This window comes from Microvirga sp. CF3016 (assembly GCF_036314085.1).
Classification (GTDB): Bacteria; Pseudomonadota; Alphaproteobacteria; order Rhizobiales; family Beijerinckiaceae; genus Microvirga.
Window position 1 is genome coordinate 384760 of record NZ_JAYGGM010000001.1, and the last position, 93418, is coordinate 478177.

Consider the following 93418-nt stretch of genomic DNA (forward strand, 5'->3'; position numbering starts at 1 on the left):
GATGCGGAAGTTCTGGAGCGAACGCTGCGTCTGGGCGCCCCAGAGCTTGTCGGCTGCAACTTCGATGGGCCCGAAGGTATCTGTTTCGATGCGGGTTGAGGGCGACATCCTGACCTCTTTCGATGGAGTTGCGTGTTCTTATCTCAAATAGTGGCGCTCGCAACTGCGAACGCGCATGGAGGCCTCGTCAATTCGCATGAGCGACACCCTGGAAGCGTCCCTGTTCCGCCCGCCTCACCCGAAGCCCCGCACCGAGCCGCTGGGCATGGTGGCCTTCCTGAGGGCCGTGCGCGAGAACCCCCTGAACACCTGGATGGAGGCTCATTTCGAGGAGTCGATCCTCACCGGCGAGGGGGCGCTCGGCCGCATGACCGTGGTGAACGATCCCGCCGTCATCCGCCACATCCTCGTGGACAACGCCGCGAACTACCGGAAAGACGATCTGCAGATCCGGATTCTGGCGCCGGGCCTCGGACGGGGGCTCGTCACGGCCGAGGGCGACGAATGGCGGCTCCAGCGCCGCACCATCGCGCCGCTCTTCACCCCCCGCCACGTGGGCAGCTTCTTCCCGGCCATGGTCGAGGCGGCCGATCGTCTCGTGCGGCGCTGGCAGCGCCGTCCGGAGGGCCGGGTGGTGGACGCCTCCCTGGACATGACCCGGGTCACCCTCGACGTGCTGGAGCGGACGATCTTCACCCAGGGCGTGCCCAAGGATCCCGATGCGCTCGGTCGCGCCATCACCCGTTATTTCAACAGCATAGGTCGGGTCGATCCGCTCGACATCTTCGGCTTTCCCGACTGGGTGCCGAGGATCGGTCGCCTGCGCGCAAGGCCGTCGATCCGGTTCTTCGAGGAGACGGTGAACGAGCTGATCGATGCCCGAAGGGCCTTGCTCGCCCGCGGCGAGCCGGCGCCCCGCGACCTGCTGACCCTGCTTCTGGAGGCGGCGGACCCCGAGACGGGCAAGGGACTGAGCGACATCGAGGTGCGGACCAACATCGTCACCTTCATCGGCGCCGGGCACGAGACCACGGCCAATGCGCTGTCCTGGTCGCTCTATCTCCTGTCCCAGGACGAGCGCGCCCGCGCCCACGTGGAGCGGGAGGCGGACGAGGTGCTGGGGGAGGGGCCGCTCGAGCCGCATCATCTGGAAAAGCTCGTCTATACCCGTGCCGTCATCGACGAGGCCGTGCGCCTTTATCCGCCGGCACCCTATATGAGCCGCACGGCGATCGGCGACGACCGGATCGGGGAGGTGGAGATTCCGGCAGGCTCGATGGTGGCGATCGCCCCTTACGTGCTGCATCGCCACAAGAGGCTCTGGGACGAGCCCGACGCCTTCCGTCCCGAGCGCTTCCTGCCGGAGAACCGCAGCCGGATCGACCGTTTCGCCTATCTGCCGTTCGGGGCCGGGCCGCGGGTCTGCATCGGGGCGAGCTTCTCCCTGCAGGAGGCCGTGATCGTCCTGGCGACCATCGCCCGCTCCATGCGGCTCGATCTGGTGGCAGGGCACGAGGTCACGCCCGTGCAGCGGATCACCCTGAGGCCGAAGGGCGGCTTGCCCATGCGTCTTACGCAGCGCGCTCCGAAGAGGGCGTCGGCAACGGCCTGAAACCAGGAAGAAGTCGGAAGGCTCAGTTCTTCTTGCGGAAGGCGTCGAGGCTGACCACCTCGGCGCTGCCGGGAGCGCCCGTCTCCGATGGATCGGCCTTGTCGTCCCGAGATTCGGTCTCGGCCTTTGCCGCAGGCGCCTTTTCGGGAGCGGGCTTCTTCTCCGCCGCCGGCAGAGGCTTGCGAGGCTGCTTCAGCTCGACCGGTTCGGAGGCGGTGCCGCGGATCGGCTGCGGAATGGCGGGAGCCTCGTCGGTCTCGTCCTCCTCATCCTCGTCCTGGCTGTCGAACTTGAGGCCGAACTGGACGGATGGGTCGAAGAAGCCAGTGAGCGCATCGAACGGAATGAGCAGCCGTTCCGGGATGCCCGAGAAGGACAGCCCGACCTCGAAGGTGTGCTCGGTGACGTTGAGGTCCCAGAACTGGTGCTGCAGGACGATGGTCATCTCCTGAGGATATTTCTCGCGCAGGCGGTTCGAGAGGCGAACGCCGGGGAAATCCGTCTGGAAGGAGATGTAGAAATGGTGCTCGCCCGGCAGCCCATCCTTGGCATCGATCAGCACCTTGCGCACGACGCCCTTGAGCGCGTCCTGCACCAGAAGATCGTAGCGGATCAGGTCTTTACCACCGGCCATAAGCGAGCCCTTGCAGAAACAAAAGTGGAGGCTTCTGTTGCCAGGTGCCTCCGGACCCCGCCTTACGGTGCTAACCGCAAGGGCTTTGAGTCGGCTTTAGGGACCGCTTACGCAGCCACTGCAACCGGAGCATAGTTGTCGTTGGCAACTATAGATTCGGCCCGATAACGGCGGAACCATGCCGAGCGAAAGTCTACCCTTTACGCCCTCGTCGATCCTATTTCGCCCCCGCCGAAACCCAAGCTGAGTCTGGGCTTTGGTGGAGGCGCCGGGTACCGCCCCCGGGTCCGATGGGTTTATTCCGATAGCCGTTTATCGCCATAGTCGGTCGTGAGACCGACAACTCCAATATAGGTGGCACGGATGAATTTTGAAAGGGCGAGGATCGCCGCGACACCCATGAAAGTGTGACATAGACACCCGCCTCATCCGTGTGTCCCATTGTCACCTTCGGGGGGTTAACTGATTCACAGAAATGGATAAGTCCCGACTCGGCGGAACGGAGCCGCTGCCGTATGATTGGGCCAGGAGCACCCCATGCAAGCCTATCTCGATCTCATCCGCCGCATCATGGACGAGGGCGTCCGCAAGGACGACCGGACCGGAACCGGGACGATTTCCGTCTTCGGCCACCAGATGCGCTTCGATCTCAGTCAAGGCTTTCCGCTCGTCACCACCAAGAAGCTGCACCTGCGCTCCATCGTCCATGAATTGCTGTGGTTCCTGAAGGGCGACACCAACATCCGCTATCTCAAGGAGAACGGCGTCTCGATCTGGGACGAGTGGGCCGACGAGAACGGCGATCTTGGCCCCGTCTACGGCAAGCAATGGCGCTCCTGGGCGAAGCCCGACGGCGGCACGGTGGACCAGATCCGCTGGGTGCTCGACGAGATCCGCCGCAACCCCGACAGCCGCCGCCTGATCGTCTCCGCCTGGAACCCGGCAGACCTCGACAAGATGGCGCTCGCGCCCTGCCATTGCCTGTTCCAGTTCTATGTTGCGGAGGGGCGGCTCTCCTGCCAGCTCTACCAGCGCTCGGCGGACGTGTTCCTGGGCGTTCCGTTCAACATCGCGTCCTACGCGCTGCTCACGCATATGATGGCGCAGGCAACGGGGCTGCAGCCCGGCGATTTCGTCCATTCCTTCGGGGATGCGCATCTCTACCTGAACCACCTGGAGCAGGCGCGCCTCCAGCTCTCGCGGGAACCGCGGGCTCTGCCGAAGTTGCGTCTCAATCCGTCCGTCCGCTCGCTCTTCGATTTCACCTATGACGACATCGCCATCGAAGATTACGATCCGCATCCGGCTATCAAGGCGCCTGTGGCAGTCTGAAGCCAGATGAATCGGCGCGAAGCCATCGAGAGCGCCGTCCGCATTCTGGCCCCGCGCATCACGCGGCACGAATTCGAGGCTGTGACCGATCATGCCCTGGGCAGCCGGGGGTTGCACACCGCTTCGCCCGAAACGGCCGCCTGGCTGTCGCTGACGTCCTATATCCGGCACAGGCTGACCGACTACGACGCGCTGCTGGACGACGGCTACGACCAGGAGAGCGCCCGCTTCTTCGTGCTCGACGACATGAATGCCATCCTGGAGGAATGGGGCTCTCCACGACGCGTTCAAGCCGAAGACGAACCCGAATAGGCTCGACAGCAGCGATCACTTCCGACACAACAGCTGCATGAGTCTCGTCATCCGCAGAGCCGAAGAGCGCGATGCTCCGGTGATCTTCAGATTCATCCGCGAACTCGCCGAGTACGAGCATCTGGCCCATGAGGTCGATGCCACCGAGGCAGATATCGCGAATGCGCTTTTCGGCCCAAATCCAAGGGTCTTCGCGGATATCGCCGAGTGGGAAGGGCAACCTGCCGGCTTTGCCCTCTGGTTCTACAACTTCTCGACCATCCGTGGCCGCCACGGGGTCTATCTGGAAGACCTTTTCGTCAGCCCGGCCTTCCGCTCGAAGGGGGTCGCGCGAGCGCTGCTGAAGCATCTCGCCCGCCGCTGCATCGATGAAGGCTTGACCCGTCTCGAATGGTGGGTGTTGGACTGGAACGAGCGGGCCCTGCGGGTCTACCGCTCCATCGGGGCCGTTCCGTTGGATGATGGAACCGTGCAGCGGATGACCGGCGAGGCGCTGAGACAGCTGGCGGAAGGCTAGTAGATTGCATTCTCATTATTATTTTCGTTATAATCGTTTCTGCTCGTGAGGCTTAGTCATGACAGTTGAAGTCAAGGTAACCCAGGTTGGCTCATCTCTTGGTGTCGTTCTTCCAAGATCCATCCTTGACCGTCTGAAGGTGGGCAAGGGCGATCACCTGCACGTGGTCGAGACAGCAACGGGGATCGTTCTGACACCGCTTGATCCTGAAGTGCAGGAGCAACTGAAGGCGATGGATGAGGTGATCGTCGAGTACCGCGAGACCCTCGACGCCCTGTCCAAATGACGGAACCAAGATGGATCAAGCGCCAAGCATTACTGCTCAAGCACGCCGAATCCTTGCGTCTTTTCGGTGGTGCGGAGGGGTTGCGCGATGAGGGAATGCTGGATTCCGCTTTGGCACGACCCGTCAATGCCTGGTCCTATCGGGGCGAAACGCGCACCGAATACCTTGCGGCAGCTTATGCTTTCGGATTGAGCAAGAACCATCCCTTCATCGACGGGAACAAGCGAGCAGCCTTTATCGCCTATGTGGGTTTTCTGAAGCTCAACGGCTTCAATCTCGTGGCTTCTCAGCCTGACGCCTATCGCACGATGATCGACCTTGCTGCCGGCGCCATGGGTGAAGAAGAATTTGCTGAATGGATCAGGATGAACATCACACCCCGGCGGATCGCATGACCATCCCTCTCATCCTCGTCGTCGCCGTTGCCGAGAACGGTGTGATCGGGCGCGACAACCAACTCCTCTGGCGCATCAAGACTGATCTCGGACGCTTCCGTAGGCTCACCATGGGCAAGCCGATGATCATGGGACGCAAGACCTTCCAGTCCATCGGCAAGCCCCTGCCGGGACGGGAGACGATCGTGCTGACCCGCGATGCGGATTTCGCGGCCGACGGGGTGCATGTGGTCCATACCTGGGATGAGGCCGTGGCCAAGGGGGCCAAGCTTGCGGCCGAGATGGGGGCCAATTCCATCGCGGTTGCCGGGGGAGCGGAAATTTATGCTCTGGCTCTCCCGCAGGTGCAGAGCATATTCCTGACGAAGGTTCATGTTGCGCCCGAGGGCGATGCCGTCTTTCCTGATTTCGACCGGTCACGATTCAGCGAGACAAGGCGTGAAGACCATCCGAAGGGGCCCGATGACGAGCATCCGTTTACCTTTATTGATCTCGAACGACGTCCCTGACCCTGTTCAAGGTTGACGAAGCTCTCTGCAATCCCCAATTCGCAGGCTTGACAGGCGGAAGAGGTAACACCCACAACCGTCTAGAGGTTTCAACGGCTGTCTCGGCCGTTCATCAAGAGTGAGGAAAGGCGTCCTATGCCTTGGAGTAACCAAAGCGGCGGCGGCGGCCCCTGGGGGCAACGTGGCGGATCGGGAGGCGGCAAGAGCCCATGGGGCTCCGGCGGCCCTCAGGGGAACGGTACTCCCCCCGACCTCGAAGACATTCTGCGCCGCAGCCAGGATCGCCTGAAAGACTTCATCCCCGGTGGCTCCATGGGGGGCAGGGGGCTGATCATCCTCGCTCTGGGCGTGATCGCCGTCTGGTTGCTCACCGGCTTCTACACGGTGCGGCCGAACGAGGTCGGCATCAACATGATCTTCGGCAGGTTCACGGGAACCTCTGGAGAAGGTCTGCGCTACAACTTGCCGTACCCGATCGGCCGCGTGATCAAGCCGAACGTGACCGCGCAGCAGCGCGTCGAGGTGGGCTACCGCTCCACGCCGACCGGGCAGGGACGGGCCCGTGACGTGATCGAGGAAAGCCTGATGCTGACCGCCGACGAGAACATCGTCGATATCGATTTCGATGCGGTCTGGCAGGTCAATCCCGCACGACCGGATCACTATGTCTTCAATCTCCAGAACCCTGACGGCACCATCAAGTCCGTGGCCGAGAGCGCCATGCGCGAGGTCATCGGCCGCCGCAACATCCAGGCCATTCTGACCACCGAGCAGGCCAGCGTCGCCCAGGAAGTGCGCCAGATCATGCAGGAAGCCCTCGATGCCTACGGCGCCGGCGTCCTGATCAACGTGGTTCAGCTCCAGGCCGTCCAGCCGCCGTCAGAGGTGCGCCAGGCCTTCTTCGACGTGAACGCCGCCCAGCAGGATGCGGTGCGCGTCCAGAACGAGGCCGGCGCCTTCGCCAGCCGCGTGGTGCCCGAGGCCCGAGGCGAGGCTGCCCGCACCGTGCAGCAGGCCGAGGCCTACCGGGAACAGTCGGTGGCCGACGCGACCGGTCAGGCGGCCCGTTTCCGCCAGGTCTATGAAGAGTACCGCAAGGCTCCGGAGGTCAGCCGCGAGCGTATCTTCCTCGAGACCATGGAGCGTGTCTTCGGCGGGCTCGAGAAGATCATCGTCGACCAGAACGGACAAGGCGTCGTGCCCTTCCTGCCTCTCACCCAGCAGAACCAGCGCCCGCAGCCGCAGGGCAATGCCACCAACCCGCAGGGAGCCACGCGATGAACGGTTCTACTCTTCGCACAGTGGTCCTGATTGCACTCGTTCTCGTGGCGATCGTTCTCTACAGCGCGACGTTCATCGTGCAGCAGACCCAGTACGCGCTGGTTCTGCGCTTCGGTGCGGTGCAATCCGCTATTTCGGAGCCAGGCCTGAAGTTCAAGATGCCGCTGGTCGACACTGTGACCTTTTTCGAGAAGCGCGTGCTTGATCTCGACCTGCCGGTCCAGACCATCCTGTCGGCCGACCGGCAGAACCTGGAGGTCGATGCCTTCACGCGCTATCGCATCGTCGATCCGCTGCGGTTCTATCAGGCTGTCGGCAATATCGCGCTTGCCAACCAGCGCCTGCAGAGCTTCACCAACTCGGCCATGCGCAACATCCTGGCAAGCGCCTCGCGCGATGCCATCGTCCGCACCGAGCGTGCAGACCTGATGAACCGCATTCAAGCCGACGTGAACCGGCAGGCGGCAAGCCTTGGCATCGAGATGGTCGACGTGCGTCTCACCCGCGTCGATCTGCCCAGCCAGAACAGCCAGGCTGTTTATCAGCGGATGCGTACCGAGCGTGAGCGCGAGGCGGCGGATCTTCGCGCCAACGGCAACCAGCAGGCGCAGACCATCCGCGCCAGGGCCGAACGCGAGGCGACGATCATCAGGGCCGAGGCCAATCAGAAGGCCGAGGAGCTGCGCGGCGAGGGCGATGCCAACCGCAACCGCATTCTGGCGGAGGCTTTCGGGCAGGATCCGGAGTTCTTCTCCTTCTTCCGCTCGATGCAGGCTTATGAAACCGGTCTCAAGGGAACGGATACCCGGCTCGTGCTGAGCCCGGATTCCGATTTCTTCCGCTATTTCAACGACCCTGCCGGTCGAAGGAATGGTGGAGGCGCGAACCGGTTCGCTCCAGCGCCGGTCCAGCCGGCTCCAGCCCAATAGCCCCTGATGATGGACCTGATTGCAGCCCTCGGCCTCGCTCTCGCGGTCGAGGGCATCCTGTTTGCGGCCTTCCCGGACGGCATGCGTCGGGCCATGTACGAGGCGGCCCACAGCCCGAGCGACCAGATGCGGATCGTCGGGATCATATCGGCGCTCATCGGGCTCGGGGTGATCTGGCTGGTGCGGCAGTTCGGCTAAGCGGCGGCCAAGCCTCCGCTGCAATATCCGCTTGAATGGCGGGGCCAAATACCAATCTATATGCCTATTCTCCGAGAGAGGTTTATCGATGAACACAGCCACGAATGCGCTGGCGCCTTCCAAGACGGCGCTGCCCCAGCGTCCCCTGCGCCGGTTGGCCGCGTCCTGCTTCGCGGTCTTCACGATTGTCGCAACGGCTGCCATGCCGCTGCCCGCCTATGCCCGTTCCGCGCCTGAATCCTTTGCCGATCTGGCCGAGGAGGTCACCGGCGCCGTGGTCAACATCTCGGCTTCGACGACCGTCGAGGCCCGCAACCGGACCCTCCCTCAGCTGCCGCCCGGAACTCCGTTCGAGGATCTCTTCGAGGAGTTCTTCAACCGCCGCGGCCAAGGCGGCAACGGGGAGAGCGGTCCCTCGCGGCCGCGCAGCTCGAACTCTCTCGGCTCCGGCTTCGTGATCGACCCGTCGGGCATCGTGGTGACGAACAACCACGTGATCGGCGATGCCAATGACATCAGCGTGATCTTCCCGGACGGCACGCGCCTGAAGGCCGAGATCGTCGGCAAGGATTCCAAGGTCGACCTGGCCGTTCTGAAGGTGAAGTCCGACAAGCCTCTCAAGGCGGTGAAGTTCGGCGATTCCGAGTCCATCCGCCCCGGCGACTGGGTGATGGCGATCGGCAATCCCTTCGGCCTCGGCGGCTCCGTGACGGCAGGCATCGTGTCGGCCCGCGGCCGCAACATCGATTCCGGCCCCTACGACAACTACATTCAGACCGACGCCTCCATCAACAAGGGCAATTCCGGCGGCCCGCTCTTCAACATGAACGGCGAGGTCATCGGCATCAACACGGCCATTCTCTCCCCGACGGGCGGCTCGGTCGGCATCGGCTTCGCGGTGCCCGCATCCACGGCCGTCCCGATCATCGACCAGTTGCGCCAGTTCGGCGAGACCCGGCGCGGATGGCTCGGTGTGCGCATCCAGAACGTGGATGACGCCACCGCCGAGGCGCTGAACCTCGGCACGGCGCGCGGCGCCCTGATCGCCGGCATCGACGAGAAGGGTCCCGCCAAGCCGGCAGGCCTTGAGGTTGGCGACGTGATCGTTCGCTTCGACGGCCGGGAGGTCAAGGATTCCCGCGACCTGCCGCGAATCGTGGCGTCGAGCCCCGTCGGCAAGGCCGTCGATGTGGCCATCGTCCGTAAGGGCCAGGAGATGACAAAGCAGGTCACCCTGGGCCGTCTCGAGGACACCGAGAAGCAGGCCAGCCTGCAGCAGCCCTCGACCGAACCGCCCTCGGTCACCCGCCAGGCGCTCGGCCTCAACATGTCCGGCATGACGGACGAGCTTCGCCGCCGCTTCAGCCTGAAGGACGACCTGAAGGGCGTGGTGATCACCCGCGTCGACCCAAACTCTTCGGCCTCCGACAAGCGAATTCAGGCCGGTGAGGTCATCGTCGAGGTCAATCAGGAGCCCGTGACGAACCCAGCCGACGTGACCAAGAAGATCGACGATCTCAAGGCGCAGGGCCGCAAGTCCGCGCTGCTCCTGGTGGCCAATGCCCAGGGTGAGGTACGCTTCGTCGCCCTCTCGATCGAGTAGGCGACGATCGTTCAGCATCATCAAGGGCGGTCTTCGGCCGCCCTTTTTCTTTGTCTATCGTTCTTTATTTAGAACAATATGGTTGACATAGCGTCCTGCTCTGGGGAATGGAAGCGCTCCGTCCCTCCACGAACTATCGGCTCCGACCGAGCCGGTGTGCACGATCAGAGCCCATGACCCAGCACGTCTTCCCCGTTCCTGCCGCCCTGCAGTCAACCGCGCATGTGGACGCGCAGACCTACCGGGATCTCTATCAGCGCTCCCTCGCCGATCCGGAGGGCTTCTGGCGCGAGCAGGCACAGATCCTGGACTGGATGAAGCCTTTCACGAGGGTGAAGAACACCCATTACTCGCTCGACGACGTGACCATCGAATGGTTCGCGGACGGAACGCTGAACGCTTCGTTCAATTGTCTCGACCGGCACGCCCACGAGCGCGGTGAAGATGCGGCGATCCTGTGGGAGGGCGACACGCCTGGCGACACCCGGACGGTCTCCTGGAGGAGCCTTCAGCAGGAGGTCTCCCGCCTTGCCAATGCCCTGAAGGTGCTTGGGGTCAGGAAAGGCGATTTCGTCAGCGTCTATCTTCCCGTCGTGCCTGAGGCCGTCGCGGCCATGCTGGCCTGCGCCCGGATCGGGGCCGTCCACTCCGTGGTCTTCAGCGGCTTTTCGGCGGAAGCTCTGGCAGGCCGCATCGAGGATTGCCGCTCGCGGGTGCTGATCACGGCGGACGAGGGAATGCGGGCCGGCAAGCCCGTGCCGCTCAAGAAGAACGCCGATGCCGCGCTCGAAAACCTTCCCTTCGTCGAGCACGTGCTCGTGGTGCGCCGCACCGGGCGCGAGGTTCCCATGCAAGCCGGGCGCGACCGCTGGTACGACGAGGCTCTGGCCGAAGCGTCCGACGTGTGCGAGCCCGACGAGGTCGGCGCCGAGGACCCGCTCTTCGTGCTCTACACTTCGGGCTCCACGGGTAAGCCGAAGGGCATGCTGCACACCACCGGCGGCTATCTCGTCCATGCGGCCGCAAGCTTTAGGGCGATGTTCGATTACCACCCGGGCGACATCCACTTCTGCACGGCGGATGTGGGCTGGGTGACGGCGCATACCTACCTGATCTACGGACCGCTCGCGAACGGCGCCACCATCGTGCTGTTCGAGGGCGTGCCGACTTGGCCGGATGCCTCCCGCTGGTGGCAGATCATCGAGACCTACAGGGTCAACATCTTTTACACGGCGCCGACCGCCATCCGCTCCCTCATGCGCGATGGAGAGGCCCCGGTGCGCAGGCACGACCTGTCGTCGCTGAAGGTCATGGGATCCGTGGGCGAGCCGATCAACCCGGAAGCCTGGCTCTGGTATCACGAGGTCGTCGGGGGAGGGCGATGCCCGATTGTCGATACCTACTGGCAAACCGAGACCGGTGCCGTTCTCCTCTGCCCGCTCCCCGGCGCCACGGACCTGAAGCCGGGCTCGGCAACGAAGCCCTTCTTCGGCGTGCGACCGGCGCTTCTGAATGGTGATGGAACCATTGTGGAAGGCGAGGGAGCCGGCCATCTGTGCTTCGCCGATTCATGGCCCGGACAGGCCCGCACGATTCTCGGCGATCGCGAACGTTTCCTGAAAACCTACTTCAGCACCTTCCCGGGCTATTATTTCACCGGCGACGGCGCGCGGCGCGACCAGGATGGCGACTACTGGATCACAGGCCGTCTGGATGACGTGATCAACGTCTCGGGCCATCGGCTCGGGACCGTGGAAGTCGAGTCCGCTCTGGCGTCGCACCCCGCCGTGGCGGAGGCTGCCGTGGTGGGCATGCCTCACGAGATCAAGGGCCAGGGCATCTTCGCCTTCGTGACGCTGAAAGAGGGGATTACCGAGAGCGACGAGCTGCGCCGCGACCTCGTCCAGGTCGTCCGTACCCGCATCGGTCCGATCGCCACGCCGGACCGGATCGAATGGGCGCCGCATCTGCCTAAGAACCGCTCGGGCAAGATCCTGCGCCGCATCCTCACCCGCATTGCCGCCGGCGATTACGAGAACCACGGCGACACCTCGACAATCGCCGATCCGTCGATCGTGGCTGAGATCGTCAGGCGGGTTCAGTTGCACAACGTCTGATCAAGACCTACGTGATGAGAAGGGCGATCCTGAGGCTCGCCCTCTCGACACTTTGCTTATGCGCATTGGCGGGATCAGATGATCAGGAAGTCCTTCGCCGTGAGTGCCAGACCCTTCTTCAGCAAGGCGATCTGCACAGCTTCCTTGCTCCCGGTTCCATCCGCATCATAGAAAAGCTTGCCGTTATCCGCGTCGTAGACGATGCGATCCGAGGTGGTGTGCGCCTCGGAGCCGATCCAGAACGCGCCTTTGGACAGGCTACCTTTGGGGCCGGCGGCCTTGAAGATGGCTTTGGCGAGATGGATCGTATCGTCCTTGACCGAGAAGTCGGTGATCCGATCGATATTTCCTGCGCCAGGCTTGGTATCGAAGACGAAGACGTCCTTTCCTGCGCCGCCTGTCAGCGTATCGGCGCCGAGACCGCCGGAGATGACGTCCTTGCCCTGGCCGCCAAAGAGCCGGTCCGCACCGGCATCGCCGCTGAGGGAGTCATTCCCTGCTCCGCCGGTGAGAAGGTCGTTCCCGAGGCCTCCGGAGAAGACGTCCTCGCCCGCGCCTCCGACGATGGTGTCGTTGCCGTCGGAACCATCGGTGGATTCGTCTTCCTCGTCCTCGACTTGGATGACGAAGGACTTCACGAAGCTGAGATTGTGCGAATCGGTCACGCGGACCTGCACCACGTGAGACGCTTGCGTCTCATAGTCGAGCTTCGCGCCGTTCTTCACCACCAGTTCATCGCCGACGATCCCAAAGCGACCGCCCGCATCGTCGAGAAGAGTATAGGTCAGGTTGTCGCCTGCATCCTGATCCTTGCCGATGAGAAGCCCCACGACCGTGCCGTTGTCGCTGTTCTCGGCAACCGCATCGTCGGACAGAACGATGTCGGTGGGTGCGTGGTTGTCCGGCGGAGGCGGGTTCTCGTTGACGTCCTTCACGATGATGGTGAAGACCTTCGTGTCCGAAAGGCCGCGGCCGTCGGATACGCGGACCCGCACCGTGTGCGAGGAGCTCGCCTCGTAGTCGAGGCGGCTGCCATCCGCGACGACGATCGTGTTGTTCTCGATTTTGAAGCGGCCGTCGCTGTTGTCGAGCAGCTCGTAGGTCAGCGGATCCCCGTCGGGATCGTGAGCTGCAACAGTTCCCACAATCGTGCCGGTTGCGGCATTCTCCAGCACGATCGAACCAAGCAAGTCCTCGATCTCTGGGGATTGGTTGCTCGGCGGCGTATCGGGCCGGTCACGAACATGGATGGTGAACGTCGCTTCCCTGAAACCGCCCCGTCCGTCGCTGACCTGGACGCGGATCGGGTGCGTCTGCGCCGTCTCGTAGTCGAGCTTCGTTCCATCCGCCACGACCACCCGATTGTGTTCGATCTTGAAACGCCCGCCGGCATCGTCGAGCAGGCTGAAGCTCAGAGGATCGCCGTCCGGGTCGGCGCCATGCAGATAGCCGACGACTGCACCTGTGGGGGAGTTTTCCAGGACCTGAACCCCATCCAGCATCAGCATGGTCGGATCCTGATTGTCCGGGGGCGGGTTCTGATCTTCGTTCACGTCGGTGACGGTGATGGTGAACCGCTTGAGGGTCATGCCTCCATGGCTGTCCGTCGCCCGCACCCAGATGTCGTGAGCCATGGCCGTTTCGTAATCGAGCTTGGACCCGTTGAGAACGAGCAGCCGGTGACCGTCGAGAGTAAATCGTCCGCCCGCATTGTCGACGAGTTCCAGCTGAACCGGGTCGTTGTCCGGATCCGCGACATAGATGTTGCCGACATAGGTCCCGGACGGCACGTTCTCCGGAACGTAGCCACCGATCAGGAGAACCTCCGGCGCATGGTTCTGCGGCGGGTTCTCGACGGCCTTCAGAATGTCTTCGTAGTGCCAGACTGTTCCGTCCGAGAAAACGATGTGGTCAATACTCGGGTTTTTCGTATCGCCATCGAAATAAGCTTGAATGTTCAGATGGGCTCCGGTCGATTCCGGTCCTTTTGTGATAAGCAGACTGCTGTGAAACGACCGCTTGAAGCTAAACTCATCGGCAGTGCCGTTGATCTTCAGGATGTCAACGCCACCTATATCGAGGATCTGATCGGTGGTGCCGGACTCGGCGCCCCAGATATAGGTATCGTCACCGTCGCCACCACATAGAACGTCACTGTCTGAGCCGCCATCGAGCGTATCGTTCTCGTTGCCGGCTTCAAGATAGTCGTCGCCTGCATCGCCATTGAGCGAGCTGTTCCCATCATATGCAACAATGTAGTCGTCGCCTGCGCCGCCGTTGAGCGAGTTGTTGCCATTAAATGTAAGGATGGTGTCGCCACCGCCGAGGCTATAGACCTGTACGTCGCCCTGATCCACGAATATGTCATCGCGGCCTTCCGTCCCATAGATGATGTTTGGCGGCGGGCTCTCCGGCATATCCTTGATCTTGATGTCGAAGGTCCGCGTCAGCGTTCCGCCACGGCCATCGGACGCTTCGATCGTCACGATCTGCACTGGGCGTGTTTCGTAATCGAGAACGGCGCCCTCACGGAGAAAGATCTGGTTCCCTTTCAGAACGAAAGGACTGTCCTGATTGATGATACGATAGGTGAGCTGATCCCCGTCCGGGTCGCTGCCGAAAATCTGACCGACTGCGTATCCCCCTTGTGCATTCTCCGGCACGTCCGCGGCCCAGACGAAGAGATCATTCGGAGCCTGGTTCTGTGGAGGTGGCGGAGGCTCAATCACACGGTCGAGGATCTCAAGGGTGAAGGTTTCTTCGGCCGTTGCGCCTGAGGAATCCGTCACGAGAACCCGAATATTGTGGAAGCGCGCGGTTTCGTAGTCGATGAGACTCCAATCGGCGACGCGGACAGTATGACCATCAAGACGGAAGCGGCCGCCCGCATCGTCCAGGAGAGTATAGGTCAACGCGTCGCCATTCTCGTCATGCGCGCGGACCCAGCCGACCGCTGGATCAAAGCCCGGGTATCCTTCCGTGACGCGTCCGCCGTCGAGGCGAAGGATTTCAGGGCCTATGTTTTCGGACGGAATCAGCGGGCCGGTCAGCGCCGCCAGAACCTGCTCACGATTCCATGTGGTGCCGTCAGCAAAGACGATCGCTTGGAGAGGCCCGTTGCTGTAAAAAAACTGAGCTACATCGAGATGAGCGGTATGTCCGAATTGAATTCGGAGGCTGCGTCCATCCATGTTTAAGGACGAGAACGTCAGTTCCGAGGCAAGCGCATCGATTTGGATGGTATAGTTCCCATCCTGATCGTCGATGCGGTCGCGGCCTCCGGTAACGGGATCCCATCGATAGATGTCGTGGCCGTTGCCGCCGTTCAGCCAATCGGAGCCGGCTCCTCCATCAAGGATGTCGCTCCCGTCGTAACCTGCGATGAAATCACTCCCGCTCGTTCCGACGAGCTCATCATTTTCGGTCGTGCCGTAGATCCTGTTCGTCATCGACATGGCAAAGGCTCCCATAGGAATCTTAGCATATCAATATGTTATATAATTCATTACAGCAACGAGATTTTTTCCTGCTCCCATTAAAAAGTTTAGTTTATACAAGAACTTACGAAAGGTTAATCGACCTCGGTGTCGCTATACCCCTGCACATACAGAAGTGCTGACAGATCGGCATGATCGATCCGCGCATGGGCCGCTGCCGCAACGGCAGGCTTCGCCCGGAAGGCGACGCCGAGGCCCGCTTCGCCCAGCATGGCGAGGTCGTTGGCACCGTCTCCCACGGCGATGGTCTCGTGATGAGCGAGGCCAAGGCGTTCGCGCAGTTCGATCAGGGTCGCGAGCTTCGCCTCGCGGCCCAGGATCGGTTCCTCGACCGCGCCGGCGAGCTTCTCACCATCGAGGATCAGGTGGTTGGAGCGGTGCTCGTTGAAGCCGATCTTGGCCCCAATGGGGCCCGTGAACAGGGTGAAGCCGCCGGAGACGAGGCAGGTATAAGCGCCGTTGGCCCGCATGGTCTGGACGAGAGCCGCGCCCCCGGGCGTCAAGGTGATGCGCTTCTCGATGATCTCGTCGACAACGTTGACCGGCAGGTCTTTCAGCAGCGCCACGCGCTCGCGAAGCGCCGGCTCGAAGGCGATCTCGCCGCGCATCGCCCGTTCGGTGATCTCGGAGACTTCCGCCTTGAGACCAACGTAATCGGCCAGTTCGTCGATGCATTCCTGGCCGATCATGGTGGAATCCATATCCGCCAGGAACAGGCGCTTGCGGCGGGTCGCCAGTGGCTGCACGACGATATCGATGGGCTGGCCATCGAGGGCCTGGCGCAGGGTGTCTTCGATGGCTTTGGCTTCGGGCCGGCCTGAGACGATCAGGTCCGCGGCGATTCCCCTTGCCAGGATGGAGCGTTCCGTCTCATGTCCGAGCGACGCTGCGGCCAGCATCAGGACTTCATCCGTGAGAACCGGCCGGGACGGGTTGGCGATGAGGGTCGCAACGAGGGAATTCGAGGAAGACGCCATTGGGAGACCTGGCTGTGAGTGGATTTGGGATCGGCGCGATTCTCATCGCAGGGCCGACCGCATCAGGCAAGTCCGCACTGGGCATCAAACTGGCTCGAGCCCTTGATGGCGTGGTGATCAATGCGGATTCCATGCAGGTGTATCGGGACCTGCGGGTCATCACCGCCCGCCCCACGTCCGAGGAAGAAGCTGAGGCGCCCCATCGGCTCTACGGCCATGTGGACGCCGCCGTGAATTTTTCCGTCGGGCGCTATGTGGCTGATGCCATCCGGGTCCTGCAAGAGATCGAGGGCCGGAAGCTGCCGATCTTCGTGGGCGGGACCGGACTCTACTTCAAGGCCCTGACGGAGGGGCTGTCCGACATGCCATCCGTCCCGGAGGCGGTGCGCGAGCAGGTTCGACGGGACAGCGAAGGTGTTGAGACGCCCGAGCTTCACCGCCTCCTGGCAGAGCGCGACCCGGAAACGGCCCGGACCCTGCGCCCCTCCGATCGCCTTCGGATCCAACGGGCCCTGGAGATCTTCGCGGCGACCGGCCAGCCGCTCGTCTCCTTCCACGGAGCTCGCCAGCCGGGGCCTTTGTCGGATGTTCCGGTCATCAAGCTCTTCCTGGCGCCGGAGCGGGACGATCTGCGCCGGCGCATCGACGGGCGTTTTCTCGCCATGATTGACCGAGGGGCGCTGGATGAAGTCCGAGCCTTGGGCGAGCAGAACCTCGATCCCATGCTGCCGGCCATGCGGGCGCACGGCGTTCCCGGCCTTCTGGCCTACCTGCGCGGCGAAATCCCGCTCGACGAGGCCATCGCCAAGGGGCAGGGAGACACGCGACGCTATGCCAAGCGCCAGTTCACGTGGTTTCGCCATCAACTGCCCGATTGGCAATGGGTCGAGCCGGAGCGGGGCTTTGAGGCCGTGATGGCTCGGCTCAATGCCCCGGAGTACCCGTGAACATCTGGTAGAAGGTGATGAAAATCTCGAACACGATCAGGAGCACGATGATCAGCTCAAGGCGCAAGGAGCGCTCTGTGTCGATGATGTCGGTGAGAGCCTGAGCCGTATCGCCGATCACCTCAAGCTTGCGGTGAAGAGAGGTGGCGCGCTCCTTCAGTTCATATTCGTCCTCCAGGCGCGCGTAGAGACGCTCCAGATCCGGACGATCCCAGAGAACGTCGGGCTTTTCCTCGACGGCGACCCGGCCGGAGACGCGCTGGCGGACCAGGAGGGCATGGCCCACATGCTTGAGGATTTCCCGCCGTCCGGGCGGGCGGCGCCCCTTCTCGGCGAGATGGCGGGCAGCCGGCTCGACAATGTCGAACACGGCGGCGGCCTCCCGTTCATCGCGGGCAAGGGCAGCACTCTTGGACAGGGCATCCGCAATGACGATCAGCCTCTCGGTCGAAAGCTGCTTGATGTAGATCGGACCGCCCGGTGGAATCTGGTCGTCCCTTTCCGGAGAGATCTCGATGATCGCCGTCTCCTCCTCGTGCCGGGCGAACTCGCCCTGAATGCGCTGACGCAGGCTGCGGATGACCTCGTCCTCCTCCAGAGGCGTGAGGCCGACGAGAACGGCGACGCCGTAACGGAAGAGGGCGACGAAGCCGTCCTGTCCGGCCCGGAAGGCGAGGGGCGTGATGGACAGGACGTCGCTGCGTTCCAGCCCCGCCACGTCGAGGCGGTCCCCCAGAAGCAGGGCGCGGGCCGTGAGGCGCAGGTTCTGCATCGGTGCGCCGGTCGAGGAGATCGAATCGGTCGTGGTCATACGACTAAAATAGGGGGCGTTTGGCAAAAGCTAAGCCGGCTTGAGCCAAGTTCTCCCCGCTTGACCGAATGAAACGGATCGTTTAGCGTCGGCGCAACTTTTGAACCGAGAGCTGCCCTCATGCGCAAGCTTATTCTCGTAGTACGAGCGCCATCGACGGAGCGGGATTGACCCGCAGGTCCGGCGATGGCGCACAGGCCCCCTCAGGGGCCTTTTTTATTGCCCAGATTCCAAGACAGTGATGCGAAAGACCCCAGGGAGCAGTTGAGATGAGCGAGACGATGACCGGAGCCGAAATGGTGATCCGAGCCCTGCAGGATCAGGGTGTTGAGCATATCTTCGGCTATCCGGGCGGCGCGGTGCTTCCGATCTACGATGCGCTCTTCCACCAGGATAAGGTGCGCCATGTCCTTGTCCGACACGAGCAGGGAGCAGTGCACGCAGCCGAAGGTTATGCCCGCTCCTCCGGCAGGCCCGGCGTGGTGCTGGTGACCTCCGGTCCCGGCGCGACGAACGCGATCACGGGTCTGGCGGACGCGATGATGGATTCGATCCCGCTGGTCTGCATCACCGGCCAGGTGCCGACCCATCTCATCGGCTCGGACGCATTCCAGGAATGCGACACGGTCGGGATCACGCGCCACTGCACGAAGCACAACTATCTGGTCAAAAACATCGAAGACCTTCCGCGCGTCCTGCACGAGGCCTTCTATGTGGCGCAGAACGGCCGGCCGGGACCGGTCGTTGTCGACCTGCCGAAGGACATCCAATTCAAGACCGGTTCTTATGCCCGGCCGCTGAGCAACCAGCACAAGACCTATCGTCCGACCGTCAAGGGCGACATGGACCATATCCGCGCAGCCGTCGAACTGATGGCCAATGCCAAGCGTCCAGTGTTCTACACCGGCGGCGGCGTCGTCAATTCCGGGCCTCATGCCTCGACGCTGCTGCGCGAGCTCGTGCGGCTCACGGGCTTTCCCATCACCTCGACGCTGATGGGGCTTGGCGCCTATCCGGCCTCCGACAAGCAGTGGCTCGGCATGCTCGGCATGCACGGCACCTACGAGGCCAATCTGGCGATGCACGAATGCGACGTGATGATCAACATCGGCGCGCGCTTCGACGACCGCATCACGGGTCGCCTCGATGCCTTCTCGCCCTTCTCCAAGCGCATTCATGTCGACATCGATCCGTCTTCCATCAACAAGACCGTGAAGGTGGACATCCCGATCGTCGGCGATTGCGCCCACGTGCTGGAGGACATGCTGCGCCTGTGGCGGCAGAACGCCCAGCAAACCGACAAGACGGCTCTCAAGGATTGGTGGGGCAAGATCGAAGGCTGGCGCGCCCGGAACTGCCTGGCCTTCCGCAATTCGAACGAAACCATCAAGCCGCAATATGCAATCCAGCGCCTCTATGAACTGACCAGGGACCGCGAGACCTACGTCACCACCGAGGTGGGCCAGCACCAGATGTGGGCGGCCCAATACTTCAGGTTCGACGAGCCGAACCGCTGGATGACGTCGGGCGGCCACGGCACGATGGGTTATGGTTTGCCCGCCGCCGTCGGCGCGCAGCTGGCGCATCCCGACGCGCTCGTGATCGACATCGCAGGCGAAGCCTCGATCCAGATGATGCTGCAGGAAATGTCGACCGCTTTGCAGTACAACCTGCCGATCAAGGTGTTCATCCTCAACAACGAGTACATGGGCATGGTGCGCCAGTGGCAGGAGCTGCTGCACGGCGGACGCTATTCGCACAGCTATTCGGAGTCTCTGCCCGATTTCGTGAAGCTCGCGGAAGCTTACGGCGGGGTCGGCATCCGCTGCGATAAGCCGGGCGAGCTCGACGCGAAGATCGTCGAGATGATCAACGTGAACCGACCGGTCATCTTCGACTGCATCGTCGACAAGACCGAGAACTGCTTCCCGATGATCCCGTCCGGCAAGGCGCATAACGAGATGCTTCTCAACGATTATCTCGGCGAGACCGGGGCCGATATCGGTTCCGTGATCGACGAGAAGGGCAAGATGCTGGTGTGATGCGGAAGGCCGGAACCATGCCCACCCTTGTCATCGCCAACAAGTGCTACTCGTCCTGGTCGATGCGGCCCTGGGTGCTGATGAAGCAGCTCGGGATCGCCTTCGACGAGATCACCATCCCCCTGGATCTGCCGGACACGAAGGCGAAGGTTCTGAAACATTCGCCGGCCGGCAAGGTGCCGATCCTGATCGACGGGGATATGACCGTCTGGGAGAGCATCGCCATCATGGAGCATGTGGGCGAAGCCTACGGTGCCGCCGTATGGCCTGTTGATCGCAGGGCCCGCGCCATGGCACGCTCAATTTCTGCCGAAATGCATTCCGGGTTCTTGGCCCTGCGCTCCGCGTGTCCGATGAATCTCGGCAAAAAATTCGCACAAAGGGATCGAGGAGAGGCGGTAACCCGCGATGTCGCGCGTTTCGGTGAGATCGTGCATCAGGCGCGCGAAAGCTTCGGTGCCGGCGGTCCGTTCCTTTTCGGATCGTTCACGGCGGCCGATGCCATGTATGCGCCGCTCGTGACGCGACTCGATACCTATTCCATCACGCTCGACGACACGACACGTACCTATGTGGATGCGATTCTCTCCCTTCCGGCGTTCCAGGAATGGCGCACTGCCGCCCTGAAAGAGGAATGGATCGTCGACGCCGACGAGGTCGACGAGGAAGCAGTTGAAAATTACCGCAAGGCGGCTTGAGCTCAAATCACAATTCGGGACCCAGACCATGCTTCAGATGAAAACTCATTATCCCGATGCGACCCGCGTCGAGCCGACGAACCGGCATACCCTCGCTATCGTCGTCGACAACGAGCCCGGCGTTCTTGCACGCATCGCCGGCCTGTTCTCGGGGCGCGGCTACAACATCGAGAGCCTGACCGTCACGGAGACGGAGCACGAGGCGCATATCTCGCGCATCACCATCGTGACCACGGGCACCGACAGCATCATCCAGCAGATCAAGAGTCAGTTGGAGCGCCTTGTGCCGGTGCACCGCGTGGTCGATCTGACCATGACAGGAGATGCCGTCGAACGCGAACTCTGCCTCGTGAAGGTCGTCGGCAAAGGTGATCATCGGGTCGAAGCCATGCGTCTTGCCTCGGCCTTCGGCGCGCGCACGCTCGATGCGACCCTGACCTCCTTCGTCTATGAGCTGACCGGCACGACGGATGAGGTGGAACGCTTCATCAAGCTGATGACCGCTGTCGGCCTCGTGGAGGTCTCCCGCACGGGCGTCGCCGCCATGGCGCGCGGTGCGGAAGGAATGGGAGGTCTTAGCCCCTGAAGTCGTTCTCCTGGAGGAAAGCCTCCTCCTCAGGCGTGGTCTCACGGCCGAGAATGGCGTTGCGATGAGGGAAGCGACCGAAACGCTTGATGATGTCGTGATGGTGGTGCGCCCACTTGATGGAATCCCCGCCGAGGGCTTCGTTCAAGGTCACCGACCGCTCCTGATGTCTCAAGGCTTCGGAGTGCATGAAGGGCAGGTAGAAGAACCGCCGGAATTCGGGTTCTACCTTATGGTCGAAGCCGCGCTCGATGGCGCGGTCCGCGGCCATCAGGGCGACCGGATCGGTTTTGTAGGTTTCGCGCTTTCCACGGAACATGTTCCGTGGGAACTGATCGAGGAGGAGAATGACGGCGAGCGCACCCTCCGGGGTGAGTTCCCATTCGTTGAGATCGCCCCGTGCGGCGGCCTCATAGGTGAGCATGAACCGGTCACGGCAGGCTTGGTCGAAGGTCTCGTCCCTCGAAAACCACTTCTCCGGTCCGGCTTCGCGCCAGAAGTTGAGAACTTCGTCGGGAGTGGCAAGGCGCTGCATTCGGCGTGGTCCTTCATGAGGGAAATTTGAGTCATCAATCTAGAGCATTGGAGAGCGATTTGAACTCTTCAGGCTCGGATCGTTTGCAGCGGAAAGAGCGGACCCTTGCGTTCAACGCAGCCAGGGCCCGCAGTTTTGCTACAAGCAACGACTTGTCAGCGCAGTTTTATTCGCTAAAAGCGGCGCCTGACAAAACAATTGTTGCGCAGACCCTGGTGGGACGGTGCAGCGGCTACGAGGACGGGGGGAAAACCCCCTTTGAGATAAGGGACCTGAGGACCATGCGTGTCTATTACGATCGCGACGCAGACATCAATCTGATCAAGGGCAAGAAGGTTGCCATTGTCGGCTACGGCAGCCAGGGCCATGCCCATACCCTGAACCTGCGTGATTCCGGCGTGAAGGACATCGTCGTGGCCCTTCGCAAGGGTTCTCCCTCGGCGGCCAAGGCCGAGAAGGCCGGCCTCAAGGTCATGGAGGTGGCCGAGGCTGCCAAATGGGCCGACGTGGTCATGATGCTGACCCCTGACGAGCTGCAGGCCGACATTTACCGCAACGAGCTTCACGATAACATGAAGCAGGGCGCGGCGCTGCTCTTCGCCCACGGCCTCAACGTCCATTTCAACCTCATTGAGCCCCGCAAGGATCTCGACGTGCTCATGGTCGCCCCGAAGGGGCCCGGCCACACGGTCCGCTCCGAGTACCAGCGTGGCGGTGGCGTGCCGACCCTCATCGCGATCCATCAGGATGCCACGGGCAATGCCCACGACATCGCGCTCTCCTACGCCTCTGCCAATGGCGGTGGCCGCGCCGGCATTATCGAGACCACCTTCAAGGAGGAGTGCGAGACCGACCTCTTCGGCGAGCAGGTGGTGCTCTGCGGCGGTCTCGTCGAGCTCATCAAGGCGGGCTTCGAGACCCTGGTCGAGGCGGGCTACGCGCCTGAAATGGCTTATTTCGAGTGCCTTCACGAGGTGAAGCTGATCGTCGACCTCATCTACGAGGGCGGCATCGCCAACATGAACTACTCGATTTCCAACACGGCCGAGTACGGCGAATACGTCACCGGTCCGCGCATCATCACGGCGGAGACGAAGGCGGAGATGAAGCGCGTTCTGGAGGATATCCAGAGCGGCAAGTTCACCCGCGACTGGATGCTCGAGAACAGGGTCAACCAGACCTCCTTCAAGGCGACCCGCGCCCGCAACGCCGCCCACCCGATCGAGGATGTGGGCGCCCGCCTGCGTGACATGATGCCATGGATCAAGGAAAAGGCACTGGTCGACAAGAGCCGGAACTGAGCCGTTTCAGGGCGGCGCGGTCGATCCGTGCCGCCCTAGCCACCTTCGCGCTAAGCCAAAAGCGGATTTGTCAGTTTGACGAATTCCCGCTAGTGGCACCGGAACAATGACGTTACGGAATCCATGGGCGCGACGAGCTTTCCTGAAGAGCTATCGGACTTCGACCTGCCGTTGTGGGCGGGGCTGGACCCGGCCGCACGTGTCGAGCTTCAGTCGAAGCTTCGGCGCATCGTGCTTCTCGGCGGCGAGGTTCTCTTTCGAGAGGGCGATCCGGCGGATGTGCTTTACATGCTCGTCTCCGGCGCTCTCGGGGTGTCGGTGCAGGGCAGCCACGGCGAGCAGCGGCGCATCGCGCGCGTCGCGCCGCCCGAGACCATCGGCGAGATGGCGCTCATCTCGAATGCGCCCCGTTCGGCCACCGTCACCGCCGTGAGGGATTCGGTCCTCCTGACGCTGGCGCGGCCTGACTTCGAGCGCCTCATCGAGCGCTGGCCTTCCGTCATGCTTTACCTCTCGAAGCTGTTGGCCGAGCGGCTTCGTGCGGCGACCCGCAGCAAGCCCAAGACCTTTGCGCCAACGACCTTCGCCATCGTTCCCGTCACCCAGGGCGTGGCAGTTTCCGACTTCGCGCAAGCCTTCCTCGCGGAGATGCGACGCAGCCATGGCGCCGGGGTTGATCTGGTGGCTGCGATGCCGGGCGGGGAGGATGAGAACTGGCTCTACCGCTTCGAGGCCAGCCGCGAGCGGGTGATCTATGTCGCCCCCGAGTCTTCGGGGGCCTGGACGGAGCGGTGCATCCGCCACGCCGATCATGTCGTGCTGCTCGCACGGCCGGGCGAGCCGCTGACCTGCGAGGCGGAGGCGCTGACCGGCGCCGTGTCGTCCTGGCGCCGGCACGATCTCGTCCTGCTGCAGAAGGCAGATGCCAGACGTCCCAAGCCGGCCCATCCGTCGCTGCAGCGGCTGCCCGTCGATCAGCGTCTCCAGGTCCGCGAGAAAAACACCGGCGATCTCCAGCGTCTTATCCGCACTTCGAGCGGACGAGCCGTCGGCCTCGTCCTGGCCGGGGGCGGGGCCCGTGGCTTTGCCCATCTCGGCGCGATCCAAGCCCTGCAGGAATACGGCTTCCCTGTCGATCTCGTCGGCGGAACCAGCATTGGAGCCGTCATGGCGGCTGTCTGCGCCCTTCAGATCGGTCTCGACGAGGCGCGCGATCTCATGATGGAGGCCTTCGTTCGAAACCCGCCGCTGAACGACTACACCTTGCCACTGATCGCTCTGATCCGGGGCCTCAAGGTCGACGCGCGGCTGATCGAGCATTTCGGCGAGCGGAATATCGAGGATCTCTGGCTGCCGTTCTTCTGCGTCTCGTCCAACCTGACGACGGGAACGACCCATGTGCACCGTCAAGGGACGCTGTGGCGAGCCCTGCGGGCGAGCCTGGCCATTCCCGGATTGCTCCCGCCCGTGGTCGATCCTGAGGGTGTGCTCGTCGATGGTGCCATGATGAACAACCTGCCGGCCGACATCATGGCCGATCTCCAGCGAGGGCCTGTCCTGGGGATCGATGTGGCGCGGGATGTCGCCTTCACGTCTCCGGGGGACGAGGAGAAGAAGGCGCCGCTGCTGCGCAGGATTCTCGGCCTGCCGACCAATGCTCCGGACATCGTCAACCTGCTCTACCGCTCGGCCACGATCTCAAGCGACGCCCAGACCCTGAAGGCGCGCGCTCATGCCACCCTCGTGATCCACCCGCCTCTCGCCGATGTGCCGCTGCGTGGGTGGGAGCAGTTCGAGCGGGTGGTCGATATAGGCTACCGCCACGCGAGAGAGCGCATTGAGGCCGGTGAGCTCGAAGTTTTCAGAGTTCCTTGAGAGGTGGGCTGGTTCGTACCGGTTACAGGCGATGAGCCATCATGGCTGCAACTGCCGTGGCGAGGCCAAGAACGAGGCCGAGCGTTTCGCAGCGATGCTTCCAGAACTGATAGAGGGCGTAGGAGAAGACAAGAGTCGCGAGCAGCGCGGCAAGGTCCTGTGTCAGGTAGTTCACCTTCGTCGGGCCGCACAGCGGTTTGGCTTGCTCCCAGCTCCTCAGGATCCAAAAGACCGAGAAGATGACGGACGCAGTGCCCACGATGGAAGGCCACCACGTGGCCGGCAAGCCGGTTTCCAGCGGCCGAATCGCCTTAACCGGGCAGTTATCAGAATTAAGGGCCGGGTATGAGCCCGGGGAAGGAAGTGTCACAGCAAATGATCCGTGATGTTATAGCTGTGCTGTTAACATCACGGACGGCAGCTGCCACCTCTGGAAACGGAGGGGAGCGGCGGCTCACAGAGGGGGTGAGCCGCCGGGCGTTACTGCTGATTGCTCTTCGTGTTCTGAGCCTTGTTGTTGTCCTGCTTGCCGGGATCTTGGCGGTTCTTCATGGTGCCACCCGATCCGCGGATGTGGTTGCCCGGGTGCTTCTTGCTCTCGGCGGAGTTGTCGCCGTTCATCTTGCCTTTGTCCATGGGGACCTCCATTGGTGATGGAGGTTAATGACCCCTGGAACGCCGGGTTCCCCGATGCACTCGCCTACCACATGAGATAATGCGCAAGCCCTGCGCCGGGCGCGAGGATCACGAAGGCCCAGACGGAGGCCGAGGCGAGATTGGCCGCTTGGAACAGCACGCCCGGCATCAGGAAGATGCCGGCGATCAGGGCGATGACCGCTCGGATCGGACCGAAGAACCGGCCCAGGAACACGGCCCAGGGTCCGAAACGCTGAAAGAAGCCTTCTCCCCTGGCGATCAGCTTCGGGTTGCGGGAAAGCGGCCAGAGCTCATAGGCGGCCTTCTTGTAGCGCTGCCCAATGTCGTAGGAGAGCCAGTTGCCGAGAAAGGCGCCGCAGACGGCTCCGGTCCAGGCCTGCCAAAAAGGGATGTCGGCTGCCGCCAGCACGAAGCCGACGGTAATCAGGATCGTCATGGTGGGCAGCAGCAGGGATACAAAGGCAAGGGACTCGGCAAAGGTCATGAGCCCGAGCACGATGGGTGCATAGCCCCTATGGTTCTGCACGAACTCCAGAATGCTGCTTTTCAGAAACTCGATGTCCATGGGCCGATGGGAGTCCTGTTGTGGTGGCCAGGGTAGGTTCAATATGCGGTGGCGCGAAGAGAACCAACTGCCTTTGTGATGAAAGAGATCACATCAGGCAATTTGAAGCGGGACGGTTGTTGCGGTAACCGGAAGGCGAAAGGGGCCAGAGCCATGAACGTTCTCTCGATCCAATCCCATGTCGCCTACGGCCATGTGGGTAACGCCTCCGCGGTCTTTCCGATGCAGCGCCTCGGTGTCGAGGTCTGGCCCATTCATACGGTTCAGTTCTCCAACCATACAGGCTACGGTTCCTGGAAAGGCCGCGTCTTCGACGGCCCGGCCATTGAAGATCTAGTAGAAGGCATCGCCGAGCGGGGCGTGCTCGACCGCTGCGACGGGGTACTCTCGGGCTATATGGGATCGGCCGATATCGGCAATGCGATCCTCTCTGCGGTGGCGCGGGTGCGCGCCCTCAATCCGGAGGCCCTCTATTGCTGCGATCCCGTGATCGGCGATGTGGGCCGGGGCGTGTTCGTACGGCCGGGCATCCCCGAATTCATGCGCGAGCAGGCCGTGCCTGCCGCCGACATCATCACCCCCAATCAATTCGAGCTCGACTACCTGTCCGGCCTCACGACGCAGAGCCTGGACGAGGTGAAAGAGGCAGTCTCAATCGTGCAGGGGTTGGGTCCAAAGGTCATGCTCGTGACCTCGGTCGAGACGAAGGAAACGCCTGCCGACAGCGTCGATCTCGTTGCCGGTGAGAGCGGGCGATTCTGGCGCGTGCGGACGCCGAAGCTGTCGCTTTCCGTCAATGGGGCGGGGGACGCCATCGCGGCGCTCTTCTTCGTTCATTATGCCCGCTCGCGCTCGGCCCCGACAGCCTTGGCCCAAGCCTCGGCCTCCGTCTACGGCCTGCTCAAACGCACGGAGGAGGCGGGATCCCGCGAGATCCTGACCATCGCGGCGCAGGACGAGTTCGTCTCGCCCAGCCATCGCTTCGAGGCGGTGGAGGTCTAGGCCGAAGGGAGAAGCCAACCTGCCTTGCGATCCCTCTTCAGGCGGTCCTAGAATGCCGCCTGACAAAGGGACCATGAGGATCGGGATGGATCAGGCAACCTCCCTGGCGGCGGTGGCGCTCAACGATGTCGCCATCACGTTTGGGCCGAAGGTCGGTGGTTACACGGCAGTCAGCGGAATCGATCTCTCGGTTCGCCCGGGCGAATTCGTGGCGATCGTCGGACCGACGGGATCGGGCAAGTCCACCATCCTGAATGCGGCAGCCGGCCTGCTGAAGCCCTCGGCGGGCCGGGTCAGGATCTTCGGCAGCGATCTGTCCGGTCTCAATCTGCGCGCTGGCTATCTCTTCCAGCAGGATGCACTGATGCCGTGGAAGACGGCGCTGGATAATGTGGCGGTCGCCCTCGAATCGAAGGGCGTTTCGCGCAGCGACGCTCTGCAGCGTGCAAAAGAATGGCTGGGGCGAGTCGGCCTCTCGGCCTTTGTCGACCGCTATCCGCATATGCTCTCCGGCGGGCAGCGCAAGCGCGTGGCGCTGGCCCAGGTCCTGATCCGCGATCCCGAGATCCTTCTGATGGACGAGCCCTTCGGGCCACTCGATGCGCAGACGCGGCAGATCATGGGCAATCTGCTCCTGAGCCTGTGGGCGGCGGATCGCAAGGCCGTGATGTTCGTCACGCACGATCTGGAGGAGGCGATTGCGCTCGCCGATCGCGTGGTGCTGATGTCGGCGGGTCCGGCCGCGGGGATCATCGGCGATTTCCCCGTGGAGCTGCCTCGACCGCGCGACATTGCCGAGGTGCGCCTGGAGTCGACCTTTCATCACATCCACAAGGAGATCTGGGCGAGCCTGCGTGTCGAGGTTCAGAGGGCCTACAGCCAAGGGGAGGGAACGTGATGCCGCGCCTGAAACTCACCGTCCTCCAGATTGGCGTGGGTCTGATCTTCCTCCTGCTCTGGCATGTGCTGACCGTTTATCCTATCACCGGGACGCCCAAGCAGGTGCAGTTTTTCTTCTCGACTCCCCTCGATGTCCTGAAACGGTGCTGGACCCTCTTCGCCAGCGGCGAGATCTGGGGGCACCTCTGGATCACGCTGGTCGAGACCATTCTGGCCTTCCTGATCGGTGCAGGCGGCGGCATCATCTTCGGGTTCCTGTTCGCGCGGAAGGAACTGCTCGCTGCCGTCTTCGACCCGTACATCAAGGCGGCGAATGCGCTTCCGCGTGTCGTGCTCGCGCCGATCTTCGCCCTGTGGTTCGGCCTCGGCATCTGGTCGAAGGTGGCGCTCGGCTTCACGCTCGTGTTCTTCATCGTGTTCTTCAACGTGTATCAGGGTGTTCGCGAGGTCTCGCCCGTCGTGCTCGCCAATGCCCGCATGCTCGGCATGAACGAACGCCAGCTGCTCCGGCACGTCTATTGGCCGTCGGCGCTGACCTGGGTGTTCTCGTCGCTTCACACGTCGGTAGGCTTCGCGCTCGTGGGCGCGGTGGTCGGCGAATATCTCGGCTCGTCCGCAGGCCTCGGCTACAAGATCCATGAGGCCGAAAGCGTATTCGACGTGACCGGCGTCTTCGCCGGCATGCTGATCCTGTCCGTCTTCGTCATCCTCATCGACATGCTTGTGACGAGGATCGAAAACAGCTTCCTGGTCTGGCGGCCGCAGACGTCCCTGGCCGCACGAACTTGAGAACCTACAACGACCTCATCAAAGCAGGGAGAAACGCCATGGAACGCCGTACATTTCTGAAGAATGCAGGAGTCATGGGACTGGCGGCGGCGCTGGGTCCGAAAGCCTTCGCGCAGGGAGCGCCGGAAAGGGCGAAGGTGACGCTCGGCGTCGGCGGCAAACCGCTGCTCTATTACCTGCCGCTCACCATCGCCGAGCGCAAGGGCTTCTTCAAGGAGCAAGGGCTCGAGGTCGAGATCAACGATTTCGGCGGCGGCGCGAAGTCGCTCCAGGCCCTCATCGGCGGCTCCGTCGACGTGGTCACCGGAGCCTACGAGCACACGATCCGCATGCAGGCCAAGGGGCAGGACGTCGTCGCCGTCACGGAGCTCGGCCGCTTTCCGGCGATCGTGATCGCGGTGAAGAAGGACAAGGCCGGGCAGATCAAGTCGGCGGCCGACTTCAAAGGTCTGAAGATCGGCGTCACCGCACCGGGATCCTCGACGGCGCTCACCGCGCAATATGCCATGGTAAAGGCTGGCCTGAAGCCGTCCGATGCCGCCATCATCGGCGTCGGTTCCGGGGCCAGCGGTGTGGCCGCCATGAAGAAGGGCGAGATCGACGTGATCTCCCATCTCGATCCGGTCATCGCCAAGCTCGAAGCCGATGGGGACATCCAGGTTCTCATCGACACCCGCACCGAAGCCGGAACCCGCGCACTCTTCGGCGGTTCAAACCCTGCGGCGACGCTCTACACGAAAAAGGACTTCATCGAGAAGAACCCGCAGACCACACAGCGTCTCGTGAATGCCTTCGTGAAAAGCCTAAAATGGATTCAGAGCGCGAAGCCCGACGATGTCGCCGCCGCGGTGCCGGAGGAATACTACCTGGGCGACAAGCCGCTCTATCTCAAGGCCGTGCAGAACTCCCTCGAGAGCTACTCGCGCGACGGCATCATCCAGATGACCGGCATGCAGAGCGTGCTCGACATGCTGCGCCAGCTGGATCCGGAGCTGAAGGATGCCAAGGTCGATCTCGCGGCAACTTTCAACGACCGTTTCGTGCGCCAAGCCGCGATGTAGACTGAGTTTCGTATGGGCTTTCTCAGGAACGGGCCAAGACCGATGCCCATCCTGAAACGCTCTCTCTGGTCATGGCCGGGCTTGTCCCGACCATCTCGATTGGACGTGCGCTGCGCATCAGGTCATCGGGATCACCGGCACAAGGCCGGTGATGACGAAGGGAGTTATTCTGAGCGCCTCCTCAAGTGGAGACCTGAGGTTTCTGGCCTGACATTCACCGTCATGCCCTGATCGGGCTTCGCCTCTGCCGGAATGATCGCTGAGAGTCGGTTGACAGGAGGATGGTGGAGGGTACCTCATCCGATGCTCAAGAATCGGCGTCCCCGTCCCCTCGAAGGCTCCTGAAGAGGTCTGATCCGCATGTCCCGTCGCTTTGTCACCCTGGATGTCTTCACATCCGAGCGCTTTGCCGGCAATCCCCTCGCGGTCGTTCTGGAATCCGAGGGGCTGGACGATGCGGGCATGCAGAGGATCGCCAAGGAGTTCAACCTCTCCGAGACGGTCTTCGTCCTTCCGCCGTCCGAACCGCGCCAGCGCGCCGACATCCGCATCTTCACACCGGCCCGTGAGTTGCCCTTCGCGGGCCATCCCACGGTGGGAACGGCAGTGCTGCTCGCGCTTCTCGACCGCAACGGCGAGAAGGGGGCCGTAGCGTTTGGCTTGAAGGAGCAGGTCGGCATCGTGCCCTGCGCGGTCGAGGTCCGGGATGCGACGAGCGGCGCGGCGCGGTTTCGCCTGCCGCGCCTGCCCTTCGTCTGGGGCGAGGGCAAGGAAAGCGCCGATTGCGCCTGGGCGCTCGGCCTCGATCCGACCGAGATCGGCTTCGGCCAGCATGTCCCGAGCCGACATTCGGCCGGCGTGGCTTACGATCTCGTGCCGGTCTCATCCCTCGAGGCGCTGGCCCGCTCCAGGCCACAGGGGGAGGCCTTCGACAAGGCCTTCGGCGACAGCGAACATCCGGCAGCTTACGTCTATGCCCGCGTGACCGATGCGGAGGGCTTGCGGTTCCGGGCGCGCATGTTCGGCCCTGGCATGGGCGTGGCCGAGGACCCGGCGACAGGTTCGGCCGCGGCCGCCTTCGCCGGCGCGCTCATGCAATGCGAGCCCCTGGGAGACGGCGAGCACAACATCGTCATCGAGCAGGGCGTCGAGATGGGACGTCCGAGCGAGATCGTCCTGCAGATGGTGATCAAGGGTGGAGCCCTCACGTCAGCCGAGATCGGAGGTGAAGCGGTCATGGTGAGCCGCGGCGAGATCCTGGCGTGAACCGAGAACCTCAGATCCGGCGCGTCTCCCGCGTCGAGGCGTTCTGTCGTCCGCTGGATTGGACCTGGCCCAAGCAGAACCGGGATTTCATCGCGGAGAACTGGAAACGCCGCACGGCTGGCAAGCCGCAGATGTTCAACGGGCGGGTGCTGCTGCTCCAGGATGTGCAGTTCGAACAGGATCTGTGCCGCAACATCTATTTCGAGGTCGATTACGCTGACTTCGTCGCCTGGATCGACAAGGGCTATCCGGACCCTGCCATCGCTAACGGCTTCGCCATGGGAGCGCTGCGCGGCTCGGATGGAGCCTTCATCTGCGGGGTCATGGGAAACGGCACGACCAATGCGGGCCGCGTGTATTTCGCGGCCGGTACACCGGATCCATCGGATCTGAGGCCGGACGGCACGGTCGATCTCGCCACCAGCCTCACGCGGGAACTGGCCGAAGAGACCGGCCTTTCCGAGGAGGACTACCACGTGGACGACGAATGGATCATCGTCCAGCGCTGGCCAACCATCGCGCTCCTGCGGATGGTGACCCTGCCGGTCCCGGCCGAGGAGGGCGCGGCGAGGATACGCGCCAATATCGCGGCACAGCCCGAGCCGGAATTGCAGGATGTGCGCATCGTCCGCGGGGCCGAGGATATCGACCCGGAGCGGATGCCGCTGTTCCTGCAATCCTTCTTCGACTGGGTTTTCGATCAGAGGTAGCCGTGACGGGCCTTCGTGGCGTTGATCATGCGCACCGCCTCGGCGTCGCGCCCTCCGGCGCAGGCAGCCTCCGCCTGACCGATCTCCCGGTCGACGCGGTTAAAGACCGACTGGTTCACGTGCCCCATGGCAAGATCGTTGCTCATCACGGCACGGTACCGGTCGATTTCGCCCCGGCAGCCCGATCCTTCCGGCATGCGGAAGCTGGACGACGTGACGCTGGTGCCCGCGGGGGCAGGGGCCGAGGTGGTCTGATTGCAGGCGGCCAGCGGCAGTGCCAGCAATCCCGTCAGGTACAGGGAACGGATTGCGGTTCTCATGAAAGCGCTCCTGGATCGATGAGGGCGAGGAATAAAGGCCAAGCTTGATCCGATCTAGGGCGATTTGGCTGCAGACTAGTCCTGGCCGGTTTGAAGTCATAACCCATACGTTAGTCGAGCATTCCCTTTTCGTTTGTTTCAACGGCTTGCCATCCGAGGGAAGCCCCATTACAAACAGGCCCGTTGTTCGCGGCTTCATGCCTGCGGCCGAGGAGGGTTTGGGCAGCGATGATCATCGGCTCCCCCAGCGCATGGATGAAAGGCCCCGCTCCTGCGGCCGATCGTGCGCGTCTTCTTGGCCTCCTTCTCCTTAGCTGCCCCTGAGGGTCGGCTGGGCGTTGCCGCCTGGGCTCTCAGGGGTTCTGAAACAGCAGGAACAACCTTGAGCGCAAAGGCCGCTCCCTCCGATAAGGACTAGAACAATGACCGCTTCCGTATCCGGCTCCTCCAAGGACCGCGTTCTGATCTTCGACACGACTCTGCGCGACGGCGAGCAATGCCCCGGCGCCACCATGACCCTGGAGGAGAAGCTCGAGGTTGCGGAACTGCTCGACACCATGGGGGTCGACATCATCGAGGCCGGCTTCCCCATCGCCTCCAACGGCGACTTCGAGGCCGTCGCCCTGATTGCCAAACAGGTGAAGCGGGCCACCGTCGCCGGCCTCGCCCGGGCCATCTCGGCGGACATCGCCCGCGCCGGCGAGGCTGTGCGCCATGCGGCCCGGCCCCGCATCCATACCTTCGTCTCCACCTCGCCGATCCATCTGGCGCATCAGATGCGCAAGTCGGAAAAGGAGGTTCTGGAGATCATCACCACAACGGTGACCCAGGCGCGCAACCTGGTCGAGGACATCGAGTGGTCGGCCATGGACGCAACGCGGACGCCCATTGATTACCTGTGCCGCTGCGTGGAAGCCGCCATCAAGGCCGGCGCCACCACCATCAACCTGCCCGACACGGTGGGCTATGCGACGCCGGATGAATACCGCGCCATGTTCCGGATGGTGCGCGAGCGTGTGCCGAATGCCGACAAGGCGATCTTCTCGGCCCATTGCCACAACGATCTGGGTCTCGCGGTGGCCAATTCTCTGGCGGCCCTGGAGGGCGGAGCCCGACAGATCGAATGCACCATCAACGGCATTGGCGAACGTGCGGGCAACGCGGCGCTCGAAGAGGTCGTCATGGCGATCCGTACCCGTGGCGACGTGCTGCCCTATGAGACGGGCATCGAGAGCACCATGCTGACCCGCGCCTCGAAGCTGGCATCGGCCGCAACGTCCTTCCCGGTCCAGTACAACAAGGCCATCGTAGGCCGGAATGCCTTCGCCCATGAGAGCGGCATCCATCAGGACGGCATGCTGAAGAATGCCCAGACCTACGAGATCATGACGCCCGAGAGCGTCGGCGTGTCCAAGACCTCCCTGGTGATGGGCAAGCATTCGGGCCGCGCGGCCTTCCGCAACAAGCTGGAGGAGCTGGGCTACAGCCTTTCCGACAACCAGTTCCAGGATGCCTTCGAGCGGTTCAAGGAACTCGCTGATCGCAAGAAGCACGTTTATGACGAGGATATCGAGGCCCTGGTCGACCAGAACATCGCCATGGCCCACGACCGGATCAAGCTGGTCTCGCTCCACATCGTGGCGGGCACCCGCGGTCCCCAGCGCGCCACCATGCGACTCCAGGTCGACGACAGGATCGTCATCGAGGAGCAGGAGGGCAACGGCCCGGTGGATGCCACCTTCAATGCCATCAAGGCCCTGGTGCCTCATGAGGCGGTTCTGGAACTCTATCAGGTGCACGCGGTGACCGAGGGGACGGACGCTCAAGCGGAGGTCTCGGTGCGCCTCTCCGCCGACAATCGCAGCGTGACGTCCCGCGCGGCCGATCCGGACACCCTGGTGGCCTCCGCCCAAGCCTATCTGGGCGCTCTCAACAAGCTCATGAGCCGCGGCGCCCGCCTGCACGCCCAGCACGCGGCGGAATGAAGTTCCCGCACTTGGTACATCCCCGGATCCTCCGGGGATGTCCGACCGCCGACGATCTTCTCGATCAAGAGCATGGCTGACCGGGGAGCGGCAAAGCGAGTGAATGTTTCAGCATTGCAATGCTGTTGCCCGCCTGCAGCGGCTCCGCCCTTCGATAGGCCGGTCCAGCCTGACTGCTCGAGTTTCGATGATCTTGAAGAGATTGGTGGGTGTGCAAGGATTCGAACCTTGGACCCGCTGATTAAGAGTCAGCTGCTCTACCAACTGAGCTACACACCCGTCGCCGAAGCGCATTCAGCGGCGCGATGTCCGCTGAAGAGGCCGTGCGTGTAACAAACCGCTTGGGCGCTGTCTAGCCCGTTTTAGGCATGACGCTGCAGATTTTCATGGGACACTGTACCGGTGCCCGGTCTGGAACTTTCCATAGCGGGAATCCGCCCGCCGGAACGGTCAGGCTTTCCGAACATTGACTTAGGCTGTGACAACCGCCGCGTGTGAACGGCGGCGAGCGGGAGGCTGGCCCCATGAACGACGAGCCGAAGATCCAACCCTACTCTGGGCCTGCGGGAGGGTGGGGATCCCTCAAGTCCGTCGAAACCATTCTGACCAGGGAAGGGCGCCTGATCAGCGGCAACGCGATCCTGCTTAAGCAGAACAAGCCGGACGGTTATGCCTGCGTGAGCTGCGCATGGGCCAAACCGGCGGAGCCGCATCCGTTCGAATATTGCGAGAACGGCGCCAAGGCCACGGCGTGGGAACTGACCACGAAGCGCGTGACGCCCGAGTTCTTCGCCGGGCATACCTTGTCCGAGCTGAGAACCTGGACCGATCACGACCTCGAGGAGGCCGGGCGTCTGACGCATCCCATGCGCTGGGACGCGGGATCGGACACCTATGTGCCAGTGAGTTGGGAAGATGCCTTCCACGAGATCGGCCAGGAGCTGAAGGGTTTCGATCCGCGTCAGGTGGTGCTCTACGCCTCCGGTCGAGCCTCGCTCGAAACCTCCTACATGTGGGCGCTGTTCGCGCGGCTCTACGGCACCAACAACCTGCCGGATTCCTCCAACATGTGCCACGAAAGCACCTCGGTCGCTCTGCCCCAGAGCATCGGTGTTTCGGTGGGCACCGTCATCCTCGACGATTTCGAGAGGACGGACTGCATCCTGTTCTTCGGCCAGAATGTCGGCACCAACAGTCCGCGCATGCTCCATCCCCTCCAGGAGGCCTCGAAGCGGGGCGTCCCCATCATCACGTTCAACCCCCTGAAGGAACGAGGTCTCGAGCGCTTCACCAATCCCCAGGCACCGACCGAGATGCTGACCGGTGCTGAAACGCGCATCTCGTCGCAATACCATCAGGTGAAGATCGGCGGAGACATCGCGGCGCTCATGGGGATGGCCAAGTCCCTGATCGAGGCCGACGACCGGGCGCGGGAACTCGGAGGCAAGCTGGTTCTCGACCACGCCTTCATCGCCGAGCATACCCATGGCTTCGAGGAGTTTGCCCGGGCCGCCCGGCAGGCGTCATGGCCCGAGCTGGAGCATCGGTCCGGCCTGCCGCAGGCCACGTTGGAAGCTGCCGCCAACACCTATGCCCAGGCGAATGCCGTCATCGGCATCTACGGCATGGGGCTGACTCAGCACAAGGCCGGCGTCGAAAACGTGCAGATGCTCGTCAATCTGCTCCTCCTGCGCGGCAATATCGGCAAGCCGGGCGCCGGTATCTGTCCTGTACGAGGGCATTCCAATGTGCAGGGACAGCGCACCGTCGGCATCGCGGAAAAGCCTGAGCTGGTGCCCCTCGACAAACTCAAGGAGCAATACGGATTCGAGCCGCCGCGCTGGAAGGGCATGACCACGGTCGAGGTCTGCGAAGGCATCATCAAGGGCGAGGTGAAGGCTTTCGTGGCACTCGGCGGAAACTTCGTGCGCGCTGCGCCTGAGACGGCGGCTCTGGAACAGGCCTGGACACGCCTGCGTCTGTCGGTGCAGATCTCGACCAAGCTCAATCGCAATCATCTCATTCCAGGCGAGATTTCCTACATTCTCCCGTGTCTCGGACGCATCGAGGTTGACGAACAGGAAACCGGTCCTCAGGCTGTGTCCGTCGAGGATTCGACCGCCTGCATTCACGGATCGAAAGGCGTGGCGAAGCCGGCAAGCCCCGATCTTCTGTCCGAGCCCCGGATCGTCGCGGAGATCGCGAAGGCGACGCTCCCCGCAAACGACAAGGTTCCTTGGGATGAGTGGGTGGCCGATTATGCTCTTGTTCGCGATGCGATCGAAGAGACCTATCCGGAGGATTTTCGCGACTTCAACGAGCGCATGTGGCAGCCGGGCGGCTTTCACCGCCCCATTGCGGCGCGCGAGCGGCGCTGGAAGACCAAGACGGGCAGGGCGAACTTCATCGTGCCCAAGAGCCTGGAAGCGGATCTGGGTACCGCCGATCAGGATCCCGACGTCTTCAAGCTCATGACGGTACGCTCGAACGATCAGTTCAACACGACCGTCTACGGCTATCACGACCGCTTCAGAGGCGTGAAGGGCACCCGGATGGTCCTCTTCATGAACCGCAACGACATCGCTCGTCTGAAACTGACGGAGGGTGACTCGGTCACTCTTACGACCGCCGTCGACGATGGCGTCATGCGGCAGGTGAGCGGATTGCGCGTCACGCCCTACGAGATTCCAGAGGGTTGCTGCGCCGCCTATTACCCGGAGTGCAACCCGCTGATCCCGGTCTGGCATCATGCGGATCAGAGCAAGGTGCCGGCGGCGAAATCCATCCCGATCCGCATTTCCATGGTGCAGCAGGCGGAGGCAGCGGAATGACCTTGCACCTGTCGCCCGTCATCCGCCTGCCGCGCATGAGCGTGGCGCAGGAAACCTGCGCCGCCGGCGAACGCGTGGTGCCGGAAGAAACGCCGATTGCCCTGACCTATAACGGGTCGACCCATGCGGTGATGATGGCAAGCCCGTCGGATCTGGAGGATTTCGCCATCGGCTTCAGCCTGTCGGAGGGGATCCTTTCCGATCCTGCCGATCTTCTATCCATGGAAATCCTCGAGCACGATCTCGGATGCGAGATCAGAATGTGGTTGTCAGAGCGAAGTGGCAGCTCCTACCGGATGCGCCGGCGCGCCATGGCAGGTCCTGTCGGGTGCGGGTTATGCGGCGTGGAGTCTCTGGCCGAGGCCTCGCGTCCGGTCGATCCGGTCACGGGATCGCTTCGGCTCCAGCCCGGCGCGATCAAAACCGCCATGGCTGATCTTTCAGGGGCCCAGCGCCTGAACAGAGAGGCGCGCGCCATCCATGGGGCGGCCTTCTGGCGCCCGGAGGAGGGGCTGGTTGCCATTCGGGAGGATGTCGGTCGGCATAATGCGCTCGACAAGCTCGCCGGAGCACTGGCTCGGACATCGGAGCCTTGTTCCGATGGGCTCGTGCTTCTGACCAGTCGCGTGTCCGTCGAGATGGTGCAGAAAACGGCTCGCATGGGTGCGCCGGTCCTCGTTGCAATCTCCGCGCCGACGGCTTTGGCCGTGCGGGTGGCGGAAGGCTGCGGAATCACCCTGGTGGCCGTCGCCCGAGGCGATGCCTTCGAAGTGTTCACGCATCCGGAGCGCATGAACCTTCAGCCGGCCCAGGGAACGAAGCTGCGCTGAACCGATTGTGTCAACAGCGAAGCTTGGAAATCGGGCGCATTGCCTGACTCAGCAAAGGGTGCGCGGCACGGGCGATGGCGCAGCTCTTCACACCGGCGGCAACCACTCTGTTTCGGGTGGCGATCGTGCTCATGGGCTTGGGCGCGGTGTCGGCAGGCGTCCTGGCCTATGGCTGGGCGCGCTCCGGCAGCACCTGGAACGTGGGCAAGCCGGCGGCGCAGCCCATTCCGTTTCGCCACGATCTCCACAGCGGATCGCTCGGCATCGACTGCCGATACTGTCACTCCACGGTGGAGCGTGCGGCCGATGCCGGCATGCCTTCCGCCCAGACCTGCATGTCGTGCCATTCGCAGGTGTGGGTGGGGGCGAGCGTCCTCGACCCGGTCCGATCGAGCTTCATCCTCGGTCAGCCGATCCAATGGGCGTCCGTTCATCGTCTGCCGGATCACGCCTATTTCCACCACGCCGTTCACGTGACCAAGGGAGTCGGGTGCGAGACCTGTCACGGTCGCGTGGACCAGACGCCGAAGACGGTGAAGACCCAGACCATGTCCATGGGGTGGTGCCTTGATTGCCATCGCAATCCGGTCCCGCATCTTCGACCAAGAGAGGCGGTGTTCGCGATGGGATACGAGCCGCATGGTCGAGATCTCCCCGAGGACGTGCGCACGTTCTATCAGGAGGCCTCCCGGCGCCTCACCAGCTGCAACACATGCCATCGGTAGAAGCGATGCGTAAGGGAGCGCCATTCGATCTCGATGCCGTAAGGACCCATCTCGCGACGGAGGAGGGGGCAAGGCTCTGGCGCAGCCTGGAGGAACTGTCCGATGCGCCGGAGGTGCGCCGCTATATTGAGGCTGAGTTTCCCGACATCGTGCAGGCCGCAAGCATCGACCGGCGGACCCTGCTCCGGCTCATGAGCGCGTCCCTGGCATTGGGAGGTCTTGCGGCCTGCAACGGCAGCGAAGCCGGCAAGAACGCACCGCTCCTGTCTCAAAGCCGCAATATGCCAGGCTACACGCCTGGCGTGCCGCTCACCGTTGCCACGTCAATGCCGTTGAACGGATACGGCCGGGGCGTCCTCGTGAGGACCCAGGAAGGGCGGCCGATCAAGGTCGAGGGCAATCCGCTGCATCCGGCAAGCCTGGGTGCGACGGACGTGTTTGCCCAGGCCGAGATCCTGTCCCTCTACGACCCCGACCGCTCGGACACGCCCCTCCAGAACGGGGCACCGAGAAGCTGGGAGGAACTTACGAATTTCATCCGGCCCGTCCGCAACGAACTCGTTGTGGGAGAAGGACGGGGACTGCACATCCTGATGCCACCGACCTCGTCGCCGACCCTGCACCGGCTGATGGCACAGGCCCGGCAACTCTTTCCATTTGCGCAATGGCATTTGTTCTCACCTGTCGATGACGACAACAGGAGGATCGCTGCCACGGCCGTGTTCGGCCGTGATCTCGACTTTGTCTACGATCTGACGCAAGCCGACATCATCGTCACCCTCGGGGGCGATCTTTTCGCCGAAGAGCCAGGGCATCTGCGCTATGCGGCGGACTACCAGACAAGGCGAAGGATGCAGGACCGCCCCCTGCCGGGCCTCTACGCCGTCGAGGCACGGCTGAGCCTTGTCGGAGCCCGTGCGGACCAGCGCATCCCGCTCCGGCCAAGAGATTTCGAAGATTTCGTTCAGGTGCTTGCGGCCGCTCTCGGAGTGGGGTCCGCACCTTCATCCGCACCGCATCCGTCCGTGTCGAAGCTCGCGGACGAATTACGCCGAGCCGGAGCCCGCAGCATCGTCGTCGCGGGGCGCGAGCAACCGGCCCGGGTCCACGCCCTCGTGCATGCGATCAATGCCCGGCTCGGCGCCTTCGGCACCACGATCCGTGCCATCGACCCGGTCAGGCCGGTGTCGGCGGACACTGGGACTCTCGTCGATCTGGCAGAAGCCATCGAATCCGGTGGGGTGTCCCGCCTCGTCGTTCTCGGCGGCAACCCGGTCTATACGGCTCCCGCGGACATCGATCTGGCTTCGCTCGTTCGCCGTGTTCCGTTGTCGCTGCATCTCGGCCAGCACCGCGATGAAACGGCAGTCGTTTGCCAGTGGCATATTCCCGAGCTCCATCCGCTCGAAAGCTGGGGCGATCTGCGGGCCTTCGACGGCACGGTAGGCCTGAGGCAGCCGGTGGCGATGCCGTTGAAGCCGGGATTGAGCCAGGAGGAGTTCCTCGGCCTCCTGGCGGGACAGGGCCCGGACGGGCGCGCCCTCGTCCAGGCGACGTGGCACGAGGCCTGGGGAGAGGGCTTCGAGGAGCGGTGGGCGCGGTCTCTCGAAGGCGGCGTAATCGAAGGCTCGGCCTCGCCGCTGGTCGCGTTGACCGATCGGTTCGATGTGGCAGCGGAATTGGAAGCTCGTACCAATTCCGCTGGTATCGACGTGGTGTTCGCTCCCGATCCTTCCGTATGGGATGGCTCCTACGCAAACAACGGCTGGCTGCAGGAGCTGCCGAAGCCCCTGACGAAGCTGGTTTGGGGCAACGCTGCCCTCATCGCGCCGGAGACGGCGGCGATCTTCGGTTTGTCCTCGGGCGACGCCATCGACCTCACGGTCGAAGGGCGCGCGATCCGCGCGCCCGTGTGGATCCTGCCGGGACACGCGCCCGGTGCCGTGACGCTGACCCTGGGCTACGGCCGCCAGCGTGCCGGCAGGATCGGGAACGGCATCGGGTTCGACGCCTATGCGGTGCGACCATCGCGCCAACCCTGGATCGCTTCCGGCGAGATCAGGAAGCCTGGCGAGCGGATCCCGCTCATCTCGACGCAGCAGCATCATTCGCTGCAGGGCCGCGACATCGTGCGTGTGGTCGCACCCGGTCAGAGCGCCGTAGGGGAGAGCCCGGAACATTCCTCCCTCTATCCCGAATGGCCGTATGAGGGTCATGCCTGGGGGATGGCGATCGACCTCGATGCCTGCATCGGCTGCAACGCCTGTGTCATCGCCTGCCAGGCCGAGAACAACATCGCCGTCGTCGGGCCGGAGGAGGTGGCGAAGGGGCGGGAGATGCATTGGCTACGGGTCGACCGGTACCATGCGGGCGATCCGGCCAATCCCGGCACGTATTTCCAGCCCGTGCCCTGCATGCATTGCGAGAAGGCGCCCTGCGAGGTGGTCTGCCCCGTCAATGCGACGGTGCATTCCTCGGAAGGGCTCAACGACATGGTCTACAACCGCTGCATCGGCACGCGGACCTGCTCGAACAACTGCCCCTACAAGGTGCGCCGCTTCAACTTCCTCGACTATCAGGGCACCGACTACACCGCCTCTCCCGACGCCATGAACCCGCAGGTCACCGTCCGGGACCGCGGCGTCATGGAGAAGTGCACCTATTGCGTCCAGCGCATCGGCGCGGCGCGTGCCGATGCGCGGGTCGAGGACAGGCCTTTGCGCGACGGCGAGGTGACGACGGCCTGCCAGCAATCCTGTCCGACGCAGGCCATCGTGTTCGGCGACGTGAACGATCCCGGCAGCGCCGTGAGCCGCCTCAAGCAGAGCCCGCGCAATTACGCGCTGCTCGGCAATCTGAACACGAAGCCGCGGACGACCTATCTCGCCCGTGTCGAACCCTCCCGCGAGAACGGGTAGTCCGATGAGCAGCGAGCCCCAAGCCGTCACGAGCACGGTCGCGGAAGTTCCGCTCTCCCGCCGCTTCGGCTTGATCTGGTGGATTGCGCTCGTGGTCTCGGGCGCGTTCGTGCTGCTCCTCGGCTATACGTTGGTCTCGGTCACGATCCTCGGTGTCGGCGTCTGGGGCGTGAATATTCCCTTCGTCTGGGGCTTCGATCTCATCAACTATGCCTGGTGGATCGGCATCGCCAACGGGGCAAGCCTCTTTGCGGCCATCCTGGTGCTGCGCCGCCACGATCTGCGCACGTCCGTCAACCGCTTTGCGGAAGGCGTGGCGCTCTTTGCCGTCATTTGCGCCGGGATCTTCCCGATCTTCCATCTCGGCCGTCCCTGGCTGTTCTACTGGACATTCCCGTACCCTGCGACCTTCCAGGTCTGGCCGCAGTTCCGCAGCACCCTGACCTGGGATTTCTGGGCCATCAGCACCCATGCCATCGTCACGAGCCTGCTCTGGTATGTTGGCCTCATCCCCGATCTCGCGACCCTGCGCGACCGAGCCCGGAGCAAGACAGCAAAGCGCCTCTACGGCGTTTTCGCCCTGGGCTGGCGCGGCTCTGTCCGTCACTGGGCCTATCACCAGCGCGCCTATCGCCTCGTCGCCATCCTGGTACTGCCCCTGATCCTCATCATGCAGAGCACGGTGGCGTTCGAATTCGCCGTGACGCTCGTGCCCGACTGGCACGAGACGCGCCAGCCGCTTCATTTCGTGGCTACCGGCCTGGCGCAAGGGTTGTCCATCGTGCTCCTCGTGGCGGTCCTGCTGCGCTGGGGCCTACGGCTCGGACATTACATCGACGAGGAGGACGTCGATCTTCTGGGCAAGCTCGTTCTCGCAAGCGCCCTCGTGTCGGGCTATCTCTATCTCGACGAGATCGCGTCCGCGCTCCTTGCGGGTGGATTGGCGCAGGACGCCACGTTCAAGCGCATCACGGGCGATTATGCGGGTCTCTACTGGACGGCGATCGTCTACAGCATCCTCATCCCGCAGCTCTTCTGGCTGAAAGCCGCGCGCCAGAGCACCATTGCGGGAATCTTCGTCGGCGTCTCCATCGGCACCGGCATCTGGTTCGACCGGTACTCCATCATCGTCGGCGGCCTCCAGACGGATTATCTGCCGTCGATATCGCGCACATACAGCCCGACCCTGCCGGAGACGGGACTCTTCCTCGGAACGGTCGGCCTGTTCGCGGCGCTCCTGCTGCTGTTCGTGCGCTTCCTTCCCGTGGTCTCCATGTTCGAGATTCGGCACGATGAGCATGAGGAGAACTCCTCATGACGCATCCTCTCTATGGCTTGATGGCCGAGTTCAGGAGCCCTGACGCCCTGATGGATGCCGTCAAAGCAGCCAAGCGCGCCGGCTTCACGCGGCTTGATGCGTTCAGCCCGTTTCCGCTGTCTGATCTTGCGGAGGAACTCGGCGTTCGCACCACGGTCATTCCATGGATCGCCTTCGCGGCTGCGCTGATCGGCGCCGTCATTCAGTACGGCTCTCAATACTGGATGAATGCCGTCGATTATCCGCTCAACGTCGGCGGTCGTCCTCTCGACAGCTGGCCCGCCTTCGTTCCCGCCACATTGATCGTCGCCATCCTGTGGGCCGGCGCCGCGACCCTGATCGGGCTGCTCTTGATCCTGCGGCTGCCGCGGCTTCACCACCCGGTCTTCGCCGTTCACGGTTTCGAGCGGGTTTCCAACGATCGCTTCTTTCTGTGCATCCTGAGCGACGATCCGCTCTTCGAGCCTGCGGCCACGCGGAATTTTCTGAACGCGCTTTCGCCGGAGAACGTGCGGGAGGTTCCCGCATGCGGCTAACGGTCGGTCTCGTCAGCCTCGGTCTCCTGGCCGCCTGCGACACCGGCACCGAACAACGGGACGCCGTCGCGTCCACGCGAACAGTCCAAAGGCCATACTGGCCCGTTCCTCCGGGCGCCATCGCGCGGGGAACGGCCGCGCAGCAGGCGGCGCTGGCGCCGCCCGGGCCTCAGGTGACGCCGCAACTGGTGGCGACAGGCGAAGAGCGCTTCCGAGCCTTCTGCACGCCATGCCATGGCGTCGGCGGACGCGGCGACGGAGCGGTGGTCTCACGGGGCTTTCCACCGCCGCCGTCCTATCACGACGAGCGCCTGCGCGCATTGTCGCCTGAGCAGATCGTGCAGGTGATCACCCACGGCAAGGGCCGGATGTTTCCCTATGCCGATCGCGTGCTGCCGGAGGAACGCTGGGCCATCGCGCACTATGTCAAGAGATTGCAGGGACAGGAAACGGGCTCACCGCAGGGGCAGGAGACGGAGGGCCCATGAGCACGGTGGAGGCTTTCTACATCGTGTTCATCGCCCTCTCGGGAATCGCGATGGGCAGCCTTGCCGTTCTGATGATCGGCCACATCATGAGCGAGGACTGGCTGGCACCGGTGCGCGCGGAGGTGGAAGCCGCGGCCCTCACGATGCCCCTGCTGCTCCTCATCGGGCTTCCGCTCGCCTTCAGCCTCGAGCAGATCTTTCCCTGGGTCGGCGAGCGTTCCGGTCTGCCGCCGCTGCGGGCTTCATTTCTGAGTTCCGGCTTCTTCCTGGCGAGAAGCGTCGTCTATCTGTCGGTCTGTGCGGCACTGGCCTTCTGGCTGATCCGCGCGCGAAACGTGCGCCGGGCGAGTGCCGTCGGGCTCGCTTTCATGACGCCGATCATGAGTTTCGCAGCCTATGACTGGGTCTTGTCGCGGGAGCCGCATTGGTGGTCGAGCCTTTTCGGCTTCGCCTTCGGGCTCAGCCAGATGTTTGCCGCCCTCGCGATTGCTATCCTCGTCACCCTGCTCAAGCCCGAGCCTGCCTCGCCGGCGCGCATGAAGAGCCTGGAACGGGCGCTGCTGACGCTGGCGCTGCTGAGCGTGTGGACATGGTTCGCGCAGTTCGTGATCGTCTGGCTCGCCAACCTGCCGGGGGGCGCCGCGTGGTACATGAGGCGGTCGGACCCGGAGAGTCTTGCCCTTCTCAAGGCATCCTACCTGATGATGCTCGGGGCCATCGTGGTGCTGGTGCCTTCAGGCGTCAGCAGGATCGGCATGATCGCGGGAAGCGCGCTGGCGCTCCTCTATCATGCAACGCATACACTCTGGATCCTCCAGCCCGAGGGGGATCCTTCGTGGAACGACCTTGCCGTCATGCTCGGTGCTGCGGCCGTCTGGTTCGCCGCCTTCTCTGTCCTGATGCGCATTCGCCCGACCTATGCGGAGGAAGCGGCTGCAGAGCCCTAACGTCTCGCGTCGCGACCGACCCGCTGGTTCGGGACGATGCGGCGCGTGCGGGGCTGCGTCTCCGACGGGTCGCGGGCCGGCTGCGGGAGATCGACCGTCGTCGTCTCCTGCCCGCGGAGCGGCAGCGGCGGGTCGGGGGGATAGACAGGTCCGTCTCCGTCACCAAGGGTATAGAGATAGCTTGCCATATGGCGGGCCTGTGCCGCCGTCACCCCCTGGGCCGGCATGCCGGTCCGGGGTTTCAGGGCCACAGGATCGACCAGCCAGGCGATCAGGTTCTGCGGGGTGTTGGGCAGGAAACCGGCAAGGAGGTGCTGCTGCGCGTAATCCCTCAATTCGGGACCCACTCTCCCCCTGGCCCCTCTGACCCCGCTGATCGTGTGGCAGGTGCCGCAGCCATAGGATTGGATCAAGGCGCGTCCCTGTTCGGGCTCGCCCCCTGACATCGCGACGGACGCGGACTCGCTCTTCGGCTCGCTGCACGCGACGAGAGCGGCCAGGACAGGGACAATGGATAGGCAGGTGAGTGCGGGCCTGATCATCGGCTCTGCTTGAGGAGATCCGATGAGGCAATCGGCGGAGAGCGCCTTCGTTCCCGCCCGGGCGGCGTCACGAGGCGAAGCGCCATGAGCAAGCCGGCCACGAGATAGATCCCGCACATAGGAAGGGACATGATCGCTCCCGCCAGCTGCTGATCCTCGAGGGCGCTCAGGCCCCAATCGGCGGTCTCCGGCGTGTGATACAGAGCCTCGCGGGCGAAGCTGAGAAGGGCGCTCAGCAGGCCGCTCTGCAGCAGCGTGACGAAGCATGCGATCAGGGCGGCGGCCGCGCCCTGGCGTCCCGACCGCGCCTTGATGACACCGCGCCAGAACAGGAGCGCGGTGCCGAGGAAGAGAACGTGTTCGAGCCAATGAAGACGGTCGGAGGTGACGGCTGCATCGAACAGTATCGGAGAGTGCCAGATCCACAGGGTCGCCATATGAATCATTGCGGCCGGGATCGGCCTCGCACAGGGCGAGAGCAGGGCGAGCACCGATCTCGTCGGGCCATTGCGTGCCAGTCCGCGCCGCCACGTTTCGGGCAGGGCCCAGAGCCAGGGAACCTCCGGCTTGCCGAGCACCAGGAGTGGCGGCGCGACCGCGATCAGGAGGATGTGCTGGACCATATGGGCCGAAAGGAGCGGCTTGGACAATCCTTCCAGCGGGGACAGGAGGGCGATGGCCAGAACGGCGATGCCGCTGGAGAAGCTCAGAATCTGCGCCACCCCGAAGCCCGGAAGCAAGCGTCCGAGATGGTCCAGCAGGCGCCATACGCCGAGGATGAACAGCAGGCTCGATGCGACGAGGGGGATCGTGACGAGAGGGTCGGCCTGCCAGGAATTCCAGAGTTCGCCCGGACCGTGAGGAGCCGTGCCGTGGGCGCGGGAAGGGATGCTGAACAGGAGGACGGCCAGGGCGGGAAAGAGGCCGAGGGCCGTCTTCGGGACTCTCCACCAGTATGTTTCGCGGGAACCAAGTCTCACGGCCAAGCTTTTCCGTTCAATGCACCCAAGACCCATGTAGGGCGGATGGATCTCGAAGCCACACCGCATGGCCTTCCAGGGCGGCTGCGCACGGCAACGGCGCGTGCGGCGGCCTTTGCGTGCGCGCTGTCCCTCACGGGCTGCAGCGGCGTGCAGTCTGCGCTCGATCCGGCCGGTGGGGATGCGCTTCGGATCTACTGGCTCACCGTCATCATGACGGTCGGCGGCATCCTCATCTTTCTCCTCGTCACCGGGCTTCTGCTTTATGCGATCTTCGCACCTCCCGAGCGCCGCGCCTGGCTCGGCAGCCGCAAAACCATCGTCTATGGCGGGCTCGCCTTTCCCATCGTCGTTCTCTCCTGTCTTCTGCCCTACGGGCTGATCGTCATGCGCGACACGGACGTGCCGGTGGCGGGCGCGCTTCCTGTCGAGGTCGTCGGCGAGCAGTATTGGTGGCGGGTGAAGTACCCGGCCGAGCAGGAGCGGGCCGAATTCTCGACGGCCAACGAGCTCGTCGTTCCGGTCGGGCGGCCCGTCACCGTATCGGTGACCGCCGCCGACGTGATTCACAGCTTCTGGATCCCGAATTTCGGAGGCAAGATTGACATGATCCCGGGACGCATCAACCGCCTCACCTTCACGGCCGAACGGCCGGGCATCTATCGCGGCGTGTGCGCCGAGTTCTGCGGCGACCAGCATGCCCGCATGGCTTTCGACGTGGTGGCGCTGGAGCCCGCTGCGTTCGAGACCTGGCGGGCGGGGCAGGCGAGGCCCGCGCAGGATCCGGCCATTCCATTTCTCGCGCGGGGCCGCGAGCTGTTTCGTGCCGGAGGATGCGGCTCCTGCCATGTAGTGCGCGGAACCGAGGCGAACGGGCAGTTCGGGCCAGATCTGACCCATGTGGGCAGCCGGCGCACGATCGGGGCGGGCCAGTTTCCCAACAATGTCGGCACGCTCGCGGGCTGGATCGCCAACACGCAGCACATCAAGCCGGGCGTGCGGATGCCGTCCTACGGCTCGTTCACGGGCGAGGACCTGCGGGCCTTAGGCGGGTATCTGGAGAGCTTGAGATGAACGTGCCCGAGCGCCCCGGATCCTTCGCGCCGCCGGAGCCCGATCTCCCCAATCCGCTGCCGCGCCCCGAGGGCGAGTTCGAGGCGCTCGAGAGAGCCTGGAAGGCTCCCCGCGGCCTCAGCTTCATCACGGCCGTCAACAACACCTATGTGGGCCTGTGGTATGTGGGCACGGCGTTCCTGTTCTTCATCCTGGCCGGCATCCTCGCGCTGATCATGCGGGCCCAGCTGGCGGCGCCTGAAAGCGATCTCGTCGGGCACGATCTCTACAACCAGCTCTTCACCATGCACGGCACGGTGATGATGTTCCTCTTCGCGGTTCCCGCCGTGGAGGCGGCGAGTGTCTATCTGCTGCCGAACATGCAGGCGGCGCGAGACCTGCCGTTCCCGCGCCTCTCGGCCTACGCCTTCTGGGCCTATTTCGTCGGCGGACTCGTGTTCTTCGGCACGATCTTCTTCGGCCTCTCGCCCAACGGCGGCTGGTTCATGTATCCGCCGTTGACCGGCAGCAAGTATTCTCCGGCCGAGAACGCGGATTGGTGGCTCCTCGGCATCGGCTTCATCGAGATCTCGGCGATCGCGGGCGCCATCGAGATCATCGTCGGCGTGATGAAGACCCGCGCCGTCGGCATGAGCCTCGACAAGCTGCCCGTCTATTCCTGGGCCATGCTCGTCTTCGCCGTCATGATCGTCATCGGCTTTCCGGCAATCATCCTCGGCACGCTGCTGCTCGAGATGGAGCGCGCCTTCGACTGGCCTTTCTTCATCGCCGAGCGGGGCGGGGATCCGCTTCTGTGGCAGCACCTGTTCTGGTTCTTCGGCCATCCGGAGGTCTACATCATCTTCCTGCCCGCGACCGGCATGGTGTCGATGATCGTGCCGACCATGGCGCAGACGCCGCTCGTCGGTTATCGCTTGATCGTGCTGGCCCTGATCGCCACGGGCTTTCTCTCGTTCGGTCTCTGGGTGCACCACATGTTCGCCACGGGCCTGCCGAAGATGTCCTTGAGCTTCTTCTCGGCGGCGAGCACGGCGGTGGCCGTGCCGAGCGGCATCCAGGTCTTCGCCTGGATCGCCACCATCGCGTCGGGGCGCATGAAGCTCACCACGCCTTCGCTCTTCATCATCGGTTTCCTGTTCATCTTCACGCTCGGCGGGCTTACCGGCGTCATGGTCGCCATGGCGCCCTTCGACTGGCAGGCCCACGACAGCTACTTCGTCGTGGCGCACCTGCATTACGTGCTCATCGGCGGCATGGTGTTCCCGCTCTTCGCGGCCTTCTATTACTGGGTGCCGGTCGCGAGCAAACGGGCCCTGTCGGAGCGGCTCGGGCGCTGGGTGTTCGGCCTCATGTTCCTCGGGGTGAACGTCACGTTCCTGCCGATGCACGTCACGGGCCTCATCGGCATGCCGCGGCGCGTCTATACCTATCCGGTCGGCATGGGATGGGACGCGCTCAATCTCGTCTCTACCATCGGGGCCTTCATGATCGCCGCCGGCGTGGCGATCTTCCTCGTCGATCTGGCGAGAAACTTCCGCTTCGCCAGCGAGGACAATGCGGGCAACGTCTGGAACGCCGGAACGCTGGAATGGCTGCCGAACGGCAATTACGCCACGCGCAGCATTCCGGCGGTCGCCAGCCGCGATCCCCTATGGGATCAGCCGAACCTGCCGAAGGACGTGGAGGACGGCCGTTACTACCTGCCGGGAACGGCCACGGGAGGGCGCGAGGCGCTGGTGACGAGCCCGTTCGATGCGCGGCCGCAATACATCCTGCAGATCCCCGGACCGGGATGGCAGCCGGTCCTGGCCGCGGTGTTCACGGCGGCGTTCTTCCTGCTCCTGACGGTGAAGTTCGTCTTCACGTCCGTGATCTGCGGCGTGCTCGCGATCGGGTGCGTGATTTGGTGGCTCTGGGAGACCGATCCCGGCCCGGTCCGTCCGCCGGCCGACATCGGCGGCGGAGTCGTCATTCCGGTCTATGTCACCGGGCCGATGAACCATTCCTGGTGGGCCATGATCGTCCTCATGGTGGTCTCAGGCATGGTCTTCACCTGCCTGATCTTCTCCTATCTCTTCCTCTGGCTCGTGAACCCCGGTGCCTGGCCGCCCCAAGGCGTCGATCTGCCTGAACGGCTCTGGCCCTTCATGGCAGGTGCTCTCTATATCGTCAGCGCCGCCCTGATCGCCTATGCCAGCCGGACGCTGCGGGGCGACGACCGCCGCAGCCCGCGATCCGTGCCGGTCCTCATTGCCGCGGCGCTGCTGTTCGTCGCCGGAGCGTCCGCGGCGGATCTCTGGGTGCAGTGGCGATCCGGCTTGAGCCCGTCGGCCCATGCCTATGGAGCTGCGGTCTACGCCATCGTGTCGCTGCAGATCTTCTTCGTGCTGACGACCCTCGTCATGGGGCTCTACACCATCGCCCGCTGGCTAGCCGGCAGGCTCGACAGCGTCCGGCGGACCACCTTCGATAACACTATGCTGTTCTGGTACTACACGGTCGGCCAGGGATTGGTCGGCCTCGCCGTCGTCCATGGTTTCCCGCGCCTGACCGGAGGTCTGTAGCATGAGCGGTCGCCGGACCGGACAGGTCCTCCTGATGCTGGCCGGGCTTCTCGCATGGGCGGTCCAGTTCACCATCATTTACGGAGCGACTTCGACCCTGTGCGGCCGGGAGTGGGCCGACACGACCTTTCTCGGGATCGGACTGATTCATGCGGTTGTCCTGGTGTCGACCTTTGCGGCCCTCATCGTCACCGCCCTGGCGTTGGCGTGGTCGCTTCGAACATTTCGACGGCTGAACGAGCAGGCGCCCCCGGCGGATCTGTTCATGACCCAGGCCGGAGCGCTGACCAGTGGTCTCTCGCTGATCGCTATTCTCTGGCAGGGACTTCCTGCCTTCATCCTTCCGGCCTGCGCTTAAGGGCCCCTTAGCAAGAGGTTTTCCGATGATCGACTGGCAGGAGATGTTCATACCCGTTCATTCGATCCCGGAGATCGTCCTTCGCGGGACGATGACCTACATCATGCTGTTCCTGATCCTCAGATTCCTGCTCAAGCGGCAGACCGGGGTGATCGGGGTCGCAGACCTGCTCGTGATCGTCCTCATCGCCGATGCGGCGCAGAACGCGATGGCGAACGAGTACAAGTCGATCACGGAGGGGACGCTCCTCGTCCTCACCATCGTGTTCTGGAACTACGCCATCGACTGGCTCGGCTTCCGCTTTCCGGCTTTCCAGCGCCTCACCCGACCGCCGCCGCTTCTGCTGATCGAGAACGGCAAGATGCTGCCGCGGAACATGCGGAAGGAGATGATCACGACGGAGGAACTCAACAGCCAGCTTCGGGAGCAGGGGATCGAGCACTGCTCCGACGTGAAGAAGGCCTATATCGAGGGCGACGGAACGATCAGCATCATCCGGAAGGACAAGGCCGAGACCGGCGGTAACACCGAGACGCTGAAGGGGATAGGCTAGATCCCTCAGACGATGCCGCCGCCGCCGCCGCCGCCGACAACGGCCGGCCGCTCCTTGGCGATGCTCTGCCGGTAGCCGCTGGCGCGGTAGGCGGCAATCGGGTCGATGGCGCCGCCGGCCTGCAGGCGCGCCATCGCCAGGATCGGCTCGACATCGGTGCGGTAGGCCGACTTCAGGGTCTCCGAGGCCATGAGGGCATCGTTGTCGTCCTGGTAGCCTTCGAGCGCCTTGCGATCGACGAGCAGTGCCTGGGCATAAGCGCGGCGGATCTCGTTGGCGCTGCGGATCAGGCTTTCGATGGGATCGGTCACATTGTGCGACTGGTCGATCATATGAGCCGGGTGGAAGTTCTCCGCTCCGCGATGCTCGGCATCGACCAACTCGTTGAAGACGAGGAACAGGCGGTGGGGGTCGATGGAGCCCGTGTCGAGATCGTCGTCGCCGTACTTCGAATCGTTGAAGTGGAAGCCGCCGAGCTTTCTGAACTGGATCAGGCGGGCCACGATCATCTCGATATTGACGTTCGGCGCATGGTGGCCGAGATCGACGAGGCAATAGGCCTTCTCGCCGAGTTCCGTCGCGATCAGGTAGTTGGTGCCCCAGTCTTGCACGACGGTCGAATAGAAGGCCGGCTCGTACATCTTGTGCTCGGAGAAGATCCGCCAATCCCCCGGCAGCCGCTTGTAGATCGCTTTCATCGAGTCGAGGTAGCGCTCGAAGCTCCGGGTGAAGTTCGTCTGGCCCGGGAAGTTCGAGCCGTCGCCGATCCAGACCGTCAGCGCCTTTGATCCGATCGCCTGGCCGATCTCGATGCATTCGATGTTGTGCTCGACGGCCTGCTGGCGCGTTGCGGCATCGGTGTGGCTCAGGGAGCCGAACTTGTAGCTCTTCTCCTGGCCCGGCGCATCGGAGAAGGTGTTGGAGTTCATGGCGTCGAAGCCGAGCCCCAGCGCATCGCCATGCGTCTTGAGCCGCCGCGGATCGTCGACCTTGTCCCACGGGATGTGGAGCGAGACGGTCGGCGTCGCGCGGGTGAGCTGATGGATCACGGCGCAGTCGTCGAGCTTGTCGAAGATGTTGCGCGGCTCGCCGGTCCCCGGGAATCGTGCGAACCGCGTGCCCCCTGTGCCGACACCCCAGGATGGAACCGCCACGAAGAACTGGGCGACCTTGGCGGTGATGGCATCGACATCGTTGCCCTCGCGCGCAAGTCTGGCACCCAGAGCATCGTAATCCGCCCTCAAGGCGCTCTGGCGCTTCTCGTTGTCGGCGGCGACGACTTCTTCCGCAATCCTTTGTTCCGTCATGGCGTCCTCCCTGGGCAGAGCCTAGCGCGTGAACGATGTCGCGTTGCCTGCGTCCACATTGATAATGTTGCCGGTCGACTTGGCGGAAAGATCGGAGGCCAGGAAGAAGATGGCCTCGGCAATGTCTTCGGGGAAGACGTTCAGCTTCAGCAGCGAGCGCTTGCGGTAATGCTCCTCCAGCTCGTCGACGGCGAGCTTGGAGGAGGCGGCGCGCTGCTCGCGCCATTCGCCCGTCCAGATCTTGGAGCCGCGCAGAACCGCGTCCGGATTGACGGTGTTCACGCGAATGCCGGCTTCGGCCCCCTCCAGCGCCAGGCAGCGGGCGAGGTGGATTTCCGCTGCCTTCGCGGTGCAATAGGCCGAGGCATTGGGCGAGGAGGCAAGGCCGTTCTTCGAGGAGACGAACACAACGTTGCCCCCGAGCTTCTGGCGCCGGAACAGACGGAAGGCTTCGCGAGAGACGAGGAAATAGCCGGTCGCGAGAATGTCGATGTTGCGGTTCCACATCGCCAGATCCGTCTCCTCGACGGGCGCCGAGGAGGCGATGCCAGCGTTGGACACCAGGATGTCGATACCGCCGAATTCGACGCTCGCCTCGACGAAGGAGGACAGGACCTCCGGCTCGCTCGTGACGTTGAGCTTTACGCCGCGCACCGCGTCCTGCCCGAAGCGCTTGGAGAAATCCTCCACCGTGGAGGTCAGCGAGTCCTGGTCGATGTCCGCCAGCACCACGCAGGCGCCTTCGCCCGCCAGCCGTTCGGCCGTGGCGCGGCCGATGCCGCCGGCGCCGCCGGTGATGAAAGCCACGCGCCCGGCGAGGCTCTTGGGTTTCGGCATGCGCTGGAGCTTGGCCTCCTCGAGCAGCCAGTACTCGATGTCGAAGGCTTCCTGCTCGGGAAGGCCCTGGTACTCTGACACCGAGGAGGCGCCGCGCATCACGTTGATGGCGTTGACATAGAACTCGCTGGCGATGCGGGCCGTCGCCTTGTCGCGCGCAAAAGAGAGCATGCCGACGCCGGGGATCAGGAAGATGACCGGATTGGGATCGCGCATCTTCGGGCTGTTCGGGTGCTTCGACTGCTCGTAGTAGCGCGTGTAGTCGGCGCGGTAGGCTTCCAGAGCGGCATCGAGGCCGGCGAGCACCGCATCGACATCCGGGGCCTTCGGGTCGAAGTCGAGAACGAGCGGGCGGATCTTGGTGCGCAGGAAGTGGTCCGGGCAGCTGGTGCCGAGCTGCGCCAGGGGCTTCAGGTTGGCCGAGTTGACGAATTCGAGCACCGCGTCCTGATCGTCGAAATGACCGAGCTTGCGTTCCGTTTGGCCGATCTTGCCGCGGATCTCGGGCATCAGGCGTGCTGCAATCTTGCGGCGCTCGTCCTGCGAGAGACTGGAGGTCACGGCACCGCCGAATGCCGGCTTGCCTGCCGTCTTCTCAGCGAACCATTGAATGGCCCGGTTGATGATCCGAAGGGTGAGTTCGTAGCATTCCTTGGCATCGTCGGCCCAGGTGAAGAGGCCATGGCTTTCGAGGACGACACCCTTGGCATTGGGATTGGCCTTGGCAAAGGCTTCGAGGTCGAGGCCAAGCTGGAAGCCGGGGCGGCGCCAGGGCAGCCATCCGATCTCGTCGCCGAAGATCTCCCTGGTCAGCTCACGGGAGTTCTTGGACGCGGCGATCGCGATAATGGCATCCGGGTGCATGTGATCGACATGCTTGTAGGGAAGGAAGCCGTGCAGCGGCGTGTCGATCGAGGCCGCCCGCGTGTTGAGGTTGAAGGTGGCATGAGGCAGGAAGCCCACCATGCGGTCCTCGTCCTCGACGCCCTTGTAGAGGGTCTTCAGCGACCGCAGCTTGTCCATATAGAGCGTGGCAAAACCGTCGAGCTTGATCGTGCCCACGTCTCCGCCGGAGCCTTTGACCCAGAGCACCTCGACCTTCTCGCCGGTCAGCGGATCGGTTGCGATCACCTTGGCCGAAGTGTTGCCGCCGCCGTAATTGGTGATCCGCTTGTCGGCGCCGAGCAGATTGGAGCGGTAGAGCAGCAAGCCCGGCTCGTCGAGGGTGGCGGCCTTGGCATCGTCCCAATGGTTCTCGAGGAGTTTGACGGCTTGAGTCGCGGTGTCCACGGTTTCCTCCTGTCCGCTCGCAGGGCGCAGAAGGCCCCGGATTTGAGCGGAAAGTTGGCGGGAGGCCCCGACATTGTCAACCATAAACGATCAAGATTGATCAAATATGATCGCTAGACGAAGGTTGAACGTCACAATTGATTGACTATGATCGATTACCTGCGCAGTCTGAGCCGGACCTTGCGTGAACCTGAAAGGTACTCGATCCTTCCGATCACCGTTGAGCCACCTTGATGAGGACCCATGCACGAACGTGAAAGGCACCGGATCATCCTGAGCGCCGTCCAGGAGAAGCCGGTCGCGACCGTCCAGGATCTTGTGGAGCTGACCTCCGCCTCGGAGGCCACGATCCGCCGCGATATCGCGGCCTTGCACGTTCAGGGGCGTCTGCGCCGCGTGCGTGGCGGGGCGGAGGCCCTCCATCCGGCTCAGATCGGCAGTCTCGCGGCCAAGCCGTTCCGCGTGTCGGAAGGCGAGAACGTCGCCAAGAAGCGGGCTATCGCCCGGGAGGCCGTGGCTTTGTGCACGGAGGGCGATGCCATCATCATCAATGGCGGCACCACGACGTTTCAGATGGTGCATTATCTGAGCAGCCGGCGCCTGCAGGTCTTCACGAACTCCTTCGCCATCGCCGAGCACCTCGTGAAGCATTCCAAGAACCAGGTGATGCTGCCGGGCGGCTCGATCTACCGTGACCAGAGCATCATCCTCTCGCCCTTCGAGAATGACGTGACGCGCAATTTCTATGCGCGCCGCATGTTCATGGGGGCGCAGGGCGTCGGATCGCTCGGCGTCATGGAGCAGGACGCCCTGATCATTCAGGCGGAGCAGAAGCTGATCAATCAGGCCGACGAGCTGGTTCTGATGGTAGATTCCACCAAGTTCCAGCGCCGTTCGAGCCTTATTCTCTGTCCCCTCGATCGTGTCTCAACGCTGATCACCGATGACGCCATCCCGGATTCGGCCAGGACCATGATCGAGAATGCGGGGATCAAACTGATCATCGCCGGAACAACGGCGGTCGATCAGTCGGTGGAATCCTCATCGGCGGCCTGAGAGCCGACGGGAGGTGTTTGAAAAGGGAGGAAGAACATGAAAGCATTTGCAAAGCTTGCCCTCGGCACGGCACTGGGCCTGGCGCTCTTCGCCGGTTCGGCAAACGCACAGAACGTGAAGATCGGACTTGTCGCGAAGTCACTGGGCAACGGCTTCTTCGAGGCGGCCAACAAAGGCGCGCAGGAAGCCGCCAAGGAGCTAGGCGGCGTCGAGGTGATCTATACCGGGCCGACAAGCACGACCGCCGAAGGGCAGATCGAGGTCATCAATGCTCTCATTGCCCAGCGCGTCGATGCGATCGCGATCTCGGCGAACGATCCGGACGCGGTCGTTCCGGCGCTGAAGCGGGCCGCGCAGCGCGGCATCAAGGTGATCTCCTGGGATTCCGCCGTCGGCAAGGACGGTCGCATCGTGCACCTCAATCCGTCGTCGAACGAACTGATCGGCAACATGTGCCTGAAGCTCGCGGCCTCCCATCTGCCGGACGGCAAGGGCGATTTCGCGATCCTGTCTGCGACGTCCACCTCGACCAACCAGAACACCTGGATTGCCGAGATGAAGAAGCAGCTCCCGAAATACCCCGGGTTGAACCTGGTCACCACCGTCTACGGCGATGATCTCGCCGACAAGAGCTATCGCGAAGCCCAGGGCCTGCTGAAGTCGCAGCCGAATGTGAAGGTGATCGTTGCTCCGACGACGGTCGGCGTGCTCGCGGCCTCGCAGGTGGTGAAGGATGCCGGCAAGATCGGGCAGGTCTATGTGACGGGCCTCGGGCTTCCGTCCGAGATGGCCGGCGCCGTCCATTCCGGCGCCACGAAGGAATTCGCCATCTGGAACCCGATCGATCTCGGCTATTCCGCCACGCAGATCGCCTATCGGCTCGTCAAAGGGGAAACCGACGGCAAGCCGGGTGCGGAGATCAATGCCGGCCGCATGGGCAAGATCAAGATCGGCGACAACGGCGAGGCCGCCATGGCCGACCCCTTCGTCTACAACAAGAGCAACGTGGACGAGTTCGCCAAGATCTTCTGAGGTCGCGACATCACCCGGGGAGGACGCGCAGAGCCGCGTTCTCCCAGCTCTCATTGGCGATTGACAGGCTTTCCCATGTCGGTGGTTCAGGCGGTTCCCGAGACCCAGATTCCGCTGCTGGAGATGCGCGGCATTTCCAAGTCGTTTCCAGGCGTCAAGGCCCTCGATCACGTGGATGTCACCCTCTATCCAGGAACGGTGACGGCCCTGATCGGGGAGAACGGTGCGGGAAAGTCGACGCTCGTCAAGATCCTCACCGGGATCTACCAGCCGGACGACGGTGAGATCGTCGTCGACGGCGTCCCGAGGCATTTCGCGAATGCCGAAGCGGCGATCCGGAGCGGGATCACGGCGATCCATCAGGAAACCGTGCTCTTCGACGAGCTCTCGGTTGCCGAGAACATCTTTCTCGGTCACGCCCCCAGAAACCGGCTGGGGCTCGTCAACTGGGCGGCCATGAACGCCCGTGCCGCGGCACTGCTCACCTCCATCGATGCACCGATCAGCCCCTACACCCGGCTGAAGGACCTCTCGATCGCTCAACGTCATCTTGTGGCCATCGCGCGCGCGCTGTCGGTCGAGGCCCGCGTGGTCATCATGGACGAGCCGACCGCGGCGCTCTCCTACAAGGAGGTGGAGGATCTCTTCCGGATCATCGAGCGGCTGAAGAACCAGGGCAAGGCGATCCTCTTCATCAGTCACAAGTTCGAGGAGGTCTATGAGATCGCCGAACGCTTCGTGGTGTTCCGCGACGGCCGCTCCATCGGCTCCGGCCTTCTGTCCCGGACCGGGCAGGACGAGATCGTGCGCATGATGGTCGGCCGTTCCGTCGAGCATGTTTTCCCGAAGGTCGATGTGATGATCGGCGAGACCGTTCTGAAGGTTTCGGGCTACTCGCACCCGACGGAGTTCGACGACATCTCGTTCGACCTGCGGCGCGGGGAAATTCTCGGTCTCTACGGTCTCGTCGGGGCAGGGCGTTCGGAATTCTGCCAGGCTCTGTTCGGCATCACTCGTCCGAGCGCCGGAGCCATAGAGCTGGAGGGGCGCCGGATCACCATTCGCTCTCCGGCGGACGCCATCGCGGCCGGCATCGTCTACGTGCCGGAGGAACGCGGTCGCCACGGCGCCGTGCTGCAGATGCCGATCTTCCAGAATATCTCCATGGCGACGCTCGGCAGGACGACCAGAGCCGGGTTCCTGCGCCAGGCCGAAGAGTTCGCTCTCGCCCGGCGATATGCCGAGCGACTGGATCTTCGCGCCGCGGCGCTCTCGGTTCCCGTCGGTACCCTGTCGGGCGGAAACCAGCAGAAGGTCGTGATCGGCAAGTGGCTCGCCGCCAAGCCGAAGGTCATCATCTTGGATGAGCCCACCAAGGGCATCGACATCGGCTCCAAGGCGGCGGTCCACGCTTTCATGAGCGAGCTCGCAGGCGAGGGCCTGAGCGTGATCATGGTCTCGTCCGAACTGCCCGAGATCCTGGGGATGTCCGACCGCGTGCTCGTGATGCGCGAGGGCAGGATGGCGGGCCTGTGGGAGCGGGGCGCCCTCGATGCCGAGACGCTTGTGCGGGCCGCGACGGGCAACATCTGACGTGTCAGGAAGAGGTTGGAACGCGACGATGAGCCGTATCCTGAAATATCGTGAACTTCTGCTGGTCGCGATCATCGTCGTGTTGATCGCAGTGTTTTCCTATCGCGCGCCGAGCTTCGCCTCGCCCGAGAGCCTGGCCAACGTCTTCAACGATACGTCCATTCTGATGATTCTGGCGCTCGGTCAGATGGCCGTGATCCTCACCAAGTCCATCGACCTGTCTGTTGCGGCGAACCTGTCCTTTACCGGGATGGCGATTGCGATGATGAACGCAGCCTATCCGCAGATCCCTCTGCCTCTCCTCGTCGGAATGGCCATGGGCATCGGTGCGTTCCTCGGTGCGATCAACGGCTTCATGGTGTGGAAGATCGGCATTCCCTCCATCGTGGCGACGCTCGGCACCCTGACGATCTATCGCGGCATGGCCTTCGTGCTTTCCGGCGGCGCCTGGGTCAACCAGACTCAGATGACGCCTGCTTTTCTCAACACGCCGCGTGTGGTCGCGTTGGGTCTTCCCTTGCTCGGTTGGACCGCCATTCTCGCGATCGCGATTATTTCCCTCGTCTTTACACGCACGGTCTTCGGACGCTCCTTGTACGCAGCGGGCGGCAATCCGACGGCCGCGCTGTATGCCGGGATCGACGTCGGGCGCACGCGCTTCTTTGCCTTCGTTCTGTCGGGCGGTCTGGCGGGCCTGTGCGGCTATCTCTGGGTTTCCCGTTATGCCGTCGCCTATGTCGATATCGCCGCCGGGTTCGAGCTCGATACGGTCGCGGCCTGCGTCATCGGTGGAATATCGACGCTCGGAGGCATCGGTTCGGTCGCCGGAGCGATCCTCGGCGCCTTGTTCCTCGGCGTGATCAAGAATGCATTGCCGGTGATCAATGTCTCTCCGTTCTGGCAGATGGCGATATCCGGCTTCGTGATCATCGTGGCCGTTCTCTTCAACGCGCGGCAGGAGAAGCGGAAAGGCCGTCTCATCCTGCGTGACGCCGTGAAGCACAGGCCGGCCCTGGCCGGTGCGCCCGTCGAAGGAGCAGCCGCATGAGCACGCTCACTCTGGAGAAGCAGCCGATCCGACATATTCCGGACAAGCTCTCGACGCCGGCCGGGCGGATTTTCGGCAGCTGGGAGGCCCTGCTGGCTGCGGTCGCCATCGCGATCTTCATCGCCAATTCGCTGGCTTCACCTCACTTCCTCGATCCCTGGAACCTATCGGACGCCACCTACAACTTTACCGAGAAGGCGATGATCGCCTTTGCGATGACGCTCCTCATTATCTCGGGCGAGATCGATCTCTCGGTAGCGGCCATCATCGCGTTGGCCTCGACGGCCATGGGAGCCGCCGCACAAGCGGGCTTTCAGACGCCCGCTCTCGTTGGGGTCGGACTGGGTGTCGGACTGCTCTGTGGAGCCTTCAACGGTGTCCTGGTGGCGCGCATCGGTCTTCCTTCCATCGTCGTGACCATCGGTACTATGAGCCTGTTTCGCGGCATCGCCCAGATCGTCCTCGGCGATCAGGCCTATGGCGGGTACCCGGCGAGCTTCGCCTGGTTCGGGCAGGGCTACATGTCGGATTTCTCCTGGTGGCCGACACTGCCCGGATTCGAGGTCGTCACATTCGAGATGGTGGCCTTCGTCGTCATCGCCCTTGCCTTCGGTATCCTGCTCCACTGGACCGTCTTCGGGCGGTGGATCTACGCGATCGGCAACAATGCCTTCGCAGCACAGTTTTCGGGTATCCCGGTCCAGCGTACCAAGTTCGCCCTGTTCCTGATGACCGGCCTCATGAGCGGGTTCGCAGCCGTCTGCCTCACGTCGCGCTTGAGTTCCACACGGCACACGATCGCAGCCGGATGGGAACTCGAGGTGGTGACCATGGCCGTGCTCGGCGGGGTGAGCATCCTGGGCGGATCGGGCACCATTCCGGGCGTGGTGCTGGCAGCGATCGTGATGGGGCTCGTCACCTTCGGCCTTGGCCTTCTCAATGTGCCCGGCATCGTCATGTCGATCTTTATTGGCCTGCTGCTGATCCTCGTGATCGCGTTGCCGATCGTCTTCCGTCGCATTCGTTCAAGGACTGCAGCATGAGCGATAAGGAAAAATACGCTTTCAAGATGCAGCTCAACCCCGGCATGGAGGAAGAGTATCGCCGCCGTCACGACGAGATCTGGCCGGAACTGGTCGAGCTTCTGAAGGACGCAGGCGTCGAGGACTATTCGATCCATCTCGATCGTGAGACGGGCATCCTTTTCGGAGTTCTCTGGCGAAGATCGGATCACCGCATGGCGGACCTGCCCAGTCATCCGGTCATGAAGCGCTGGTGGGCTCATATGTCGGATATCATGGCGACGAATCCCGACAATTCGCCAGTCGATAGGCAGCTCGTCACCGTCTTCCATATGGCCTGATCCAATGAAAGTCGCAGTTCTCGATGTCGGCAAGACCAATGTCAAAGCCGTCATTGTCGATGCGGAGGAGAGGCGCGAGATTGCCGTCCGCGCTCGTCCAAACCGGGTGCTGACGGATGGGCCTTATCCGCATTTCGACGTGGATGGAATTTTCACGTTCTTTGTGCAATCCTTGAAGGAGCTCAATGCGGAATTCGGATTCGATGCCATTTCGATCACGGCCCACGGTGCGGGCGGAGCGCTGCTGGGAGCAGACGGGCTGGCGCTTCCCGTCCTCGATTATGAGTTCCGCTACCCGGCCGAGATCGAGGCTGCGTACGATGAGATCAGGCCCGGCTTTTCGGAGACATTTTCTCCGCGCCTTCCCGGTGGGCTCAATCTCGGAGCACAGCTCCACTATCAGAAGACCCTCTTTCCGGAAGCATTCGAGAATGCGCAATCCATCGTCACTTATCCGCAATATTGGGGCTGGAGACTGACGGGAGTTGCCGCCGCCGACGTGACCTCCCTCGGCTGCCACACGGATCTCTGGAGACCAAGGCAGGGCAGCTTTTCATCTCTCATCGAGTCACTTGGAATCGCAGGCAAGCTGGCACCTGTCCGAAAACCGTCAGATCTCCTGGGCAATGTGACGGAGGAAGTCTCCGCAGCGATCGGACTTGCGCGGTCTGTGCCGGTCTATTGCGGCATTCACGATTCGAACGCTTCCCTTCTGCCCCATCTCGGACAATACGATGCGCCCTTCGCGGTCGTCTCGACAGGCACGTGGGTTGTAATTTTCGCTGTCGGCGGGGATCTCGATCACCTCGATGCCAGTCGTGACACTCTCGCCAATGTGGATGCCCTCGGCCGTGCCGTTCCGTCGGCCCGTTTCATGGGAGGACGTGAATTTGAGATGCTGACGAGAGGGCAGGGAACCGCAACGCCGGAGGCAATCGATCGTGTCGTGGAGCAGGGAATCCTCCTGACGCCGAGCGTGGTACCAGGGTGCGGACCATATCCCGATGCCAAGCATCGGATCGTCAATGCCGCGAATGGATTGAACCCGGACGAGGTCTGTGTTGCTGCCTCACTCTATTCGGCTTTGATGACGAAGGCTTGCCTCGATCTGACCCGCGCGGCAGGTCCAGTCATCGTGGAAGGACCTTTTGCGCGCAATTCCCTTTATACGGAGGCCTTGTCGAAGGCGACCGGACGCCAGGTCGTTTCTGTCACGAGTTCGACCGGCACGAGTGTCGGTGCCGCACTCCTTGCGCTTGGACCGTCAACGTCGAGCTCGTCTCGGCAGGGGCACGCAGCTTCGTTCCATCGACTGCCTGCAGAGTTCCAGCAATATTGTGCCGAATGGACGTTCTATGCTGAGGCGAGATGATCGGAGCGGCCTAGTCGTGTGGCGCTTTGAACAGCTCTGCGACTAATGAAGCACGTATTGTTAGATCGTTCGTAAAAACTAATCCGTTATAGCAAGAACAGGCATTAACCTCATTCTCAGTCTGCCATATTGCAGCCGCACTGCGACGCTTAGTTTGAACCATAGTCCAGTTGGTACATTGAAAAGCAATACAGGCTGCTGATGAAATTGGAACGAAAGAACCTTGCACTCGCTGCGGACACAAACACCGTCCTGTCGGAACTTGAACGCACGATGGTCGCTTCTATCGCCCTGATGAAGCGCTTGCGGCGCGAGAGAAGGCGTTCGATCCGGATGGAACGTTCCGCCGAAGAGCAGAGTGCCTAATCGAAAACGTTCGATCTTACCGTAAGCGCGGACGCGGCTCCCGCCCTTCACCATGAAGGTGTTCCAGGAACCTCGATGCGGGAGCCGCGCCGACTGACGGGATTTGTAATGGGTGGAGTTCCGAAGCGGGTTCGGTATTCGGTTGGACATACCCCCGTATGGCGTTTGAAGAGATCCCGAAAGAAAATCACATCCTCATAGCCGACCGCCTGACTTACCTCCTGGATGGTCTGCTGCCCGTCTTCCAGCAATCTCTTCGCCATGGTCACGCGAATGGTATGGATGTAGCTTAACGGGGTCTGACCGGTCGCATCCTTGAAGCGGCGGACGAAGTTGCGAGGACTCATCCCGACCCGTGCTGCTATGGCGTCGACGCCGATGGGTTGTTGGAAATGTCTGTGCACCCATTCCTGTGCACGTTGGATGCTTTCATCCTTATGATTTCTGCGCAACATGACATCGGCGAATGCGACTTGCCATGTGCGTGGCATCTCGATCAGGAGGGCCTTGGCACACTCCAAAGCGACGTCTCGGCCTGCGAATCTTTCGACCAGGTAAAGACTCAAGTCCGCGGCGGAATTGATGCCACCGCTGCAGATCACATCTCCCGCATCCGTGATGAGGTAATCCGGCTGCCAATCCACACCCGGAAAGCGCCTGCGGTAGACGTCGGCTAGTCCCCAATGTGTCGTTGCACGTTTCCCATCGAGCAAGCCTGCCTCGGCCACAAGGGCAACGCCCGAACAGACACCCGCAATCTTCACTCCCCCAGCGGCCCAGGCGCGTAGCCATGGGACGACACCAGCATTGCGCTCGATCACGGCGTCGATGGAATAGCCTGTCTGCATCAATGTATCGAGCGGTAATCCGCCCGCAGGGACGAAGACGATGTCAGGCTCGTCCAAGCTCTCGACGGCACAAGACGGGAGAAGCGAAACCAGATGATCCGCGACGGCAGGACCACCTCCGAGCGACGCTGTCGTGACGCGAAACCGTGGCTCCGTTGCTCTTCCGCTTAGGAGATTCCAAAGAACGCCGGCATTGCGGAAGATCTCCATCGGGAGAAGAGCCGTCGAGGCGCATCCGCCATTCAGGAACAGAACGACCACGTGGAGCATCGACGTGTCTCCTTGGCAGTTTTGCCCCCTCACGTTGTCATGATCGCCCATCCCGAGCAAGTAAACTTCGGGGCACAATCAAGATGGTTTTGCTGCGTTCGTTGCCCGGCGCCAGAAGGTTGCGCCTGCAGGCGCTCGCCTTTCCATCAACCCTGGGAATTTGTGCTCATGACGACTTTCATCGCTCAGCGCTGCCGCCTCTCCGCGAGATTTGTTCTGCTCTCCGCAACAGCTGCCATGGCAATATTTGTGGCAGGTTCCGTCGATGCCTGCCCGTTGGGGAGCCATGACAGCCCGCGTGTCAAGATGCTTCATGCCCTGCAGAAGCCGAGCCACCACGGTACCGGACATCACATGAAGGTCGTTCAACTCCAACCGCAGCAGCAGGACGTGCAGCCAAAGCGCACGGAACTCGGCGCCTATAGCCGTGATTTGCCGCGGGGAGCCGCAGCGCCGCGCTCGGAGGAAAAGCCGCCCCTTTACGACAATCTTGGCCAGCTCACCTGGGCTGTCGTCAAAGATCAGAACGGGCAGGCTCAAGCCTATTTCAATCAGGGTTACCGGCTGGGATGGGGCTTCAACCATGCCGAGGCGGCACGGGCCTTCCGGGCTGCGCAGGATCTCGATCCGGGTTGCGCCATGTGCCTTTGGGGAGAGGCCTGGGTTCTGGGTCCCCACATCAACTACCCGATGGACACCGATGCCAATGCGCGAGCACTCGTGGTCCTTGAGAAGGCACGCAGTCTCGCCCCAGGTGGCGGAGACCTGCAGCTTGCACTGGTCGAAGCGCTTTCGAAGCGGCACTCGCCCGATCCGAAAGCCGACCGCAAGGCATTGGATCAAGCCTATGCGGACGCGATGGAGGAGGTGCAGGCTCGCTTCCCGCAGAATGCCCACGTGGCGTTGCTCACCGCCGATGCGCTGATGAATCTCACGCCCTGGGACTACTGGGCAGATGGCGGAAAAACGCCGAAAGCGAAGACGGAGAAGATCGTCGCGCTGATCGAGGGCGTGCTCGGAACGCGGCAGCTCGGGCCGCTTGAAGCAAACCCCGATCACCCCGGCGCGATCCATCTCTACATCCATGCGGTCGAGGCGTCGGACCGTCCGGAGCGCGCCGCACCGCATGCCGAGCGACTGGAGAAGCTGATACCGGGAGCAGGGCATCTCGTTCATATGCCGAGCCATATCTGGTACCGCCTCGGCCGTTGGCGCGAGAGTCTCGACGCCAATGTGCGTGCCGCCGTCGCCGATGAGGCATTTCTGAAGCAGGGAGGGGCGAGCCTTCTCTATTCCGAGGCATATTACGCTCACAACGTCCATTTCGTTATGGTCTCGGCTCTGACCGGAGGAGATGGACAGACAGCCGTCGAGGCCGCGCAAAAGCTGTCCGGCATCGTCTCGGACCGTGCCAAGCGGGAGGTTCCCTGGACACAGCCGATCGCTGCCGCGCCGTATAACGCCCATGCTCTGTTCTCTAAGTCCGACGATGTGCTGACTCTCCCGAAGCCGGAGGGAGATTTTCCCTATGTCGAGGCCGCATGGCATTATGCCCGAGGCATCGCATTGGCCCGTCTCGGACGAGCGGATGAGGCTCGGGCCGAAGCAGCCGCCATAGAGGCTTTGGCAAAGAGGCCGGAGATCACGGCCCTGCCCGATGCGGGCGTGCCCGGGCCGGATGTGCTGACCATTGCCGCGCGCGAAATCGAGGCGCGGACCGCGCAGGCTTCAGGGGATCAGGCGAAAGCAGCGATGTTGTTCGCGGAAGCGGCCGACATCCAGGATCGCCTGCCTTATATGGAGCCGCCATATTGGTACTATCCGGTGCATCAGTCCCTCGGCGCCGCATTGATGGCTCAGGGAAAAACCGTGGAGGCTGAAGCCGCCTTCCGTGCAGCGCTCCAGCGCTCTCCGAACAACGGATGGGCCGCTGCCGGATTGCTTCTCGCCGCGAAGGCGCGCGGTGACCAGAAGGCTGCCGAGGAAGCCCAGACGCTGATGCAGAAGAACTGGTTCGGAACGGGCATGCCTGCACCGGATCAGCTCTGAATCCATGGCGCTGAGGTTCGAACCTGGAGGAGACTCTGACGGACAATCAGAGCCTCCTCTAGGTCAACTCATCCGTGATGACTTCCTCCTCCAGAGCCAGGCTGGGATCGAGCCTCTCCGTCCGCGGATCGAGGTGGCAGAGGGTCCATCCAGGATTCCTGATTGAAGGATCATGCGGGCTGATCCAGCCGCATGATAGAGGTCATCGCTCAGAGCGATATCCGCGTGATGGAAAGCAGCCACCTCCATCAGGCGGCTTGCAACATTAACCGTGTCGCCGGTAGCCGTGATGTGCTGGTGGCTGTGGCCTCCGAGGCGCGATGCGATGATCGTTCCATAGTGAGCGCCGATCTTGAAGCCGATGCGCGATGCGATCGATTCCGGCAGAGCCGCAAGCCAGCTCTCCATTCGAGCACAAAGAGCAATGCAGGCCGCGAGCGCATGATCGGCATCCTCGGAAGTAGGGTCCGGAAGGCCGAACAGGATCATGGCGCCATCGCCCATGAAGGTGGCGACAAACCCGTGGTTTCTCACTGCTTCCTCGTCCACAAGAGCGTGGAAGCTTCGAAGAAGCTCGCGTGTTTCGTCGAGGGAGAGATTTTCGCTCAGCCCTGTGAACCCCGACAGATCGATGAAGATCAGGGCAGCTTGTTGGCGAGCCGGCGTCAGAAGAAAGCCCGGATCCTTCGTCAGCCGATCGGACAGGCTTCGGGGCTGAAAGCTCTGGAGAGTCCTGCTCTGCGCGCTGAGGCGCTCCGCCCGGTTCCGATCGAGCCAGAGTCTCGTCGCACCGAACAGAATCACAGGTGGGGCTGTCGATAGAAGAGGCAGCGACGCGCTGAGCCAGATGCCCTGAGTGAATGCCGCGACAGTCGCGCCGATCCACAAGAAGGCAAGTCCGGCGATCAGTGACAATCCCCAGATGCTGCGATGCCAGGAAAGAAGGAAGACGAACAGGATCGGCAGGATGAAAGCCATGGCAGCGTCGATGAAGCGAACATGTCGGTCCCGCGCAAGTCCGTCGCCTTCCATCAGATGAGCGATGGCTGTCGCCAGAACTTCAACCCCGGGAAGAACAGGGTCAAAGGGAGTGGGAAAGGTGTCGCCACCGCCCGTTACGGTGGCGCCGATCACCACGACCTTGTCGCGGAACGCATCTTCCGCCACATCGCCGCTCAGGATCTGACGTGCGCTGATCGTGCGAACCGTGCCGCCGGGGCCATAAAAGCGGAGCGGCAGGACATATCCTCTCTCGGTGCGCGTCGGTGTGCCGCCGAGAGAGACGCCGTCGGGGAGAAGCACGGGATCTCGTTTCAAGGCGACGGAGACGGCCCGCAGCGGAAAAGAAGGTATGATCCGACCCTCTGATCGAAAGAGAAGAGGAACATGGCGCGGAACGCCTGACGCGTCCGTTGCAATGTTGACGATTCCTGTTGCTGCCGCATCGGCGAGGGGTTCGATCGGCAGGAGCAAGCTTTGTATGACAGGAAGGCCTTCAAGATTGTCATTGGTCGGTTCGAAGGGATGCTGTTCGCCGCGGCTGAACAAACCGGCAGCGGCAAGAACGCTCGGCGTCTTGCGAAGTGCGTCTGTAAGGGCGAGGTCGCCCTCCGTCGGACCTGGATCAATGAACAGGATATCGAGCGCGATCACCTTCGGCTTCATGCGTGCCAGCGCGGAAACCAGCTGAGCCATGGTCGCTCTGGACAGGGGATAGGATCCCGTCTGACGGATGGTTTGATCGTCGATCGTGACGATGATGATCCCATCCGGAGCCGGACGTGGACCCTGGATCAGAAACCGCAGGTCGGTCAGGGGCGCCTCTAAGCGGTCGAGGAGAGTGGAGCCGCCCTGCCAATGCAACAGCGCGAGTCCGGCGCCCCAAAGGCCCGCCAATGCCGCGGCGATCAAGGTGGAGGCATACCGCCGCCCCATGTGAACGTTAACGTCCGAAACGCGCCAGAAGGGCGGACGCGCGAGCGGCAGGCCATCGCCTGACCACGAGGGGCGCCGTTCCCGGCTCCACATCCACGCCTTCCCCCGGGCCGAGATTGACGCTGCCGGTGCCGCCACTGACCCGCCTGACCGATACGCGCCCCCTTACCACGAAAACGGCCGTTTTGCCTCCGGCGATGTCGACTGCCCATCGGGTGCCGCGCACCGCCGCGATGGCCTGAGGAGTCCGGATCTCGAAGCTTCGCCTGCCCGATCGCGCCGGCGCGTCGACCAGAACGGCGCGGCTTCGCAGATTGAGTGCATCGGGTTGGCCATCTCGGTTTCGATCCACGAGGTCGTATTCGGCACCCGTCTCTGCTTCGATGCTGAGACCGTCATGGCAACGCAGAACCTGCCTCTGTGGTCCCGACACCGATTGCACAACGCATCCAATATTCTGTGCAGTGGCTTCCTCGATCGTGGAGAGATGGATGAAGAGACCTGCTAGAACAAGTCTCACGGTAGCGAAACACATTGCTCGACGGTCGAGCTGACGCAATGCCATGGTTTAACCCCGACGCGGATGGGAGGCAGTCTTCTTGAACAGTGAAGATTGCGATGGGTTATACTATGAAGCGCGGCAATGGACCAGCGATGTGCTCAATGTCACCTTCCAGTCCATCGGCTTTGGGCAACCCGGATATGAGAGTGAGGCTCCGGCGAGCTCTTCTTCAGAGACGCTGTGCGACGAAGAAGAGGCGTGGAAAACGAAGTAAAACCCTTCCGTCCTGCTGAGCGGGATAGGCTGCCGCGATTGCGGCCGTATATCGGCGAAGATACTCCGAGTGTTCCTCTGGAGAGAGCAAATCGAGATAGGGTTTCAATCCGGTGCTCTTGAACCACTCGACGATGGCTTCGGCACTGGCGAGCGGATGAACATAGGTCGTCTGCCAGATATCGACCGTGCATCCGGCCTGCTGCAGCCAAGCATAGTAATCCTCGAACGATCCAATCGCCTCCTTTGACTTCGCTGCAGACGACAGCTTCGCGGCCCACGGCCCCTCCTGTGCAACCTGTTCCATAAGCCTATGGGAGGGCTCATGCAGATTATTCGGCATTTGAACGGCCAGACATCCTCCGTTCTTCAAGTATGAGACGAGGCGCCTGAGAAGATTCCGATGCCCGGGAAGCCATTGCAGGACGGCGTTGGCGAAGATCAGGTCGAAACGCTCTTCGGTCTGCCAAGTTGCGATATCCGCTTCCTCGAATTGCAGGTTCGGCAAGCGCTTTCGTGCCTTGGAGAGCATATCTGGCGAGTTGTCGAGACCGAGAATGCGTGCGGTTGGATAGCGCTTGACGATCAGCTCCGTGCTGTTTCCTGGGCCGCATCCGATGTCCACGCAGTCCGTTGTAGCCTCCAAGGGGACTCGCCTGAGCAGGTCAATCGAGGGCCGGGTGCGCTCATCCTCGAATTTCAGGTATTGTCCAGCATTCCAATCGGCCAACGGAGATTCTCCTCATTCCATGCTGCGGAGTCACGGCACGTGAATACGATAGGGGCAGCGAAATTCCTACCCGAGAGGGGCGAAAACCTGCTGGGGACGATCGACGCCCCGCAGATGATGGCGCCCGAGGTCGATAAGAGGCTGGTCGACCTCGCGGGCAAAGACCCGTGATACGACAACCGTTCGATCGAGCTGCTTCGCCAGATCCAGGAGTCGGCTCGCGCGGTTTACGGCCGGGCCGACGACGGTAAAGTCGAGCCGGTGAGAGGCTCCCACATTGCCGTAGGCAACTTCTCCGAAATGCAGGGAGAGGCTGTGCGTCAGCGGGGCGCGACCGACTGATCTGCGGATCTCGTTTTCGGTATCCGTTCTCGAGCAGAACTCCTGGGCGGCAGCGAGAGCGCTCCTGCAGGCGGACATGCTGTTCTGCTCAGATGAAGTCGGAAAGATCGCCAACACGGAGTCGCCTATGAACTTGAGCACCTCGCCGCCATGGGCCTCCACGACCTCTCCGATGATTCCGAACCAGGAATTCAAATCCGCCAGCACATCGGGGATTGGCGAGTGCTCGGACAGACGGGTGAAGCCGCGAAGGTCAGTAAACCAGATCGCCGCCTCGATGATTTCCATGGCACCACGATCCACCCGGCCCTCGATGATGCGCTGGCCCGTTCGTGGCCCCACATAGGTGTCAAGAAGATCGATCGCGATCCGCCGCAGCACATGACGCTCGAGATAGGGACTCAGCATCCTCGCGGCGCGTCTCAGACCGTCGATAGCGGAGGGCGCAAATCCTTGCCCATCCCGCGTAGCGAAGGAAATGGCGGCGGTGCGGGTCTGATCCAGGAAGGGGAGCGGATACATGACATAGTCCGTTGCACCGGAAAGTCTCAGCTCCTCAAGGAGCGGCATCTCAGGGCACGGAGCATCAAGCCTGCGGCGGAACGGCGTACCGGTCTCATCAACGATGCGGGTCGGGCTGTTGAGATACGACGGCGACGATGCTGCCGTCGCTCTGTCGGATTCGCGCACGGACAGGCTCTCGTCCATCCAGATATGCTGCCAGCCGCTGACCTCCGGGTGCAGCACCTCCAGGCCAAGGGAGGCACGCCAGACCGGCAAGCCTGCGTGGGCGAGCTCTCGGCAAAAGCCGGCGAACAATTCCTTCACGTTCTCGTGCGGCGCCCGATCGACCAGCCAGTGCGAGATCTCATCAATCCGGTCCATAACGTCCGTGCCTGCCTCACCTTAGTGGTCCATCTGATCACCCTGGAGGGAGTCTGGCAAATTCCCGGGAAGATGCCATTGGTTGAACTCGCGATTCTCCTTTTACCAATACGAGCGAGGCAGTAGAACAGCACGGCGACACCTCGGAAATCTGTGCTGACGCCCTTCCTTCGCGATGGAAAAGAGGAACTTTCCGTGACAGATCATCTCTCTGCCGTTTTGGACCGTATCGATGCCGATCTGGACAAGAGTCTCGAGCGCCTCTTCGAATTCATCCGCATCCCCAGCATCTCGACGGATCCGGCCTATAAGGAACAGTGCCGCCAGGCGGCGGAATGGCTCGCGGCCGAATTGCGGGAGCTTGGCTTCGAGGCTTCGGCCCGCACGACGGAAGGCCATCCCATGGTTGTCGGCCATCAGGTCGAAGCTGCCAAAGGGCCGCACGTGCTGTTCTACGGCCATTACGATGTGCAGCCTGTCGATCCCATCGAGTTGTGGACGACGCCCCCTTTCGAGCCGACCCTCGTGGCGGCACCCAACGGCGATACATGGATCGTCGCCCGGGGGGCTTCCGACGACAAGGGCGCCCTGATGACCTTCATCGAAGCATGTCGCGCCTGGAAGACCGTCTCCGGCGCGTTGCCAATCCGCGTCTCGATCCTTCTGGAGGGGGAAGAGGAATCCGGCAGCCCGAGCCTCAAACCGTTTCTCGAGGCGAACCGCGATGAGCTGTCGGCAGATGTCGCACTCGTCTGCGATACCGATATGTGGGACGACGAGACCCCGGCTGTCACCACCATGCTGCGGGGTCTGGTGGGAGAGGAGGTGGAAATCACCTGCGCGAGCAGAGATCTCCATTCGGGCATGTTCGGCTCCGCCGCACGCAACCCGATCCATGTTCTAACCGAGATCCTCTCTACGCTCCGGGATGGTGAGGGCCGCGTCACTCTGCCGGGATTCTACGACGGCGTGGAGGAACTTCCGGCTGCCGTGAAGGAACAGTGGAGCCGTCTGCCGTTCGATGAAGAGGGCTTCCTCGGACAGGTGGGCCTGAGCATTCCAGCGGGCGAAAAGGGGCGCAGCGTTCTGGAGCAGATCTGGGCCCGGCCGACCTGCGAGGTCAACGGCATCGTCGGCGGCTATACGGGCGAGGGTTTCAAGACAGTCATTCCGTCAAAGGCTGCAGCCAAAGTATCCTTCCGCCTTGTGACAGGGCAGGATCCTGCCAAGATCCGAGAGGCTTTCCGTGCTCACGTCCAGGCCCGCATTCCCGCGGACTGCTCGGTGGTTTTCAAGGAGCATGGCGGGGGCCCGGCGCTCAGCCTGCCGCTCGATGGACCCTGGCTCAAGCCGATCCTGGAGGCCCTCACGGCGGAGTGGGGGCGCGAGGCAGCCCTGGCCGGCACGGGCGGTTCCATCCCGATCGTCGGAGACTTCAAGCGCATGCTGAACATGGATGCGCTCATGGTCGGGTTTGCGCGCTTCGATAATCGGGTCCATTCGCCGAACGAGAAGTACGATCTTTCAAGCTTCCATCACGGCATCCGCTCGTGGGCTCGGATTCTGGCCGCATTCGCACGTTAGAATATCAGGATCGGCTAGCCGCCTCGGATCGGAGCCAGGATGGATCCTGCTCCGATCCGAGGCGACAGCCAGATTGTTCCGGCGTATACTCAATGCATAGGTTACGGTTACGCGTGACCATCCGATACCGCACGCAAGGCCGTGATCTCAACTGCCAAGGTTCAGCCCTGGAGGAGCGATTATGGCCAATTTCCACATTGTTGCCGGTGCAGGCGAGGCTCCGGCAAATCCCGTCGTCAGAAGGATCACCCCGGCCGATTTGAAAGAAGCCCTGGCGAAGGGGTTTGATGATTTCTGGGCCATGCCGTCGCACCTGGTCTTCCTTGGGCTCATTTATCCAGTCGTCGGCGTATGCCTCGCTGCGCTCACCTTCAGCAACAATGCCTTGCCTCTCCTTTATCCGCTCGCGTCAGGCTTCGCGCTGATCGGCCCATTCGCAGGCATCGGCCTCTATGAGATCAGCCGGAGGCGGGAGCTCGGCTTGTCGACGTCGTGGCAGGATGCGTTCAACGTGCTCAAGTCGCCCTCGATCCCATCGATCATCGCCCTCGGTGTCCTGCTGCTGGTGATCTTCCTGACATGGCTGACGACGGCGCGCCTTCTGTATCAGTCAATCTTCGGTTACGAGGTGCCTGCATCCTTCGCGCAGCTCATCAACCAGGTCCTCACGACGTCCGAGGGTATGCGGCTGATCGTTCTGGGCAACATCATCGGCTTCGTCTTCGCCGTGGCAGTGCTCAGCATCAGCGTCGTTTCGTTCCCGCTTCTCCTCGACCGGGACGTCGGGGCAGCCGTCGCGGTTTATACCTCGGTGAAGGCGGTGGCCATGAATCCCCTCACCATGGCGCTCTGGGGCCTCATCGTCGCGGCGGCGCTCCTCGTCGGGTCCATCCCGCTATTCGTCGGGCTGGCCATCGTGATGCCTGTGCTGGGACATGCAACCTGGCATCTCTACCGCAGGGTTGTGGAACCCCCGCATCCGGACGAGGCGCATCCCGCGAGGTAGCCAAACCTACATGAAGGCATTTGGAGGCGGCCCGGCAATCGGGCCGCCTTCTTGCTGTTCAGGAACCGGAGTTGAAGAAGATGATCCTGGATAGAAGGGTGTAATCCGCTTCGAGGACCATGATGGCGACGAACACCAAGACGGCGCTCATCGGTACCAGGATGGCATAGACGAGCGAAAGACGCTCCCATGCCATATGCATGAAGATGGCAACGATCAGGCCCGCCTTCAGCATCATGAACAGGAGAATGAGGGTGTACCTAAGCAAGCCCTGAAGCTGAAAGAAATCGACGAAATAGGAGCAGGCGCTCAGGATGAACAGCCAAAGCCAAACCACGAGGTAAAGCTTGATCGGATGCTGCTGGCCCTGGGCATGTGCTGCTGTCTGTGCCATGGCGTGTTTCTCACCAGAGATAGAAGAAGGCGAAGATGAAGACCCAGACCAGATCGACGAAGTGCCAGTAGAGGCCCATGATCTCGACGGCCTCGTACCGTCCCTTCCGGCTGGTGAAGAAGCCCTTACGTTCGTGATCGTAATCGCCGCGCCAGACCTTTCGGGCGATGATGAGAAGGAACAGCACGCCGAAGCTCACGTGAGTGCCATGGAAGCCCGTGATCATGAAGAACGAGGAGCCGAACTGGGCCGCGCCCCACGGATTGGCCCATGGGCGGACACCTTCATGGATCAGCTTGGTCCATTCGAAAGCCTGCATGCCGACGAAGGTGGCGCCGAGCAGAGCCGTCACAAGCATCAGGATGGCCGTCTTCTTGCGGTCGCGGCGGTAGCCGAAGTTCACGGCCATCGCCATGGTCCCGCTGCTGCTGATCAGGACGAAGGTCATGATGGCGATCAGGATCAGGGGGAGCGTGACGCCGCCAATCGTCAGGGCGAAGACCTCGCTCGGGTTCGGCCACGGCACGGTCGTGGACATGCGGGCCGTCATGTAGGAGATCAGGAAGCAGCTGAAGACGAAGGTGTCGCTGAGAAGGAAGATCCACATCATGGCCTTGCCCCAGGACACGTTCCTGAAGGCTTGCCGGTCCGAGGAGAAGTCGGATGCGATGCTGCGCAGGCCCGAAGCCTCGGTGTGCGCCGTCCTTAGATCCGTCAGAGCTTGTTCCGCCATGCGCAACTCCCCTCAAGTCAGCAATTGCCGGCAGATATCGACGAACTCGCTCGCCCAACCGGTCAGCACGCTGAGAGAGACGAACCAGACGAGGAGCAGGAAGTGCCAGTAGGTCGCGCAGAGCTCCACCGACAGCCTCAGAGGCTCCGCGGCTGTCTCACGCCACGCCTTCTCGGTGGTCCTGCCCAGAGCGACCAGCCCGCCGAGGAGATGGAGGCCATGCACGCCGGTCAGGACATAGAAGAAGGCGTTGGCCGGATTGGCCGCCAGAAGGTAGCCTTCGTTGCTCAGCTGCCGCCACGCCAGGAGTTGGCCTGAGAGGAAGGCCAGTGCCGAAATGCCTGCTGCCAGAAGGCCTATTCTCAGTGCGGGCATCTCTCCCCGACGGACGGCGTTCGTTGCGCCATGCAGGGCGAGACTGCTTAACGCAAGCATCGCGGTGTTGAGCCACAGAATCCCCGGTATCGGCAACGCGCGCCAATCCGGCAATTGCATGCGCATCGCGTAGGCGCTGATGAAGAGTGCGAACAGGGAGCCGACGACTGCCAGAAAGATGCCAAGTCCGATCTTGGATGGAGGGGTGAGGCTCCCAGCCGGCAGGGCGCTTGCCGTTCCCTGTTCCAGCCAAGGCTTGGATGCCAGCCCCTGTCGCGACAGCCACCAGGCGCCGATGACGGCCAGCACGCTCAGGAACAGGAGGATGCTACCCATGGGACGATCCTGGTGCCGTTCGGGTGATCGCGGGCTGGTTCTGCGGGAGGAAATCCTGATCGGCTCCCGGAACGCTGTAATCGTAGGCCCAGCGATAGACGACCGGCAGATCCTTGCCCCAGTTGCCGTGGGGCGGCGGCGTCTCGGGCGTCTGCCATTCCAATGTTGTGGCCTGCCAGGGATTGCCGCCGGACGGCCTGCCATGGCGTAGGCTCCAGAAGAGATTGAAGACGAAGACGAGCTGCCCCGCGCCGACGATCAGGGCCACGATGGTGATGAAGGCGTTGAGCGTGTGAGCCGATTGCGGGACGAAGGACATGTCGGCGATGTCGTGATAACGCCGCGGGACTCCCATCAGTCCCAGATAATGCATGGGAAAGAAGATCGCATAGGCCCCGAGGAACGTGACCCAGAAGTGAAGCTTGCCGAGCGTATCGTTCAGCATGCGCCCGGTCACCTTCGGATACCAGTGGTAGATCGCCCCGAAGATCACGAGGATCGGGGCGACGCCCATGACCATGTGGAAATGCGCGACGACGAACATCGTGTCCGAGAGCGGAACGTCCACCACCACATTGCCGAGGAAGAGGCCGGTGAGACCCCCGTTCACGAACGTGACGATGAACGCGAGGGCAAACAGCATGGGAACGTTGAGGTGAATGTTGCCCCGCCAGAGCGTAAGGATCCAGTTATAGACCTTGATGGCCGTCGGTACGGCGATGATCAGCGTGGTCGTGGCGAAGAAGAACCCGAAATAAGGGTTCATGCCGCTCACATACATGTGGTGGGCCCAGACGACGAAGCTGAGGGCGCCGATCGCCAGCAGGGCCCAAACCATCATGCGGTAACCGAAGATGTTGCGCCGCGCGTGGGTGCTGATCAGGTCCGACACGATGCCGAACGCCGGCAGCGCGACGATATAGACCTCCGGATGCCCGAAGAACCAGAACAGATGCTGGAAGAGCAGGGGACTGCCGCCGTTTCGGTCCAGCGGCTGGCCCATTTCGACGATGGCCGGCATGAAGAAGCTGGTCCCGAATATCCGGTCGAAGAGCATCATCACGGCGCCCACGAATAAGGCCGGGAAGGCGAGCAACGCCATGAAGCTCGCCGTGAAGATCCCCCAGACGGTGAGAGGCATGCGCATCAGGGTCATGCCGCGGGCCCGCGCCTGCAGCACGGTCACCACATAGTTCAACCCACCCATGGTGAAGCCGATGATGAAGATCATCAGGGAGGCAAGCATCAGGATGATGCCCCAGTCCTGCCCGCCCGGTGTGCCTGAGAGAATGGCCTGCGGAGGATAAAGGGTCCAACCCGCACCGGTGGGGCCACCCGGCGCGAAGAAGCTCGCTACAAGGACCAGAACAGCCAGCAGATAAACCCAGAAGCTCAACATATTGACATAGGGAAAGACCATGTCGCGGGCACCGATCATCAGGGGGATCAGGTAGTTGCCGAAACCGCCGAGGAACAGGGCAGTGAGCACATAGACCACCATCATCATGCCGTGCATGGTGATGAACTGGTAGTAGGCGTTGGCATCGATGAAGGAAAAGACCCCCGGAAAGCCCAGCTGCAAGCGCATCAGCCAGGACAGCACGAGGGCGATCAATCCCACCGAGAGAGCAACGAACGAATACTGGATGGCGATGATCTTCGCATCCTGGCTGAAGACATATTTCGTCACCCAGCTATGGGGATGATAGAGTTCGACGTCCTCGACATCAGCCGGTGCAACGGCTCCAGCCGGACCAAGTGGCACATCGACCATCAGGATGCTCTCCTCGGCTGTCTGCGTTATGTCTCCGTTCAATCAGACACGGTACCTGGTCCATTGATGGCGGGCGCGACCCGTGCGAAGCTCCGCGACGCCTGGTCCTGCAGCCATGCCTGATAATCGCTCTGTTCCTGAACCACGAGCTTTCCGCGCATCTGCGAATGTCCGACGCCGCAGAGTTCCGCGCAGAGAATGTCGAATGTTCCCGTCCGTGTCGGCGTAAACCAGATGTAGGAAACCTGGCCCGGCACCAGGTCCATCTTGGCTCTCAGTTCCGGCACATAGAAGTTGTGCAGGACGTCGACCGAGCGCAGGAGCGCCTTGACCGGCTTTCCGATGGGCAGGTGCAGTTCGCCGCCTTCGATGACGACGTCGTCCTGCGACTTCGGATCGTCCTTGTTTAGTCCAAGGGGATTGTCGGGGCTGATCAGGTGAGCGCCTGAGGTGGCGAGTTGTCCGTCGGCTCCCGGCAGGCGGAAGCTCCATTGCCATTGCTGCCCGAATATCTCGATATCGGTCGCGTCCTCAGGGACGGTGATGAACTGCCTCCAGACGAACAGGCCCGGCGCGAGCATGGCGGCAACACCGATGCCTGTGACGATCGTCAGCCACCATTCGAGGCGTTTGTTCTCAGGTTCATAGTGTGCCTGCCGGCCGGCCTGATGGCGAAAGCGGTACACGCAATAGGCCATGAAGAGGACGACGGCGACGAAAACCGCTCCGGTGATCCAGAAGGTGATGATGATCGTGCTGTCGATGTAGCGCCAGTTCGAGGCAATCGGGGTCCACCACCAAGGGCTGACGAGGTGGAATACAACCGAACCAATGGCCACGATAACCAGTATGAGCGCTACAGCCATTCTTCACCTATCCCTGCCGTAGAAGGCCTTGGATCCGAAGCAGAAGGCAATAACTCTAGAACGCCATTACATCGTTTTTGGCTGTAAAACTCTAGGAGAGGCTTCAACCAAAACAAATCTGCAAGCAGAACTGGCTCGAAGATGGCTGCTCTACATCGGAGCAACTTGGATGGAGCCAATAGCTTGTGCCAAAAAATTACACCCGGTCATTCGGTTGGTCAATGAGCCTTAGCTATCAGATGTCGGCGCACTACAGATTAACACGAGTTCGTAACGGCCGGCAGCTAGTTCTCATTTTTGCCACATTTGGCAGAATCAAACAACCGTCCTCCGAGAGAGCTCAAGACCGGAAGGGAATGTTATTGGCTGACTGAACGAAACAGCGTTGGGCTCTTGATATGTCTGAACACCTGTCGGTTTCTATTGAAAGTATATTTTCCTTTATGCCTTCTGTGATCTTTCTTCAACTATCAACCCAAAATCGGGCAGCTAGGGTTTTTCCGTTTGGGAAACTGTGATTAGGTGCCTGCTGATCAACTAAGCTGATCTGGCTCCTGGCACTTGCTCTGGGCTAGGCCGGCTTCAAGACAAATAAATATTGATACGTCCAGTCCAGGGAGATCGTGCCTCAATTGCGGTGGCTGAGTAACAAACGACGGATCGTATTTCCCGTTCTTGTAGGCGTTCTGTTCAGTGGACTGCCGATCGCGCCTGCCGTCGCACTCGATCTTTTCGGATGGCTTCGTGGCGGTGGGGATGCACCGCCGCCTCCAAGTCCGCAGGCCCTGCCTTATTCCCTCGATATCGTCGTGAGTGGCGACAACAGCGACCTGAAGCGGACGTTGAAGGATGCCTCGACCCTTCAAAGCCTGCAGTCGGATCCGCCGCCCGATGCGGCGGCTCTTGCCAGCCGAGCCGAGGCCGATCTGCCTCGTCTGATCGATGCGCTCTGGGGGGCCGGATACTATAATGCCCGTGTCACGATCAATGTGGCTGGTGTTCCGATGGCGTTGCAGGCTCCCCGCACGGATGCCGCGACCCGGGCAGCCTCGGGCTACCTCGCGCGGGCGCTCGTGCCCGTTCAGATCATCGCGGACCCAGGCCCGCAATTCGCCTTGAGGGATGTTGCCGTGCTGGATGCGAGGACGGGTCGCCCCTTCTCGCCAGGCGAGCTTCCGCCCAGGGTCGTGCAGATCAAGCCTGGGGATCCGGCGCGATCCGCCGACATCGTCGCTGCCCAAGCACGGATCGTCGATCACTTCCGGTCCCAGTCGCGTCCCTTCGCCAAGGTCCGGCAGCAGGATCCTGTGGTGATCCACCCGGCTCAGGCGATGGATGTGACTCTTGCCGTCGATCCCGGGCCCCGAGCGGGGATCGGGGCGATTTCGGTCCACGGTGCGGAGAATGTCGATCCGGCAGTGGTGCGCTCCTTCATCTACACGGAGCCGGGCGATCCTTATTCTCCCGCAGAACTTGCCTCCATGCGCAAGTCGATCTCCCAGATCGAGGCCCTGTCGTCCGTGCGGATCCGTGAGGGGGAGGCATTGGACGCCTATGGCAACCTGCCTCTTTTCGTGGAACTGACCGAACGCCCGCCGCGGGTCATCGGCGCTTCGGTTCAGTACTCGACGACCGATGGACCGGCGGTGCGGGCCTATTGGGCGCACCGGAACCTGTTCGGCGGGGCCGAACGGCTGCGATTTGAAGGCAGCATCTTCTATCTCACCGAGGATGGCGGCGACCCCGATCGTAGCCAGGATTTCACGTGGGACAATCTCGGAGGGCGGTTCCGGGCCAGCTTCCTCAAGCCTGCTCTCTGGGGAACCCGTAACGATTGGCTGGTCGACGGCCTCGTGGAGCGGGACCGGACGGAGGGCTACACGAGCCGTCTCGTGAATGCGAGCACGGGCATCCGCCACCGCTTCAGCGAGACCTTCTCGATCCAAGGTGGGATCGAGTACGAGAAGGGGCAGACGACGGACGTCCTGGGTCAGATCGATTACACGCTCGTCGGCTTGCCGGTCTCTCTCAGCTACGACTCGACCGACAATCCTCTCAATCCCACCGAGGGTATTCGGGTCATCGCCTCGGTGGTGCCATACCCGGAATTCCTTGGCTCCTCGGTGCCCATAACGATCGCGAGGGGAACGGCCTCCGCATATTATTCACTCGATGAGGAGGCTCGCTACATTCTGGCCGGCCGCATTGGGCTTGGCTCGATCGTTGGCGCGGATCTCGATGAAATCCCGGCCAATCGGCGCTTCTTCGCCGGTGGTGGCGGCTCGGTGCGCGGCTATCGCTACCGGACGCTCGGCCCGACGGACCTCGGCGAGCCGATCGGCGGCCGGAGCCTGCTCGAAGCCTCGCTCGAGGCCCGGATCAAGATCACCAACACCATCGGCATCGTGCCCTTCGTCGATGCCGGCACGGCCTTCGAATCGAGCTTCCCGGATTTCGACGAGTCCATCCGTGTCGCGGCAGGCTTGGGCTTGCGATACTACACGGCCATCGGTCCTATTCGCCTGGATGTGGCGATCCCGGTCAATCCGGGGCCCGGCGACCCCTCTTATGCCATTTATGTCGGTATCGGGCAGGCCTTCTGATGATCAAGCCAATCCGCTCCCTCGCCCTTGTTCTGATCATCGTCGTCCTGGCGTCTGTATCACTTTGGGTGGTGGCCAGCCGTCCCAGCCAGGCGCAGAGCGACCAAGGCGTTCTGGCCAACCTGATCTCGCGCCTCCTGTCGACACCGACCACGCAGGTCACCATCGGCAGCATCGAGGGTGCGCTCTCCTCGAATGCGGTCATCCGGGACATCCGCATTGCCGACCGTGATGGGGTGTGGCTCAACCTCGATCGTGCCCGTCTCGTCTGGAGCCGTACGGCGCTCCTGCGTGGGCGGCTCCAGGTGGATGAACTCACCATCGACCGCCTTCAGATTGCGCGAAGGCCTTTGCCGGCAGACGAGGATGCTCCCGTCTCCGACGAGCCGATCCTGCCCGACCTGCCAGTTCGGGTGATCGTGGATCGCTTCGCCCTGCAGGAACTCATCCTCGGGCAGCCGGTGCTCGGTACGCAGGCGCGGCTCTCCGCAGCAGGGTCCGCTCAGCTCGGAAATCCGTCCGAAGGGCTCGATCTCAACTTCCAGGCGCAGCGTCTCGATGCTCCTGGGCGGCTTTCGATCGACCTCACCTATGTGCCGCAGACGAAACGGCTGGCTCTCGACCTCACGCATCAGGAGCCTGCAGGCGGCATCGCTGCCCGGCTTCTGGATCTCCCTGGGCTTCCGCCCGTCGATCTGACGCTGGCCGGTCAGGGCCCAATGAGCGACTTCGCAGCCCGACTCGACTTCTCCGCCGGGCCGACGATCGGTGCGGCAGGGACGGCGACCGTCAGACGGGCCACGGCCGCTTACGATGTGAACCTGGATCTCGCAGCCCGCATCGAGGGCCTGTTGCCCGCACCGGCCGCTCCGGTCTTCAGCGGAACCACCCAACTGGTCGGCAATGTCACCGTCGGCGATGACAGCAGCCTGCGGTTCCAGCCGGTGCGCATCACGTCCAATGTCGCACGTTTCGACATGACCGGAACCGTCAGCTCCGGTCAGGTCCTCGACCTGACCCTCAACGCCCGCGCCCTGCCGACCGACGGGGCGAAAACCCGGGCGGGGGAAGCGGAGATCGCCCGGCTCAATTTCGACGGCACCGTGCAGGGCCGCCTGACTGCGCCGCGCATCAACGGCTCGCTTGATGCAGCCGAGATCAGGCTGCCGCAGGGCGCATTGGATACGTTGACAGCTCGCGTCACCATGAACCCGGTAGACGGTCCATCGCCTCCCACTCAGTTCTCCTTTGCCGTCGACGCCGATGCCGCAGGAATCCGGCCTGCCGATCGGGCGCTCGCCCGTGCGATCGGAGCGACGCTTTCGGTCACCTCGCGCGGTTCCTTCGGTCTGGACGGCATTGCGAATGTCGAGACGGCGCGCATCGAGACGCCGACGGCACAGGCTGGCTTCACGGGACGGGTCGGTGGCACTCTTCTCGACGGCAGGCTCGATGCCAGCATCCCGGCGCTGGCATCCTTCTCGGGCATCGCAGACCGGCCGCTGCAGGGTTCGGCCAGTCTGACCGCGCAATTGTCTGGCAATCCACGCCGGTACGACGTGGCCGCGGCGATCGATGCGCGGTTGCGGGAGCTCTCGACGGGAACGCCCGCCGTCGACGGCCTTCTCGGACGGAGTGTCGCCGCGACAGGCACGGTGCGCCGCATCCCGAATGGCTTCGGGGTCGAGAACTTCCGCCTCGACGGGGCGCATCTCGACGCCCGGATCGACGGACGTGCCACGCAATCCGCAGCTGATTTGGGTCTCGATGTTACCATCGACGAACTGAGGCGTGTGGATCAGCGGATTACCGCCGGTCGGGCCAATGTCATGGCTCGCCTTGCAGGCTCCCTCGAACGGCCGGACGTGAGGGGTGTTGCAAGGCTTACCGACGTACGGGCCCTGAATCGATCCATTCCGCGCCTTGAGATCAGTCTCGACGCCAAGGACGTCACGGGAGCCCTCGATGCGGCTCTCACGCTCGACGGACAGGTCGATGAAAAACCCGCCACAGGCTCGGTTCACCTTGCAAGGCCGCCGGAAGGCGGGTGGATCCTGGACCGGCTCGACGTCGATGTCGGCTCGGTCGCTCTCAACGGAAATCTTCGCCTAGGCGCCGACAATCTCGCTCAGGGTGAGATCTCCCTGTCCGGCAGCAATTTCGACGATCTCTCCCCGCTGGCGCTGACCAAGCTCGCCGGCGCGCTCGATGCCGTGATCTCGCTCAACGTCAGCAATGGCGGTCAGAATGCCCAAGTGACCGCACGAGGCGCGCGCTTCGCCGTTGCGGATGCATCGGTCAGGGACTTCGATGCCCGGCTCGCCGTTCAGGATCTCTATCGCCGCCCCATCATCAACGGCACCATCTCTGCCGAGGCGCTGACGGCGGGAGGGCAGACGTACAGAACCGTACGGTTCATTTCTGACGGCACGCCCGAGGCCTCGCGCTTTACCACATCTGCGGTCGGGCAGGGCTTCGATCTCGATGCGCAGGGGCGCCTTGTTCCTGGCGATGCGACGCAGGTCGAGCTTGCGAGCTTCACGGCCCGTCGCGGGGGCAGGCGCCTTGCCTTGGCTCAGCCTGCGGCCATCACGCTGCAGAACGGTTCGGTCAAGCTGTCCAACCTGGTGATCGCGGCGGATCAGGGACGGGTCACCGTGAACGGCACGGTGTCCGACAGGCTGGATCTGACGGTCGACGTCCGCAGCCTGCCGCTTCAGATTGCCGACATCGTGGTGCCCAATCTCGGCCTTGCCGGAACGGTCAATGGAAATGCTTCCATTGGCGGATCGATGGAAGCTCCTACCGGAACCTATCGCGTCAACGTATCAGGCCTTGCAACGGCAGAGACCCGCCGGGCGGGCCTGCCTCCGCTCAGCATCGACGCGCAGGGGCGGCTGGCCGATCAGCGGGCTGGAATCGACGCGAGGATCGCCATTGGCCGTGGCGGAGCCCTGCAGGTTTCGGGAAGCGTGCCTCTGAGTGCGGCCGAGGAGCTTGCTCTCAGGGTGGCGGGGCGCACGGATCTCGCCATCGCCAATTCGTTCCTGTCCGCGTCTGGTCAACGTCTGACAGGAGCTGCCAATCTCGACCTGTCAATTGCCGGTACGTTCTCGAATCCGCGCATCGAGGGCAGCGTCACGCTCGCCAATGGCAGCTTCGTCGACTCGCTTCAGGGCGTCCAACTGAACGGCATCGCCGGACGGTTCGTCGCCCGCGGGCAGGTTGTCACCATCGAGAACCTGACTGCGCAGACCGCGAACGGGGGGGCCCTGGCGGCCCGAGGTCAGGTGACGCTCGATCCCGCCGCAGGACTGCCCGGGGAGATCCGCATCACGGGCAGCCGGGCCCAGCTCGTCTCCAACGAGACCGTCGAGGCGAACGCCGACCTGGATCTGGCCCTCTCAGGGCCGCTTCTGAGCAGGCCGAGGGTTGCGGGCCGCATCAACATCATCTCGATGAACGTCTCGGTGCCCGACCGGCTGCCCACTACCTTGAGGCCGCTGCCCGGAACCCGGCATGTGCGGCCGACGCCGACCGCCGCGGCACGGCTTGCTCTCGCCAAGCGGCGGCAATCCGCTTCCGCGAGAGGCACCCCGTTTCGGGCAGAGCTCGATCTGACGCTCACGGCGCAGAACCGTATCTTCGTGCGTGGCCGCGGCATCAATGCCGAACTGGGCGGCGACCTGCGGCTCCAGGGCACCACCCAGGATCCCATCGCCATCGGTGCTTTTGAACTCCGGCGCGGGCGCTTCGACCTCCTGGGCCAGAGGCTCGAGTTCGTCCGAGGTCGGCTGGATTTCACTGGCGATCTCACGCCGTCCCTCGACTTCCTGGCGGAGACGCAGGCTGGCGATGTGACGGCGCGGATCGGCGTGACGGGTCCGGCCTCGAGCCCTGAATTCACATTCAGCTCCGATCCCGACCTGCCGCAGGACGAGGTGCTCTCCCGCATCCTGTTCCAGAGGCCGTCAGGCGGGCTGTCGGCCGGGCAGGCCCTGCAGCTTGCGCAGGCTGTTGCGCAGCTCTCCGGTGGGTCCGACAACGACGCCTTCGAGCAGCTGCGCCGGTCCCTCGGCGTCGACAGCCTCGACATCACCGTGGGCGCCAGCGGCGGGCCGGGCGTCGGAGTCTCTCGCTACATCAGCGACAATGTGCGGGTCGGCGTGAGAGCCGGCGCCCAGCCGGACGAGAGCGGTGTCACGGTCGATATCGATCTGACGCGGCGCCTGAAGGCTCAAGGCGAGGTCAATGCCGAAGGCGGCAGCTCGGTCGGGCTGGGATTCGAGATGGAATACTAGGCAGGCGGGAAGGGCGCCCAGAGGCGCCCTTCATTGTTTGAGATCAATCGACCTTGGCGCCGGAGGTTTTCACCACCTTCGCCCACTTCTCATGCTCGGCTTTCACATAGGCCATCAGTTCGTCCGGGCTCATAGGCCGGATCTCGCCGCCGAGATCGGCGAAGCGCTTCTGCAGGTCCGGCGTCTCCAGGGCCTTGCGCACTTCCTGGTTCAGCTTGGTGGTGATTTCAGGCGGCGTGCCCTTCGGGGCGAAGAGGGCAAACCAGCTTGACGCCTCGAACCCGGGCAGGCCCGCCTCGGCGAGGGTCGGCTTGTCCGGGATGGCAGGCGAACGCTTGGACGAGGTGACCGCCAAGGCCCGCAGATTGCCGCTGCGGACCTGTTCGATGGAGGAGGGCAGGTTGTCGAACATCACGTCCACCTGACCGCCGATCAGATCGTTCACCGCCGGACCGCTGCCGCGATAGGGAACGTGGGGCATCTCGACGCCGGTCATCTGCTTGAAAAGCTCGCCCGACAGGTGAATGGACGTGCCGTTGCCCGAGGACGCCATCGTCATCTTGCCCGGCGTCGCCTTGGCCTCGGCGATGAACTCCTGGACAGTGGTCGCCTTCACCTTCTTGGGGCTGACCACCATCAGGTTCGGCACGCCGGCCACATAGGCGACCGGCGCGAAATCGGTGAGCGCATCGTACGGCATCTTGGCGTAGAGGCTCGGATTGATGGCATGGGTGCCGACGGTGCCCATCACGAGGGTGTAGCCGTCAGGGTCGGCCTTGGCGACCGCATCGGTCCCGATGTTGCCGCCTGCGCCCCCACGGTTGTCGATGATGAATTGCTGCCCGAGGGACTGGGACAGCTTCTCGCCCACGAGGCGGGCGAAGATGTCGGTGGTGCCGCCGGGCGTGAACGGCACGATGAGGCGCACGGGCCGCGAGGGATAGGCCGCCGGCTGGGACAGCGCAGCTCCGGAGATCAGGCCAGCTGAGGCACTCAGGGCAAGGCCGAGAATGGCCCGGCGCGTTGGGCTGGAGAAGAATGGCATTGCGGCTCCCTGGATGATCGATGTCGTTGGCCGTACCGAGGTGCCGGTGCGGCAATCACCATGAGAGCCCAATGGTCTTTTGGAGGCAACGGCTTTCGCGCTGCCGCTCCGACCGGGGAAGCTCAGGAACTGAAGAGTTCCGGGTTCTCGGCCTCGACTCGGGGCAAGGCGCGCAGGATCTCGGTGAGGTGCCGGCGCATGGCCTCGGCGGCGGCGTCCTCATCGCGGCTGTCGATGGCTGTCATGATGGCGCGATGCTGATCGATCAGCGGCAGCATGGCCTCCGGGCTGGGGAGCGTCAGCTGGCACACCCGGTCCATATGGGCCTTGATGTCCTGAACGGCCTCCCAGGCCAGCGGGCACCCGGCGCCCTCGGCCAGGGCGATGTGGAACAGTTCGTCGTAGCGCTGAAAGGCGTCGTGATCGTTCCGCCGGGCTGCCTGTTCCTGCATCTCAAGGAGATCGTCGATCCGCTCCCGGCTCTGCCGATCGAAGGATGAGCAGGCGCGGCGCACGACCGCGGTCTCGATCGCTTCCCGGACGAACCGGGCCTCCATCATCTTCCGGACCGAGATCTTCACGACCGTGGTGCCGCGCTGCGGCTGAATCTCCACCAATCTCGTCCGCGCCAGGCCGATCAGCGCTTCCCGAACCGGCTGGCGCGAGACCCCGTGGCGCTCGGCGATGTCCTGTTCGGAGAGCCGGCTTCCGGGTGGAAGCTCCAGGGCAATGATCAGGCGGCGCAACTCACTCTCGATGCGCTGGGCTGCGGAACCCTGGCTAACAGGAAAGGTCGTGTTCACGGCAATCTCATTCTTTTGGCGGGTTGCGTAACATATAAGTGCATACTACCATACAATCGTCGACCAGTTAAGCCGCGGCAAGCAGCGTCTGGTCCCGTCCCGAGGCGTCGCATGAGCCCGGGGCGCAGGACAAGCCCGCCAAAGGCACGGTTCGGAACAAAAAAGCACTTGAGGAAGCCTAAGGAGGAAGATGATGTTCACCAGGAGAACCCTCGCTGCGACCGCTCTAGGCGTGTGGGCAGCATTCATGAGTGGCACGGCCGGCGCCCAGACGGTCCTGCGCTCGGCCGACATCCACCCGGATGGATATCCCACCGTCGAAGCCGTGAAGTATTTCGGCTCCCTGCTCGAGAAGAAGACGAACGGCCGCTACAAGATCCAGGTGTTTCACTCGGCCCAGCTGGGTCAGGAGAAGGACACGATCGAGCAGACCCGCTTCGGCGTCATCGACCTGAACCGGATCAACATGGGGCCGTTCAACAATCTCATCCCCGAGACTCTTGTCCCGTCTCTGCCCTTCATCTTCCGGTCGGTCGACCACATGCGCAAGACCATGGACGGCCCGGTCGGCGACCAGATCCTGAAAGCGTTCGAGCCCCATGGGCTGGTGGCGCTGGCGTTCTACGACTCCGGTGCGCGCTCCTTCTACAACTCCAAGCGCCCCATCAACACGCCGGCCGATCTCAAGGGCATGAAGGTGCGCGTGATCCAGTCGGATCTCTTCCTCGACATGGTGAATGCCCTCGGCGCCAACGCCACGCCCATGCCTCCGGGCGAGGTCTATTCGGCCCTTCAGACGGGTGTTGTCGACGGAGCCGAGAACAACTGGCCGAGCTACGATTCCTTCCGCCACTTCGAGGTAGCCAAGTTCTACTCGCTGACCCAGCATTCCATGTCGCCGGAAGTGCTGGTGATGTCGAAGAGGAGCTTCGACAAGCTCTCGCCTGAGGACCAGAAGGCCGTGCGCGAAACCGCCAAGGAATCGGTGGCCAAGATGCGCGAGCTCTGGGAAGCCCGCGAGAAGGACGCCGAAAAGAAGATCCGGGCGAGCGGTAGCCAGATCAACGATGTGGACAAGCAGCCCTTCATCGATGCCATGAAGCCGGTCTACGAGAAATATGCCAAGGATGCGAAGGTAAAGGAGCTTGTCTCCCGCATCCAGGCCATGAACTGAGCCTTGCCGGCCTACGCTGTATCGGACCGGCTTAAAGCCGGTCCGTCTCTTTCCATACCGGAGACCTTTACCGATGCGCGCTGACCTCGCCGCGCTATCCCGCATTCTCGCCGTCGTAAACCGGACGGCTCTTTGGATTGCCGGGATCGGCCTTGTCCTCATGACCATTTTTGTCGCCTGGCAGGTGTTCGGACGATACGTGCTGAACCAGTCTCCGAGCTGGACGGAGCCCGCCTCCCTGCTCCTCATGAGCTGGTTCATCCTGCTGGGATCAGCCGTCGGCGTGCGCGACGGCAATCATCTCGGTTTCGAGATCGCCCTTCATTACGCGCCTCACGGCCTGCGGCAGATCATGCTCGCCGTCACCGAGGTTCTGGTGATGATCTTCGGCGGCGCCATGGCCTGGTACGGCACGGAACTTGCGGTGGAAACCTGGTCCGCAGCCATGCCCGGCCTGCCGATCCCGCAAGGGTTCGACTATGTGCCCCTGGCCGTCGGTGGCGTCCTGATCGCACTCTTCGCTTTGGAAAAGCTCGTCCGTCTCCTGCTCGCCGGGGAGGAAGTGCCCCTGGTGCGCGTGGACGAGCCGCATCTCGTTCCCGTGAAGGATTAAGTCAATGGAGATCTGGGTTCTCTTCGGCGTCTTCACGCTCCTGCTCATCATCGGTACGCCGGTCGCGTTCTGCTTGGGCATCGCATCGCTCGCGACCGTGCTCTACATGCAGCTGCCGCCGGTCGTGGTGTTCCAGCAGCTCAATTCCGGCATGAACGCCTTTGCCATGATGGCGATCCCGTTCTTCATCTATGCTGGCGATCTCATGATGCGCGGCGGCATCGCCGACCGGTTGATCCGTCTGGCAGCCGGACTCGTCGGCCATCTGCGGGGCGGCCTAGGACAGGTGAACGTGGTCGCGTCCACACTCTTCGGCGGCATCTCCGGCTCGGCCATCGCGGATGCCTCCGCCATCGGCGGCATCATGATCCCGCAGATGGAGAAGCGCGGCTATGCCAAGGATTACAGCGTGAACGTGACGGTGAACGCCGCCATCATCGCGCTGCTGATCCCGCCGTCCCACAACATGATCATCTATTCGATCGCGGCGGGCGGCACGATCTCGGTGGCGGACCTCTTTACGGCCGGCGTCGTTCCGGGCCTGCTGCTGGCTGCAGCGTTGATGATCACGGCCTATATCGTCGCCATCCGCCGCGGGTATCCGGCCGATCCGTTCCCCGGGTTCCGGATGCTGGCCTACTTCCTCGTCTCGGCGGTGCCGGGCATCCTGCTGATCTTCATCATCTTCGGTGGCGTCCGTTCGGGCGTGTTCACGGCGACGGAGAGTTCGTGCATCGCGGTCGTCTATGCGCTCCTCGTTACGCTCTTCGTCTATCGCGAGATGAACTGGGAGAGCTTCGTCGAGGCGACGCTCGGCGCAGTGCGCACCACCGCGATGGTTCTGCTCGTCATCGGCACCGCCAGCGCCTTCGGCTGGCTCATGGCCTTCCTGCAGGTGCCGCAGGCGACGATCGAGCTGATGAGGGCCGTGTCGGACAACCCGATCGTCGTCCTGCTGCTCATCAACGTGATCCTGCTGGTGCTCGGCACCTTCATGGACATGGCGCCGATGATCATCATCTGCACGCCGATCTTCCTGCCGGTGATCAAGGCCTTTGGCATCGATCCGGTGCATTTCGGCGTGATCCTGATCCTCAATGCCGGCATCGGCCTCAACACGCCGCCGGTGGGCTCGGTGCTCTTCGTCGGATGCGCGGTCGGCAAGATCACCATCGGCGAGGCCATGAAGACCATCTGGCCCTTCCTGGGCGCGAGCATCGCAGTGCTGCTGCTCGTCACATACATTCCCGGCCTGTCGCTCTGGCTTCCGGCCCTGTTCCGATAATTCAGAATCAAAGAGGTAATGATGACCATCGAAATCCGGCAGGTATGCCATCCCGAAGCCGTGCGCCATTTCTCTACGGCGGAACTGCGCCGCCACTTCCTGATCGAGACGCTGTTCGTTCCCGGCGAGGTCAGGCTGACCTACAGCCATATCGACCGGCTGGTGGTCGGCGGCGTGACCCCGACCTCCGGGGCGATCAAGCTGGAATCGCACAAGCAGATCGGCTCGCCCAATTTCCTGGATCGGCGCGAACTCGGCGTCGTCAATCTCGGCGGTCCCGGTCGCGTGCACACGGACGGGGAGGTTCACGCTCTCGATCCGCGCGATGCGCTCTATGTCGCCATGGGAACGAAGGAGGTCCGCTTCGAGAGCCTCGATTCCGCCACTCCGGCGAAGTTCTATCTTGTCAGCACTCCGGCCCATGCCCGCTTCGAGACGGTGAAGATCGGCCTCGACCGCGCCCGCCGGGTCGATTTGGGCGATGCCGCAAACGGCAATGTCCGCACGATCTTCCAGATGATCCATCCGGAAGTCTGCCGCTCGGCACAGCTCGTCCTCGGCATGACCCAGCTGAAGCCGGCCAGCATGTGGAACACCATGCCGGCGCATGTGCACGACCGCCGCTCGGAGGTCTATGTCTATTTCGACATGCAGCCTGACACCCGCGTGTTCCATTTCATGGGCGAGCCCGACGAGACGAAGCATCTCGTGGTTGCCAACGAACAGGCGATCCTCTCTCCGGGCTGGTCGATCCATTCGGGTGTCGGCACCAGCAACTACACCTTCGTCTGGGCCATGGGCGGCGACAACCAGGACTTCACCGACATGGACATGGTGCCCATGGACGCGCTGCGGTGAGGGCAGGGCGATGACGTTCTCCTTCGATCTCACCGGCAAGACGGCGATCGTCACCGGAGCCAATACGGGCTTGGGCCAAGCCATTGCCGTCGCCTTGGCCCAGGCTGGGGCTTCCATCGTGGCCGTCGGCCGCTCGGCCATGAACGAGACCGAGCGCCTCTGCCGCGACGCAGGCGCGGGCTTTCATTCCGTGCAGGCGGACCTGTCGAGTCTCGAGCCCATCGAGCGCATCGTCAGAGAGGCCGCATCGGTCAGCGGCCGGATCGACATCCTCGTCAACAATGCGGGCATCATCCGCCGGGCGGATGCCATCGAGTTCACGGAGAAGGATTGGGACGACGTGATGAACGTCAATCTCAAATCCACCTTCTTCCTGTCCCAGGCGGTGGCCCGCACCATGCTGGCGGATGAGCGCGGCGGCAAGATCATCAACATCGCGTCGCTCCTGTCCTTCCAGGGTGGCATCCGCATTCCGTCCTATACCGCGAGCAAGAGCGGGCTGGCCGGTCTCACGCGGCTGCTGGCCTGCGAGTGGGCCGCCAAGGGCATTAACGTGAATGCCATCGCGCCGGGCTATTTCGTGACCAACAACACCGAGGCGCTCCGCAACGATCCGAAGCGAAGCGGCGACATCCTCGCGCGCATCCCGGCCGGGCGCTGGGGCGACCCGTCGGATCTCGGCGGTGCCGCCGTCTTCCTGGCGTCGCCGGCTGCAAACTACGTCCACGGCGTCGTTCTGCCGGTGGACGGCGGCTGGCTGGCGCGCTGACAACATCCTGGAGGAACCATGAGCCGTATCAACGAACCTTTCGCCTTCGACAGCAAGATCGATTGGGAGCCCGCAGGCGAGGGCATCCGCCGCAAGATCCTCACCTACAATCCAGAGGTGATGATGGTGCGCGTGGACTTCCAGGCCGGCGCCGTCGGCACGCCCCACTCGCATCCCCACATCCAGTGCAGCCTCGTCGAGGCGGGCGTCTTCGACATCACCATCGCTGGCCGGACCGAGCGTCTCAAGCAGGGCGACAGCTTCCTCGTGCCGCCCAATGCGGTCCATGGCGCAGTCGCCGTCGAAGCCGGGGTGCTTCTGGACGTCTTCACACCCATGCGCGAAGACTTCGTCTGAGCTGACGCTCTCAGCCTGCCAACCGTGCTTTCCTCGCAAGCCGCACCCCTTCAGGGTGCGGCTTGATGCGTTCTGGAATCGATCAGCCCCGACGGCTAAGCACTGCCCTATCGGAATGGCCGCAAAGCCGGATCAGCGGCCCCGGACATCGCATCTATATATCGTATGAAACCAATTAACCGAACCAGCGCAAAATTGCCTCACCCTGGAACTCTCGCCCTTGAAACGCGTTATACGGGGTCGAATTCCATCCGAAGACCATCACAATATCTTTTTGGGACGTCGGCACAGGGGATCCGGGCGAGCGTAAGCCTGGAACAGAGTAACGGGGGGCCTTATGTCACAAGTCGAATCCGCCACTTCGCAGCTTGATCCCAGGCTGCTGCTCAAGACATTGCGTGCCTTCAAGAAAGGCGATTTTTCCGCCCGTCTGCCGTCGGACCTGACAGGCATCGATGGCGAGATCGCGGAGGCTTTCAACGACATCGCAGAGCTGAACCACGGCCTTTCCCAGGAATTGGAGCGGATCGCCAAGGTCGTCGGCAAGGAAGGCCGGATCGAGGAGCGCGGACGGCTGGCCGGGGCGACCGGGTGCTGGAGCGAATGCATCGATTCCGTCAATGCGATGATCGGCGACATCGTGCAGCCGACCGTCGAGGTGGCGCGCGTGATCGGCGCCGTGGCCAAGGGCGACCTGAGCCAGACGATCGATCTTGCCACCGATGGCCGGCCCCTGCGCGGCGAGTTCCTGCGCATCGGCAAAGTGGTCAACACCATGGTGGGCCAGCTCGGCAGCTTCGCCTCGGAGGTGACCCGCGTGGCGCGCGAGGTGGGATCCGAGGGCAAGCTCGGCGGACAGGCGAAGGTCAAGGGCGTGGCCGGGACCTGGAAGGACCTGACCGAGAACGTCAACCTCATGGCGGCGAACCTGACGGGTCAGGTGCGTAACATCGCCGAGGTGACGACCGCGGTCGCGAACGGCGACCTCTCCAAGAAGATCACCGTCGACGTGAAAGGCGAGATCCTGGAGCTGAAGGACACCATCAACACGATGGTGGACCAGCTCAACTCCTTCGCCTCGGAAGTGACGCGTGTGGCCAAGGAGGTGGGCTCGGAAGGAAAGCTCGGCGGCCAGGCCCAAGTGCGGGGGGTCGGGGGCGTCTGGAAGGACCTGACCGACAACGTGAACATGATGGCCGCGAACCTCACCGGCCAAGTGCGTAACATCGCCGAAGTGACCACGGCTGTCGCCCGGGGCGACCTGTCGAAGAAGATCACCGTCGACGTGAAGGGCGAGATCCTGGCCCTCAAGTCCACCATCAACACCATGGTGGACCAGCTCAACTCCTTCGCGTCGGAAGTGACGCGCGTCGCCAAGGAGGTCGGTTCTGAAGGCAAGCTGGGCGGGCAGGCACAGGTCGAGGGCGTCGGCGGCGTCTGGCGCGATCTTACCGAAAACGTGAACATGATGGGCTCGAACCTCACCGCGCAGGTTCGTAACATCGCCGAGGTGACGACGGCGGTCGCGAACGGCGACCTCTCGAAGAAGATCACCGTGGAGGTCCGTGGCGAGATCCTGGAACTCAAGAACACCATCAACACGATGGTAGACCAGCTCAACTCCTTCGCGTCGGAGGTGACGCGCGTCGCCAAGGAGGTGGGTTCCGAGGGCAAGCTCGGCGGCCAGGCGCAGGTGCGCGGCGTGGCCGGCACCTGGAAGGACCTCACCGACAACGTGAACCTGATGGCCGCGAACCTCACCGGCCAGGTGCGTAACATCGCCGAGGTGACAACGGCGGTCGCGAACGGCGACCTCTCGAAGAAGATCACCGTGGAGGTCCGTGGCGAGATTTTGGAGCTGAAATCCACCATCAACACCATGGTCGACCAGCTCAACTCCTTCGCCGGCGAGGTGACCCGCGTTGCGAAGGAAGTGGGTTCGGAAGGCAAGCTCGGTGGTCAGGCCCGCGTGGAAGGTGTCGCGGGAACCTGGAAGGATCTCACCGATAACGTGAACCTGATGGCGGCGAACCTCACCGGCCAGGTGCGTAACATCGCGGAGGTGACCACCGCAGTCGCGAATGGCGACCTGTCGAAGAAGATCACCGTGGACGTGCGCGGCGAGATCCTGGAACTCAAATCCACCATCAACACCATGGTGGATCAGCTCAACTCCTTCGCCGGCGAGGTGACCCGTGTGGCGCGCGAGGTGGGCACGGAAGGAAAGCTCGGTGGTCAAGCTCAGGTTAGAGGCGTCGGCGGCGTCTGGAAGGACCTGACCGACAACGTGAACATGATGGCCGCGAACCTGACAGGTCAGGTGCGTAACATCGCGGAAGTCACGACCGCGGTGGCCAACGGCGACCTGTCCAAGAAGATCACCGTTGCGGTCGAAGGTGAAATTCTCGAGCTGAAGTCCACCATCAACACCATGGTGGACCAGCTCAACTCCTTCGCCGGCGAGGTGACCCGTGTGGCGCGCGAGGTGGGCACGGAAGGAAAGCTCGGTGGTCAAGCTCAGGTTAGAGGCG

General features: G+C 62.9%; 82 protein-coding genes, 1 tRNA gene and 1 other RNA gene (1 of these 84 cut by a window edge). 56 read left to right on the plus strand and 28 right to left on the minus strand.

The genetic code is table 11. The annotated features are described in order from the left end of the window. On the minus strand, positions 1 to 108 hold the 5' end (the start) of the coding sequence (gene fumC / locus VB672_RS01965; RefSeq protein ID WP_329782479.1) for a class II fumarate hydratase. Its footprint begins 1287 nt before the window's first position; only the first 108 of its 1395 coding nucleotides appear in the window; the start codon lies at positions 106 to 108; the stop codon falls past the left edge of the window. A gap of 88 nt (positions 109 to 196) precedes the next feature. Here fumC and VB672_RS01970 point away from each other — a divergent pair, with 88 nt between their 5' ends. Further along, a complete protein-coding gene (locus VB672_RS01970; RefSeq protein ID WP_329782480.1) occupies positions 197 to 1612 on the plus strand; it encodes a cytochrome P450 in 1416 nt (471 codons plus the stop codon). Between the two features lie 22 nt (positions 1613 to 1634). Here VB672_RS01970 and VB672_RS01975 read toward each other — a convergent pair whose 3' ends face one another. Next, positions 1635 to 2246: an SspB family protein gene (locus VB672_RS01975; RefSeq protein WP_329782481.1), complete on the minus strand. Its 612-nt coding sequence runs from the start codon at positions 2244 to 2246 to the stop codon at positions 1635 to 1637. Between the two features lie 23 nt (positions 2247 to 2269). After that, positions 2270 to 2626: a transfer-messenger RNA gene (ssrA, locus tag VB672_RS01980) on the minus strand. Between the two features lie 157 nt (positions 2627 to 2783). Here ssrA and VB672_RS01985 point away from each other — a divergent pair. The 11 genes from VB672_RS01985 to acs all read left to right on the plus strand — a co-directional run bounded on the left by VB672_RS01985 (position 2784) and on the right by acs (position 11725). Further along, entirely contained in the window at positions 2784 to 3578 is a 795-nt protein-coding gene (locus VB672_RS01985; protein ID WP_329782482.1) for a thymidylate synthase, read from the plus strand. Positions 3579 to 3584: 6 nt separating this feature from the next. After that, positions 3585 to 3890 carry a DUF2293 domain-containing protein gene (locus VB672_RS01990; protein WP_329782483.1) on the plus strand — a complete coding sequence of 102 codons (306 nt, stop codon included), beginning with the start codon at positions 3585 to 3587 and terminating at the stop codon, positions 3888 to 3890. A gap of 37 nt (positions 3891 to 3927) precedes the next feature. Further along, positions 3928 to 4407 carry a GNAT family N-acetyltransferase gene (locus tag VB672_RS01995; RefSeq protein WP_329782484.1) on the plus strand — a complete coding sequence of 160 codons (480 nt, stop codon included), beginning with the start codon at positions 3928 to 3930 and terminating at the stop codon, positions 4405 to 4407. Between the two features lie 58 nt (positions 4408 to 4465). After that, entirely contained in the window at positions 4466 to 4693 is a 228-nt protein-coding gene (locus VB672_RS02000; RefSeq protein ID WP_329782485.1) for an AbrB/MazE/SpoVT family DNA-binding domain-containing protein, read from the plus strand. Continuing rightward, on the plus strand, positions 4690 to 5088 hold the full coding sequence (locus VB672_RS02005; RefSeq protein ID WP_329782486.1) for a type II toxin-antitoxin system death-on-curing family toxin: 399 nt from the start codon (positions 4690 to 4692) through the stop codon (positions 5086 to 5088). The genes VB672_RS02000 and VB672_RS02005 overlap by 4 nt, the downstream gene beginning before the upstream one ends. Next, positions 5085 to 5597 carry a dihydrofolate reductase gene (locus tag VB672_RS02010; RefSeq protein ID WP_329782487.1) on the plus strand — a complete coding sequence of 171 codons (513 nt, stop codon included), beginning with the start codon at positions 5085 to 5087 and terminating at the stop codon, positions 5595 to 5597. The genes VB672_RS02005 and VB672_RS02010 overlap by 4 nt, the downstream gene beginning before the upstream one ends. Positions 5598 to 5732: 135 nt before the next feature. Then, a complete protein-coding gene (hflK, locus tag VB672_RS02015) occupies positions 5733 to 6878 on the plus strand; it encodes an FtsH protease activity modulator HflK (RefSeq protein ID WP_329782488.1) in 1146 nt (381 codons plus the stop codon). After that, positions 6875 to 7807: a protease modulator HflC gene (hflC, locus tag VB672_RS02020; protein WP_329782489.1), complete on the plus strand. Its 933-nt coding sequence runs from the start codon at positions 6875 to 6877 to the stop codon at positions 7805 to 7807. Before hflK ends, hflC begins: the two co-directional genes overlap by 4 nt. Positions 7808 to 7813: 6 nt before the next feature. Then, the gene (locus VB672_RS02025; RefSeq protein ID WP_329782490.1) at positions 7814 to 8005 is read left to right on the plus strand and encodes a DUF2065 domain-containing protein; all 192 of its coding nucleotides are present in this window, start codon (positions 7814 to 7816) and stop codon (positions 8003 to 8005) included. Positions 8006 to 8093: 88 nt separating this feature from the next. Next, the gene (locus tag VB672_RS02030; protein ID WP_329782491.1) at positions 8094 to 9608 is read left to right on the plus strand and encodes a DegQ family serine endoprotease; all 1515 of its coding nucleotides are present in this window, start codon (positions 8094 to 8096) and stop codon (positions 9606 to 9608) included. A gap of 173 nt (positions 9609 to 9781) precedes the next feature. Next, positions 9782 to 11725, plus strand: coding sequence for an acetate--CoA ligase (acs, locus tag VB672_RS02035; RefSeq protein ID WP_329782492.1), 1944 nt, complete (start codon positions 9782 to 9784; stop codon positions 11723 to 11725). Between the two features lie 74 nt (positions 11726 to 11799). Here acs and VB672_RS02040 read toward each other — a convergent pair whose 3' ends face one another. Both VB672_RS02040 and serB read right to left on the minus strand, forming a co-directional pair. Next, positions 11800 to 15180: a cadherin domain-containing protein gene (locus VB672_RS02040; RefSeq protein WP_329782493.1), complete on the minus strand. Its 3381-nt coding sequence runs from the start codon at positions 15178 to 15180 to the stop codon at positions 11800 to 11802. Between the two features lie 116 nt (positions 15181 to 15296). Continuing rightward, on the minus strand, positions 15297 to 16199 hold the full coding sequence (gene serB / locus VB672_RS02045) for a phosphoserine phosphatase SerB (RefSeq protein ID WP_329782494.1): 903 nt from the start codon (positions 16197 to 16199) through the stop codon (positions 15297 to 15299). Here serB and miaA point away from each other — a divergent pair. Beyond that, on the plus strand, positions 16199 to 17146 hold the full coding sequence (gene miaA, locus VB672_RS02050; protein ID WP_329782495.1) for a tRNA (adenosine(37)-N6)-dimethylallyltransferase MiaA: 948 nt from the start codon (positions 16199 to 16201) through the stop codon (positions 17144 to 17146). The two genes, serB and miaA, sit on opposite strands and share 1 nt — an antisense overlap. On the opposite strand, the gene VB672_RS02055 is transcribed toward miaA, so the two are convergent. Continuing rightward, complete coding sequence (locus tag VB672_RS02055; protein WP_329782496.1) at positions 17124 to 17957, minus strand: RMD1 family protein; 834 nt, start codon at positions 17955 to 17957, stop codon at positions 17124 to 17126. The two genes, miaA and VB672_RS02055, sit on opposite strands and share 23 nt — an antisense overlap. Before the next feature lie 269 nt (positions 17958 to 18226). Here VB672_RS02055 and VB672_RS02060 point away from each other — a divergent pair, with 269 nt between their 5' ends. From VB672_RS02060 to ilvN, 3 genes are read left to right on the plus strand one after another with little or no spacing between them, the layout of a single operon-like run. Then, positions 18227 to 19999, plus strand: coding sequence for an acetolactate synthase 3 large subunit (locus tag VB672_RS02060; RefSeq protein WP_329782497.1), 1773 nt, complete (start codon positions 18227 to 18229; stop codon positions 19997 to 19999). 17 nt (positions 20000 to 20016) lie between these two features. Beyond that, complete coding sequence (locus VB672_RS02065; protein ID WP_329782498.1) at positions 20017 to 20697, plus strand: glutathione S-transferase family protein; 681 nt, start codon at positions 20017 to 20019, stop codon at positions 20695 to 20697. A 28-nt stretch (positions 20698 to 20725) separates the two neighbouring features. Beyond that, complete coding sequence (gene ilvN, locus VB672_RS02070) at positions 20726 to 21283, plus strand: acetolactate synthase small subunit (RefSeq protein ID WP_329782499.1); 558 nt, start codon at positions 20726 to 20728, stop codon at positions 21281 to 21283. Here ilvN and VB672_RS02075 read toward each other — a convergent pair. Then, the gene (locus VB672_RS02075) at positions 21273 to 21818 is read right to left on the minus strand and encodes a DUF924 family protein (protein ID WP_329782500.1); all 546 of its coding nucleotides are present in this window, start codon (positions 21816 to 21818) and stop codon (positions 21273 to 21275) included. The genes ilvN and VB672_RS02075 overlap by 11 nt on opposite strands. A 281-nt stretch (positions 21819 to 22099) precedes the next feature. On the opposite strand from VB672_RS02075, the gene ilvC reads away from it, so the two are divergent. Together ilvC and VB672_RS02085 are read left to right on the plus strand one after the other, a co-directional pair. Continuing rightward, positions 22100 to 23119: a ketol-acid reductoisomerase gene (ilvC, locus tag VB672_RS02080; RefSeq protein WP_329782501.1), complete on the plus strand. Its 1020-nt coding sequence runs from the start codon at positions 22100 to 22102 to the stop codon at positions 23117 to 23119. 123 nt (positions 23120 to 23242) lie between these two features. After that, positions 23243 to 24994, plus strand: a complete 1752-nt coding sequence (locus tag VB672_RS02085) for a patatin-like phospholipase family protein (protein ID WP_329782502.1) — start codon at positions 23243 to 23245, stop codon at positions 24992 to 24994. Between the two features lie 22 nt (positions 24995 to 25016). On the opposite strand, the gene VB672_RS02090 is transcribed toward VB672_RS02085, so the two are convergent. The 3 genes from VB672_RS02090 to VB672_RS02100 form a co-directional block, all read right to left on the minus strand. Further along, the gene (locus tag VB672_RS02090; protein WP_329782503.1) at positions 25017 to 25253 is read right to left on the minus strand and encodes a hypothetical protein; all 237 of its coding nucleotides are present in this window, start codon (positions 25251 to 25253) and stop codon (positions 25017 to 25019) included. 221 nt (positions 25254 to 25474) lie between these two features. Beyond that, positions 25475 to 25630, minus strand: coding sequence for a hypothetical protein (locus VB672_RS02095; RefSeq protein WP_329782504.1), 156 nt, complete (start codon positions 25628 to 25630; stop codon positions 25475 to 25477). Positions 25631 to 25694: 64 nt separating this feature from the next. Beyond that, positions 25695 to 26216, minus strand: coding sequence for a DedA family protein (locus VB672_RS02100; protein ID WP_329782505.1), 522 nt, complete (start codon positions 26214 to 26216; stop codon positions 25695 to 25697). 153 nt (positions 26217 to 26369) lie between these two features. Here VB672_RS02100 and pdxY point away from each other — a divergent pair, with 153 nt between their 5' ends. The 6 genes from pdxY to VB672_RS02130 all read left to right on the plus strand — a co-directional run bounded on the left by pdxY (position 26370) and on the right by VB672_RS02130 (position 31944). Beyond that, entirely contained in the window at positions 26370 to 27218 is an 849-nt protein-coding gene (gene pdxY, locus VB672_RS02105) for a pyridoxal kinase PdxY (protein ID WP_329782506.1), read from the plus strand. Between the two features lie 85 nt (positions 27219 to 27303). Continuing rightward, on the plus strand, positions 27304 to 28116 hold the full coding sequence (locus VB672_RS02110; RefSeq protein WP_329782507.1) for an ABC transporter ATP-binding protein: 813 nt from the start codon (positions 27304 to 27306) through the stop codon (positions 28114 to 28116). Then, entirely contained in the window at positions 28116 to 28907 is a 792-nt protein-coding gene (locus VB672_RS02115; RefSeq protein ID WP_329782508.1) for an ABC transporter permease, read from the plus strand. Before VB672_RS02110 ends, VB672_RS02115 begins: the two co-directional genes overlap by 1 nt. 38 nt (positions 28908 to 28945) lie before the next feature. Beyond that, positions 28946 to 29968 carry an ABC transporter substrate-binding protein gene (locus VB672_RS02120; RefSeq protein ID WP_329782509.1) on the plus strand — a complete coding sequence of 341 codons (1023 nt, stop codon included), beginning with the start codon at positions 28946 to 28948 and terminating at the stop codon, positions 29966 to 29968. A gap of 360 nt (positions 29969 to 30328) precedes the next feature. Continuing rightward, on the plus strand, positions 30329 to 31234 hold the full coding sequence (locus VB672_RS02125) for a PhzF family phenazine biosynthesis protein (protein ID WP_329782510.1): 906 nt from the start codon (positions 30329 to 30331) through the stop codon (positions 31232 to 31234). Further along, positions 31231 to 31944, plus strand: a complete 714-nt coding sequence (locus VB672_RS02130) for an NUDIX hydrolase (protein ID WP_329782511.1) — start codon at positions 31231 to 31233, stop codon at positions 31942 to 31944. The genes VB672_RS02125 and VB672_RS02130 overlap by 4 nt, the downstream gene beginning before the upstream one ends. Here VB672_RS02130 and VB672_RS02135 read toward each other — a convergent pair. Continuing rightward, positions 31935 to 32264: a hypothetical protein gene (locus VB672_RS02135; protein WP_329782512.1), complete on the minus strand. Its 330-nt coding sequence runs from the start codon at positions 32262 to 32264 to the stop codon at positions 31935 to 31937. The two genes, VB672_RS02130 and VB672_RS02135, sit on opposite strands and share 10 nt — an antisense overlap. Positions 32265 to 32686: 422 nt before the next feature. Between VB672_RS02135 and VB672_RS02140 the strand changes: the two genes are divergently transcribed. Further along, positions 32687 to 34249, plus strand: a complete 1563-nt coding sequence (locus VB672_RS02140) for a 2-isopropylmalate synthase (RefSeq protein WP_329782513.1) — start codon at positions 32687 to 32689, stop codon at positions 34247 to 34249. A gap of 203 nt (positions 34250 to 34452) precedes the next feature. Here the strand turns inward: VB672_RS02140 and VB672_RS02145 are convergent. After that, positions 34453 to 34528, minus strand: a tRNA-Lys gene (locus VB672_RS02145). Between the two features lie 245 nt (positions 34529 to 34773). Here VB672_RS02145 and VB672_RS02150 point away from each other — a divergent pair. From VB672_RS02150 to VB672_RS02185, 8 genes are all read left to right on the plus strand, one after another. Beyond that, positions 34774 to 37080, plus strand: coding sequence for an FdhF/YdeP family oxidoreductase (locus VB672_RS02150; RefSeq protein ID WP_329782514.1), 2307 nt, complete (start codon positions 34774 to 34776; stop codon positions 37078 to 37080). Then, on the plus strand, positions 37077 to 37910 hold the full coding sequence (fdhD, locus tag VB672_RS02155) for a formate dehydrogenase accessory sulfurtransferase FdhD (protein WP_442931888.1): 834 nt from the start codon (positions 37077 to 37079) through the stop codon (positions 37908 to 37910). Before VB672_RS02150 ends, fdhD begins: the two co-directional genes overlap by 4 nt. Before the next feature lie 74 nt (positions 37911 to 37984). Next, complete coding sequence (locus VB672_RS02160) at positions 37985 to 38635, plus strand: cytochrome c3 family protein (protein ID WP_329782515.1); 651 nt, start codon at positions 37985 to 37987, stop codon at positions 38633 to 38635. Between the two features lie 5 nt (positions 38636 to 38640). After that, a complete protein-coding gene (locus VB672_RS02165) occupies positions 38641 to 41553 on the plus strand; it encodes a TAT-variant-translocated molybdopterin oxidoreductase (protein WP_329782516.1) in 2913 nt (970 codons plus the stop codon). Positions 41554 to 41557: 4 nt separating this feature from the next. Further along, on the plus strand, positions 41558 to 42871 hold the full coding sequence (nrfD, locus tag VB672_RS02170) for an NrfD/PsrC family molybdoenzyme membrane anchor subunit (RefSeq protein WP_329782517.1): 1314 nt from the start codon (positions 41558 to 41560) through the stop codon (positions 42869 to 42871). After that, positions 42868 to 43407: a DUF3341 domain-containing protein gene (locus VB672_RS02175; protein ID WP_329782518.1), complete on the plus strand. Its 540-nt coding sequence runs from the start codon at positions 42868 to 42870 to the stop codon at positions 43405 to 43407. Before nrfD ends, VB672_RS02175 begins: the two co-directional genes overlap by 4 nt. After that, positions 43398 to 43895 carry a c-type cytochrome gene (locus VB672_RS02180; protein WP_329782519.1) on the plus strand — a complete coding sequence of 166 codons (498 nt, stop codon included), beginning with the start codon at positions 43398 to 43400 and terminating at the stop codon, positions 43893 to 43895. Before VB672_RS02175 ends, VB672_RS02180 begins: the two co-directional genes overlap by 10 nt. Continuing rightward, positions 43892 to 44842 (plus strand): hypothetical protein, encoded by a 951-nt coding sequence (locus VB672_RS02185; RefSeq protein WP_329782520.1) that lies wholly within the window; start codon positions 43892 to 43894, stop codon positions 44840 to 44842. Before VB672_RS02180 ends, VB672_RS02185 begins: the two co-directional genes overlap by 4 nt. Here VB672_RS02185 and VB672_RS02190 read toward each other — a convergent pair. After that, the gene (locus VB672_RS02190) at positions 44839 to 45384 is read right to left on the minus strand and encodes a c-type cytochrome (protein WP_329782521.1); all 546 of its coding nucleotides are present in this window, start codon (positions 45382 to 45384) and stop codon (positions 44839 to 44841) included. The genes VB672_RS02185 and VB672_RS02190 overlap by 4 nt on opposite strands. Beyond that, positions 45381 to 46364: a cytochrome c oxidase assembly protein gene (locus VB672_RS02195; protein WP_329782522.1), complete on the minus strand. Its 984-nt coding sequence runs from the start codon at positions 46362 to 46364 to the stop codon at positions 45381 to 45383. The genes VB672_RS02190 and VB672_RS02195 overlap by 4 nt, the downstream gene beginning before the upstream one ends. Positions 46365 to 46409: 45 nt before the next feature. Here VB672_RS02195 and coxB (VB672_RS02200) point away from each other — a divergent pair, with 45 nt between their 5' ends. From coxB (VB672_RS02200) to VB672_RS02215, 4 genes are read left to right on the plus strand one after another with little or no spacing between them, the layout of a single operon-like run. Then, complete coding sequence (gene coxB / locus VB672_RS02200) at positions 46410 to 47438, plus strand: cytochrome c oxidase subunit II (RefSeq protein ID WP_329782523.1); 1029 nt, start codon at positions 46410 to 46412, stop codon at positions 47436 to 47438. Further along, entirely contained in the window at positions 47435 to 50002 is a 2568-nt protein-coding gene (locus tag VB672_RS02205; protein WP_329782524.1) for a cbb3-type cytochrome c oxidase subunit I, read from the plus strand. The genes coxB (VB672_RS02200) and VB672_RS02205 overlap by 4 nt, the downstream gene beginning before the upstream one ends. A 1-nt stretch (position 50003) precedes the next feature. Then, a complete protein-coding gene (locus VB672_RS02210) occupies positions 50004 to 50360 on the plus strand; it encodes a hypothetical protein (protein WP_329782525.1) in 357 nt (118 codons plus the stop codon). 25 nt (positions 50361 to 50385) lie between these two features. Then, positions 50386 to 50913: a DUF421 domain-containing protein gene (locus VB672_RS02215; RefSeq protein ID WP_329782526.1), complete on the plus strand. Its 528-nt coding sequence runs from the start codon at positions 50386 to 50388 to the stop codon at positions 50911 to 50913. Positions 50914 to 50918: 5 nt separating this feature from the next. Here VB672_RS02215 and rhaI read toward each other — a convergent pair whose 3' ends face one another. Together rhaI and VB672_RS02225 are read right to left on the minus strand one after the other, a co-directional pair. Beyond that, on the minus strand, positions 50919 to 52220 hold the full coding sequence (gene rhaI / locus VB672_RS02220) for an L-rhamnose catabolism isomerase (protein ID WP_329782527.1): 1302 nt from the start codon (positions 52218 to 52220) through the stop codon (positions 50919 to 50921). 21 nt (positions 52221 to 52241) lie between these two features. Beyond that, positions 52242 to 54347 (minus strand): bifunctional rhamnulose-1-phosphate aldolase/short-chain dehydrogenase, encoded by a 2106-nt coding sequence (locus VB672_RS02225; RefSeq protein ID WP_329782528.1) that lies wholly within the window; start codon positions 54345 to 54347, stop codon positions 52242 to 52244. A 243-nt stretch (positions 54348 to 54590) separates the two neighbouring features. On the opposite strand from VB672_RS02225, the gene VB672_RS02230 reads away from it, so the two are divergent. The 7 genes from VB672_RS02230 to VB672_RS02260 all read left to right on the plus strand — a co-directional run bounded on the left by VB672_RS02230 (position 54591) and on the right by VB672_RS02260 (position 61811). Continuing rightward, a complete protein-coding gene (locus VB672_RS02230) occupies positions 54591 to 55403 on the plus strand; it encodes a DeoR/GlpR family DNA-binding transcription regulator (protein ID WP_329782529.1) in 813 nt (270 codons plus the stop codon). Positions 55404 to 55439: 36 nt separating this feature from the next. Continuing rightward, a complete protein-coding gene (rhaS, locus tag VB672_RS02235) occupies positions 55440 to 56435 on the plus strand; it encodes a rhamnose ABC transporter substrate-binding protein (RefSeq protein ID WP_329782530.1) in 996 nt (331 codons plus the stop codon). A 75-nt stretch (positions 56436 to 56510) separates the two neighbouring features. Further along, positions 56511 to 58028: a sugar ABC transporter ATP-binding protein gene (locus tag VB672_RS02240; RefSeq protein WP_329782531.1), complete on the plus strand. Its 1518-nt coding sequence runs from the start codon at positions 56511 to 56513 to the stop codon at positions 58026 to 58028. A gap of 28 nt (positions 58029 to 58056) precedes the next feature. Continuing rightward, the gene (locus VB672_RS02245) at positions 58057 to 59076 is read left to right on the plus strand and encodes an ABC transporter permease (protein ID WP_329782532.1); all 1020 of its coding nucleotides are present in this window, start codon (positions 58057 to 58059) and stop codon (positions 59074 to 59076) included. After that, complete coding sequence (locus VB672_RS02250) at positions 59073 to 60119, plus strand: ABC transporter permease (protein WP_329782533.1); 1047 nt, start codon at positions 59073 to 59075, stop codon at positions 60117 to 60119. The genes VB672_RS02245 and VB672_RS02250 overlap by 4 nt, the downstream gene beginning before the upstream one ends. Then, positions 60116 to 60439 (plus strand): L-rhamnose mutarotase, encoded by a 324-nt coding sequence (gene rhaM, locus VB672_RS02255; protein ID WP_329782534.1) that lies wholly within the window; start codon positions 60116 to 60118, stop codon positions 60437 to 60439. Before VB672_RS02250 ends, rhaM begins: the two co-directional genes overlap by 4 nt. Before the next feature lie 4 nt (positions 60440 to 60443). After that, positions 60444 to 61811, plus strand: a complete 1368-nt coding sequence (locus VB672_RS02260; RefSeq protein WP_329782535.1) for an FGGY-family carbohydrate kinase — start codon at positions 60444 to 60446, stop codon at positions 61809 to 61811. A gap of 413 nt (positions 61812 to 62224) precedes the next feature. Here VB672_RS02260 and VB672_RS02265 read toward each other — a convergent pair whose 3' ends face one another. Further along, on the minus strand, positions 62225 to 63295 hold the full coding sequence (locus tag VB672_RS02265; RefSeq protein WP_329782536.1) for a GlxA family transcriptional regulator: 1071 nt from the start codon (positions 63293 to 63295) through the stop codon (positions 62225 to 62227). Positions 63296 to 63649: 354 nt separating this feature from the next. Here VB672_RS02265 and VB672_RS02270 point away from each other — a divergent pair, with 354 nt between their 5' ends. Continuing rightward, positions 63650 to 65344, plus strand: a complete 1695-nt coding sequence (locus tag VB672_RS02270; protein ID WP_329782537.1) for a hypothetical protein — start codon at positions 63650 to 63652, stop codon at positions 65342 to 65344. Positions 65345 to 65407: 63 nt separating this feature from the next. On the opposite strand, the gene VB672_RS02275 is transcribed toward VB672_RS02270, so the two are convergent. From VB672_RS02275 to VB672_RS02290, 4 genes are all read right to left on the minus strand, one after another. Continuing rightward, a complete protein-coding gene (locus VB672_RS02275; protein ID WP_329782538.1) occupies positions 65408 to 67279 on the minus strand; it encodes a CHASE2 domain-containing protein in 1872 nt (623 codons plus the stop codon). 7 nt (positions 67280 to 67286) lie between these two features. Next, positions 67287 to 67814: a FecR domain-containing protein gene (locus tag VB672_RS02280; RefSeq protein ID WP_329782572.1), complete on the minus strand. Its 528-nt coding sequence runs from the start codon at positions 67812 to 67814 to the stop codon at positions 67287 to 67289. Between the two features lie 196 nt (positions 67815 to 68010). Then, positions 68011 to 68784: a trans-aconitate 2-methyltransferase gene (gene tam, locus VB672_RS02285; RefSeq protein ID WP_329782539.1), complete on the minus strand. Its 774-nt coding sequence runs from the start codon at positions 68782 to 68784 to the stop codon at positions 68011 to 68013. A 66-nt stretch (positions 68785 to 68850) separates the two neighbouring features. Next, positions 68851 to 70011 carry an adenylate/guanylate cyclase domain-containing protein gene (locus tag VB672_RS02290; protein WP_329782540.1) on the minus strand — a complete coding sequence of 387 codons (1161 nt, stop codon included), beginning with the start codon at positions 70009 to 70011 and terminating at the stop codon, positions 68851 to 68853. A 195-nt stretch (positions 70012 to 70206) separates the two neighbouring features. Here VB672_RS02290 and VB672_RS02295 point away from each other — a divergent pair, with 195 nt between their 5' ends. Then, complete coding sequence (locus VB672_RS02295; protein ID WP_329782541.1) at positions 70207 to 71595, plus strand: dipeptidase; 1389 nt, start codon at positions 70207 to 70209, stop codon at positions 71593 to 71595. 181 nt (positions 71596 to 71776) lie between these two features. Continuing rightward, the gene (locus VB672_RS02300; RefSeq protein WP_329782542.1) at positions 71777 to 72601 is read left to right on the plus strand and encodes a DUF2189 domain-containing protein; all 825 of its coding nucleotides are present in this window, start codon (positions 71777 to 71779) and stop codon (positions 72599 to 72601) included. A 58-nt stretch (positions 72602 to 72659) separates the two neighbouring features. On the opposite strand, the gene VB672_RS02305 is transcribed toward VB672_RS02300, so the two are convergent. Genes VB672_RS02305 through coxB (VB672_RS02325) form a run of 5 tightly spaced genes read right to left on the minus strand, consistent with a single transcriptional unit; the run spans position 72660 to position 77079 of the window. Continuing rightward, on the minus strand, positions 72660 to 72995 hold the full coding sequence (locus VB672_RS02305) for a cytochrome C oxidase subunit IV family protein (protein WP_329782543.1): 336 nt from the start codon (positions 72993 to 72995) through the stop codon (positions 72660 to 72662). Positions 72996 to 73005: 10 nt separating this feature from the next. Then, positions 73006 to 73728 (minus strand): heme-copper oxidase subunit III family protein, encoded by a 723-nt coding sequence (locus VB672_RS02310; RefSeq protein WP_329782544.1) that lies wholly within the window; start codon positions 73726 to 73728, stop codon positions 73006 to 73008. A 12-nt stretch (positions 73729 to 73740) separates the two neighbouring features. Continuing rightward, positions 73741 to 74439 (minus strand): cytochrome c oxidase subunit 3, encoded by a 699-nt coding sequence (locus VB672_RS02315; protein ID WP_329782545.1) that lies wholly within the window; start codon positions 74437 to 74439, stop codon positions 73741 to 73743. Further along, a complete protein-coding gene (gene ctaD, locus VB672_RS02320) occupies positions 74432 to 76213 on the minus strand; it encodes a cytochrome c oxidase subunit I (RefSeq protein WP_329782546.1) in 1782 nt (593 codons plus the stop codon). Before ctaD ends, VB672_RS02315 begins: the two co-directional genes overlap by 8 nt. Positions 76214 to 76251: 38 nt before the next feature. Then, positions 76252 to 77079, minus strand: coding sequence for a cytochrome c oxidase subunit II (coxB, locus tag VB672_RS02325; RefSeq protein ID WP_329782547.1), 828 nt, complete (start codon positions 77077 to 77079; stop codon positions 76252 to 76254). A 623-nt stretch (positions 77080 to 77702) separates the two neighbouring features. On the opposite strand from coxB (VB672_RS02325), the gene VB672_RS02330 reads away from it, so the two are divergent. Beyond that, positions 77703 to 79682, plus strand: coding sequence for an autotransporter assembly complex protein TamA (locus tag VB672_RS02330; RefSeq protein ID WP_442931889.1), 1980 nt, complete (start codon positions 77703 to 77705; stop codon positions 79680 to 79682). Next, the gene (locus VB672_RS02335; RefSeq protein WP_329782549.1) at positions 79682 to 83983 is read left to right on the plus strand and encodes a translocation/assembly module TamB domain-containing protein; all 4302 of its coding nucleotides are present in this window, start codon (positions 79682 to 79684) and stop codon (positions 83981 to 83983) included. The genes VB672_RS02330 and VB672_RS02335 overlap by 1 nt, the downstream gene beginning before the upstream one ends. A gap of 43 nt (positions 83984 to 84026) precedes the next feature. Here VB672_RS02335 and VB672_RS02340 read toward each other — a convergent pair whose 3' ends face one another. After that, positions 84027 to 85028, minus strand: coding sequence for a Bug family tripartite tricarboxylate transporter substrate binding protein (locus VB672_RS02340; RefSeq protein ID WP_329782550.1), 1002 nt, complete (start codon positions 85026 to 85028; stop codon positions 84027 to 84029). Positions 85029 to 85150: 122 nt separating this feature from the next. Then, positions 85151 to 85831 (minus strand): GntR family transcriptional regulator, encoded by a 681-nt coding sequence (locus tag VB672_RS02345; RefSeq protein WP_329782551.1) that lies wholly within the window; start codon positions 85829 to 85831, stop codon positions 85151 to 85153. A gap of 193 nt (positions 85832 to 86024) precedes the next feature. Here VB672_RS02345 and VB672_RS02350 point away from each other — a divergent pair, with 193 nt between their 5' ends. The 7 genes from VB672_RS02350 to VB672_RS02380 all read left to right on the plus strand — a co-directional run. Continuing rightward, on the plus strand, positions 86025 to 87005 hold the full coding sequence (locus tag VB672_RS02350) for a TRAP transporter substrate-binding protein (RefSeq protein WP_329782552.1): 981 nt from the start codon (positions 86025 to 86027) through the stop codon (positions 87003 to 87005). Positions 87006 to 87078: 73 nt separating this feature from the next. Beyond that, positions 87079 to 87618 (plus strand): TRAP transporter small permease, encoded by a 540-nt coding sequence (locus VB672_RS02355; RefSeq protein WP_329782553.1) that lies wholly within the window; start codon positions 87079 to 87081, stop codon positions 87616 to 87618. A gap of 4 nt (positions 87619 to 87622) precedes the next feature. Further along, the gene (locus tag VB672_RS02360; RefSeq protein WP_329782554.1) at positions 87623 to 88903 is read left to right on the plus strand and encodes a TRAP transporter large permease; all 1281 of its coding nucleotides are present in this window, start codon (positions 87623 to 87625) and stop codon (positions 88901 to 88903) included. A 21-nt stretch (positions 88904 to 88924) separates the two neighbouring features. Next, positions 88925 to 89761, plus strand: coding sequence for a 5-dehydro-4-deoxy-D-glucuronate isomerase (gene kduI / locus VB672_RS02365; RefSeq protein WP_329782555.1), 837 nt, complete (start codon positions 88925 to 88927; stop codon positions 89759 to 89761). 10 nt (positions 89762 to 89771) lie between these two features. Further along, positions 89772 to 90530 carry a 2-dehydro-3-deoxy-D-gluconate 5-dehydrogenase KduD gene (kduD, locus tag VB672_RS02370; protein WP_329782556.1) on the plus strand — a complete coding sequence of 253 codons (759 nt, stop codon included), beginning with the start codon at positions 89772 to 89774 and terminating at the stop codon, positions 90528 to 90530. Between the two features lie 18 nt (positions 90531 to 90548). Beyond that, entirely contained in the window at positions 90549 to 90887 is a 339-nt protein-coding gene (locus tag VB672_RS02375) for a cupin domain-containing protein (RefSeq protein WP_329782557.1), read from the plus strand. Between the two features lie 337 nt (positions 90888 to 91224). After that, positions 91225 to 93418: HAMP domain-containing protein (locus VB672_RS02380; protein ID WP_329782558.1), on the plus strand; the 2194-nt coding region annotated here is incomplete at its 3' end.

What these genes read in the sequence shown, in the direction of transcription:
- VB672_RS01970 (WP_329782480.1), top strand. Translation starts at nt 197, where the DNA reads ATGAGCGACACCCTGGAAGCGTCCCTGTTCCGCCCGCCTCACCCGAAG.
- VB672_RS01975 (WP_329782481.1), bottom strand. Translation starts at nt 2,246, where the DNA reads ATGGCCGGTGGTAAAGACCTGATCCGCTACGATCTTCTGGTGCAGGAC.
- VB672_RS01985 (WP_329782482.1), top strand. Translation starts at nt 2,784, where the DNA reads ATGCAAGCCTATCTCGATCTCATCCGCCGCATCATGGACGAGGGCGTC.
- VB672_RS01990 (WP_329782483.1), top strand. Translation starts at nt 3,585, where the DNA reads ATGAATCGGCGCGAAGCCATCGAGAGCGCCGTCCGCATTCTGGCCCCG.
- VB672_RS01995 (WP_329782484.1), top strand. Translation starts at nt 3,928, where the DNA reads ATGAGTCTCGTCATCCGCAGAGCCGAAGAGCGCGATGCTCCGGTGATC.
- VB672_RS02000 (WP_329782485.1), top strand. Translation starts at nt 4,466, where the DNA reads ATGACAGTTGAAGTCAAGGTAACCCAGGTTGGCTCATCTCTTGGTGTC.
- VB672_RS02005 (WP_329782486.1), top strand. Translation starts at nt 4,690, where the DNA reads ATGACGGAACCAAGATGGATCAAGCGCCAAGCATTACTGCTCAAGCAC.
- VB672_RS02010 (WP_329782487.1), top strand. Translation starts at nt 5,085, where the DNA reads ATGACCATCCCTCTCATCCTCGTCGTCGCCGTTGCCGAGAACGGTGTG.
- hflK (WP_329782488.1), top strand. Translation starts at nt 5,733, where the DNA reads ATGCCTTGGAGTAACCAAAGCGGCGGCGGCGGCCCCTGGGGGCAACGT.
- hflC (WP_329782489.1), top strand. Translation starts at nt 6,875, where the DNA reads ATGAACGGTTCTACTCTTCGCACAGTGGTCCTGATTGCACTCGTTCTC.
- VB672_RS02025 (WP_329782490.1), top strand. Translation starts at nt 7,814, where the DNA reads ATGATGGACCTGATTGCAGCCCTCGGCCTCGCTCTCGCGGTCGAGGGC.
- VB672_RS02030 (WP_329782491.1), top strand. Translation starts at nt 8,094, where the DNA reads ATGAACACAGCCACGAATGCGCTGGCGCCTTCCAAGACGGCGCTGCCC.
- acs (WP_329782492.1), top strand. Translation starts at nt 9,782, where the DNA reads ATGACCCAGCACGTCTTCCCCGTTCCTGCCGCCCTGCAGTCAACCGCG.
- VB672_RS02040 (WP_329782493.1), bottom strand. Translation starts at nt 15,180, where the DNA reads ATGTCGATGACGAACAGGATCTACGGCACGACCGAAAATGATGAGCTC.
- serB (WP_329782494.1), bottom strand. Translation starts at nt 16,199, where the DNA reads ATGGCGTCTTCCTCGAATTCCCTCGTTGCGACCCTCATCGCCAACCCG.
- VB672_RS02055 (WP_329782496.1), bottom strand. Translation starts at nt 17,957, where the DNA reads ATGACCACGACCGATTCGATCTCCTCGACCGGCGCACCGATGCAGAAC.
- VB672_RS02060 (WP_329782497.1), top strand. Translation starts at nt 18,227, where the DNA reads ATGAGCGAGACGATGACCGGAGCCGAAATGGTGATCCGAGCCCTGCAG.
- VB672_RS02065 (WP_329782498.1), top strand. Translation starts at nt 20,017, where the DNA reads ATGCCCACCCTTGTCATCGCCAACAAGTGCTACTCGTCCTGGTCGATG.
- ilvN (WP_329782499.1), top strand. Translation starts at nt 20,726, where the DNA reads ATGCTTCAGATGAAAACTCATTATCCCGATGCGACCCGCGTCGAGCCG.
- VB672_RS02075 (WP_329782500.1), bottom strand. Translation starts at nt 21,818, where the DNA reads ATGCAGCGCCTTGCCACTCCCGACGAAGTTCTCAACTTCTGGCGCGAA.
- ilvC (WP_329782501.1), top strand. Translation starts at nt 22,100, where the DNA reads ATGCGTGTCTATTACGATCGCGACGCAGACATCAATCTGATCAAGGGC.
- VB672_RS02085 (WP_329782502.1), top strand. Translation starts at nt 23,243, where the DNA reads ATGGGCGCGACGAGCTTTCCTGAAGAGCTATCGGACTTCGACCTGCCG.
- VB672_RS02095 (WP_329782504.1), bottom strand. Translation starts at nt 25,630, where the DNA reads ATGGACAAAGGCAAGATGAACGGCGACAACTCCGCCGAGAGCAAGAAG.
- VB672_RS02100 (WP_329782505.1), bottom strand. Translation starts at nt 26,216, where the DNA reads ATGGACATCGAGTTTCTGAAAAGCAGCATTCTGGAGTTCGTGCAGAAC.
- pdxY (WP_329782506.1), top strand. Translation starts at nt 26,370, where the DNA reads ATGAACGTTCTCTCGATCCAATCCCATGTCGCCTACGGCCATGTGGGT.
- VB672_RS02110 (WP_329782507.1), top strand. Translation starts at nt 27,304, where the DNA reads ATGGATCAGGCAACCTCCCTGGCGGCGGTGGCGCTCAACGATGTCGCC.
- VB672_RS02115 (WP_329782508.1), top strand. Translation starts at nt 28,116, where the DNA reads ATGCCGCGCCTGAAACTCACCGTCCTCCAGATTGGCGTGGGTCTGATC.
- VB672_RS02120 (WP_329782509.1), top strand. Translation starts at nt 28,946, where the DNA reads ATGGAACGCCGTACATTTCTGAAGAATGCAGGAGTCATGGGACTGGCG.
- VB672_RS02125 (WP_329782510.1), top strand. Translation starts at nt 30,329, where the DNA reads ATGTCCCGTCGCTTTGTCACCCTGGATGTCTTCACATCCGAGCGCTTT.
- VB672_RS02135 (WP_329782512.1), bottom strand. Translation starts at nt 32,264, where the DNA reads ATGAGAACCGCAATCCGTTCCCTGTACCTGACGGGATTGCTGGCACTG.
- VB672_RS02140 (WP_329782513.1), top strand. Translation starts at nt 32,687, where the DNA reads ATGACCGCTTCCGTATCCGGCTCCTCCAAGGACCGCGTTCTGATCTTC.
- VB672_RS02150 (WP_329782514.1), top strand. Translation starts at nt 34,774, where the DNA reads ATGAACGACGAGCCGAAGATCCAACCCTACTCTGGGCCTGCGGGAGGG.
- fdhD (WP_442931888.1), top strand. Translation starts at nt 37,077, where the DNA reads ATGACCTTGCACCTGTCGCCCGTCATCCGCCTGCCGCGCATGAGCGTG.
- VB672_RS02160 (WP_329782515.1), top strand. Translation starts at nt 37,985, where the DNA reads ATGGCGCAGCTCTTCACACCGGCGGCAACCACTCTGTTTCGGGTGGCG.
- VB672_RS02165 (WP_329782516.1), top strand. Translation starts at nt 38,641, where the DNA reads ATGCGTAAGGGAGCGCCATTCGATCTCGATGCCGTAAGGACCCATCTC.
- nrfD (WP_329782517.1), top strand. Translation starts at nt 41,558, where the DNA reads ATGAGCAGCGAGCCCCAAGCCGTCACGAGCACGGTCGCGGAAGTTCCG.
- VB672_RS02175 (WP_329782518.1), top strand. Translation starts at nt 42,868, where the DNA reads ATGACGCATCCTCTCTATGGCTTGATGGCCGAGTTCAGGAGCCCTGAC.
- VB672_RS02180 (WP_329782519.1), top strand. Translation starts at nt 43,398, where the DNA reads ATGCGGCTAACGGTCGGTCTCGTCAGCCTCGGTCTCCTGGCCGCCTGC.
- VB672_RS02185 (WP_329782520.1), top strand. Translation starts at nt 43,892, where the DNA reads ATGAGCACGGTGGAGGCTTTCTACATCGTGTTCATCGCCCTCTCGGGA.
- VB672_RS02190 (WP_329782521.1), bottom strand. Translation starts at nt 45,384, where the DNA reads ATGATCAGGCCCGCACTCACCTGCCTATCCATTGTCCCTGTCCTGGCC.
- coxB (WP_329782523.1), top strand. Translation starts at nt 46,410, where the DNA reads ATGGATCTCGAAGCCACACCGCATGGCCTTCCAGGGCGGCTGCGCACG.
- VB672_RS02205 (WP_329782524.1), top strand. Translation starts at nt 47,435, where the DNA reads ATGAACGTGCCCGAGCGCCCCGGATCCTTCGCGCCGCCGGAGCCCGAT.
- VB672_RS02210 (WP_329782525.1), top strand. Translation starts at nt 50,004, where the DNA reads ATGAGCGGTCGCCGGACCGGACAGGTCCTCCTGATGCTGGCCGGGCTT.
- VB672_RS02215 (WP_329782526.1), top strand. Translation starts at nt 50,386, where the DNA reads ATGATCGACTGGCAGGAGATGTTCATACCCGTTCATTCGATCCCGGAG.
- rhaI (WP_329782527.1), bottom strand. Translation starts at nt 52,220, where the DNA reads ATGACGGAACAAAGGATTGCGGAAGAAGTCGTCGCCGCCGACAACGAG.
- VB672_RS02230 (WP_329782529.1), top strand. Translation starts at nt 54,591, where the DNA reads ATGCACGAACGTGAAAGGCACCGGATCATCCTGAGCGCCGTCCAGGAG.
- rhaS (WP_329782530.1), top strand. Translation starts at nt 55,440, where the DNA reads ATGAAAGCATTTGCAAAGCTTGCCCTCGGCACGGCACTGGGCCTGGCG.
- VB672_RS02240 (WP_329782531.1), top strand. Translation starts at nt 56,511, where the DNA reads ATGTCGGTGGTTCAGGCGGTTCCCGAGACCCAGATTCCGCTGCTGGAG.
- VB672_RS02245 (WP_329782532.1), top strand. Translation starts at nt 58,057, where the DNA reads ATGAGCCGTATCCTGAAATATCGTGAACTTCTGCTGGTCGCGATCATC.
- VB672_RS02250 (WP_329782533.1), top strand. Translation starts at nt 59,073, where the DNA reads ATGAGCACGCTCACTCTGGAGAAGCAGCCGATCCGACATATTCCGGAC.
- rhaM (WP_329782534.1), top strand. Translation starts at nt 60,116, where the DNA reads ATGAGCGATAAGGAAAAATACGCTTTCAAGATGCAGCTCAACCCCGGC.
- VB672_RS02260 (WP_329782535.1), top strand. Translation starts at nt 60,444, where the DNA reads ATGAAAGTCGCAGTTCTCGATGTCGGCAAGACCAATGTCAAAGCCGTC.
- VB672_RS02265 (WP_329782536.1), bottom strand. Translation starts at nt 63,295, where the DNA reads ATGCTCCACGTGGTCGTTCTGTTCCTGAATGGCGGATGCGCCTCGACG.
- VB672_RS02270 (WP_329782537.1), top strand. Translation starts at nt 63,650, where the DNA reads ATGAAGGTCGTTCAACTCCAACCGCAGCAGCAGGACGTGCAGCCAAAG.
- VB672_RS02275 (WP_329782538.1), bottom strand. Translation starts at nt 67,279, where the DNA reads ATGGGGCGGCGGTATGCCTCCACCTTGATCGCCGCGGCATTGGCGGGC.
- VB672_RS02280 (WP_329782572.1), bottom strand. Translation starts at nt 67,814, where the DNA reads ATGTGTTTCGCTACCGTGAGACTTGTTCTAGCAGGTCTCTTCATCCAT.
- VB672_RS02290 (WP_329782540.1), bottom strand. Translation starts at nt 70,011, where the DNA reads ATGGACCGGATTGATGAGATCTCGCACTGGCTGGTCGATCGGGCGCCG.
- VB672_RS02300 (WP_329782542.1), top strand. Translation starts at nt 71,777, where the DNA reads ATGGCCAATTTCCACATTGTTGCCGGTGCAGGCGAGGCTCCGGCAAAT.
- VB672_RS02305 (WP_329782543.1), bottom strand. Translation starts at nt 72,995, where the DNA reads ATGGCACAGACAGCAGCACATGCCCAGGGCCAGCAGCATCCGATCAAG.
- VB672_RS02310 (WP_329782544.1), bottom strand. Translation starts at nt 73,728, where the DNA reads ATGGCGGAACAAGCTCTGACGGATCTAAGGACGGCGCACACCGAGGCT.
- VB672_RS02315 (WP_329782545.1), bottom strand. Translation starts at nt 74,439, where the DNA reads ATGGGTAGCATCCTCCTGTTCCTGAGCGTGCTGGCCGTCATCGGCGCC.
- ctaD (WP_329782546.1), bottom strand. Translation starts at nt 76,213, where the DNA reads ATGGTCGATGTGCCACTTGGTCCGGCTGGAGCCGTTGCACCGGCTGAT.
- coxB (WP_329782547.1), bottom strand. Translation starts at nt 77,079, where the DNA reads ATGGCTGTAGCGCTCATACTGGTTATCGTGGCCATTGGTTCGGTTGTA.
- VB672_RS02335 (WP_329782549.1), top strand. Translation starts at nt 79,682, where the DNA reads ATGATCAAGCCAATCCGCTCCCTCGCCCTTGTTCTGATCATCGTCGTC.
- VB672_RS02340 (WP_329782550.1), bottom strand. Translation starts at nt 85,028, where the DNA reads ATGCCATTCTTCTCCAGCCCAACGCGCCGGGCCATTCTCGGCCTTGCC.
- VB672_RS02350 (WP_329782552.1), top strand. Translation starts at nt 86,025, where the DNA reads ATGTTCACCAGGAGAACCCTCGCTGCGACCGCTCTAGGCGTGTGGGCA.
- VB672_RS02355 (WP_329782553.1), top strand. Translation starts at nt 87,079, where the DNA reads ATGCGCGCTGACCTCGCCGCGCTATCCCGCATTCTCGCCGTCGTAAAC.
- VB672_RS02360 (WP_329782554.1), top strand. Translation starts at nt 87,623, where the DNA reads ATGGAGATCTGGGTTCTCTTCGGCGTCTTCACGCTCCTGCTCATCATC.
- kduI (WP_329782555.1), top strand. Translation starts at nt 88,925, where the DNA reads ATGACCATCGAAATCCGGCAGGTATGCCATCCCGAAGCCGTGCGCCAT.
- kduD (WP_329782556.1), top strand. Translation starts at nt 89,772, where the DNA reads ATGACGTTCTCCTTCGATCTCACCGGCAAGACGGCGATCGTCACCGGA.
- VB672_RS02375 (WP_329782557.1), top strand. Translation starts at nt 90,549, where the DNA reads ATGAGCCGTATCAACGAACCTTTCGCCTTCGACAGCAAGATCGATTGG.